The organism is Kitasatospora sp. NPDC086801, assembly GCF_044745805.1.
In the GTDB taxonomy this organism is placed as follows: domain Bacteria; phylum Actinomycetota; class Actinomycetes; order Streptomycetales; family Streptomycetaceae; genus Kitasatospora.
Genome location: NZ_JBIVAX010000034.1, coordinates 1 through 90,812, shown reverse-complemented (window position 1 = coordinate 90,812; position 90,812 = coordinate 1). Strand labels below are relative to the sequence as shown.

76 protein-coding genes and 1 pseudogene are annotated in these 90,812 nt (G+C 74.4%); 39 read left to right on the top strand and 38 right to left on the bottom strand.

The features are described 5' to 3' along the window. The first annotated feature begins 494 nt into the window (after positions 1–494). Both ACIPLC_RS28540 and ptsP read left to right on the top strand, forming a co-directional pair. The gene (locus ACIPLC_RS28540) at positions 495–944 is read left to right on the top strand and encodes a PTS glucose transporter subunit IIA (protein WP_400475883.1); all 450 of its coding nucleotides are present in this window, start codon (positions 495–497) and stop codon (positions 942–944) included. A gap of 99 nt (positions 945–1,043) precedes the next feature. Continuing rightward, entirely contained in the window at positions 1,044–2,714 is a 1,671-nt protein-coding gene (gene ptsP, locus ACIPLC_RS28535; RefSeq protein WP_400475882.1) for a phosphoenolpyruvate--protein phosphotransferase, read from the top strand. A 66-nt stretch (positions 2,715–2,780) separates the two neighbouring features. Here ptsP and ACIPLC_RS28530 read toward each other — a convergent pair whose 3' ends face one another. Genes ACIPLC_RS28530 through ACIPLC_RS28520 form a run of 3 tightly spaced genes read right to left on the bottom strand, consistent with a single transcriptional unit; the run spans position 2,781 to position 6,432 of the window. Further along, a complete protein-coding gene (locus ACIPLC_RS28530; RefSeq protein WP_400475881.1) occupies positions 2,781–4,889 on the bottom strand; it encodes an acetoacetate--CoA ligase in 2,109 nt (702 codons plus the stop codon). Between the two features lie 46 nt (positions 4,890–4,935). Next, positions 4,936–5,496 (bottom strand): NUDIX domain-containing protein, encoded by a 561-nt coding sequence (locus tag ACIPLC_RS28525; RefSeq protein WP_400475880.1) that lies wholly within the window; start codon positions 5,494–5,496, stop codon positions 4,936–4,938. Between the two features lie 33 nt (positions 5,497–5,529). Continuing rightward, the gene (locus ACIPLC_RS28520) at positions 5,530–6,432 is read right to left on the bottom strand and encodes an NUDIX hydrolase (RefSeq protein WP_400475879.1); all 903 of its coding nucleotides are present in this window, start codon (positions 6,430–6,432) and stop codon (positions 5,530–5,532) included. A 163-nt stretch (positions 6,433–6,595) separates the two neighbouring features. On the opposite strand from ACIPLC_RS28520, the gene mmuM reads away from it, so the two are divergent. From mmuM to ACIPLC_RS28495, 5 genes are all read left to right on the top strand, one after another. Then, a complete protein-coding gene (gene mmuM / locus ACIPLC_RS28515; RefSeq protein WP_400475878.1) occupies positions 6,596–7,540 on the top strand; it encodes a homocysteine S-methyltransferase in 945 nt (314 codons plus the stop codon). A gap of 211 nt (positions 7,541–7,751) precedes the next feature. Continuing rightward, positions 7,752–8,516 carry an IclR family transcriptional regulator gene (locus ACIPLC_RS28510; RefSeq protein WP_400475877.1) on the top strand — a complete coding sequence of 255 codons (765 nt, stop codon included), beginning with the start codon at positions 7,752–7,754 and terminating at the stop codon, positions 8,514–8,516. Positions 8,517–8,796: 280 nt separating this feature from the next. Then, the gene (locus ACIPLC_RS28505) at positions 8,797–9,534 is read left to right on the top strand and encodes an MIP/aquaporin family protein (RefSeq protein ID WP_400475876.1); all 738 of its coding nucleotides are present in this window, start codon (positions 8,797–8,799) and stop codon (positions 9,532–9,534) included. A gap of 94 nt (positions 9,535–9,628) precedes the next feature. Then, positions 9,629–11,149 (top strand): glycerol kinase GlpK, encoded by a 1,521-nt coding sequence (gene glpK / locus ACIPLC_RS28500; RefSeq protein WP_400475875.1) that lies wholly within the window; start codon positions 9,629–9,631, stop codon positions 11,147–11,149. A 174-nt stretch (positions 11,150–11,323) separates the two neighbouring features. Beyond that, on the top strand, positions 11,324–12,919 hold the full coding sequence (locus ACIPLC_RS28495) for an FAD-dependent oxidoreductase (RefSeq protein WP_400475874.1): 1,596 nt from the start codon (positions 11,324–11,326) through the stop codon (positions 12,917–12,919). A gap of 176 nt (positions 12,920–13,095) precedes the next feature. Here the strand turns inward: ACIPLC_RS28495 and ACIPLC_RS28490 are convergent, their stop codons facing one another. Then, positions 13,096–14,319: an amidohydrolase family protein gene (locus tag ACIPLC_RS28490; protein WP_400475873.1), complete on the bottom strand. Its 1,224-nt coding sequence runs from the start codon at positions 14,317–14,319 to the stop codon at positions 13,096–13,098. 93 nt (positions 14,320–14,412) lie between these two features. Here ACIPLC_RS28490 and ACIPLC_RS28485 point away from each other — a divergent pair, with 93 nt between their 5' ends. Next, the gene (locus ACIPLC_RS28485) at positions 14,413–15,033 is read left to right on the top strand and encodes a TetR/AcrR family transcriptional regulator (RefSeq protein WP_400475872.1); all 621 of its coding nucleotides are present in this window, start codon (positions 14,413–14,415) and stop codon (positions 15,031–15,033) included. Between the two features lie 90 nt (positions 15,034–15,123). Here ACIPLC_RS28485 and ACIPLC_RS28480 read toward each other — a convergent pair whose 3' ends face one another. Both ACIPLC_RS28480 and ACIPLC_RS28475 read right to left on the bottom strand, forming a co-directional pair. Continuing rightward, a complete protein-coding gene (locus tag ACIPLC_RS28480; RefSeq protein ID WP_400475871.1) occupies positions 15,124–16,521 on the bottom strand; it encodes a gluconate:H+ symporter in 1,398 nt (465 codons plus the stop codon). Next, positions 16,518–17,072 carry a gluconokinase gene (locus tag ACIPLC_RS28475; protein WP_400475870.1) on the bottom strand — a complete coding sequence of 185 codons (555 nt, stop codon included), beginning with the start codon at positions 17,070–17,072 and terminating at the stop codon, positions 16,518–16,520. The genes ACIPLC_RS28480 and ACIPLC_RS28475 overlap by 4 nt, the downstream gene beginning before the upstream one ends. Positions 17,073–17,238: 166 nt before the next feature. Here ACIPLC_RS28475 and ACIPLC_RS28470 point away from each other — a divergent pair, with 166 nt between their 5' ends. Together ACIPLC_RS28470 and ACIPLC_RS28465 are read left to right on the top strand one after the other, a co-directional pair. Then, on the top strand, positions 17,239–17,934 hold the full coding sequence (locus tag ACIPLC_RS28470) for a FadR/GntR family transcriptional regulator (protein ID WP_400475869.1): 696 nt from the start codon (positions 17,239–17,241) through the stop codon (positions 17,932–17,934). Between the two features lie 173 nt (positions 17,935–18,107). Further along, positions 18,108–18,458: a hypothetical protein gene (locus ACIPLC_RS28465; RefSeq protein ID WP_400475868.1), complete on the top strand. Its 351-nt coding sequence runs from the start codon at positions 18,108–18,110 to the stop codon at positions 18,456–18,458. A 24-nt stretch (positions 18,459–18,482) separates the two neighbouring features. Here the strand turns inward: ACIPLC_RS28465 and ACIPLC_RS28460 are convergent, their stop codons facing one another. The 4 genes from ACIPLC_RS28460 to ACIPLC_RS28445 all read right to left on the bottom strand — a co-directional run bounded on the left by ACIPLC_RS28460 (position 18,483) and on the right by ACIPLC_RS28445 (position 26,369). Further along, positions 18,483–19,247, bottom strand: coding sequence for a metallophosphoesterase (locus tag ACIPLC_RS28460; RefSeq protein ID WP_400475867.1), 765 nt, complete (start codon positions 19,245–19,247; stop codon positions 18,483–18,485). 19 nt (positions 19,248–19,266) lie between these two features. Beyond that, on the bottom strand, positions 19,267–23,829 hold the full coding sequence (locus tag ACIPLC_RS28455) for a hypothetical protein (protein WP_400475866.1): 4,563 nt from the start codon (positions 23,827–23,829) through the stop codon (positions 19,267–19,269). A 44-nt stretch (positions 23,830–23,873) separates the two neighbouring features. Then, positions 23,874–24,749, bottom strand: coding sequence for a hypothetical protein (locus tag ACIPLC_RS28450; RefSeq protein WP_400475865.1), 876 nt, complete (start codon positions 24,747–24,749; stop codon positions 23,874–23,876). A 66-nt stretch (positions 24,750–24,815) separates the two neighbouring features. Continuing rightward, positions 24,816–26,369: a hypothetical protein gene (locus tag ACIPLC_RS28445; RefSeq protein ID WP_400475864.1), complete on the bottom strand. Its 1,554-nt coding sequence runs from the start codon at positions 26,367–26,369 to the stop codon at positions 24,816–24,818. 185 nt (positions 26,370–26,554) lie between these two features. Between ACIPLC_RS28445 and ACIPLC_RS28440 the strand changes: the two genes are divergently transcribed. From ACIPLC_RS28440 to ACIPLC_RS28420, 5 genes are all read left to right on the top strand, one after another. After that, positions 26,555–27,595: an IPT/TIG domain-containing protein gene (locus tag ACIPLC_RS28440; RefSeq protein ID WP_400475863.1), complete on the top strand. Its 1,041-nt coding sequence runs from the start codon at positions 26,555–26,557 to the stop codon at positions 27,593–27,595. 196 nt (positions 27,596–27,791) lie between these two features. After that, positions 27,792–28,328, top strand: a complete 537-nt coding sequence (locus ACIPLC_RS28435) for a hypothetical protein (RefSeq protein WP_400475862.1) — start codon at positions 27,792–27,794, stop codon at positions 28,326–28,328. A 140-nt stretch (positions 28,329–28,468) separates the two neighbouring features. Next, complete coding sequence (locus ACIPLC_RS28430) at positions 28,469–29,245, top strand: LamB/YcsF family protein (protein ID WP_400475861.1); 777 nt, start codon at positions 28,469–28,471, stop codon at positions 29,243–29,245. After that, entirely contained in the window at positions 29,242–29,868 is a 627-nt protein-coding gene (gene pxpB, locus ACIPLC_RS28425; protein WP_400475860.1) for a 5-oxoprolinase subunit PxpB, read from the top strand. Before ACIPLC_RS28430 ends, pxpB begins: the two co-directional genes overlap by 4 nt. Before the next feature lie 115 nt (positions 29,869–29,983). After that, a complete protein-coding gene (locus ACIPLC_RS28420; RefSeq protein WP_400475887.1) occupies positions 29,984–30,856 on the top strand; it encodes a biotin-dependent carboxyltransferase family protein in 873 nt (290 codons plus the stop codon). A gap of 108 nt (positions 30,857–30,964) precedes the next feature. Here ACIPLC_RS28420 and rox read toward each other — a convergent pair whose 3' ends face one another. From rox to ACIPLC_RS28405, 3 genes are all read right to left on the bottom strand, one after another. Beyond that, positions 30,965–32,392 carry a rifampin monooxygenase gene (rox, locus tag ACIPLC_RS28415; RefSeq protein ID WP_400475859.1) on the bottom strand — a complete coding sequence of 476 codons (1,428 nt, stop codon included), beginning with the start codon at positions 32,390–32,392 and terminating at the stop codon, positions 30,965–30,967. A 246-nt stretch (positions 32,393–32,638) separates the two neighbouring features. Then, a complete protein-coding gene (locus tag ACIPLC_RS28410; RefSeq protein ID WP_400475858.1) occupies positions 32,639–33,565 on the bottom strand; it encodes an aminoglycoside phosphotransferase family protein in 927 nt (308 codons plus the stop codon). A gap of 28 nt (positions 33,566–33,593) precedes the next feature. After that, the gene (locus tag ACIPLC_RS28405; protein WP_400475857.1) at positions 33,594–33,806 is read right to left on the bottom strand and encodes a hypothetical protein; all 213 of its coding nucleotides are present in this window, start codon (positions 33,804–33,806) and stop codon (positions 33,594–33,596) included. A 13-nt stretch (positions 33,807–33,819) separates the two neighbouring features. On the opposite strand from ACIPLC_RS28405, the pseudogene ACIPLC_RS28400 reads away from it, so the two are divergent. The 3 genes and pseudogenes from ACIPLC_RS28400 to ACIPLC_RS28390 all read left to right on the top strand — a co-directional run. Continuing rightward, a pseudogene (locus ACIPLC_RS28400) lies at positions 33,820–34,050 on the top strand (hypothetical protein); the annotation flags it as partial. 65 nt (positions 34,051–34,115) lie between these two features. Further along, positions 34,116–34,829, top strand: a complete 714-nt coding sequence (locus ACIPLC_RS28395; RefSeq protein WP_400475856.1) for a class I SAM-dependent methyltransferase — start codon at positions 34,116–34,118, stop codon at positions 34,827–34,829. Between the two features lie 280 nt (positions 34,830–35,109). After that, on the top strand, positions 35,110–35,952 hold the full coding sequence (locus ACIPLC_RS28390) for an undecaprenyl-diphosphate phosphatase (RefSeq protein ID WP_400475886.1): 843 nt from the start codon (positions 35,110–35,112) through the stop codon (positions 35,950–35,952). Positions 35,953–36,059: 107 nt separating this feature from the next. Here ACIPLC_RS28390 and ACIPLC_RS28385 read toward each other — a convergent pair whose 3' ends face one another. Continuing rightward, positions 36,060–37,571, bottom strand: a complete 1,512-nt coding sequence (locus ACIPLC_RS28385; protein ID WP_400475855.1) for a HEAT repeat domain-containing protein — start codon at positions 37,569–37,571, stop codon at positions 36,060–36,062. Positions 37,572–37,857: 286 nt separating this feature from the next. On the opposite strand from ACIPLC_RS28385, the gene ACIPLC_RS28380 reads away from it, so the two are divergent. Continuing rightward, positions 37,858–38,391 carry a hypothetical protein gene (locus ACIPLC_RS28380; protein ID WP_400475854.1) on the top strand — a complete coding sequence of 178 codons (534 nt, stop codon included), beginning with the start codon at positions 37,858–37,860 and terminating at the stop codon, positions 38,389–38,391. Positions 38,392–38,472: 81 nt separating this feature from the next. Here ACIPLC_RS28380 and ACIPLC_RS28375 read toward each other — a convergent pair whose 3' ends face one another. Further along, the gene (locus tag ACIPLC_RS28375; protein ID WP_400475853.1) at positions 38,473–39,954 is read right to left on the bottom strand and encodes a hypothetical protein; all 1,482 of its coding nucleotides are present in this window, start codon (positions 39,952–39,954) and stop codon (positions 38,473–38,475) included. Between the two features lie 473 nt (positions 39,955–40,427). Here ACIPLC_RS28375 and ACIPLC_RS28370 point away from each other — a divergent pair, with 473 nt between their 5' ends. Continuing rightward, on the top strand, positions 40,428–41,642 hold the full coding sequence (locus tag ACIPLC_RS28370; protein ID WP_400475852.1) for a phosphotransferase: 1,215 nt from the start codon (positions 40,428–40,430) through the stop codon (positions 41,640–41,642). Positions 41,643–41,678: 36 nt separating this feature from the next. On the opposite strand, the gene ACIPLC_RS28365 is transcribed toward ACIPLC_RS28370, so the two are convergent. From ACIPLC_RS28365 to ACIPLC_RS28355, 3 genes are all read right to left on the bottom strand, one after another. Further along, positions 41,679–42,842: an acyl-CoA dehydrogenase family protein gene (locus tag ACIPLC_RS28365; RefSeq protein WP_400475851.1), complete on the bottom strand. Its 1,164-nt coding sequence runs from the start codon at positions 42,840–42,842 to the stop codon at positions 41,679–41,681. Between the two features lie 441 nt (positions 42,843–43,283). Beyond that, the gene (locus ACIPLC_RS28360; RefSeq protein ID WP_063350170.1) at positions 43,284–43,778 is read right to left on the bottom strand and encodes a hypothetical protein; all 495 of its coding nucleotides are present in this window, start codon (positions 43,776–43,778) and stop codon (positions 43,284–43,286) included. Positions 43,779–44,499: 721 nt separating this feature from the next. Further along, on the bottom strand, positions 44,500–44,712 hold the full coding sequence (locus tag ACIPLC_RS28355; protein ID WP_208869206.1) for a DUF397 domain-containing protein: 213 nt from the start codon (positions 44,710–44,712) through the stop codon (positions 44,500–44,502). A gap of 362 nt (positions 44,713–45,074) precedes the next feature. On the opposite strand from ACIPLC_RS28355, the gene ACIPLC_RS28350 reads away from it, so the two are divergent. Further along, on the top strand, positions 45,075–45,611 hold the full coding sequence (locus ACIPLC_RS28350; RefSeq protein ID WP_400475850.1) for a PTS-dependent dihydroxyacetone kinase phosphotransferase subunit DhaM: 537 nt from the start codon (positions 45,075–45,077) through the stop codon (positions 45,609–45,611). Positions 45,612–45,729: 118 nt separating this feature from the next. Here the strand turns inward: ACIPLC_RS28350 and ACIPLC_RS28345 are convergent, their stop codons facing one another. From ACIPLC_RS28345 to ACIPLC_RS28335, 3 genes are all read right to left on the bottom strand, one after another. After that, the gene (locus ACIPLC_RS28345) at positions 45,730–46,218 is read right to left on the bottom strand and encodes an NUDIX hydrolase (RefSeq protein ID WP_400475849.1); all 489 of its coding nucleotides are present in this window, start codon (positions 46,216–46,218) and stop codon (positions 45,730–45,732) included. 121 nt (positions 46,219–46,339) lie between these two features. After that, positions 46,340–46,849: a sugar transferase gene (locus ACIPLC_RS28340; protein ID WP_400475848.1), complete on the bottom strand. Its 510-nt coding sequence runs from the start codon at positions 46,847–46,849 to the stop codon at positions 46,340–46,342. Between the two features lie 329 nt (positions 46,850–47,178). After that, positions 47,179–47,451 (bottom strand): hypothetical protein, encoded by a 273-nt coding sequence (locus ACIPLC_RS28335; protein ID WP_400475847.1) that lies wholly within the window; start codon positions 47,449–47,451, stop codon positions 47,179–47,181. Between the two features lie 372 nt (positions 47,452–47,823). Here ACIPLC_RS28335 and ACIPLC_RS28330 point away from each other — a divergent pair, with 372 nt between their 5' ends. Beyond that, a complete protein-coding gene (locus tag ACIPLC_RS28330; protein ID WP_400475846.1) occupies positions 47,824–48,849 on the top strand; it encodes a polysaccharide deacetylase family protein in 1,026 nt (341 codons plus the stop codon). A gap of 1,102 nt (positions 48,850–49,951) precedes the next feature. On the opposite strand, the gene ACIPLC_RS28325 is transcribed toward ACIPLC_RS28330, so the two are convergent. Further along, on the bottom strand, positions 49,952–50,743 hold the full coding sequence (locus ACIPLC_RS28325) for a glutamate racemase (protein ID WP_400475845.1): 792 nt from the start codon (positions 50,741–50,743) through the stop codon (positions 49,952–49,954). A gap of 66 nt (positions 50,744–50,809) precedes the next feature. On the opposite strand from ACIPLC_RS28325, the gene ACIPLC_RS28320 reads away from it, so the two are divergent. Both ACIPLC_RS28320 and ACIPLC_RS28315 read left to right on the top strand, forming a co-directional pair. Further along, entirely contained in the window at positions 50,810–51,949 is a 1,140-nt protein-coding gene (locus tag ACIPLC_RS28320; RefSeq protein ID WP_400475885.1) for a glycosyltransferase, read from the top strand. Positions 51,950–52,006: 57 nt separating this feature from the next. Continuing rightward, entirely contained in the window at positions 52,007–52,756 is a 750-nt protein-coding gene (locus ACIPLC_RS28315) for an SAM-dependent methyltransferase (RefSeq protein ID WP_400475844.1), read from the top strand. Between the two features lie 60 nt (positions 52,757–52,816). Here the strand turns inward: ACIPLC_RS28315 and ACIPLC_RS28310 are convergent, their stop codons facing one another. Together ACIPLC_RS28310 and ACIPLC_RS28305 are read right to left on the bottom strand one after the other, a co-directional pair. Beyond that, the gene (locus tag ACIPLC_RS28310) at positions 52,817–53,491 is read right to left on the bottom strand and encodes a thiol:disulfide interchange protein DsbA/DsbL (protein WP_400475843.1); all 675 of its coding nucleotides are present in this window, start codon (positions 53,489–53,491) and stop codon (positions 52,817–52,819) included. A 150-nt stretch (positions 53,492–53,641) separates the two neighbouring features. Further along, positions 53,642–54,901 carry a glycosyltransferase family 4 protein gene (locus tag ACIPLC_RS28305; RefSeq protein WP_400475842.1) on the bottom strand — a complete coding sequence of 420 codons (1,260 nt, stop codon included), beginning with the start codon at positions 54,899–54,901 and terminating at the stop codon, positions 53,642–53,644. A 324-nt stretch (positions 54,902–55,225) separates the two neighbouring features. Here ACIPLC_RS28305 and ACIPLC_RS28300 point away from each other — a divergent pair, with 324 nt between their 5' ends. The 5 genes from ACIPLC_RS28300 to ACIPLC_RS28280 all read left to right on the top strand — a co-directional run bounded on the left by ACIPLC_RS28300 (position 55,226) and on the right by ACIPLC_RS28280 (position 62,040). Beyond that, a complete protein-coding gene (locus ACIPLC_RS28300; RefSeq protein ID WP_400475841.1) occupies positions 55,226–56,356 on the top strand; it encodes a glycosyltransferase family 4 protein in 1,131 nt (376 codons plus the stop codon). A gap of 304 nt (positions 56,357–56,660) precedes the next feature. Next, entirely contained in the window at positions 56,661–57,110 is a 450-nt protein-coding gene (gene mscL / locus ACIPLC_RS28295) for a large conductance mechanosensitive channel protein MscL (protein WP_400475840.1), read from the top strand. Positions 57,111–57,455: 345 nt separating this feature from the next. Next, positions 57,456–58,265, top strand: coding sequence for a DUF6643 family protein (locus tag ACIPLC_RS28290; RefSeq protein WP_400475839.1), 810 nt, complete (start codon positions 57,456–57,458; stop codon positions 58,263–58,265). A gap of 199 nt (positions 58,266–58,464) precedes the next feature. Further along, positions 58,465–59,343: an MOSC domain-containing protein gene (locus tag ACIPLC_RS28285; protein WP_400475838.1), complete on the top strand. Its 879-nt coding sequence runs from the start codon at positions 58,465–58,467 to the stop codon at positions 59,341–59,343. A 264-nt stretch (positions 59,344–59,607) separates the two neighbouring features. After that, on the top strand, positions 59,608–62,040 hold the full coding sequence (locus tag ACIPLC_RS28280; RefSeq protein ID WP_400475837.1) for a right-handed parallel beta-helix repeat-containing protein: 2,433 nt from the start codon (positions 59,608–59,610) through the stop codon (positions 62,038–62,040). 171 nt (positions 62,041–62,211) lie between these two features. Here ACIPLC_RS28280 and ACIPLC_RS28275 read toward each other — a convergent pair whose 3' ends face one another. Together ACIPLC_RS28275 and ACIPLC_RS28270 are read right to left on the bottom strand one after the other, a co-directional pair. Further along, complete coding sequence (locus ACIPLC_RS28275; RefSeq protein WP_400475836.1) at positions 62,212–63,357, bottom strand: PLP-dependent cysteine synthase family protein; 1,146 nt, start codon at positions 63,355–63,357, stop codon at positions 62,212–62,214. 209 nt (positions 63,358–63,566) lie between these two features. Beyond that, positions 63,567–64,844: an ROK family protein gene (locus ACIPLC_RS28270; RefSeq protein WP_400475835.1), complete on the bottom strand. Its 1,278-nt coding sequence runs from the start codon at positions 64,842–64,844 to the stop codon at positions 63,567–63,569. 17 nt (positions 64,845–64,861) lie between these two features. Here ACIPLC_RS28270 and ACIPLC_RS28265 point away from each other — a divergent pair, with 17 nt between their 5' ends. After that, positions 64,862–66,175 carry an MFS transporter gene (locus ACIPLC_RS28265; RefSeq protein WP_400475834.1) on the top strand — a complete coding sequence of 438 codons (1,314 nt, stop codon included), beginning with the start codon at positions 64,862–64,864 and terminating at the stop codon, positions 66,173–66,175. A gap of 108 nt (positions 66,176–66,283) precedes the next feature. Further along, a complete protein-coding gene (locus ACIPLC_RS28260; protein ID WP_400475833.1) occupies positions 66,284–66,865 on the top strand; it encodes a HutD family protein in 582 nt (193 codons plus the stop codon). A gap of 94 nt (positions 66,866–66,959) precedes the next feature. Here ACIPLC_RS28260 and ACIPLC_RS28255 read toward each other — a convergent pair whose 3' ends face one another. After that, positions 66,960–67,925 carry an esterase/lipase family protein gene (locus ACIPLC_RS28255; RefSeq protein ID WP_400475832.1) on the bottom strand — a complete coding sequence of 322 codons (966 nt, stop codon included), beginning with the start codon at positions 67,923–67,925 and terminating at the stop codon, positions 66,960–66,962. Between the two features lie 150 nt (positions 67,926–68,075). Here ACIPLC_RS28255 and ACIPLC_RS28250 point away from each other — a divergent pair, with 150 nt between their 5' ends. Further along, the gene (locus tag ACIPLC_RS28250) at positions 68,076–69,554 is read left to right on the top strand and encodes a PucR family transcriptional regulator (RefSeq protein ID WP_400475831.1); all 1,479 of its coding nucleotides are present in this window, start codon (positions 68,076–68,078) and stop codon (positions 69,552–69,554) included. A gap of 64 nt (positions 69,555–69,618) precedes the next feature. On the opposite strand, the gene ACIPLC_RS28245 is transcribed toward ACIPLC_RS28250, so the two are convergent. After that, positions 69,619–69,981 carry a peptidoglycan-binding protein gene (locus ACIPLC_RS28245; RefSeq protein WP_400475830.1) on the bottom strand — a complete coding sequence of 121 codons (363 nt, stop codon included), beginning with the start codon at positions 69,979–69,981 and terminating at the stop codon, positions 69,619–69,621. 106 nt (positions 69,982–70,087) lie between these two features. Next, on the bottom strand, positions 70,088–70,843 hold the full coding sequence (locus ACIPLC_RS28240) for an acyltransferase (RefSeq protein WP_400475829.1): 756 nt from the start codon (positions 70,841–70,843) through the stop codon (positions 70,088–70,090). 167 nt (positions 70,844–71,010) lie between these two features. On the opposite strand from ACIPLC_RS28240, the gene ACIPLC_RS28235 reads away from it, so the two are divergent. Then, complete coding sequence (locus ACIPLC_RS28235) at positions 71,011–71,790, top strand: maleylpyruvate isomerase family mycothiol-dependent enzyme (protein ID WP_400475828.1); 780 nt, start codon at positions 71,011–71,013, stop codon at positions 71,788–71,790. Positions 71,791–71,950: 160 nt separating this feature from the next. Here ACIPLC_RS28235 and ACIPLC_RS28230 read toward each other — a convergent pair whose 3' ends face one another. After that, positions 71,951–72,724: an enoyl-CoA hydratase family protein gene (locus ACIPLC_RS28230; protein WP_400475827.1), complete on the bottom strand. Its 774-nt coding sequence runs from the start codon at positions 72,722–72,724 to the stop codon at positions 71,951–71,953. A 326-nt stretch (positions 72,725–73,050) separates the two neighbouring features. Here ACIPLC_RS28230 and ACIPLC_RS28225 point away from each other — a divergent pair, with 326 nt between their 5' ends. After that, a complete protein-coding gene (locus ACIPLC_RS28225; protein WP_400475826.1) occupies positions 73,051–75,354 on the top strand; it encodes a glycosyl hydrolase family 18 protein in 2,304 nt (767 codons plus the stop codon). A 152-nt stretch (positions 75,355–75,506) separates the two neighbouring features. On the opposite strand, the gene ACIPLC_RS28220 is transcribed toward ACIPLC_RS28225, so the two are convergent. After that, positions 75,507–76,919: a geranylgeranyl reductase family protein gene (locus ACIPLC_RS28220; protein WP_400475825.1), complete on the bottom strand. Its 1,413-nt coding sequence runs from the start codon at positions 76,917–76,919 to the stop codon at positions 75,507–75,509. Between the two features lie 219 nt (positions 76,920–77,138). Here ACIPLC_RS28220 and ACIPLC_RS28215 point away from each other — a divergent pair, with 219 nt between their 5' ends. Beyond that, positions 77,139–78,503, top strand: a complete 1,365-nt coding sequence (locus tag ACIPLC_RS28215; RefSeq protein WP_400475824.1) for a dipeptidase — start codon at positions 77,139–77,141, stop codon at positions 78,501–78,503. On the opposite strand, the gene ACIPLC_RS28210 is transcribed toward ACIPLC_RS28215, so the two are convergent. Together ACIPLC_RS28210 and ACIPLC_RS28205 are read right to left on the bottom strand one after the other, a co-directional pair. After that, positions 78,479–79,318 (bottom strand): DUF4184 family protein, encoded by an 840-nt coding sequence (locus tag ACIPLC_RS28210; RefSeq protein WP_400475823.1) that lies wholly within the window; start codon positions 79,316–79,318, stop codon positions 78,479–78,481. The two genes, ACIPLC_RS28215 and ACIPLC_RS28210, sit on opposite strands and share 25 nt — an antisense overlap. Positions 79,319–79,458: 140 nt before the next feature. After that, positions 79,459–80,526: an NUDIX domain-containing protein gene (locus tag ACIPLC_RS28205; protein WP_400475822.1), complete on the bottom strand. Its 1,068-nt coding sequence runs from the start codon at positions 80,524–80,526 to the stop codon at positions 79,459–79,461. A gap of 476 nt (positions 80,527–81,002) precedes the next feature. Between ACIPLC_RS28205 and ACIPLC_RS28200 the strand changes: the two genes are divergently transcribed. Continuing rightward, complete coding sequence (locus ACIPLC_RS28200; protein ID WP_400475821.1) at positions 81,003–81,905, top strand: ribokinase; 903 nt, start codon at positions 81,003–81,005, stop codon at positions 81,903–81,905. A gap of 162 nt (positions 81,906–82,067) precedes the next feature. Here the strand turns inward: ACIPLC_RS28200 and ACIPLC_RS28195 are convergent, their stop codons facing one another. The 5 genes from ACIPLC_RS28195 to ACIPLC_RS28175 all read right to left on the bottom strand — a co-directional run bounded on the left by ACIPLC_RS28195 (position 82,068) and on the right by ACIPLC_RS28175 (position 87,522). After that, the gene (locus ACIPLC_RS28195) at positions 82,068–83,009 is read right to left on the bottom strand and encodes a C40 family peptidase (protein WP_400475820.1); all 942 of its coding nucleotides are present in this window, start codon (positions 83,007–83,009) and stop codon (positions 82,068–82,070) included. A 311-nt stretch (positions 83,010–83,320) separates the two neighbouring features. After that, the gene (locus tag ACIPLC_RS28190; protein ID WP_400475819.1) at positions 83,321–84,739 is read right to left on the bottom strand and encodes an acyl-CoA synthetase; all 1,419 of its coding nucleotides are present in this window, start codon (positions 84,737–84,739) and stop codon (positions 83,321–83,323) included. Positions 84,740–84,946: 207 nt separating this feature from the next. After that, entirely contained in the window at positions 84,947–85,909 is a 963-nt protein-coding gene (locus tag ACIPLC_RS28185; protein WP_400475818.1) for an electron transfer flavoprotein subunit alpha/FixB family protein, read from the bottom strand. A 44-nt stretch (positions 85,910–85,953) separates the two neighbouring features. Further along, positions 85,954–86,739, bottom strand: coding sequence for an electron transfer flavoprotein subunit beta/FixA family protein (locus ACIPLC_RS28180; RefSeq protein ID WP_400475884.1), 786 nt, complete (start codon positions 86,737–86,739; stop codon positions 85,954–85,956). Positions 86,740–87,108: 369 nt separating this feature from the next. Next, a complete protein-coding gene (locus tag ACIPLC_RS28175) occupies positions 87,109–87,522 on the bottom strand; it encodes a thioredoxin family protein (RefSeq protein WP_400475817.1) in 414 nt (137 codons plus the stop codon). Between the two features lie 206 nt (positions 87,523–87,728). Between ACIPLC_RS28175 and ACIPLC_RS28170 the strand changes: the two genes are divergently transcribed. From ACIPLC_RS28170 to ACIPLC_RS28160, 3 genes are all read left to right on the top strand, one after another. After that, the gene (locus ACIPLC_RS28170) at positions 87,729–88,148 is read left to right on the top strand and encodes a DUF4395 domain-containing protein (RefSeq protein WP_400475816.1); all 420 of its coding nucleotides are present in this window, start codon (positions 87,729–87,731) and stop codon (positions 88,146–88,148) included. Between the two features lie 262 nt (positions 88,149–88,410). Continuing rightward, entirely contained in the window at positions 88,411–89,181 is a 771-nt protein-coding gene (locus ACIPLC_RS28165; RefSeq protein WP_400475815.1) for a lysophospholipid acyltransferase family protein, read from the top strand. Positions 89,182–89,389: 208 nt separating this feature from the next. Next, positions 89,390–90,682 (top strand): TolB family protein, encoded by a 1,293-nt coding sequence (locus tag ACIPLC_RS28160; RefSeq protein ID WP_400475814.1) that lies wholly within the window; start codon positions 89,390–89,392, stop codon positions 90,680–90,682. The last annotated feature ends 130 nt before the right edge of the window (positions 90,683–90,812 follow it).

Below are 90,812 nucleotides of genomic sequence, written 5' to 3'. Positions count from 1 at the left end.
TTTTGGCACGCTGTTGAGTTCTCAAGGAACGGACACTTCCTTCAGGCCGCCTTCCAGCGGGCCCTCCGGGCGCTTCGTTCTTTCGTGTTCCCAGCCTACCAGATGCTTTCCGCTCCGTTTACCGGAGGTTTTCGCATCTGAAATCTGGTGTTAACCGCCAAGTCGCGGCGACTCGGCCAACCATAGCGGGTCACCCGCCGGAGTGCGAATCGGGGCGCTCCCGGTGTCACCCGGTCGGCGGCATGATTTGTTGCTCTCGCGAGCATATACAGCAATGGTCCCGATTCGCCAAGATGCCTGTAGAGTGCGGCGCATCGACTAAGAGGACTAGACCACTAACGGTCGGTGAGCCGCCGGACGACGAGCCGGACTGGGCGTGGGTTTTCGCCCGGGAATGTCAGCAGATGTCCGAAGTTGACATGATTTAGGCTTCAGTCAATGTCCTGCCGCTGCTCGCGGCCGCTCGCTGTACCGCTCACTTGGGAGGCACAACCATGACCACTGTGACGTCGCCGCTGACCGGCAAGGTCGTCGGGCTCGCCGGCGTGCCCGACCCGGTGTTCTCGGGCGCGATGGTCGGCCCCGGCACCGCGATCGACCCGGAGCGCCGGCCGACCGAGGCGGTCGCTCCGGTGGACGGCGTCGTCGTCTCCATGCACCCGCACGCGTTCGTCGTGGTGGACGCCGAGGGCCACGGTGTCCTGACCCACCTGGGGATCGACACCGTGCAGCTGAACGGCGAGGGCTTCGAGCTGCTGGTCAACAAGGGTGACACGGTGACCCGCGGTCAGGCCGTCATCAAGTGGGACCCGGCCGCCGTCGAGGCCGCGGGCAAGTCGCCCATCTCGCCGATCGTGGCGCTGGAGGCGAACGCCGACTCGCTCGGCGACCTGCGGGAGGACGGCGAAGCCGTCTCCGGCGAGCCCCTGTTCAGCTGGAGCTGACCTCTTACTTTGCACACACCCGCCCCGCAGGAGTTGTCGGGGCGGCCCGGCACACAGCGGTTCCCGGCGGGGCCGCTCCTCTCAGCGGAGACAGGTGACATGGAGAAGACGCTGCGCGGCGTGGGTGTCAGCCACGGGGTCGCGATCGGCCAGGTGCGGCACATGGGGACGGCGGTGCTGGAGCCCCCGGCCACCCAGATCCCGACCGAGGACGCCCCGCGCGAGCAGGCCCGCGCCCAGGCCGCCGTCGAGGCGGTCGCCGCGGACCTGATCGCCCGCGGCAACCTGGCCGGTGGCGAGGCGCAGGCCGTCCTGGAGGCCCAGGCGCTGATGGCGCAGGACCCGGAGCTGATGGCCGACGTGTCCCGCCGGATCGCCGTCGGCAGCAGCGCCGAGCGCGGCGTGTACGACGCCTTCGCCGCCTACCGGGCGCTGCTCGCCTCCGCCGGCGAGTACCTGGCCGGGCGGGTCGCCGACCTGGACGACGTCCGCAACCGCATCGTGGCCCGGCTGCTGGGCGTGCCGATGCCGGGCGTGCCGGACAGCGACGAGCCGTACGTGCTGTTCGCGCGGGACCTGGCGCCGGCCGACACCGCGCTGCTCGACCCGACGCTGGTGCTCGGCTTCGTGACCGAGGAGGGCGGGCCGACCAGCCACAGCGCCATCCTGGCGCGGGCCCTGGGCGTGCCGGCCGTGGTCGCGCTGCCCGCTGCGACGGACGTCGCCGAGGGCACCGTCGTCGCGGTGGACGGCAGCTCCGGTGACGTGCTGCTGGACCCCTCGCAGGAGAAGCAGGACGAGCTGCGGGCGGTGGCCGCCGAGCGCAAGGCCGCGCTGGCCGCGTCCTCCGGTCCGGGGCAGACCTCGGACGGGCACCGCGTGCCGCTGCTGGCCAACGTGGGCGGCCCGGCGGACGTGCCGGCCGCGCTGGAGAACGGCGCCGAGGGCGTCGGCCTGTTCCGGACCGAGTTCCTGTTCCTGGACGACTCCGCGAAGGCGCCCACCGAGGAGAAGCAGGTCGAGGCGTACCGCAAGGTGCTGGAGGCGTTCCCGGAGGGCCGGGTCGTGGTCCGGGCCCTGGACGCGGGCGCGGACAAGCCGCTGGACTTCCTGACCCCGGCCGACGAGCCGAACCCGGCGCTGGGCGTGCGCGGCCTGCGTACCCTGCTGGAGCACCCGGAGGTGCTGCGGACGCAGCTGCGGGCGCTGGCCAAGGCCGCCGAGGGCCTGCCGGTGCACCTTGAGGTGATGGCCCCGATGGTGGCCGACCGCAAGGACGCCAAGGACTTCGCCCAGGCGTGTCGCGAGGCCGGACTGGAGGCCAAGTTCGGTGCGATGGTGGAGATCCCGTCGGCCGCGCTGCGGGCCCGGGCGATCCTCCAGGAGGTCGAGTTCCTGTCCCTGGGGACCAACGACCTCGCCCAGTACACCTTCGCCGCCGACCGTCAGGTGGGCGCGCTGGCCCGACTGCAGGACCCGTGGCAGCCGGCGCTGCTGGACCTGATCGCCGCGGCCGCCGACGCGGCGCAGGCGACCGGCAAGAGCTGCGGCGTCTGCGGTGAGGCGGCCGCCGACCCGCTGCTGGCCGTGGTGCTGACCGGTCTGGGCGTCACCAGCCTCTCGATGGGCTCGGCCTCGATCCCCTACGTGCGGTCGACGCTGGCCAAGTACACGCTGGCGCAGTGCCGCCGGGCGGCCGAGGCGGCCCGGGCGACGGACAGCGCCGAGGAGGCGCGGGCCGCCGCGCAGCAGGTGCTGTCGGGCGAGTAGCACAGGCGGACAGCAGGAAGGGGCGCTCCCACCGGGTTGGTGGGAGCGCCCCTTCGGCGTGTCCGGTCAGGCTCGGGCCTGGCGGTCGCGGCGGAGCCGCTCGAAGAAGCGCAGGTGGTCGATGTCGTCGACGGAGCCGGGGTTGACGGCCTGCTCCAGCGGGGTGCCGGAGAGGATCCGCTTGACCGGGACCTCGATGCGCTTGCCGGTGAGGGTGTGCGGGAGGCCGCGCACCGCGATGACCTCGTCGGGGACGTGACGCGGGGAGAGTTCGGTGCGCAGCGAGGTGCGGATGCGGCCGATCAGCCCCTCGTCGAGTTCGGCGCCGGGGGCGAGGACGACGAACAGCGGCATCCAGTAGCCGCCGTCGGGCTCCTCCAGGCCGATGACCAGGGATTCGGCGATCTCGGGGAGGCGTTCGACGACCTCGTAGATGTCCGAGGAGCCCATCCGGACGCCCTGGCGGTTGAGCGTGGAGTCGGAGCGGCCGTGGATGACGACGGTGCCGCGGGAGGTGACGGTGATCCAGTCGCCGTGGCGCCAGACGCCGGGGTACACGTCGAAGTAGCTGTCGTGGTAGCGGGTGCCCTCGGGGTCGTTCCAGAAGCCGGTGGGCATGGACGGGATGGGCTTGGTGACGACGAGTTCGCCGACGCTGTCGGTGTGCGGGTGGCCCTGGACGTCCCAGGACTCGACGGCGGCGCCGAGGCAGGGGGCCTGGATCTCGCCGAGGTGGACGGGCAGGGTGGGGACGCCGCCGACGAAGCAGGAGCAGACGTCGGTGCCACCGCTGACGGAGGCGAGCCAGACGTCCTCCTTGACCTCGTCGTAGATCCAGCGGAAGCCGTCGGGCGGGAGCGGGGAGCCGGTGGTGCCGATGCAGCGGACGGCGGAGAGGTCGAGGTCGCGGCCGGGGTGCAGCTCGGCCTTGCGACTGGCGATCACGTAGGCGGCGGAGGTGCCGAGGACGGTGGCGCGGGTGCGGGCGGCGACCGACCACAGGGCGCCGGTGTCGGGGTGGCCGGGGCTGCCGTCGTAGGTGACGATCGTGGCCCCGACCAGGAGGCCGGCCAGCAGGAAGTTCCACATCATCCAGCCGGTGGAGGTGTACCAGAGGAAGCGGTCCCGGGGGCCGAGGTCGAGGTGGAGGCCGGCCTGCTTGAGGTGTTCGAGCAGGATGCCGCCCTGGCTCTGGACGATGGCCTTGGGCAGGCCGGTGGTGCCGGAGGAGTAGAGGACCCAGAGCGGGTGGTCGAAGGGAACGGCCTCGTAGACGGGCTCGACGTCGTCGGCAACCAGGTCGTCCCAGTGCAGGGCGCCCTCGGGGGCGGGTGCGCCGAGCAACGGGACGTGGACGACGGTGCGCAGGGTGGGGAGTTCGCGGCGCAGTTCGGCGACGACCTCGGTGCGGTCGTGGTCCTTGCCGCCGTAGTGGTAGCCGTCGACGGCGAAGAGGACGGCGGGTTCGATCTGCTGGAGGCGGTCCAGGACGCTGCGGGCGCCGAAGTCGGGGGCGCAACTGGTCCAGATCGCGCCGACGGCGGCGGTGGCGAGGAGGGCGACGGCGGCCTGCGGGATGTTGGGCAGGTAAGCGCTGACGCGGTCGCCGGGGCCGATGCCCCGGGCGCGCAGGGCCGCGGCCAACGAGCCGACCTGGCGGCGCAGTTCGGACCAGGTGAGGACGGTCGGCTGCTCGGTGGTCTCGTCGAGGTGCAGGACGGCCGGGCGGTCGGCGTTGGCCGGGTCCTCGGCGGCGCGCAGGGCGTGCTCGGCGTAGTTGAGGCGGGCGCCGGGGAACCAGCGGGCGCCGGGCATGGCGGGATCGGCGAGGACGGCCTCGGGGGCCTGGGTGAAGCGGACGTCGAACCACTGGGTGATCGCGGTCCAGAAGCGGTCGAGGTCGGCGGTGGACCAGGCGTGCAGGTCGGCGTAGCGCTGGGCGGCCTGCTGGTCGTCGGCGGCCGGGGCGAGCGGGGCGGCCGGGGCGCCGTGGTGCTCGGCGGCCCAGGCCTGGAAGGCCACCAGGCTGGTGGCTGCGGCGCGAGCGGGGTTGGGGCGCCAGAGCGGCTGGTCCTGGGGTGGGGTGCTCACGGTGGTGGTCTCCCGGCCGGTGGTGGGGACGGGAGTGCTTGTGGCAGGCCCGTCCGGTTGGGCTGTCGGTGCAGACCATGCCATGTGAGCGGCCGCTGCGCCAGGGTCCGCCCGGTGGGTGCCGGGCCGGTCAGCGGGCGGTGGAGCCGCCGCTGAACTCGCCGCCGAACCAGGAGCGGGAGACCCGGGTGTGGAAGGGGAAGGCGAGCGGGGTGTCGGGGGTGGCGAGCTGCCAGCCGTCGGTCTCGTCGGTGGGGCGCGAGGGCGGGAGTTCGGCGAGCGGGCGGGCCGGGAGCAGGCCGAAGAGGCAGAGGAAGCCGCCACGGGCGTCGGAGTCGGTGGACACCAGGGTGATGTCGGCGGCGTCGGCCAGGATGCCGGTCTCCTCGCGCAGTTCGCGCACGCACGCGTGCTCCCAGCTCTCGCCGTAGTCCACGTAGCCGCCGGGGAAGGCGAGTTGGCCGTAGCCGGGTTCGATGGTGCGGCGGATGACGACGAGGGTGGGGTCGGCGTCGGAGCGGGTGACCGGGAGGAGGGTGACCACGACGGGCAGCGGGTTGCGGTAGCTGATCTCGGCGCAGCCGGGGCAGGTGCGGGGCCAACCGTCGGTGCCGGCCGGGTAGGGCGTGCCGCAGAAGTGGCAGTGGGAGAACGGCTGGTTGACCGTGCGTGTCAGGTCGTCAGTGGTCATGGCCGGATGGTAGCCGGGTGCGTGCGGCGGCCGTCAGCGGATCTCGTCCTCGCGGGTGGGGCGGAGCAGGGCGGGGTGCAGGAGGCTGGCGTCGCCGGCGTGGTAGGTGCGGGCCCGGGGGCCGCCGCGGGCGCCGCCGCGGGCGGTGGTGGCGCCGGTGCTCTCGACGAAGCCGGGGACGGAGAGGACCTTGCGGTGGAAGTTGCCCGGGTGGAGCTTCTCGTCCCAGACGGCCTCGTAGACGGCGCGCAGGTCGGGGATGGTGAAGTCGTAGGGCAGGAAGGCGGTGGCGAGCGGGCTGTACTCGAGTTTCGCCCGGACCCGGTCGAGGCCGTCGGCGAGGATGCGCGCGTGGTCGAAGGCGAGCGTGAGGGAGGACTGGCCGGTGGGCCCGCCGACACCACCCCCGTGGGTGTCGGCGGGCGCACCGGCGGCTCGGGGTCGGCCGCAGGGCCGGGGGCCCGGGTCGAGGTCGGCGACGGGGTGCCAGGCGGCAGCCGCGGCGTCCGTGCCGGCCTGCGGGTCGGGCAGGTCGGGGGCGAAGGCGAGGTAGGCGACGGAGACGACGTGCATGCGCGGGTCGCGCTCGGGGGCGCCGTAGGTGCCGAGCTGTTCGAGGTGGACCCGGCAGAGCGCGGCTTCGACCTCGGAGCCGCCGAGCAGGCCCGTCTCCTCGGCGAGTTCGCGGGCGGCGGCCTCGTCCAGGCCCTCCTCGCCGGCGCGCAGGAAGCCGCCGGGCAGGGCCCAGCAGCCCTGGTAGGGCGGGGCGCCGCGCTGGACGAGCAGGACGTGCAGGCCGCCGTGGCGCAACGTCAGGGCCACCACGTCGACGGTGACGGCGATCGGGGCGTAGGCGCGCGGGTCGTAGGCGGCGAGCCACTCCTGCTCGCTCGCGGGTGTGCTCGGGGGCGGGGTGGACGGGTCGTCCGCTTCCATCACCCGGCTCCTCTCCGCGCTCGCCGCCGTACGGGGTGCTGTCGTTCTCCGGCTGAGCACAACGTAGCGATTCCGTTCCCCGGCGGCAAATGGTTTTCCGGGTCCGCGGAGGTGCCCGGCTTCTAGGCTGTGACCAGGAACGACCGCGCCCGAGGAGGCCCCCATGCCCACCGCTCCCCCGCCGGACTTCGCCGCGGCGCTGGCGGCCGGTCCGCTGGTGCTGGACGGCGGGATGTCGAACCAGCTGGCGGCGGCCGGGCACGACCTCCTCGACGAGCTGTGGTCGGCGCGGCTGCTGGCGGACGCGCCGGAGGCGGTGGTGGCGGCGCACCGGGCGTACTTCGCGGCCGGGGCGGACGTCGCCATCACAGCGAGCTACCAGGCGAGCTTCGAGGGCTTCGCCCGGCGCGGGGCGGACCGGGCCCGGGCCGCGCGGCTGCTGGCGCGCAGCGTGGAGCTGGCCCGGGAGGCGGCGCGGGCCGAGCCGGGCGGGCGGCGGCGCTGGGTGGCGGCGTCGGTGGGGCCGTACGGGGCGGTGCTGGCGGACGGTTCGGAGTACCGGGGCCGGTACGGGCTGAGCACGGCGGAGCTGGTGGCGTTCCACCGGCCGCGGCTGGAGGCGCTGGCAGCGGCCGGGCCGGACGTGCTGGCGCTGGAGACGGTGCCGGACGCGGACGAGGCGCGGGCGCTGCTGGAGCTGGTGCGCGGGCTGGGCGTGCCGGCCTGGCTGTCGTACAGCGTGGCGGGCGACCGGACCAGGGCGGGCCAGCCGCTGGCGGAGGCGTTCGCACTGGCGGCCGAGGTGGACGAGGTGGTGGCGGTCGGCGTGAACTGCTGCACCCCGCAGGACGCGGACCGGGCGGTGGCGCTGGCGGCCGAGGTGACCGGCAAGCCGGTGGTGGTGTACCCGAACAGCGGGGAGGAGTGGGACGCCGCCCGCCGGGACTGGCGCGGCGAGCCGACCTTCCGCTCGGCCCGGGTGGGCTGCTGGCTGGCGGGCGGGGCCCGGTTGGTGGGCGGCTGCTGCCGGGTGGGGCCGGACGGGATCGCGGCGCTGGCGGCGGAGGTCGCCGTGCGGCGGGGGCAGTGGAACGGCGTCGAGGCGTGAGCGGCAGCGAAGGGCGAGCGGCGCGGAGGGCTGACGGGTCGCGGATCGGCTGACGGGTCGCGGGTCGCGGGTCGGCGGGCGGCGGAGGTTGGCATAGGGCCGGAGACGGGTTACCGAGGGGGAAGGTGCACGGACCGGCGACGGCCTGGCAGACTCGTCCCGTTACCACCGCGGTCGACAATGTCGACCGCCTGTCAGCGCGGAGGTCCCCATGCCCGGCCCGATCCAGTCGCTCTCCCGGGCCGCCGCGATCTTGCGCCTGCTGGCCGGCGGTGAGCGCCGCCTGGGCCTGTCCGAGGTCGCGACGGCGCTGGACCTCGCCAAGGGCACCGCGCACGGCATCCTGCGCACGCTGCAGCAGGAGGGGTTCGTCGAGCAGGACCCGGAGAGCGGCAAGTACCAGCTGGGCGCCGAGCTGCTGCGGCTGGGGCAGAGCTACCTGGACGTGCACGAGCTGCGGGCGCGGGCGCTGGTCTGGGCGGACGACCTGGCCCGGGCGACCGGCGAGACCGTCTACCTGGGGGTGCTGCACCAGCAGGGCGTCCTGGTCGTGCACCACGTGTTCCGGCCGGACGACACCCGGCAGGTGCTGGAGGTCGGCTCGATGCAGCCGCTGCACAGCACCGCTCTGGGCAAGGTGCTGGTGGCCTACGACCCGGTCGCGCGCGGCGAGTTGGGCGACGGGCCGTACGAGTCGTACACCCTGCGGACGCTGACCGAGGCGGCCGACGTGGACGCCGAGTGCGCGCTGATCCGCGAGCGCGGCTGGACGGACTCGGTCGAGGAGACCTGGGAGGGCGTGGCCTCGATCGGCGCGCTGATCCAGGACCGGCGGCGCAACCCGGTCGGCGCGGTGTGCATCAGCGGCCCGGTGGAGCGGGTCTGCGAGGACGGCTTCGTGAAGCCGTCGCTGGTGGCCTCGGTGCGCAGCGCGGCGCGGGCGATCTCGCGCGATCTGGGCGCCGGGCGCTTCTGAGGCCCCTGGCCGCATGGGCGGCCACATCGTCACGCTGAGGCGCGGACGGGCATCGGCCTGTCCGCGCCTTGGCGTTTTGCCCCGGTTTGGTGCGCTCCGCTGGGTAACTTCGAGGGAAGGGTCACAGCTCCGTAACCCCGCCTTGACGTGGGGGCAACCAGGGGAGGAAGCTTCCGCATAACGGTCGACATTGTCGAACGATGGCCGGGAAGATCACTCCCCCGATGCGCTCACCCGCACAACGATCGGTCGGCCGCCCCCACCCACACCTCCGGGCCATATGGACAAGGGAGTCTTTGTGTCCGCGTTCTCCAACGGCGACGTCTTCGTCGGCGAAACCCTCGGCACCGCCGCCCTGATACTTCTCGGTGGCGGCGTCTGCGCCGCCGTGACCCTCAAGAAGTCGAAGGCCCTCAACGCCGGCTGGCTGGCGATCACCTTCGGCTGGGGCTTCGCGGTCCTGATCGCCGCCTACATCTCGGCTCCGAAGTCCGGCGCCCACCTCAACCCGGCCGTCACCATCGCGCTCGCCATCAAGAGCGGCGACTGGAGCCAGGTGCCGCTCTACCTCGGCTCCCAGTTCCTCGGCGCGATGATCGGCGCCGTGCTGGTCTGGCTCACCTACCTCGGCCAGTTCCAGGCCAACGAGGAGCCCACCCTCGGCATCTTCTCGACCGGGCCCGAGATCCGGAACCCGATCCAGAACGTCGTCACCGAGGTCATCGGCACCTTCATCCTCTGCATGGCGATCCTCACCCTCGGCAAGAACGACGGCCTGGCCGCCGGCGGCCTCAGCACCCTGATCGTGGCCCTCACCGTCGTCGGCATCGGCCTCTCGCTGGGCGGCCCCACCGGTTACGCGATCAACCCGGTCCGCGACCTCGGCCCGCGCATCGTGCACTCGCTGCTGCCCATCCCGAACAAGGGCGGCTCCGACTGGTCGTACGCCTGGGTGCCGGTCGTCGGCCCGCTGATCGGCGGCGCGCTGGCCGGCGGTCTGTACAACGCCATGTTCTAAAGGGCCGGGTTCGAACCCGCCGAGCTCGGGGACTGACCACTGCGTCGGGCCCATCCACCCCGTAACCCCCGAATCCTGAGCCGAGGACCCTCTGATGACCTCCACTGGCAACTACATCGCCGCGATCGACCAGGGCACCACCTCCAGCCGTTGCATCATCTTCGGCGCCGACGGCCGGATCGTCTCCGTCGACCAGCAGGAGCACCGGCAGATCTTCCCCCAGCCCGGCTACGTCGAGCACGACGCCGCCGAGATCTGGACCCGGGTGCAGTCCGTCGTCCGCGGCGCGCTGGAGAAGGCCGGCCTGACCAAGGACGACATCCGCGCGATCGGCATCACCAACCAGCGCGAGACCACCGTCCTGTGGGACAAGAACACCGGCGAGCCGGTCCACAACGCGCTGGTGTGGCAGGACACCCGCACCGAGGGCCTCTGCCGCGAGCTCGGCCGCAACGTCGGCCAGGACCGCTTCCGCCGCGAGACCGGCCTCCCGCTCGCCAGCTACTTCGCCGGCCCGAAGATCCGCTGGCTGCTGGACAACGTCGAGGGCCTGCGCGAGCGCGCCGAGGCCGGCGACATCCTGTTCGGCACCATGGACACCTGGGTGATCTGGAACCTCACCGGCGGCGTCAACGGCGGCAAGCACGTCACCGACGTCACCAACGCCAGCCGCACCATGCTGATGAACCTCAAGACCCTGGCCTGGGACGAGGACATCGCGGAGTCGATGGGCGTGCCGATGGCCGTCCTGCCGGAGATCCGCTCCTCCGCCGAGGTCTACGGCGAGGCCGTCGGCGACCTGGCCGGCGTCCCGGTCGCCTCCGCGCTCGGTGACCAGCAGGCCGCGCTGTTCGGCCAGACCTGCTTCGACGAGGGCGAGGCCAAGTCCACCTACGGCACCGGCACCTTCCTGCTGCTCAACACCGGCGAGAAGATCGTCAACTCGTACCACGGCCTGCTGACCACCGTCGGCTACCGGATCGGCGACCAGGCCCCGGTGTACGCGCTGGAAGGCTCGATCGCCGTCACCGGCTCGCTCGTCCAGTGGCTGCGCGACCAACTCGGCATCATCTCCACCGCCGCCGAGATCGAGACCCTCGCCAACACCGTCGAGGACAACGGCGGCGCCTACTTCGTCCCGGCCTTCTCCGGCCTGTTCGCCCCGTACTGGCGCTCCGACGCCCGCGGCGTGATCGCCGGCCTGACCCGGTACGTCACCAAGGGCCACCTGGCCCGGGCCGTCCTGGAGGCCACCGCCTGGCAGACCCGCGAGGTCGTCGACGCCATGCAGAAGGACTCCGGCGTCGAGCTCACCGCCCTCAAGGTCGACGGCGGCATGACCAGCAACAACCTGCTCATGCAGAACATCGCCGACGTCCTGAACGCCCCGGTCGAACGCCCGTACGTGGCCGAGACCACCGCCCTCGGCGCCGCCTACGCGGCCGGACTCGCCGTCGGCTTCTGGAACGACCTCGACACCCTGCGGGCCAACTGGCACCGCGCCGCCGAATGGACCCCGCGCATGGACGAGGCCACCCGGGAGCGCGAGTACAAGAAGTGGCTCAAGGCCGTGGAGCGCACCATGGACTGGGTGGAGGAAGAAGAGACCGACTGACCGACAAGCCGGTCGGGGCCCCGAGCCCCGACCGGCCGCCCGCTGTTCAGACAGCTGGTGTCACCGAGTTTCACCGGCCCGCCGCACCGGGCCGACCGGCCTCTCCAGCAGAGGCCGCACCGCACACGAGAGGAGTAACGGCGCCGCCTGACCCGCGCGCCGTACACAACCACCATGGCAACCATCCCGACCCTGGGCGCCGAGCGCACCGCCGGCCGCACCGCCTCCCGCGCCGAGACCCGTGAACTGCTCGGCAAGGCCACCTACGACCTGCTGGTGATCGGGGGCGGAATCCTCGGCACGGCCGTCGCCTGGACCGCCTCCCAGGCCGGACTCAAGGTCGCCATGGTCGACGGCGGCGACTTCGCCGGCGCCACCTCCAGCGCCTCCTCCAAGCTCGTCCACGGCGGTCTGCGCTACCTGCAGACCGGCGCGGTCAAGCTCGTCGCCGAGAACCACAAGGAGCGCCGCGCGCTCGCCACCGACGTCGCGCCGCACCTGGTCAACCCGCTGACCTTCTTCGTGCCGGTCTACAAGGGCGGCCCGCACAGCGCGCCCAAGCTCGGCGCCGGCGTCTTCCTGTACTCCGCGCTGTCCGCCTTCCGCGACGGCATGGGCCGGGTCTCCACCGCCGCGCACGCCGCCCAGCAGGTGCCCGCGCTGCGCACCGAGGGCCTGCGCTCGGTGGCCGTCTACGGCGACCACCAGATGAACGACTCGCGCGTGGCCGTGATGACCGTGCGCGCGGCCGTCGACGCCGGCGCCGTGGTGCTCAACCACGCCGAGGTCACCGGCCTGCGCTTCACCGCCGGCCGGGTCACCGGCGCCGAGGTGCGCGACCGCCTGGACGGCACCGAGTTCGGCATCGACGCCCGCCTGGTGCTCAACGCCACCGGCCCGTGGGTGGACCACCTGCGCAAGATGGAGGACGCCGGCGCCGCGCCGTCGATCCGCCTCTCCAAGGGCGCCCACGTGGTCGTCAAGCGCCGGGCCCCGTGGCGCGCCGCGCTGACCATCCCGATCGACAAGTACCGCGTCTCCTTCGCCATCCCGTGGGAGGACCACGTCCTGCTCGGCACCACCGACGAGGAGTACACCGGCGACCCGAAGGACGTCCGGGCCACCGAGGCGGACATCGACCAGATCATGGGCGAGGCCGCGCACGCCATCCGCGACGAGCACCTCGACCGCGACCTGATCACCTACGCCTTCGCCGGCCTGCGGGTGCTGCCCGGCGGCCCGGGCGACACCGCCGCCGCCAAGCGCGAGACGGTCGTCACCGAGGGCAAGGGCGGCATGCTGTCGGTCGCCGGCGGCAAGTGGACCACCTACCGCCACATCGGCCGCACCGTGCTGGAGAAGCTGGCGCACGTGCCCGGCACCAGCCTCGGCGAGGACATGTCCCCGATCGCCGCGACCGTGCCGCTGCCGGGCGTCGGCGCGCCAAACGCCGTCGCGCACCGGCTGCTGATCGACCGCGACCCGGGCTCCCGGATGGAGCCGCTGGTGGCCAAGCACCTGGCCAGCCACTACGGCACGCTGTCCTTCGAGATCGCCCGCCTGATCGACGAGAACCCGGAGCTGGGCCGGCCGATCCACGAGGACGGCCCGGACGTCTGGGCGCAGGTCGCCTACGCGGCCGACAGCGAGTGGGCGTACACGGCGGACGACGTGCTGCGCCGCCGCACCACGATGACCGTGCGCGGGCTGGACACGCCGGAGATCCGGGACGAGGTCGAGGCCTTCCTCGCGAAGCGCGGAACCAAGTAGGCACAGCCTCGCGAAGCGCGGAACCAAGTAGGCACAGCCTCGCGAAGCGCGGAACCAAGTAGGCACAGCCAGCTAGGCGCAGAGCCTCGCGAAGGGCGGGCACCCGGGTTCTCCGGGTGCCCGCCCTTCGTGCGCCCGGCTCGCGGGCGGGGTACGAAGGGCTCCCGGTCGGCCACTCAGATCGGCGTGCCCGCCTTGATGACGTGGCGGAGGTGGCGGTCGGGGCGGGTGAGGACGGTGAGGTCGGCGAGCGGGTCGCCGTCGACGAGGAGGAGGTCGGCGTGGGCACCCGGGGCGAGGGTGCCGATCCGACCCTCCAGGCCGAGCAGGCGGGCGGCGGTCGTGGTGGCCGAGCGGAGCACGTCGGCGGCGGGCTGGACCTGGCCGCGGATCGTGAACTCCTCCAACTGGGCCGGGTGGAGGGGGCCGAGCAGGTCGCTGCCGTAGACCAGGTTGACGCCCGCGCGGTGGGCGCGTTCGAGGGCGGCCAGGCCCTGGTCGCGGACTTCGGCGAGCTTGCCGAGGGAGGCCGCCGGGAGGCCGGAGCGGTCGCCGAGCTTCGCGGTCTGCTCGTAGGCGACGAGGGTGGGGACCAGGAAGGCGTCCTTCTCCAGGAGCAGCGCGATCGTGCCGTCGTCCAGCAGGTTGCCGTGCTCGACGCAGCGCACCCCGGCGCGCAGGGCGCGGTCGATGGCGCGCGGGTGGTAGGCGTGCACGGTGACGTAGCGGTTGTGGTTCTCGGCCTCCTCGACGGCCGCGCGGATCTCCTCCTCGCTGTACTGGACGGCGGCGATCTCGTCGTGCGGGGAGGCGACGCCGCCGGAGAGCAGCACCTTGAGGTGCCGGGCGCCCTTGCGGAACTCGTCCCGGGCGGCGGCGCGGACGGCGTCCACGCCGTCCGCGATCCGGCCGAAGTTCGGACGGGACTCGCAGCACGGCAGGGCGTCGTCGCCGAGCGGGCGCAGGTCTCCGTGGCCGCCGGTCTGGGAGAGCGCCTTGCCGCCGTGGAGCAGGCGGGGGCCGAGCGCGAGGCCCTCGTCCAGGGCGCGGGCCATGCCGTGGTCGGCGCCGCCGACGTCACGGACGGTGGTGAAGCCGCGGCGCAGCATGCGTTCGGCCTCGGCGAGGGCGCGGACGGTCGCGTAGCCGGGGGTCCAGTCGGCGACGTCGTGCAGGTCGAGGGTGGTGACCAGCAGGTGGACGTGGGCGTCGATCAGGCCGGGCAGGACGGTGGCGCCGCCGGCGTCGAGGACCCGGACGCCGTCGCCCGCGGCGGTCGGGCGGCCGGTGCCGGTGGCGACGATCCGGCCGTCGGCGGTCTCCAGCCAGCCGGGCTCCTCGGTGCGGGTGCCGTCCTCGGGGTGGAGCAGGTGGGCGTTGGTGATCAGCAGTCGGTTCATGACGCTGGTCCCCCTCCGGTTCGGTACGGGATGGATTCAGTACGAGGCGTATCGAATACGTCTCGTACTGAATACACCATGTACCGTGCTCCTGTGAACCCGCCCCCGGCCGATGCCACCCCCGCCCGACCGCCCCGCCGCCGCGTCCACACCAGGGCCCGGCTGCTCGCGGCGGCGGGCGAACTGTTCCTCGCCGTCGGCTTCGCGCGGACCAGCATCGAGGACGTCTGCGCCGCCGCCGGATACACCCGCGGCGCCTTCTACTCGAACTTCGCCGGCAAGGAGGACCTGCTGCTGGCGCTCTTCGACGACCAAGCGGCCGACCGGATGGCCGAACTGGCGAAGCTGGCCGCCGGCGGCGAGGCACTGGCGCCGCAGGAACGGGCCCGGCTGCTGGTCGAGGCGCTGCTGCGGGTCGAGCCGGCCGAGACCGGGTGGATCCTGCTGTTCCTGGAGTTCCGGCTGCTCGCCGCCCGCAGCGAGGGGCTGGCCGAGCGGGTCGCCGCGCACGACCGTGCGGTCGCGCAGGCGCTGGCCGCCGTCCTGGAACGGGCGCTGCCCGAGCTCGTACCGGCGGGCGCCACCGCCCGGCAGACCGCCCAGGTGGTCCTGGCCGCGCGCGAGGGGCTGCTGGCCCGGACGGCGGCGGGCGGCGCGGCCGCGGAGGACCTGCTGGACGCGACGGCGGCCGTGCTGTCGGGGCTGCTGCGCTGAGTCCCGGTCGTCGGACACGCCCGAGGGGCGGCACCCGTACGGGTGCCGCCCCTCGGCGGATGTCGGCGGCGGCGCCGGGCGCCGTCCGGCCTAGATGATCAGGCTGAGCGGCATGATCAGGGCGATGGCGACGACCGAGATCACCGTCTCCATCACCGACCAGGACTTCAGCGTCTGCCCGACACTCATCCCGAAGTACTCCTTCACCAGCCAGAAGCCGGCGTCGTTGACGTGCGACAGGAAGAGCGAGCCCGCGCCGATCGCCAGCACCAGCAGGGCCGCGTGGGTGGAGGACATGCCCTCGGCGAGCGGGCCGACGATACCGGCGGCGGTGATGGTGGCGACCGTCGCCGAGCCGGTGGCCAGGCGGATCAGCACCGCGATCAGCCAGCCCAGCAGCAGCGCCGAGATGTGCCACTTGCCGGACCACTCGCTCACCGCGTTGCCGACGCCCACGTCGATCAGGGTCTGCTTGAAGCCGCCGCCGGCGCCGACGATGAACACGATGCCGGCGATCGGGCCGAGCGCCTTGCCGACGGTGTCGGAGATCCGCGCCTTGTCGAAGCCGGCCGCCTTGCCGAGGGTCAGCATGCCGAGCAGGGTCGCGGCGAGCAGCGCGATCAGCGGCGAGCCGATGAAGTCGAAGACCCGCTGGCCCATCGCCTTCGGGTCGTCGATCACCACGTCGGCCAGGGCCTTGCCGAGCATCAGCACGACCGGCAGCAGGATGGTCGCCAGCACCGCGCCGAACGACGGGGTGTGCTCGGGCTTGGCGCTCTCCTCGGGGGCGGTGGCCTTCGGGATCTCCAGCGGGCCGACCCAGCGCTCGGCCAGCCGGGAGAACAGCGGGCCGGCCACGATCAGGGTGGGCACGGCGATCAGCAGGCCGAGCGCCAGGGTGATGCCGAGGTCCGCCTTCAGGGCGTCGACGGCGACCAGCGGGCCGGGGTGCGGCGGCACCAGGCCGTGCAGCACGGACAGGCCGGCCAGCGCGGGGATGCCGATCCGCATCAGCGGCACGTTGCCGCGACGGGCGACCAGCAGCACGATCGGGATCAGCAGGACGACGCCGACCTCGAAGAACAGCGGTAGGCCGAGGACGGCGGCGATCAGCGCCATCGCCCAGGGCAGCGCCCTGTTGCTGGACCTGGACAGCACGGTGTCCGCGATGATGTTGGCGCCGCCGGAGTCGGCGAGCAGCTTGCCGAGCATCGCGCCCAGCCCGATCAGCAGGCCGACCCCGGCCACGGTGGAGCCGAAACCCGTGGAGAAGCTGTTGAGCAGCTTGTCGAACGGGGCGCCCGCGACGGCGGCCAGCAGACCGGAGCCGAGCGTGAGGGCGAGGAAAGGGTGCAGCTTCAGCTTGGTGATCAGCAGGACGATCACACCGATGCTGAGCAGGACCGCGATCAGCAGCTGGGAGTCGCTGCCGGTGTGCGGCAGGGCCGGTGGGGCGGCCGCGAGCAGGACGGTGGGGGACGGGCTCACGCGAGGTCTCCATTGACGGGCCGCAGCAGTGCCACGGCCATCTCGACGAGTTCTTCGGGGGACGGGCCGACGTCCAGGACGGCGCCGCGCTCGTGCGCGCCCAGGGGTTCCAGGGCGGCGTACTGCGAGTCGAGCAGCGACGGCGGCATGAAGTGGCCGGTGCGGTGGGCGAGCCGGTCCTCGACCAGCTCGTGACCACCGCTGAGGTGCAGGAAGTAGGCGCCCGGGCAGGCCGCGCGCAGGGTGTCGCGGTAGCGGTGCTTCAGCGCCGAACAGGTGACCACGCCGCCGGTGCCGTCCTCGGCCCGCTCCTTGAGCCAGCCGCCGAGGGCGCGCAGCCAGGGGGCGCGGTCCTCGTCGTCCAGCGGGATGCCGGCCGACATCTTGGCGATGTTGGCCGCCGGGTGGAAGTCGTCCGCCTCGGCGTAGGGGAGGTCGAGGCGTTCGGCCAGCAGGCGGGCCAGGGTGGTCTTGCCGACACCGGAGACGCCCATCACCACGATGGTGAGAGGGGTGTCCGGGAGGTCGTGGTTCTCGACGCTGAGAGCCATGGGTGGTGCTCCTTCGTTGCCTGGCCGCCACTATCGCCTCAAAGATATGACGTATTCAAGTGTCGGAAACCAAATCGTCATACTTTTTGGCTGTGGGGTAGGTCGCAGGGCGGAGGACGAGGGGCGCGCCGGTGGTGGCGGTGGGGTGGGCGTCTACGCTGGGCGGATGGAGATCCAGGGGCTGCCCGGTCGGCTGCTTGACGAGCTCGGGCCGGCGATCGCGTCGGGTGAGATTCCCGAGGGCGCGGTGCTGCGCGGCGAGGAGCTGGAGGAGCGGTTCGGGGTGTCCCGGACGGTCGTCCGGGAGGCGGTGCGGATCCTGGAGGGGATGCGCCTGGTGGCGTCCCGGCGGCGGGTCGGGATCACCGTGCAGCCCAGGTCGCTCTGGGACGTCTTCGACCCGCTGGTGATCCGCTGGCGGCTGGCCGGCGCGGACCGCTCGGCCCAGCTGCGCTCGCTCGGCTCGCTGCGGGTGGCCGTCGAACCGGCCGCGGCCGCGCTCGCCGCAGTGCACGCGAGTGACGACGACCGGCGCCAACTCGGCTCGCTGGCCGTGGAGTTGACCGTCTCAGCGCGGGCCGCCGATCTCGCCACCTTCCTCCGGCACGACATCGACTTCCACGCCACCGTGCTGCGCGCCTCCGGCAACGAGATGTTCGCCCACCTCGGCGACACCGTGGGGGCGGTGCTCACCGGGCGGACCGAGTACCATCTGATGCCCCATCAGCCGGAGCCGTACGCGATCCGGCTGCACCGCGAAGTCGCCGACGCGATCTGCGCGGGGGACGCCGTCCAGGCCGAGCAGGCCATGCGGACGATCGTGGCGGGCGCCCTGGAGGAGCTCAACCAGCAGTTGGGCTGACCTCCCCCGGCGGCGGGCCGCCCGCTGCCGGCTGCCCGGATCACACGCTTTGACGGGAGTTCGGTGGATTCGGACGCATAGTCCTGGTTCGACGGGGCAGAGTGAGGCGAGGGGCGCTTTTCGCGTGCGCCCGTCCCGTGTCCGCCGCCGAGTCCGCGCCTGGGGGTCGCTCGATGTCCGTGCCACGCCGCCGTCGCCGTCTGCCCGACGAGGTGCGCGCCGCCGCCGTCCGGGCGGTGCTCTGCCTGTCCTTCACCCTGGTCGGCGTGGTCGTCGCCACGCTCGCCTCGTACGCGGACAGTTGGCTGATGACGCCGGCGCTGATGGCGATGGGGCTCGGGGTGTTCGGCACGATGTGGTGCCTGCTGGAGATCCTGATCTCGCGCCAGATCGCCGCCCAGCGGCTGCGCGCGCCCGGCTCCGCGCACCCGATGACGGGCGGCCGGGCGCCCGAACCGCTGGCCGCCCGGCCGCTCCCCCGCCCCGGCGGGCCACAGCGTCAGCCGCGGGTGCCGACCGCGTAGGGCGCCCGCGGCCGATCCTGCGGGTCAGCTCTCCGGGACGGCCCGGTAGTGGGTGGTGAGCCGGCCCGTGTCGTCCAGGACGTGGAAGGCGAGCATCGGCGGCTGGGTGAAGGAGATGCCGGGCCCGCCCTCGCAGGGCAGCGTGACGGTGGAGACCACGCCGGGGGCGACCAGCAGCGGCAGCCCGGCGAAGGTGGTGGCGGCGCCGGTGTGGGAGTGGCCGCAGAGCAGGCCGGCCACCCGGGGGTGCCGGGCCAGCACCGCGCCGAGCGCCTCCTCGCCGAACTGGCGGATCGGATCGACGTTCGGCAGGTGCAGGACCGCCGGCGGGTGGTGGAAGGCCACCAGCGCGGGCAGGTCGGCGCGCCCGGCCGCCAGTTCGGCGTCCAGCCAGGCCAGCGTCTCCTCGTCCAGCAGGCCGTCGTCGCGGCCGGGGATCGAGGAGTCCAGCATCAGCACGTCGGCGCCGGGCAGTCGGTGCAGCCGGTTGACCGGGCCGTCCGCGGGGGCCTCGCCTAGCAGCACCTCCCGGTAGGACGCCCGGCGGTCGTGGTTGCCGGGGCAAGTGAGCACCGGGTACCGGGAGTCCAGCACCTTGGCCACCTGCTCGTACTCGGCAGGCAGGCCGTGGTCGGCGAGGTCCCCGGTGACGAGCACGGCGTCCAGCGGACCGGGCAGGGCGTCGAGGTACGCCATCACCTGCCCGGCCCGCCGCCGGGCTCGCCCGCCGGCGTCCCGGTGGTGCTCCTGCCCGAGGTGGATGTCACTGAAGTGCGCGATCGTCAGCATGGCGGCCACGCTAGTCAGTTCACGGCTGGGCGGGAACCTCGGCCGGTCGCTTGAACATCCGGGTGGCGGTGATCTCGCCGTGGATGGCCGGGCCGTCCGGGTCCTGCGGGGCGGGCAGGCCGGGGCGCAGGTGCTCCTCGACCGAGATGTACTTGAGGCCCGCCCGCAGGTCGGCGTCATTGCGCAGCCGGATGACCAGCGGGAACTCGGCGAGCGCGGTGGTGTCGAACAGGCCCGTGGTGTAGATCAGTTGGACGCCGAGCGCGTCGGCCACGGCCCGCTGGAGCTCCAGCAGGTAGGTGGCGTTGGCGCGGCCGATCGGGTTGTCCAGGAACAGCGTGCCGGCGTGCCGCAGCTGGGACTGGCCGCGGTCGTTGGCGCGCAGCGCGGCCATCGTGCAGTACAGCGCGATGGCGGCGGTGAGCAGCTGGCCCCCGGAGAAGACGTCGGACATCTGGCCGACGCCGACCCGCTCGGCGCGCAGCACCGCGTCCGGCTTGAGGATCTCGACGCTGACGCCCTTCGGGCCGATCGCGGCGGCGACCCCGCGCAGCAGCAGGGACATGCCGTCGCGGCGCAGGTCGCTGTTCTTGCGGACGGCGGCGCGGGTGGCCTCGTCGATGACCTCGCCGAGGCGCTCGACCAGGGTGGCGTGGTCCGGGTCCTCGAAGCGGATCCGCAGGAACTCCTGGCCCGACCACTCCCCCAGGCCCTCGGGCAGCCGGGAGAGCCGCTGGGCGGCGCGCAGGGTGGTGAGCGAGGACTCGACCAGGCCGCGCAGGCGGTCGACGATCGAGCCGCGGTTGCGCTCCAGCTGGGCGAGTTCGTCGGTCAGCACGCGCAGCCGGGGCGCGAAGGCGGCGGCCCAGGCGGCGGCGTGCTCGGGCAGCGCGGCGGCGGGCAGTTCGCGGATCTGCTGGCGGGCGGGGGTGCGGACGGCCTCGTAGCGGACGGCGTTGGCGTGCCGGACGAGGGCGTCGGAGGCGTCGCGGACGGCGAGTTCGGCCGAGGACAGCTCGCCGGCGGCGGTGCGCAGGGCGCGGCGGGCCTCGGCGGCGGTGCCGCGGGCCTCCGGCAGCGAGCCGAGGTGGGGCTCGACGGGCTGGCCCTCGTCCTCCTGCTGCTCGCGCAGGCCGTCGCGCAACTGGCCGGCGAGTTCGTCGAAGTCGGCGGCGGCGGACTGGGAGGCGTCGAAGGTGCGTTGCAGGTCGGCGTGCGCGGTGCGGGCGGCCTCCAGGGCCTCCCGGCGTTCGGCGAGCCGGCTGGTGGCCGTGCGCAGCAGGACCTGGGCGTGCTCGGGGTCCGCGGGGACGAGGTCCTCGGGCAGCTCGGTGTGCGCCTCGCCGTCGGCGGGGGCGGAGCGTTCGGCCTCGCCGCGCAGGCGCCCCAGTTGCTCGCTGGCGGCGGCGGAGCGGGCCTCGATGGTGGCGACCAGGTCCTCGGCGCGGGCTGCGGCGGCCTGACGGGCGGGGCCGTCGGCGCCGTCGGGGCTGCCGAGGAGTTCCTCGGCGCGGGTGCGGACCTTGTTGGTGAGGCGGTCGAGTTCGGTCGCGGCGGCGGCCTCGTCGCCCTCGGCGCGGGCCTGCTCGGCGCGCAGGTCGGCGCCGACGCCGACCTTCTCGTACAGCTGGGAGGCGGCGCGGTAGGCCTCGCGCAGGGCGGGCAGGGCGGCGGGAGCGGTCTCGGTGGGCTCGTCGGCCTGCTCGGCGGCGGGGATCTCGGCGCGTTCGGCGCGCAGGGTGCGGGCGGTGCGGCGGGCGTCGTCGGCGGCGCGCTGGGCGGCGCGGCGGTCCTCGTCGCAGGTGCGGGCGCGTTCGGCGCAGACGGCCTGGCGGCGGTCGCACTCGGCGGCGTCCTCGGCGAGTTCGCGCTGGCGGCGGGCCCAGTTGGCGCGCTCGCGCAGCCGGAAGGCGAGGCCGGAGAGGGCGTCGGCGCGGCGGCGGGCGCGCTGGGCGGCCTCGCGGTGCTCCTCGTGGGCGGAGGCCGCGGCGGCGTGGTCGGTCTCGGCCTCGTCGTGGTCGGCGCGCAGGGTGGCCAGGGCGGCGGCGGCCTGCTCGGCGTGCTCGCGGGCGGCCTCGGCGGCGGCGGCGAGTTCGGCGAGGGTGCCGGGCGGGCACGACGCGTGCCAGGAGGCGAGGCGGGCGGCCAGGGCGCGGTCGGCGCCGAGGCGGGCGGCGAGTTCGCGGATGTGCTCCTCGCGGGCGCCCGCCCGGGCGCGCAGTTCGCGGCGCTCACCATCGGCGGCGGACTCGTCGTGCATGGCCGGGTTCGGCGGCACCAGGAAGAACGCGGGCTGGTCGGTGATCGGGGCGATCAGGGAGGCGGCGGCGCCGACGGCGACGGTGGAGCGGGGCAGCAGGGCGGCGGCCTGCAGGGCCTCGCGGGCCCGCTCCAGCGAGGCGGGATCGGTGACGACGACGCCGTCGACCAGTTCGGGGCGGGCGGCGAGGATCGCCTCGTGGTCGGCCGGGTCGACGGACTGGGCGAGGTAGCGCCAGCCGGGCAGGGCGGGGATGCCGTGCTCGGCGAGGTACTCGACGGTGGCCAGCACGTCCGGGCCGGGCGGCAGCAGGCCGCCGTCGCCGAGGGCGGCGAGGATGCGGGAGTCGTCCGCGGCGGCGGTGCGCAGGTCGAACAGGGTGCGTTCGGCGGTGGCGATGGACTCGTCGAGGAGTTCGCGCAGGTACTCGGCGTTGCGGTCGAGGACGGCGGGGGTGAGGAAGCCGGCGTCCTCCTCGGCCTCGTCCTGGTAGGGGGTCAGGGAGAGCAGGTCGGAGAGGCGCTGCTCGGTGGCGAGCAGGGCGGCGGTGCGCTGCTCGGCGGCGAGGGCCTGGGCGGCGGCCTTGCGGGCGTCGCCGGCGCGTTCGGCGGCGAGTTCGGCGCGGCCGGTGGCGGCGGCGGCCTCGCGCAGCCGGGCGGTGCAGGCCTCGGCGGCCGTACGGGCCTGGGCGAGGGCGGCGCCGGCGGCCTTCTCGACGTCGGCGGCGTGCAGGGCGGCCCGGGCCGGGTCGATGTCGCCGTCGGCGTCGATGAAGCCGGCCTCGACGGCGGCGGCGGTCTCCTGCTCGACCTCGGCGAGGCGCTGGCGCAGGTGGTCGACCTCGCTGCGGGCCTTCTGGGCGGCGGTGGCGGCCTCGGTGGCGGCGGACTGGGTCTTGGCGCCGTCGTCCTGGAGTTCGCCGGCGCGCTGCTCCTCGGTGTCGGCGCGGGCTTCGGCGGCCGCGGCGGCGCCCTCCAGGGCGCGGGCCAGGGCGGTGGCGGCGCGGGCGCGGGCGGCGAGCGCGGGGGCGGCGTCGAGTTCGGCCTCGCGGATGGCGGCGGCGACCCGGGTGACCCGGTCAGCGGCGGCGCGCTGGCGCAGGACGGCCTCGGCGGCCTGCCAGGCGGCGTGCAGGGTGCGGGCGTCGATGAGTTCGCGGCGCAGCGCGGCGGCCTCGGCGGTGGCCGCGGCGAGGCCCAGGGTGGCGTGCCGGTGGGTGAGTTCGGCGGTGATGAGGGTGTGCCGGGTGCGGTCGGCCTCGGCGGCGGTGACGGCGCCCGCGGCGGCGGCGACCTCGATGGCGAGGTCCTGGGCGCGGTCGCGTTCGGCGGCGGCGCGGGAGCTGAGGGCGTGGGCGAGGCGGCGGGTGCGGCGTTCGGCGGTGCGGTGGGCCTCGCGGACGCCCTCCCGGGCGCCGGTGGCCTCGACGATGCGTTCCAGCAGGTCGAGGGAGCCGGCGGTGAAGTCGCGTTCGGCGGTGAGTTCGGCGCGGCGGCCGAGCTTGGCGGCGAAGCCGTGGACGAGGTCGGCGAGGCCGTCGGTGTCCCGGGTGTCGGTGACGGCGCGCAGCAGCAGGTCGGTGAAGTCGCTGTCGTGCTTGACCGCGAAGAGGCCGGCGGCCTCGCCCTCGTCGGCGTTCATCTCGCGCTGGTAGCGGAAGAGTTCGGGGTCGAGGCCGAGTTCGCCGAGGTGCTCGGTCCAGCGGTCGTGGCCGTCCTCGAAGACCAGGTCGAGGTGCGGGTGGGCCTTGCCGGCCTCGGTGAGGGCGTCGCGGAAGCCCTTCATGGTGCGGCGGCGGCCGCGGGCCTTCTGGTCTCCGGTCAGGTTGATCCGTTCGGCGACCGGCAGCGAGTCCAGGGTGAGGCCGGGGCCTGGGCGGAAGGAGTACCAGGTCTCGGCGAACTTGCGCGGGTCGGAGGAGACCTGGCGGCCGCGCCACTCGCTGGCCTTGCCGACCACGATCAGCTCGCCGGTGACGGTGTGCTGCCACTCCAGGGCGACGTGGCCGCAGTCGTCGGCGAGCAGGAACTTGCGCAGCACGCCGGAGCTGGCGCCGCCGAGGGTGTTGCGGTGGCCGGGGAGCATCACCGAGAAGATCAGCTTGAGCAGGACGGACTTGCCGCCGCCGTTCTCCAGGAAGAGCACGCCGGCCGGGGCGGGGCGGCGGACCGGGCCCTCGGGGTCCTCGCCGAACAGGCCGATCTGCTGCGGGGCCGGGTCGGCGACGGGTTCGCCGACGCCGCGCAGGTCGAGCACCGTGTCGGCGTAGCGGGCGCCGGCCGGTCCGATCGAGTAGAGGCGGACCCGGTTGAGCTCGTACATGTGCGGCGGTTCTCCGTGGCTGGGGGGGTGGTCGGGACTCGGGCTCAGAGCGAGTGGAACGGCAGGCCGGCGTCGGCCACCAGTTCGTCGCCGGTGTCCGGCGGCAGCAGGCTGGCGCTGCCGTCGGACACCGGGACGATGCCGAGGTCGAGCAGTTCGGCCATGGCCGCGCTGCCGGCCAGGTCGCGGACCTGGAGCTGGTAGCGGGCGGTGGTGCGGTAGGTGCCTCCGGCGTCGTCGGCGACCTTCTGCAGGAAGCCGGAGTCGACCAGGAACAGCACGGCCTTGGCGACGATGCCGATGGTGGAGCCGGAGAGCCGGCGGGCGTCCTTGGTGGCGCCGGTGGCGGTGCGCCGGGCCCACACCCGCCAGGCGGCCTCCAGGCCGGGGGCGTCGGACTGCGGGTCGGTGTTGTCGCCCTCGGTCGCGGCCTGTTCCTCCAGGCGGCGGCAGGCCTGGCGGACGAAGGCGTCGACGCCGTTGACGGTGATCCGGCCGAGGTAGCCGTCGTCGGCGAGGTCCTCGGGCCGGGGGAAGGCCATCGCGGCGGTGGCGAGGTGGGCCAGGCCGTGCAGGAAGCGGTCGGTGGACTCGGAGGCGGCGCGGCGCGAGTAGTCGCCCATCCGGACGGCGAACAGCGAGTCCTCGGCGGCGGCGACGGCCATGCCGGCGCGCGGCGAGACCTCCAGGACGACCAGGCCCATGCCGGTGGCGACGGCGTCGGCGAGCCGGGCGAACGGCGGGTCCTCGCGGTGGCGGCGGACGAGTTCGGCGTACTCGGCGTCGCGGGCGGGGAGCAGCTTGGCCTGGAGGCCGAAGGAGACCAGCCGGGCGGCGTCGGCGACATCGCCGGGGGTGATCGGGGCGGGGGCCGCGGGTTCGGTCTCGGCCGCCCAGGACGTGTCGTGGTGGGTCGTCACGGGCGGTGCTCCTCGGGGCTGTTGCTAGTACGGGCGATCTGGTGGTGCGTCGATACGGCGGCTTCGTCAGCCGGCGTCCTTGCGGTCGGCGGCCATGCCGGCCGCGTCGAGCAGGGCGCTGCCGACGATCAGGTCGGCGCCGCCGAACTGCGGGTCGCGCAGCGGGGTGCCGTCGTCCACGGCGAACAGCAGCCGCTCCTCGCCCTGCCGGTAGGCGGTGCCGACCGGCGGGCTGGCCGCGTGGACGGCCAGCAGGGCGACCAGGTACGGCAGGTCCGGGTCCTGCTCGCGGGCCTCGGCGAGCAGGCCGGAGAGCCGGCGGGGGGCGTCGGCGGGCAGGTCGAGCAGGACCAGCGCGGCCTCCAGCTGGGCTTCGGAGAAGCGGCTGTCGTCCGGGGTGGCGACCAAGTCCGGGTCCGGCAGTTCGGCGCCGAGGTGCTCGCGCTCGACCGGCGGGGTGAGCAGCAGGTCGACCAGGTCGGCGACCCGGACGGAGACGGGGGTGCGCAGGCCCGCGCCGCGGGCGAAGAAGGCGCCGGTGGGGCGGACGGCCTGCTCGACCGGCAGCCGCAGCACGGGGGCGAGCAGCTGGCCGTAGAGGTCGATGCCACTGCGGGCACCGGGGGTGGCGAAGGCCTGCCGGTCCTGCTCGGCGCGGAACAGCGGGCCGGCCTCCAGCAGGCGGGTCTGCAGCTTCGTGTGACGGCGGATGCAGTCCTTGACGATGTCGAGCAGTTCGGCGGCGCGGCGCTTGTGCTCCGCCCCTTCGGGAGTGTGGGGCTCGGCCTCGTCACGGGCCTTGCGGATGTTGGTGAGAATCGCGTTCTCGTGCCGGTAGCGGTCGGCGATGTGGTCCAGCGCCTCGTCGATGAGGTCGGGGATGGCGCGCATCCAGTCGACGGCGCGGACGTTGCGCCGGGTGGCGTCGAGGGCGCGGCGCAGCGTCTCGGCGTACTGGACGGTGCGGTAGCGGGCCTGCTCGGCGGCGAGCTGGGCGTCGGCCAGGCGGCCGCGGCGGATCAGCACCTCCAGCTTGACCTCGGCGGCGATCTGGGCCGAGGTGACGTCGGTGTCGAGCGCGCCGACCAGGACGTTGACCGCCTCGTCGGTGGTGCGCAGGTAGACGCCGCCGTCGGGACCGGGCACCTCCTCGATCAGCTTGAAGTCGTAGTCGCGCCGGACGTACTCGCCGTCCGCGCCGAAGGTGCCGTAGACGGCGCGGAAGCCCCGGTCGACGCTGCCGACGTTGATCAGCGACTCCAGCACCCAGCGGGCGACCCGCTCGTGCTCGGCGGCGGGGCGACCGGCGGCCTGGGCGGCGACCCGGGGCAGCAGGCGGGCGAGCACTATGTCGCGGTCGGCGCCGGTGTCGAAGTCCATGTGCAGGGTGACCAGGTCGATCGCGGCGAGGCCGACCTCGGCCATCGCGTAGCCGCCGTACTCGCCCGCCAGGTTGACCTTGCGGTTGTCCAGGTCGTGCAGGGGGGCGGTGCAGGCCAGCGCCTTGAGCCGGCGGGCCAGGCCCTCGTCGGCGGCGGGGCCGGGCGCGGGCCTCGCCGCGACGGACCCGGCGGGCGGCCGGGGGCCGGGCAGGGTGGGCAGGTCAGCGATGGCGGTCACGGTGGACAAGATTAGAGGTTCGCACTGACATCGACCGAAACGGGCCTTGTGGGCGGGCTGCGCGGCAGGCCGGAGGGTGTGTCGGGGGTGAATTCAGAACGGGATTTCGATGGGATTCCGCCATTCCCGAACCGATATTCGGGAAACCCGTGAAGGTGGCGCGTCGCTTCCGTGATGATCGTCCTATGATCACTCGACTGGTCAAAGCGGGCCTCGCCGCGGCGCTGTCCGTGACCACCCTCGCCACCGGCGCCGCCGCCTCGTCGGCCGCTCCGGCCGACGCCCCCGCCGTTCCGGGGCAGCACGTCACCGTGTCCCTGAACGGCTTCCTGCCGAGCACCACCCCTCCCGGGCCGGGCAAGTTCTCGGTCGGCTGGACGTCCGCCGGCACCCAGGACCTCACCGGGCCGACCCACATCACCGTCGACCTGCCGCCGGGGTTCACCACCGAACTCGGCATGTTCTACTCCACCCCGTACGACTACACCTTCACCGAGTCCGTCTCGCCCGACGGCCGCCACCTGGACGCCGTCCTCACCGGCACCCGCAGGCCCGGGCACTACGAGTTCATGAAGCTGACCGTGGGCCGCGACTTCACCCAGCAGCCGACCGGCCAGATCGTCGCGACGGTCTCCAACCCGAACGACACCGACCCGACCGGCCACGTGACGGTCCTGCCGGTCGACGGAAGCGCGCCGACGCCGGTCGTCCCGGCGCCGCCCGTGGTCGACGGTCTCGACACCACCACCGGCCCGGGTGCGGGCGGCACCGCGGTGACCGTCAGCGGCAGCAACCTGACGGACGGCATGGTGCTGGTCGGCGGCGTCCCGGCGGCCGGCACCTGCACCGACACCGCCTGCACGGTGAGCACGCCCGGCGGCTCGGGCAGCGCCCCCGTCTCGGTGGTGACCCCCGGCGGCACGGTCGCGGCGCCGATCGCCTTCGACTACACGGGCGCCCCGCCCCCGCCGCCGGCCGCACCGACGGTCGGCAACCTGACCTACACCAGCGGCCCGGTCGCCGGCGGCACCCAGGTGTACCTGCAGGGCGCGAACCTGACGTACGGGACGGTCGCGTTCGGCGGGGTGCCGGCCGCGCACGTGTCCTGCGGCCCGTCCTTCTGCTCGGCCACCGCCCCGGCGGCGGCGGGCCCCGGCCCGGTGGACGTCACGGTGACCACCGCGGGCGGCACCAGCGCCCCGGTGACCTTCACGTACACCGCGTAGTCCGGCGGTACCGATGCCCGGGTGCTCCGGCACCCGGGCATCGGCGTGTCCGGGGGCGCGCGCCCGCACGGCGTCCGAGGGGTGCGCGCCCGCACGCCAGACGGGCTAGTTGAACGCGTTCAAATTAAGGGTCTAGAGTCGGTTCCGCACAGACGGGACAAGGCCCCGCCTGCTCTTCGGCATGGAGGCTCGCACCATGGACGCCAATCCGCACACCGATTCCGCGGCAGTACTGCGCAAGGTCCGGCGCTGGCTCTGGATCTTCGTGGTCTGCCTGGTGCTGAGCGGCCTGACGGCCTTCCCGCTGGAGACCGAGACCCGCTGGCTGACCGACCTCGCGACCGGGCCCGCCGCACCGCTGGCCGACCGATTCCCGGCCGCACTGGACTGGCTCGAACGCGTCCGCACCGGCGTCGCGGAGACCAACGACCACTACCCCTTCCTGGCCTACGGCACCGACTGGCTGGCCTTCGCCCACCTGGTGATCGCCGCCGCCTTCTGGGGCCCGATCAAGGACCCGGTCCGCAACATCTGGGTGATCCGTTGGGCGGTGCTCGCCTGCGGCGCCATCATCCCCCTGGCCCTGATCTGCGGGCCGCTGCGGGGGATTCCGCTGGCATGGCGATTCATCGACATGTCGTTCGGAATCATCGGCGTCGTCCCGCTGCTGATCGTGCTGCGGGCACTGCGCCCGCTGGAACGTTCCTTCCGGGGACCAGTGGCCGCGAGCTGAGTCGGAGCCGCCCAGCGCCGCCCCCAGGCGTGTGACCAGGAGTCGCACGCCGGTGGGCCCCCGGGGCCCGGGTCACGGGCAACGGCCTTCATCCGCAGGCCCTACCATCTGGCTCAACAGCTGCTGGAAGGCGGACGGGCGTGGCCGATGCGGTGATCGATCTCAATGCGGACCTCGGTGAGGGGTTCGGACGCTGGACGCTGACCGACGACGAGGCCCTGCTGTCCGTGGTGACCAGCGCCAACGTCGCCTGCGGCTTCCACGCGGGAGATCCGTCGACGATGCGCCGGGTCTGCGCGCTGGCCGCCGAACGCGGCGTCCGGATCGGCGCCCAGGTCTCCTACCGCGACCTGGCCGGCTTCGGCCGCCGCGCCATGGACGTCCCCCCGGAGGAACTCGCCGACGAGATCGCCTACCAGATCGGCGCCCTCCAGGTCTTCGCCCGCGCCGCCGGCTCCCGGGTCTCCTACGTCAAACCGCACGGCGCCCTCTACAACCGGGTGGTCACCGACTCCGAACAGGCCGAGGCCGTGGTGGCCGGCGTGCTGCGGGCCGGGGCGGTCTGCGACGGGCCGCTGCCGGTGCTCGGACTGCCCGGCTCCCGGCTGCTCGCCGTCGCCGAGGGCGTCGGCCTGCCGGTGGTCACCGAGGCCTTCGCCGACCGCGCGTACACCTGGGCCGGCACCCTCGTCCCGCGCCGCGACCCGGACGCCGTGGTGCACGACCCCGAATCGGTGATCACCCGCGCGGTCGGCATCGCCCGGGACGCCTCGGTGGAAGCCGTCGGCGGCGAACGGATCGCCGTCGAGGCCCGCTCCCTGTGCGTCCACGGCGACACCCCCGGCGCCGCCCAGCTCGCCTGGCGGATCCGCGGCGCCCTCGCCTCCGCCGGGGTCCGGGTGGAGGCGTTCACGTGACGCCCGCCGCCGTCCGGCGCGTCGGCGAGCGGGCGCTGCTGGTCGAACTCGACGACCCGGCGGAGGTCACCGCGTTGTACGGATGGCTGCGCGAGCGGCAGGAGAGCCGGGCGCTCGGCGCGGTCGAGGAGATCGTGCCGGCCGCGCGCACGGTGCTGCTGGACGGCGTCGCGGACGTCGACGCGCTGGCGGCGCTGCTCCGCACGGCCCGTCCGTCGGCGGCCGCGGCGGCGACCGGGCCGCTGGTTCAGGTGCCGACGGTGTACGACGGCGCCGACCTCGCCGAGGTCGCCGCGCTGTGGGGGGTGTCCGAGGAGGCGGCCGTACGGATCCACACCGGGCCCGAGTACGTGGTCGCCTTCTGCGGGTTCGCGCCCGGCTTCGGCTACCTGACCGGGCTGCCACCCCGGTACGAAGTCCCGCGCCGGGCCACCCCGCGCAGCAGCGTCCCGGCCGGCTCGGTCGCCCTGGCCGGCCCGTACACCGGGGTCTACCCGGGCTCCTCCCCGGGCGGCTGGCAGCTCGTCGGACGCACCGGGCTCGTGCTCTGGGACACCGGGCGCGAGCCGGCGGCGCTGCTGGCGCCCGGGGTGCGGGTGCGGTTCACGGCGGAACGGGCGTAACCGGGGTGCGGGCCGACGGCGGGCGGCACGCGGGCCCCGGACTGCGGCGGACGGGACGGCGGCGGACGGGGTGACGGGAGGCGGGGTGGTGGCGGACGGGGTGGCGGCAGGCGGGGTGGCGGCGTTGAGCGGATTGCTGGTGGTGCGGCCCGGGCCGTTGACCACCGTCCAGGACCTCGGACGGCGCGGCGTCGCCCACCTCGGGGTGCCCCGGGCCGGGGCGCTGGACGAGCCCGCGCTGCGGGCGGCGAACCGGCTGGTCGGCAACGAGCCGGGCGCCGCCGCACTGGAGACCACGCTCGGCGGGGTCGCCCTGCGCGCCCTCGGGCCGCTGGTCGTGGCGGTCACCGGCGCGCCGTCGCCCGTCCGGGTGGACGGGCGGGCGGCCGCCTGGGGTGCGCCGGTCGCGGTGCCGGCCGGGGCGGTGCTGGAGGTGGGCGCGGCGACCGCCGGGGTGCGCGGCTACCTGGCGGTCGCGGGCGCGATCGCCGTCCCGCCGGTCCTGGGCAGCCGCTCCACGGACCTCCTCTCCGGCCTCGGACCGGCCCCGCTCGCCGCCGGCGACCGGCTGCCGGTCGGCCCTCCTCCGCCCGACCGCCCCCGACCCGACCTGGTGCCGCTGCCCGCTCCCCCGGCCGAACTGGTGCTGCGGCTGCGGCTCGGCCCGCGCGCGGACTGGTTCGAACCCTCGGCACCGACCCGGCTGGCCCGCGACGAGTACCTGGTCTCCCCCGCCGGCAACCGGATCGGGCTGCGCACCGAGGGCCCGCCGGTCGCCCGCGCCCGGGCGGGTGAACTGCCCAGCGAGGGCATGGTGTTGGGAGCGGTGCAGATCCCGCCGGACGGCCGGCCAGTGGTCTTCCTGGCCGACCACCCGACCACCGGCGGCTACCCGGTGATCGGCGTCGTCCCCGCCGCCGATCTGGCGGCGGCCGCCCAGGCGCGCCCGGGCACGCCGGTGCGCTTCGTGCTGCTGCGGGAGCGCTGAGCGTCCGCTCGCACGCCCCCGGCGCTCACCGCGTGAAGGCGGTCCGCACGCCTGCCGACGCTCCCGGCGCGAAGGCGGTCCGCGCACCACCGGAGCCGTCGCCGTGCGTCAGGCGGCGGGCGCGCCGAACCACCTGGACAGGTGGCCGCGCAGGTCCTGCTGGTCCTCGCCGACCCACGCCACGTGGCCGTCCGGACGCAGCAGCACCGCGGGCACGTCCAACTCGTCGCTGACGTCCACGACATGGTCGACCCGGTCCGCCCAGCCCGCCGCCGAGAGCCCGCCGGTCTGGTCGAGCAGCAACCCGCGACCGCCGTGCATCAGCGCGTAGAGACGACCGCGCTTCAGCTCCACGTCGCGCAGCCGGCGGCCGAGCAGTTCATGCCCTTCGCCGAGGTCGTAGCGGACCCCGATCGCGATGATCTTCTCGATCAGGTACCGGTTCACCTCCTCGAAGTCCATCAGTTCCGCCAGCAGCCGGCGCACCGCCCGGGCGCCGGGCTCCAGGGACATCAACTGGATCTGCGCTCGGGTGTTGTCCAGCACGTCGGCGGCCACCGGGTGCCGTTCGGTGTGGTAGCTGTCCAGCAGCCCCTCCGGCGCCCAGCCGTCGACCTCGGCGGCCAGCTTCCAGCCCAGGTTGAACGCGTCCTGGACGCCGAGGTTGAGCCCCTGCCCACCGGTCGGCGGGTGGATGTGCGCCGCGTCGCCGGCCAGCAGTACCCGGCCGACCCGGTAGCGCTCGGCCAGCCGGGTGGCATCGCCGAAGCGCGAGAGCCAGCGCGGTGAGTGCGCCCCGAAGTCGGTGCCCGCGACGGCCCGCAGCCGGTGCCTGAACTCCTCGAAGCTCGGAGCGGCCGTACGGTCCTCGGCCACCCCCTCGGCGGGCACGACGACGCGGTACACCCCGTCCCCCTCCGGGATGGCGCCGAACCGCAGCTGGGTCTTGCGGACCTCCGCGATCACGGCGGCGATCGCCTCCGGCTCCTCGGCCAGCTCCATGTCGCCCAACAGCGTCTCCACCCTGGAGGGCTCGCCGGGGAAGCCGACGCCGAGCAGCTTGCGCACCGTACTGCGGCCTCCGTCGCAGCCGACGAGGTAGCGCGAGCGCAGCCGCGTACCGTCGGCCAGTTCGACGCTCACCCCGCCTTCGTCCTGGCTCAGGCCGACCAGTTCGCAGCCGCGCCGGAGCTCGGCGCCGAGCTCGGTGGCGTGCTCGGTCAGCAGCCGCTCGGTGACCGCCTGCGGGATGGCCAGGACGTACGCCTGGGTGGTGTCCAGCCGTTCCGGCCACTCCTTGCCGATGCCGGCGAAGAAGCCGCCGACCGCGAACTTCCGGCCGAGCGGGAGGAACCGCTCCAGCAGCCCGCGCTGGTCCATCACCTCAAGACTGCGCGCGTGCAGGCCGCGCGCCCGGGCCGGCAGGGGCCGCACCGCCTCCTTCTCCAGCACGAGCACGTGCACGCCGTGCAACCGCAACTCGCCGGCCAGCATCAACCCGGTCGGTCCGGCACCGACCACGATCACGTCAATCATCACAAACCCCCAGGTATGCCCGCAGATCCCGGCTTCGGCCGGTCATTCTGCGGCACGACCGGGGCCTTGCCGCAAGCCCCCCGACGCGCTATACCTTGAGAGTGGCGAGGAGTGGCTGAACTCCTCGCCTTCGTTGTTCTCCGCTCGCTGTTCTCCGCTCGCTGTTCTCCGCTCGCTGTTCTCCGCTCGCTGTTCTCCGCTCGCTGTTCTCCGCTCGCTGTTCTCCGCTCGCTGCGCGTGCTCCGCTCAGCGCCCCGACAGCAGCTCCGCCACCACCCGTTGCGCCGGGTCGAGTGCCGACTCCCCGTCCTCCGCCGCCCACACGGCGTTCTGCAGCACCCGGGCGAGCGTCCAGGCGGCCGCCGCCTCGCGGTCCAGTCCCAGCGCCTCCACCAGGACGTCGAACCTCCACCGCAGCGCCCGGGCGACGTCCCCGGTGGCCAGCACGTCGGCCCAGCGGTTGCGCAGCGCCGGGAGGAGTTCGAAGCCGGGGTGCCCGACGAGCGGTTTGGGGTCGATGGCGAGCCAGGGGGCACGGCCGCCGCCCTCCGGCGGGGCGAGGACGTTGCCGTAGTGCAGGTCCCAGTGCAGAAGCCGGTCGCCGGGCTCGGCGCGGACCTCGCGCAGGGCCGCGGCGCAGTCGGCGAGCAGGCGCCGCTCGGCCGGGTCGGCGAGGGCGGCTGCGGCCGCCGGGGCCCGCGCGCGCAGACCGTCGACGAGGTCCGCCAGCCGGCGCAGGCCCGGGGCCCCGACATGAAGCTTCGTCAATTCGCCGAGCAGCTCGGCGAGTACACGCAGCGCCGCCCGGTCATCCGCGACGTCCAGCAGTGAACGCCCCGGGTCGAGGCGTTCCAGCAGCATCGAGCCGGAGGCCGGTTCGTGGTCGAGGAGGTGAACGGCGCCACGCCCGGCCCAGGCCCGGAGCGCGATGGGTTCGCCCGCCGTCTCCTCGTCCACCGGCTGGAGTTTGAGCGCCGCGGGCGTGCCGTCGGCGCGCCGCACGGGCAGCACCAGCGCGACGACGCCGTGCGCCGGTGGGCCGTCTGGGCGCAGCTCCCAACTGTCGATCAACTCTCCTGCCAGGGTGGGGAGTCGGGAAACCCAGGCGCGACCGTCCGGGCCGAAGGAATCCGCCAGGGACGCAGCGAGAGCGGGCGGGACGTCAACAGGCATCAGGTGGGCTCCTCTCCGACTCTCCAGCCTAGGACGGAGGGTCAAGGCCGGCCGCCGCCACGAAGCCGCCGAGGTTGTCGAGGTTGTCGAGGTTGTCGAGCATGATGTTGTGCCCGCAGTCCGGGACGGCCGCCAGCCGTACACCCGCCGCCCGGAGCCCGTCGGCGCCGCGCGGCTCGCCGCCCGCCTCCGGAGACAGGAAGGTGCGCGGGAGGTCAAGGCCGAGCAGCAGTTCGCGCATCGTCGGCACCGTCGCCCGGGCCCCCGTGCTCCGCCGCCGCCCGGCCTTCCTCGCCGAGCCGGCGAGCTTCTTCTACGACGGCGACCGCCCGGTCGGCGCCGAGGAGTTCGCCGATCCGTTCCGGCGTGGTCTGCTGCTGATCGCCCGCGCCACCAGCGAGGCCGAACTCGCCTGGCTGCACGCCACCCTGGCCGAACTGGAGGGCGCGCCGGCGCAACGACGGACTGACAAACTGACGGACTGACGGACTGACCGAAAATCTGCTCCGCGTCTTCACCTCCCCGCCCTGCCCGTGTTCCGATGACGCCCATGGGTAACGACACGCACGCCGGCAACGTACGACGCGAGGGGTACGACGGAACGGGCCCGGGCGCGATCACCCCGGACGGCTGCGCCGTCGAGCTCTGGTCCCGGCTCCCCGTCGGCGACGCCCCGGACGTGATCGAGGCCGCGGTGCCGGCCGGCGCCACCATCCTCGAACTGGGCTGCGGCGTCGGCCGGATGACGCACCCGCTGAGCGACCGCGGCTTCACCGTGACGGCGGTGGACGAGTCCGCCGAGATGCTGGCCAAGGTGCGCGAGGGCGTCCGCACCGTGCGCAGCCCGATCGAGCGGCTGGACCTCGGCGAGCGCTTCGACGTCGTCCTGCTCGCCTCCTTCCTGGTGCACGCGGGCGACGAGGCGCTCCGTCAGCGCCTGTTGGAGACCTGCCGCCGCCACGTCGCCGCGGACGGCTGCGTGCTGATGCAGCGCGAGGGCGAGGACTGGCACCTCAACGTGCCGCGCGAGGGCAGGATCGGCACCGACGGCGTGTCGCGCATCGTCTCCTCGACGCCGGTCGGGGACGGCGTGAACTCCGTCCACGCCGAGTACGAGTTCCCGGACGGCCGCTGGACGCACACCTTCCGGTCCCGGCCGCTCACCGCCGCCGCGTTCGAGCAGGCACTGGCGGACGCCGGTCTGACGGTCGAGAGCTACCTGACGGAGGACCGCGTCTGGGTCCGGGCCCGGCCCGCTCGCTGAGTCGCGGAAGGGCCGGCGGGTCACAGCAGGTCCGCGGGTCGCGGAAGGGCCGGCGGGCCACGGAAGGTCTGCGGGTCGCGGAAGAGCCGCGGGCAAAGCCGGGCCAAAGGGTGAACAAAGAATAGTCATCTTCACCCCGTACCATCGGCCGCGCGCCGGCCCGTGCGCGGCCCGAGGGCCGTGCGGGTCGCGGCATGTCCGCATGCCCGTACGCCCGTTCCGACCTGCGAGGACCGCCCATGTACGACGACCGACGGATACCCCGGCCGGGTGTCCGGTGATCGACTGGTTCCACGGGGCCGTTCTCGGCCTGATCCAGGGGCTCACCGAGTTCCTGCCCGTCTCCTCCAGCGCCCACCTACGGGTGTTCTCCGCCCTGCTGGGCTGGGACGACCCGGGCGCGGCCTTCACCGCCGTGACCCAGCTCGGCACCGAGACCGCGGTGCTGATCTACTTCCGCCGGGACATCGCCTCGATCGTGCGGACCTGGACGCTGTCGCTGTTCCGCCCGGCGCTGCGCTCGGACCTGGACGCCCGGATGGGCTGGTTCGTGATCATCGGCACGCTGCCGATCGGCATCCTCGGCAAGCTGTTCCAGGACACCATCGAGACCCACCTGCGCGATCTGCGGATCATCGGCACCACGCTGATCGTCTTCGGCCTGGTGCTGGCCTTCGCCGACCGCACCCGCGCGGTCCGGCACGCCCGGCCGATCACCGACCTGACCCTGCCGCACGCGGGCGTCTACGGCCTCGCCCAGGCGCTCGCCCTGATCCCCGGGGTGTCCCGCTCCGGCGGCACGATCAGCGCGGGCCTGCTGCTCGGCTACAGCCGGGAGGCGGCGGCCCGCTACTCCTTCCTGCTGGCGATCCCGGCGGTGCTCGCCTCGGGGGCGCTGGAGCTGTTCAAGATCGGCGAGGGCCCGGCGCCGGCCTGGGGGCCGACCATCCTGGCCACCGCGATCGCCTTCGCGGTCGGCTACGCGGCGATCGCCTGGTTCCTCAAGTACATCTCGCACCACAGCTTCCTGCCGTTCGTGGTCTACCGGGTGCTGCTCGGCGTCCTGATCATCGGACTGGTGGCCGGCGGTGTGCTGGCCCCGGACGCGGGCGTCACGAAGTAGAACCACGTTCCACCGGGACCCCCGGAACAGCAGCGGGCCGGGACACCCGAGGGGTGTCCCGGCCCACCGTTCGCCAGAAGCGGGGCGCCAGCCGCAGGTCTGCGGCTCTACCGCCCGAACTCCCGGGCGGCGGTCAGTCGGCCGCGGACGGCGGCGTGGACCTCGGCCTCCTCGGCCGGATCGGCGGCGAGCCGGCGCAGGCGCTCCAGCACACGCGCGTCGCCCGTGGTGGCGACATGGCGCGCGGCGAGCTCGCGCGTGGACTCCTCGCAGTCCCAGAGGCACTCGACGGCGGGGCCCTCGGGGAAGTGCACGTCGGTCACGGCGAGCGCCCGGGCGGCCCGGCCGCGCAGTTCGGAGGAGGCGGCCTCCCCGTAGATGTGGCGCAGCACGGGGACGGCGTCGGCGGCGGCCAGCCGCCCCGCACCGTCGACCAGCGACCCGAGCCCGGTACCGCTGACCCCGCGGACGGAGATCCAACGGCGCAGCCCGTCGACGACGAACGGCGCGTCGGCCAGCTCCCCGGCGTCGGCGAGCAGTTTGACGGCGGCCTCGCCGAGCGCGCTGTCGGCGCCCCCGGTGGCCGGGTCGGCCCAGCGGCGCGCCTGCGCCAGGACCTCGGGGCCGCGCATCCGGCCGAGCAGTTCCAGGGCGGCGCGCACGATCCGGTCGTCGACGTCGACGGCGGCGGCCTCGATCAGCTCGACGGCGGCCGGGTCGCGCTGGTCGACCAGGTAGCGCAGCGCCGCCCGGCGGGCACCGGGCAGGCCGCCGCGGGCGGCCTCCAGCACGGCGGAGCGGTCCTCGGGCCGGACCACGGCGGTCAGGCAGCGGGCGGCCGCGGCGGCCCGGCGGTCCACGGCGTCGGGGGCGGCCGGATCGGCGGCGTCGGGCGCGGGCTCGGGCCGGCTGTCGGTGCGGCCGAGGAAGGCGCCGGCCCCGAGGTCGCCCAGGCTCCCCTGGTCGGCCCAGGCCAGGACGTCGGCGGTGGACCAGCCCGGGGTGACGCCGCCGCGGTTGAGCTGGCGCTGCCAGAGGTCGAAGGGTGACTGCTCGCTGGCCGCCGCCACTCTCGGGTGGTAGGCCGCCCACAGCCGCCAGGGCCGGGGCTCGTAGGCGTTGCGGATGAACTCGCGCAGTTCGGCGTCGCCCTCGGGGCCCGGCGCGAAGCGGTCCAGGACGGCGGTGCCGAGCAGCAGCAGGCCGCGGTCGTCGTCGCGCAGCGCGAGCTCGTCGAGGGCCCAGGCCCAGTTGGCGCCGGTGGCGGTGTACTCGCGCAGCATCAGCAGCGCGTCGCGCCGGCCGTACGCGGCGAGGTGGCCCAGCACGGAGAGGGCGAGGCCGGTGCGGCTCTCGTCGTCGCTGACGAGGTCCTCGGCGGAGTGGAGGTGGTCCTCGATGCCGTCGAGGGGGGCCTCCAGCTCCATGTAGAGGCGGGCGTAGTAGAGGGAGCGACTCTCGACCTGCCAGTCGGCTCGCGGATCCCTGGTGACGCACTCCTCCAGCGCGGCGATGGCCTCGGTACGGTCGGCGGCCAGCGCGTGGAGCTGCCCGTCACCGCGGCCTCGCTGCAGGAGGCCGAGGAGGCTGGCACTGGGTGCTATCACTGGCTCGAACATGAGGTCAGCATCCGTTGCGGCGGTCGTAGTGGCAACGGGATTTCCGTCGCCGGGGTCTCTGGTCGGTACTGCGGTGGGCGCCCGGGCGCCGGAATCACCGAAGGTTACCGCCTCGCGCCACCTTCCGCACACAGGGCGACGAAGGCTGCTGCCACAGTGGCATATGCCAGGGGAATTTTGCCTGCGTTATGTCCAAATCGCCCGCAGGGGCGAAGGCGCTGTGCCACAGTCGTCTCACCACCGACGGCCCGCACGCGGCGGGCCACCCCCGAGCGATGGACCCGCCATGAAGATGCCCTCAGGCGCCGCCCGCCCGCCGGACACCGCCACGGTGGACGGCGCCCCGGCGGGCGCGGACGACGGCGCGCGCGGCGAGCCGTGCGGCGACGCCGACAGCGGAACGGACGGCACGGCGCAGGAGCCGTCCAAGAACCCCGACCTCGGCGACGGACCCGGCCCCGACGACCGCCACGACGACGGCCACAACCATGACCACCTCATCGGCTCAGCCGAATGGGACCTCCTCACCGACCGCGTCCACTGGAACGCGGACACCTACCAGCTGCTCGGCTGCGACCCGGGCAACGGCCCGCTCAGCCTCGACCGGCTACCCGACCGCCTCCCCGAGGCCGACCGGCCCGTGCTGCGCCGGATGATGACCGACGCCCTGGTCCACGGCCGCACCTCCGCCGGCACCCTGCGGATCCGCCGCAACGGCGCCCCGCACGCCAGCGTCGAGTGCGCGGGCGAGCCCGTCCTCGGCGCGGACGGCACCGTCACCGCGCTGCGCATGCTGCTGCGGCCGGCACCCCCGAACTGACCGGGGCCCGCCGGGGCCTCAGAACCTCCGGGCCTCGGGACCCCCAAGGCTCAGGACACCCAAGGCTCAGGCCTCCAGGCCTCAGGACCGCTTCGGCCGCTTCTTCGCGTCCGCCGACCGCAACTCCCGCCCCAGCTCGGCCCGCAGCTCGTCCACCACCGGCAGCCCCCGGTAGCGCGCGGTCAGCCGGTACATCTCGCGCAGCCGGTCCCAGGTCCGGTGCGAGGAGTTCTGGCCGATCAGGTTCATCACCATCTTGGCCTGGAACTCCGCCGCGTCCGGCTCGCCGGTCAGCCAGTGCACCGAGGCCAGGGTGATCCGGTCGAACAGCGCCGAGCGCAGCTGCCCGGTGCCCTCCCGCAGGGCGATCACCCGCTCCGCGTGCCGCTGCGCCTGCGGTGCCGCCGAGGGGTCGTGCTCCGCCAGCGTGCGCAGCACCAGCGCCTGCATGCCGCGCAGCTCGGCCTCGTCGAACACCTGCATCCAGGACGGCGGCGGCTCCGGCGCCCCCTCGGCGAACAGGTCCTCGGCCTCGCCGAGCAGCCGCCAGGTGTCCTGGGAGTGCCCGATCGAGGCGTGCGCCCAGGCCTCGACGGTGTTCAGCATCGCGCGCGTTCTCGGCAGCACCCGGCCGCCGGCCGCCTTGGCCGCCGACATCAGGTCGATCGCGTCGTCGGCCCGGCCCAGGTGGACCATCTGCCGCGCGGCCCGGGAGATCGCCTCGCCGGCCCGCGGCCGGTCGCCGGCCTCCTTGGCCGACTCCGCCGCGATCATGAAGTACCGCTGGGCGGTGGGCTCCAGGCCCACGTCGTGCGACATCCAACCCGCCAGCACCGCCAGGTTGGCCGCGACCAGCCACAGGCGCTGCTCCACCGCGGGGGCGTGCCGGTGCGTCAGCAGGCCACCCACCTCGTTGAGCTGACCGACCACCGCCTTGCGCTGAAGCCCGCCGCCGCGCGCCGCGTCCCAGGCGCGGAACACCTGCACCGAGCGCTCCAGCGACTCCACCTCGTCGAGCCCGACCGGGCCCGCGTCGTACACGTCCACCACGGGGCGCGCCCCGCCCTGGGTGATCACCTGGCGCGGCCCGGGGACGGAGGCCGCGTACGCGACCGCGTCCCCCCCGAGCCAGCCCTTCAACGAATCGGCGATGACCGCTCCGGCCGTGAGCGCGGCACCCGCGCCCACCAATCCACGTCGGTTCAGCATGAGGTCCATTCCCGTGAACTCGGTGAGGACCGCGGCCGTTCGATCCGGCGACCATGGCACTGCTGCGGACTGCGCCGCTCCGGACCTGGTGGGCCGGTGTCGTTCCAGACCGAGGTCCTCAGTGGTGACGACACGGCCGAGCCGCTCCGTGAACACGGCCGCCAGCACCCTCGGCACCGGATCGCGGGGGATCTCTCCCTGCTCGATCCAGCGCCGTACCCTCGACGTGTCGGTGGACAGCTGCTGCTGCCCCAGCGCGGCACCCCGACGGTTGACCAGCCGCGCGAGCTCGCCCTTCGACCAACCGGTCAGGACGAACAAGTCAGCGAGTCGGGTGTTGGGTTCCCTGCTCAACGAAGCCCCCAGGTTCCTCGGCTGATTCGAGGCTAGAGGCTCCGGCAAGTGCCAGGCGAGCATTCGCCACCGTTCGCCAGGGCCCGCCAGACTACTAAGCCAGTGCACGGCGGGTGTGTTGTAGGGGTGCGCCACCTCGACCCCGGGTCGGGCGGCGTCCCACCAGCCTCGGGGCAGTCCCCCGACCGTGGCACGGGACGCTCCCGGTCCTCACCCGAGGGGGCGGCGCGGCCGGGTGGCGCGGGGGCGCCGGGCACGGCCACGGCAGTCCGGCCGACCGTACTCCCCAGGGTGCGGACGGCCGGAGCACCGCCGTCGTCTGGGTCTCCTGACCCCGCGTCCGTGCCCGGCGCCCGCGTACCACCCACCGCACCGAGCCAGGGTCGCCGTCACGCCAGGAAGCACGCGGCACCGGCCCTCCCCGCACCGCGGGGCGCACCCGCCGACGGACAGAAAGGGACCACCCTCACCCCATGTACTCCTCAGCGACGACCCCCTCGCCGACCGCGACCCGCACCGCGCTGCGCCCCCCCACCGCAGCCGCCGGGCGCCCCGGGCCGAAACAGGTGCCCCCGTCGAGCCGCCCGGTGGCTCCGCACGGCACCGACGGCCGGTCCACGGACGCCCGGGTCCCGTCCGGTCGTACGGCGCTGGGGCTCCGCGGCCCCGAAGCGGCCCCGGCCGTCGGCGGCCGGCTCCCGCTGGCCCGCCAGGCCGACGGCCGGGTGCTGCGCCAGCCGCACCGCCCCGGCCAGGTCGGCGGCCCCGAGCGGATCGACCCGTCGGCGCTGCAGACCCCGGCGGTGCGGGCCGCGCTGGCGAGCGTCGCGCGGATATGTCCCGCGTTCACCCCGCGCCAGGTGCTGCGCGAGGGCAGCCGCCACATCCTGGTGGCGGGCACCATCGGGCGGGCCCCGGTGGTCGCCAAGTGCCTGGCGCCGCAGGCGGTGCGGAGTGGGTACTTCGAGCAGTTGGTGGCCGACTTCCACCACGAGGTCGCGGTCTACCGGGCGTTCGTCCGGCACCGCCCGCCGGTGCGGCTGCCCCGGCTGGTCGCCGCCGACCACGACCGCTGCGTGCTCGTCATGGAGCGCGTTCCCGGGCGCCCGGCCGCGCGGGAGCGCCACCCGGTCAACGCGCCCACCCCGGGCGAGGTGCGGGCGCTGCTGACCGCCGTCCGGACGCTCAACCTGTGGCGGCCGCCGACCGACGTGTTCCAGCCACGCATGGACTACCCGATGGAGATCGCCCGCTACCACTCGGTGGGCCAGCTCACCGACCGGGACGCCGGCGACCTGCGCGGCCTGCTGCACGGCCTCGGCCACACCCCGCTCCAGCTCTGCCACGGCGACGCCCTGCTCAGCAACATGCTGCTGGCGCCGTCCGGCCCGGTGCTGGTCGACTGGGAACAGGCCGGCTGGTACCTGCCCGGCTACGACCTGGCGGTGCTGTGGAGCGTGCTGTCCGGCGACACCGCGGCGCGCCGCCAGATCAGCCAACTCGCCCAGAGCGGCGGCACGCTGGCCCGGGACGCGTTCCTGGTCAACCTGGTGCTGGTGCTGATGCGGGAGATCCGGCTGTACGACGTGCCGGGCGCCGGCGAGGAGCAGCGGATCATGATCCGCCGGCTCTACGACGACGCCGCGCTCGCCCGCCGGGCCGTCCGGGCCGCGGTCGGCACCCGCTGAGGCTCCGGGCCCCGAGCCCCCGGGGCCCGGAATCCGCTACGGCCGGCCGCCGCGCTCCAGGGCGGCCCGGCCGGCGGCCTCCAGGACAGCCTCGTCCGGGGCGAGGTGCACCCGGCTGCTCAGCACGTCCCGCAGGTAGCGCTCCAGCGGGTGACGTCGGCTCAGGCCGGGGTTGCCGGTGAGCGACACGGCCTGCTGGACCGCCGCCGTCGCGGCCCGGGTGGCCAGCAGGTGGGCCGGGCCGGTCCGGGCGACCGCGTCCGGCTCTCCCCGGTCCACCCGGGGGGCCAGCCCCTCGACCAGTTCCTCGGCGCCGATCAGCTGGGCCTCGATCTCGCCGAGGGCGCAGCGGTAGCGGGGCAGGGTGCCGAGCGGCTCGGTCAGATTGGCCGGAGTTCGCTGGTTGAGGAAGCGGATCAGCCAGGACTGGGCGGCACGGGCGACCCCGATCGCCACCGCGGAGAGCGCCAGATCGTGCCAGGCGAGGGCGAGTTCGGCGGCCCCGGCCGCGTCCGCCGCGCCCCTGGGAGCGGTGAGGCCGAGCGCGAGCTCGGCCGGCACCCGGACCCGCTCCAGCACCACGTCGTGGCTGGCGCTGGCCCGCAGGCCGAGCTGGTCCCAGGTCGGGTCGATCTCCAGGCCCTCGCTCTCACCGCGCACCAGGAACGTCCCGACCCTCGGCTCCGGCTCGTCGGTCCGCGCGGTCACCGCCATCCAGGCCAGCGCCTCGGCGCCGGTGCAGTACGTCTTCCGGCCGGTCAGCAGCCAGCCCTCGCCGTCCCGTCGGGCCACCGTGTCCGGCAGCGCTCCGGGCCGGCCGCCGGGCTCCGCGCGCAGCGTGTTGACCAGGGCGGGCCCGCGCCGGGACTCGGTGAGCAGCCGCCGGTAGCCCGCCGTCGGCCAGGCCGCGCGGCGGGCCTGCGCGGCGTGCTGGAGCAGCGTGAAGGCGGTGACCACGGCCACCGAGGCGTCCCCGCGGCCGAGTTGGGCCAGCACCCGGACGGTGTCGGCGAGCGTGCCGCCCGGTCCGCCGTACCGCTGGGAGACGGTCAGGGTGAGCAGTCCGGCCTCGTGCACCGCCTCGATGCCCTGGTACGGGAAGGTGGCGTCGCGGTCGTGCTCCTCGGCGCGGGCGGAGAGCAGGTCGACCACCCGGGGCAGTCCGGCGAGGGCGGCGGCGACGGCCGAGCGGTCGGGCACGGGATCGGGCGCGGGATCGGGATGGCCGGAATCCGACGCTCCCGGGGCAGTCCCGGGCGCGGCGGCGGGAGCGGGGTCGGACGGGCGGTCCGCGGGCGAACGGTCAGCGGCGATGGTCGTCATGGTGCTGGGGCCTCCGGGCGGCAGCGTGGGCTCGGCAGATGCGGGCGGCACGCCGGACGGGCGCGCGGTACCGACGTGGCGGCCTCGGAGGTCAGTTCACGGCCCGCCCCCGAATTCGGCGCCGGCCACGAACGGCCGGCCGCCCGCCGCCTCGGGGACGAATTCCCCTCAGCGGCCCGGACACACCGCGCTGGCGGTGCGCCGCAGGTCCAGATAGCTGCGGCGGGTCAGCAGCGGGAGACGACACGACATGTTCGCGACTGTACGAACCTGTGATCGAAACCGTCAAGCGGCGTCCGAGCCCCGGTCGGGCGCCGGTCAGCCCTGCTGGAACATGTCGGCCGGGAGCGGCTTCAACAGCTGATACAGGTCGTCCGAAATCGGTCGGTCCCAGGACGCGATGGTGACCTGGACTCCGTCGCTGCGCCCGAACTGGGCGCAGAACACCCGCTCCTCGCTGACCTTGACCTTCTTCACGATCAGCAGGTCGTCCCCGAGCATCACCGGGAAGTCCTCGGCCGAGACGAAGTCGACCGGCTCGTCGTTCTCCAGCGCCGCGAGCAACTGCCGCACCTCGAAGGGCACGCTGTCGCCGGTCTCCCGGGCGGGCGAGCCCTCGGGGAGGTTGCCGATGAACATCGCCGGGCCTCTGCCGCCGAACAGGTCGTAGCGCAGGAAAATCCCCTGGCAGGAGCCGTCCGGGCCGGTCATCATGGCCGCACCGAAGTCGCCGGGCCAGTCACCCGGGTCCATCGCGAGCACGTCGAAGTCCGGGCCGGCGGGCTGTCCGGAGCGACGGCGGAGAAAAGACATGGGAACATCGTACGTGCCCGGCACACCACGCTCGCGAGGTGGGTGGGGCACCGTCGGGAGATCGACGCTCAGAGACCAATGTTGACTCTGAGCAACCGTCCGGGCTACGTTCGGTTCAGCACGACAGCCGTTCTGGGTTTCACCCTCCGGGGGGACGGCATGTCGCAACGCGGCCCTACACGCGTTTCCCTCACTGTGCACATTGTCGTGCCGAACTGCCGAGCACCCAGCTTCGTCGTCGCACACAGCACAGCGGACAAGCCAACAGTTCCAACACCACAAGCCAGATCCGCGGGGCCCCGGCCCGTCGCTCCCGTGGATCTTGCTCGGGACGCCGCCGCGTGGGGGCGTGCGGGTCCCGAGCAAACGGTGTCGTCGCCGAGTCGCTCTCGACTTCGACGCCAGCCTCCCGGCGACTGCCGGCCCTTCGTGGGCCGGGACCGGCCGACGCACCCCCGGTGCGCAGGGGATGACTGGGAGGATGGCCTGGCAACACTGCCGGGTCGCACAGCAGGCGCCGTGTCTGGCCGCGTGGGGGCGGTGGGCACGGCGTCTGCCTGTGCTCATACTCTGAGCTGCGTTTGTCTAACAGTCAACAGAAATTCTGACGGGGCACCTTCAATAGATCATCAGTTGTGATGTTCGGGGCCGGAATCGACCGCGGAGCGGGCCCCGTTCCGACGGGGCCCGCTCCGCGGGTCGTGCGACGGCGCCTCGCGGCTCAGGTGAGGTCGAACTCGCCGTCCCGGGCACCGAGCACGAAGGCCCGCCACTCCCCCGGCGTGAACACCAGGACCGGGCCGTCCTCCTGACGGCCGTCCCGCATCCCGATGTACCCGTCCACGAACGCGATCTGGACATCCCCGACGCCCTGGCTGCTGCACAGCCACTTCGCCCCGCTGAAGTCCACCTTCGGCTTCCCGCTCGGCGCCAGCTGCGGCTCCGCGCCGCCCGCCTCCACGTCGATCCCGCTGTTGACTGCCACTACCCGGTCTCCTCCCGACGGCGTTCCAGGCCAGCCTAGCCACACCCGCCCGCCCCGGTCAGCGGGTTGACGAGGACTCCACCGGCCGGGCCCGGGCGCCGCCGGAGGCCTGCTCAACGCGTGTCCCGCCCGGCGGGGGCCGCCGGGAGCTGCCAGAGTGCTTGGCAGCGCGGGGAACCACCCCCCGCCGACCGTGCGCGGGCCCTCGACGGCCCGCCCCGGCCGTGCACCGGGCTCGTGCCCGATGCGCGCCGGACGCGGCCCGCACCGCCTCGCCACCACCGCCCACCACCGCCCAGAGGGAGCAGCCGATGAGCCGCCGGGACGGCACCCGCGCCGATGTCATCCCCATCTCCGACGCCCCCTCGGCCCACCCCCCGGCGCCCCGCACGCCGCCCGCGTCCGCCACGCTGCCCCGGCCCGCCTCCGGCCGGCCCCCCGCGCACGGCCGGGTCGGGATCGTCCTGGTGTCGCACAGCCAGGAACTGGCCACCGCGGTACGCGCCCTCGCGCTCGCACTGACCGGATCCGACTCCCCCGCCCCGATCGCCGCGACCGGCGGGGACCAGGGCGGTCCCGGCATCAGTGCGGTCCTGGTGGCCGCCGCCACCCGCCGGGTCGACCAGGGCCACGGGGTCGTGGTGCTCGCCGACCTGGGCAGCGCCGTCACCACCGTGCGCGCCCTGCTGTCCGACGCCGACGAGCACGGACTCCCGTTCCCGGTCCGCTTCGCGAACGCGCCGTTCGTCGAGGGCGCGGTGTCCGCCACCGCCACCGCCACCGCGGGCGGCGACCTCGCCGCCGTCCTGGACGCCGCGGAGGAGGCCTACCGGCAGCGCAAGGGCTGAGCGGCCTCGCGGATTCCCCCCACCCGGGGTGACCGGACGGCTACCATCGGCGAAGTGCCCGGGCCTCCGGGCCTCCGGGGAGGGGAGGCGAGGATGCGGACCGTCCGCCGCGCGCCGGTCAGGGGCGTTCCTTGCCCTCCCACACGAAGACCGTCGGCCCCTCGCACTCCAGCGCGTGGCGCAGCCGCTCGTGCTCGACCTCGATCATCGGCGGCAGCCCGTCCAGCGGGTACCAGCCGACCTCCAGCGACTCGTCGTCGTTCACCCTCGCCTCGCCGCCGGCCACCCGGCACCGGAAGGTCAGCACCAGGTACTGCGTCACATCGCCGTTCGGGTACGTGACCTGCGGCGAGACGGTGACGGAGGCGAGCAGCTCGGGCACGGCCACCACCCCGGTCTCCTCCAGACACTCGCGCACCACGCCGTCGGCGGGCTGCTCACCGGGGTCGAGGATGCCGCCGACCAGCGCCCACCTCCCGTCGTCGGCCCGTCGGGCCAGCAGCACCCGGTCACGGTCGTCCAGCACGACGGCGACGACGGCGGTCAGCCAGAGCGGACGGGTGCCCACCAGGGCGCGGAGATCAACGAGGAACGCGGGAATGGCCATGCGCCGCAGCCTAGCGAGGCGCAGGCCCGGGCCGCCGCCGACGACGCGCGACGCTCCGGCTCAGCGGGTGAGGCCCCGCTCCTCACCGTGCCCGGCCCGGCCCACCGCGCCCGGGCCCGGCTCAGCGGGCGAGGCCGCCCTCCGGGCGCAGCAGGGCCAGCACGGTCAGGCCAAGGATCCGCAGGTCGAGGCGGAGCGAACGGTGTTCCACGTACCAGAGGTCGAGTTCGGTCCAGTCCGGCCGGGCGGGCGGGCGGCGGGCCTGGAGCTGGGCCCAGCCGGTCAGTCCGGGCCGGACGTCGAGCCGACCGCGCTCGCGGCGGGAGTAACGGACCACCTGGTCGGGGCGGACGGGCCGGGGGCCGATCACCCCCATCTCGCCGCGGGCGACGTTCCACAGCCGGGGCAGCTCGTCCAGGCCGGTCCGGCGGAGCAGGACGCCGAGCCGCCCGCCCCGACTGGTCCGGAAGCGGAGGATCTGGAACTCCCGGCCGTGCCGTCCGGCCCGGGTCAGCCGCAGGAGCACCGGGCCGCGCGCCGAGCAGCGGAGCAGGGCGGCGATCACCAGGGCCAGCGGGAGCGCGACGATCCCGGCCAGGGCGGCGAGGGCGAGGTCCCCGCCGCGCCTCATCCGGCGGACACGGTGGTACGCGGTGCGCCGTCCGGCTTCCTGCCGGGCTCTCCGCCCGATCCTCGTTCTCTGCCCGGTTCTCCGCCCGGATCGGACGTGGCGCTGCCGCCCATCTCTTCCCCTCCACGGCACCGTCGAGCCGCAAGAACGCATTCACAGTAGAGGCGCCCTGGAGCCGCTGCCCGGGAATGGTGAAAGAAGAGGGCAGAAGAATGTCCGACAGGCCGAAATTCGGTCGATCTGACCAATATCGCTCGATCTGCCGTTCGGAATGCCGAGGACAATCGAAGTACGGCTGTCCGTCGAAGGCCGGCCAGGCGCCGAGGCGGTTAGAGCGCGGCGCCCCGGCGGTAGCGCAGCAGCCCGAACGCGATCCGGCCGAGCAGCAGCACCCCCGCGGCCAGACAGCCCGCCACCGCCATCGCCCAGGCCGGACCGTCACTGTCCGGAACGATCACCGCCACCACGATGCCCAGCGCCAGGCAGGCCAAGCCCACCACCGCCAGCGGAAGCTGGTGGGTGACCAGGGCGCCACCACTCCACGCACGGGCCATCCGGGTCGCGCCGTGCAGGTGGAAGGGATCACGGTCCGCATCTGCCATGAGCCCAAGGTACCCCCGGCGAACGCCGGAGGCAGCCCGCAGGGAGTGAACGTTCGACCACCCGGTGCGACCGGTCCGCCGACCTCGCCGTGGGCCCCCGCGACCCGGCCCCGGTCGTGCATTCCGGCTCCACAATCAGTCCACATCAGTCCACATCAGTCCACGAAAAATCCTCGTCCCCCCGGTACAACCATCCGCTCCGTGCAGCGGTCTCAATGGCATTGAGCGATCCAGGAGCCGTTCGCGGGAAGGGTGCGAGCCCCCACCGCGGACCGGAATACCCAGGAGGCGGAGCCGCCGCCCCCTGGAGTCGGAGGCCGGGCTCCGTCCTCCGACGGTACCGCCACGCCGCTCGGCGACCGAGGGGGAACCGTGCCGCAGTCCCAGTCCACCACGTCGATGTCCATGGCCCCCACCAGGCCCGCCCCGTTCGTGCGGCCGCTGCCGACGACCACCCGCCGCCGCCCGACCGCCGACCGGGGCCGGGCGGACGCACGGGGCGAATGGCTGCGGTTCGCCCCCGTCCAACCCCTGTTCCGCGCCCGCGCCGCACAACGCCTCGCCGTCCTCGCCTACCACGGCGTCACCGACCACCGGTCCTTCGGCGCCCAGCTCGACCGGCTCCGAAGACTCGCCACCCCGGTCTCGCTCACCGCCGTCCTCCAAGCCGTCACCGAACAGCGGCCACTGCCGCCCCGCAGCGTCCTGGTCACCTTCGACGACGCCGACCGCAGCGTCCTCACCCACGCCCTGCCCGCCCTCGACGCCCGCGACATCCCCGCCACCGCCTTCGTCATCTCCGAACTCATCGGCACCGAACGCCCCTTCTGGTGGCACGAGGCCGACTTCCTCGCCCGGCACGGCGGCCGCGCCCGCTCGCTCGACTGCGGGCACCCCTCCCAGCTGCTCCCCCGGCTCAAGGCCATGCCCGACCCCGACCGGCGGCGCAGCCTGCACGAACTACGGGTCAGCGCCGACCGCCGACCGCCCCGCCAAGAGCAGCTCACCCCCGCCGACCTGCTCGCCCTGCGCGACGGCGGCGTCGCCATCGGCAACCACACCCAGGGGCACCCCTGCCTCGGCCGCTGCGACGACGCCACCGTCCGCGCCGAGATCACCGGCGCCCACGACGCCCTCACCCGCTGGCTCGGCGAACCCCCCATCGCCTTCGCCTACCCCGACGGCGGGCACGACCCGCGCGCCGAAACCGTCCTGCAGGAGCTCGGCTACCGCCTCGGCTTCCTCTCCGACCACCGGCTCGGCCCCCGCATCCCCTCCCACCCGCTCCAGATCAGCCGCCTCCAGGTCGACTCCACCACCAGCACCCGCCGCTTCGACACCATCCTCTCCGGCCTCGAACCCGCCTACCGCCGCTGGCGCCGCCAAGCCGTCGCCTGATCCGGCGGGGTCCCGCCAGGGTCAGGGCCCGGGCCGGAGCCTGACGGGAGCCTGGCGGGGCCAAAATGAGCCCGCCGCAGCGACCTCGCGCGGGAAGTCCGGCCAGCCGACTTCCCGCGCCGGGGGCAGGCTCCCACCATCCATCGACCCGGACGCTCCCGCGCCCCGCCGGAAGGCTGGGCGCGGCGACCACGGGGCGAAACTTGGCCCTGCCGCCCGCCTCGCCGCCACCCACCACGGCACCCCCGCGCCCGCTGCTCCGGCCGGCCTCCGAGCCGAAGGGCAAGGGCTCGCCCCTGGTGCGCCGCGCAGGAAGTCGGGCCGGCCGACTTCCGCGGATCAGCCGCCCCGGAGCACACGGCCTCAGCGGAAGGCCAGGGCCATCGCCATGGGGCAAAACTTGGCCCGACACCCACCCCACAGCCACCCACCCCGGCAACCCCGCGCCCCCTCCCCTCCGACCGGCCCGAAGAAGGTCAGGGGCAAAGATTTGCCCCTCGGCTCGCGGCACGGAAAGTCGAGCGGGCCGACTTCCTGGTACCGCTTCCTGGCGCCTCGTCGGCCGCCACCCCGGGTGAGGCTCGGTGACGGCCCCACCGACTCGCAGCTCCGCCCGGCCTCCGGGGACGCAGGAAGTCGGGTCGGCCGACTTCCCGCGCCGGGAGCCGCCGCCCCTCGGCGACGCGGGTCGTGCCGCCGACCTTCCGTTCCGACCGGACATCGAGGCCAAGGACGAGGCCTGCCCCCCGCCACGGGAAGTCGGCCCGCTCGACTTCCCGTGCCGGGGAAGGCGTCTCACCATCGCCCGCCCCGGATGGATGTGTTCAGCGACGGCGGCCGTCTGCTGGGGATGAGGGGCGGGCAGGCGGGGGCAAAACTTAGCCCGGCGGCGGAGGGGGCGGGTCCAGGGGTGTGGTCGGCGGCGGCGAGGAGGCGGATGGGGAGTTCCTTGTCCGCCTGTCCGCTGGTCAGGCGGAGCCAGCAGCTGCGGGCCTGGAGGGTCCGGACGTGCAGGGTGACGGCCTGCCGGCGGAGGTGGTCGAGAAAGGCCCGGCGAGCAGGCCGTCGACCACCGCGCGGTGCTCCGAGAGGGCGGTGGAGGTCACGCCGGGAGCGTGCTGCGCATCAGGGCGGCGAGGGCGCGTCCCTGGGGGTAGAGGAGTGCGGCCGGGGGGAGGGCGGCGGGGGCGCCGGCGTGGAGCACGGTGATGGTGCCGGCGCCGGCGCCGGTGCGGGTGGGATCGGTGGCGCGGCGCAGGGCCTGGGCGGCGACGGCGTCGGCGGAGCCGTGCAGGGTGAGCCCCGGGGCCGCGGTGGGGGCGACGGCGGCGCGGATGCGGTCGGCGACGAGTTCGTAGTGCGTGCAGCCGAGGACGATCGCGGCGGTGCCGGCCGGGGTGCGGGCGGCGGCGTCGGCGATGGCGTCGATGATGCCGGCGTCGTCGCCGTGTTCGACGGCGTCGGCGAGGCCGGGGCAGGCGACCTCGGTCACGTCCGCGGTGCCGCCGAAGTCGCGGATCAGGCCGCGCTGGTAGGCGCTGCCGGTGGTGGCCGGGGTGGCCCAGATGGCGACGGGGCCGCCGAGGGCGGCGGCGGGTTTGATCGCCGGGACGGTGCCGACGACGGGCAGCCCGGGTTCGAGTTCGGCCCGGAGGGTGGCGAGCGCGTGGACGGAGGCGGTGTTGCAGGCGATGACCAGTGCGTCCGGTTCGAGCGCCGCGGCGGCGAGTGAGCAGCCGCGGGCGAGGTCGGTGACCTCTTCGGGGGTGCGCGGCCCCCAGGGCATCGAGGCCGGGTCGGAGGAGAGCACCAGATCGACGTCCGGGCGCAGCTTCCGAAGGGCGACGGCGGCGGCCAGCAGGCCGATTCCGGAGTCCATCAGTGCGATCTTCACGGGGCAAGACTTTAGTCGATCCGCCCGATCCGGCCGGTTCTGCGGCAGACTGCGGGAGTGACCGTCCTGCTGTGGATCGCCGCGTTCTCCCTGCTGGTCTGGATCTGGTTGGCGTGCTGCCACGGGCTGTTCTGGCGCACCGATGTGCGGCTGCCGCCACGCCGTCCGCCGGTGCGCTGGCCGCAGGCGGCGGTGGTGGTGCCGGCCCGGGACGAGGCGCAGGTGCTGCCGGTGAGCCTGCCGACGCTGCTGGCGCAGAAGTACCCGGGGCGGGCGCGGGTGATCCTGGTGGACGACCACAGTTCGGACGGCACGGGCGCGGTGGCGGCGGAGCTGCGGACGATGGACGGGCTGGAACTGACCGTCACGACTCCTCCCCCGCTGCCGCCGGGGTGGACGGGCAAGTTGTGGGCGCTGCGGCACGGGGTGGAGCTGGCCGGTCCGGACGTCGAGTATCTGCTGCTGACGGACGCGGACATCGCGCACGGGCCGGACTCGCTGGCGGAGCTGGTGGCGGCGGCGGAGGGCAACGGGCTGGACCTGGTGTCGCAGATGGCCCGGCTGCGGGTGGAGACCGGCTGGGAGCGGCTGATCGTGCCGGCCTTCGTCTACTTCTTCGCGCAGCTGTACCCGTTCCGCCGGAGCAACCGGCCCGGTGGGCGGACGGCGGCCGCGGCGGGCGGCTGTTCGCTGGTGCGGCGGGAGGCGCTGGAGCGGGCCGGCGGGGTGGCCGCGATCCGGGACGCGGTGATCGACGACGTCTCGTTGGCCCGGGCGGTGAAGTCCTCGGGCGGGCGGACCTGGCTGGGGCTGGCCGGGGCGGTGGACAGCGTCCGGCCGTACCCGAGGCTGGAGCAGTTGTGGCGGATGGTGTCGCGCAGCGCCTACGCCCAGTTGCGGCATTCGCCGCTGCTGCTGCTCGGGACGGTGCTGGGGCTGGGGCTGGTGTACCTGGTGCCTCCGGTGGCGACGGTGGCCGGGCTGGTCGCGGGGACGCCGGCAGTGGCGGCGGCGGGCGGGGCGGCCTGGGCGCTGATGGCGGGCACCTACCTGCCGATGGTGCGGTACTACCGGCAGCCGGCGCCGGCCGTGCTGCTGCTGCCCTTCACGGCGGGGCTGTACCTGCTGATGACGGTGGACTCGGCGGTGCAGCACTGGCGGGGCCGGGGCGCGGCGTGGAAGGGCCGGACGTACTCACGGGCCTGAGCGTGCCGGGGCCCGAATTCGCGGGCGCGGCAGTCCGGTCGGCTCCATACTGCTCGGATGGACCGTCAGAGGATCTCCCGTCTCGCCCATGCCCACCACCCGATCGCGGCGCCGCTGACGGACGAGTCGGTGGCCCTGCTGCTGGAGCGCGCGACCGCCGGGGCGGCGGACGGCCGGGCGCTGGACCTCGGCTGCGGCGAGGGGGCGTGGCTGGTCCGGGCGCTGGCGGCGCGTCCGCGCTGGCGGGCGGTGGGGGTGGATCTGGACGCGGCGGCGCTGACCCGGGCCAGGGAGGCGGCGACCGCGCTCGGCGTGGTGCGCCGGATCGGCCTGCACCACGTGGACGCACGGCAGTTCAGCTCGGTCGAGCCCTTCGACCTGGTGCTGTGCGTGGGTGCCACCCACGCCTTCGGCGGGCTGCTGCCGACGCTGGCGGCGGCCCGCGAGCACCTGGCCCCGGGCGGGCGGGTGCTGGTCGGCGAGGGCTTCTGGGAGCGGGAGCCGTCCCGGGCGGCCCTGGACGGGCTGGGCGGCGCGGCCCGGGACGACTACGCGGACCTGGCGACCACCACGGACCGGGTGCTGGCGGACGGCTGGACGCCGGTGTCCGGGTACGTGAGCAGCCGACAGGAGTGGGACGACTACGAGTTCGCCTGGACGGGTGCACTGGCCGAGTGGGCGCTGGAGCACCCGGACGACCCCGACGCGGCGGCCGCCCGGGAGGCCGCGGACCGGCACCGGCGGGAGTGGCTGCACGGCTACCGAGGGGAGTTCGGCTTCGTGACGTACCTGCTGCGCCGGGACTGAACGGCCCTCCGGGGCGGGGGCCGCCGGAGGGCCGTTCACCGGCCCGGGCCGGCGGCGGGCTCAGTGCCCGCGCAACTGCTCCTGCTGGACCAGGTAGTCGAGCACCTCGGGCATCGCCTCGACGCCGCCGGCCTTGCTCGGCGAGGTCCGGTACTCGCCCTGGACGACCACCGTCGGCAGCTCGTTGACGCCGTAGCGGACGAACTCGGCGGCGGCCTCGTCGACCGACCGCGCCACCTCGTCGGAGCGGTACGTCCGGCGGAAGAGCTGGGCGTCCACGCCGTGGCGCACCGCCCAGTCGGTGGCGGTGGCCTCGGTGGTGAGGTCCGCCTGGTCGGTGTGCACCGAGCGGAAGACGCTGCTCTGCAGGCGCTCGACCAGGCCCAGGCGCTCCAGCGTGTAGTACAGGCGCGCGTGGCCGCGCTGGGCGCCCTCATCCGGGCCGCCCTGCCAGATCGCCGGGACGCGCCGCAGGGCGACGTCCGCGCGGTGCTTCTCGGCCCAGGCCTGCAAGGGCTGTTCGAGCTGCTGGGAGTGGCCGCAGTCGTACCAGAAGAACTCGGCCGCCTCCGTACGGACGCTCTCGCGCACCGGCTGCGGATGGTCGAGCTTGACGAACTGGGCGCCCTCGGACGGGGGTTGGTGGGTCACCGCGGCGGCCTGGAGGGGGGATACGGCGATCCCGGCGGCGACGGCGAGCAGGACGGTGGACCGCAGCAGCGACTTCGAGTTCACACCGGGCAGTGTGCTGGCGACGGTTCGTTACCGTCGAGTTCGGCCGGGCGCGCTGGCCCGGATTCGCCCGATCGGCCCAGTCCGACGCGCACGCCGACACGCACTCCGACGCGCACTCCGACCCGTCGTCCGACCCGCCGCCGCTGGTGGTCACGAGCCGGTGCGCACCCCCGGCGCGCCGCCCGCCCACACCTCCGCGACCAGGCCCTGCCAGGCGTCCACCACGGCGCCGAGCTCGAAGTGCTCCAGCGCGTGCGCCCGGGCGGCCGCGCCGAGGCCCGCGCGGTTGCACGCCAGCACCTTGGCCAGCGCCTCGGCGAGGGCGAGCGGGTCCCCGGGGGCGACGAGTGCGCCGGTGGCGCCGTCGCGGACCACCTCGCGCACCCACCCGACGTCGGTGGCGACGGCCGGCACGCCGGCCAGCGCCGCCTCGATCAGCGCGCCGGGCACGCCCTCGCTGTCGCTGGTGAGCAGCAGCGCGTCGGCGGCCCGGTAGAGCGGCGCCGGGTCGGGCAGGGCGCCGAGGAAGTGGGCGCGGGCGGCGGCCGGGTGGCGGGCCAGCGTCTCGCGCAGCGGGCCGTCCCCGGCGATGGCGAGCCGGACGTCCGGGAGGCGGTCGAGGACGTCGAGGGCGAGGTCGAGCCGCTTCTCCGGGGCGATCGCGCCGATCCAGGCGACCAGCAGGACATCGGCGGGCAGGCCGAGCGCGCGCCGGGCGGCACGCCGGTCGGCCCGGCCGTCGGCGGGCGGATAGCTCTCGGCGGCTCGGGAGTTGGGGATCACGTGCACCTTGCCGTCGGGCAGCCGGAACTGCCCCTCCAGGACGGCGCGGGCCTCACCGGTGAGCGTGGTGACGGCGGCCGCGCGGTGCATCAGCGCGCCACCGCGCACCCGGCGCAGCCGGTTCGCCGTCCAGTAGCGGGGGTGGCCGACGGAGACGTAGACGAAGGGGGTGCGGGTCCCGGCCAGGGCGAGGGCGCAGGCCGCCAGGGTGTCGGAGCCGTGGGCGAGGACCACGTCGGCGGCGCGGGCGGCCGCGCGCAGCGCCCGCAGGGTGCCGGGGCGCAGCCGGCCGGAGCCGAGGACGGCGGCGCGTAAGTCCTCCTCGTCGGCGCAGGCGCCGGGGTGCGGGTCGGGCTGCCGGTCGAGCCCGTCGGGGCGGGCGCCCGGACCGGCGCCGGCGCGAACTCCGGTGCGGTCCGCGGCGCGGGGCCCGGGGAGGAGGGGACCGGCGGGCCCGGCGGCCGGGTGCGGGGCGAGGGCGCACAGGGCGGAGGCCTGGCCCCGGCGGCGCAGTTCCCGGTGGAGGTCACGGGCGAAGTTCTGGGCGCCGCCGCGGCGTGGATCGCTGATCAGGTGCAGGACACGGGGACGGGTTCCGGCCGGGTCGGCCGACGTATGGTCGGGCATGGACCGACCTTGGCACAGCGCTCCGCGCCGTACAGCCCCTTCGCGCAACCTGGTGGTGGCCCGTGCGCCCGCGTGAATACACCTGATGTGCGCTGGTCGGCTGCGGCCGTGCGCTGGTTGCTCCCGTCGCGCGCCCCCATTCCGCCCCCTCTCGCCCTGTCCCACCCCGCCTCGCCTCGCCCCACCCCGGCGTCCGACCCCTGCCGCCGTACGGCTGGCGGGCCCGCCGACCACCTGCGATGCTGATCACCAGTCAGGGGGCGTCCGGCACGGGAGAACGGACGCGCCCGCAGCGGGCGGGGGTGGCCGGTGCAGGTGCTTCTGGTGGTCGACAGCGTGAACCGGGCCGGCGGGGCGGAGCGCGCCCTGGCCTCGATGGCTCCCCAACTGGTGCGCGCCGGCGTCACGTTGGACATCGCCTACCTGTACGACTCCCCCGGCGGCTGGCAGCCGGAGCTGACCGCGGCGGGCGCCGCCGTGTTCGGCGTCGGCCGGCCCACCGGGGCCGCCACCGCCGCCGCGCTGCGCCGGCTGATCCGCGAGCGCCGACCCGACCTCGTCCACACCGCCCGCCACGCCTCGGACGTGCTCGGCCGGGCCGCCGCCCTGGCCGCCCGTACCCCGGTGGTCTCCAGCCTGCTCGACCCGGCGTACGGGCCCGAGCAGTCGGCGGCGCACGGGTCGAGCCCCTGGCGGATGCGCACCGCGCAGGCCCTGGACGCGGCCACCGCCCAGGGCACCCGCCGCTTCCACGCGCTCACCCGGCACGTGGCCGGCACGATGGCGCGGCGGCTGCGCATACCCCGGCGGCGGATCGACGTGGTGCCGCGCGGGCTCGACCCGGAGCTGCTGGGCACGGCCACCCCGGAGCGGCGGGCCGCCGTGCGCGGCGCGCTGGAGCTGGCGCAGGACGTGCCGGTGGTGCTGGCTGCCGCCGGCCAGCACCACCGGAAGGGCCTGGACGTGCTGTTGGCGGCCTGGCCGGCGGTCCGGCGCGCGCAGCCGGAGGCCGTGCTGCTGCTCGCCGGCGCGGCGGGCCCGGAGAGCGCACGGCTGCGGGCGCTCGCCGAGTCCGCCGGGAGCGTCCGCCTGCTCGGGCCGCGCGAGGACGTGGCCGACCTGATGGCCGCCGCCGACGTGCTCGCCGTGCCGTCCCGCTGGGCGGGCCAGGGCGGCACGGCGATCGAGGCGATGGGTGTCGGGGTGCCGCTGGTCTGCGCGGACGTGCCGGCGCTGCGCGAGACGGTCGGCTCGGAGGACTACGCCCGGCTGGTGGCGCCGGAGCGGCCGGCCGAACTGGCGGCGGCGGTCGTCGACACGCTGGACGACCGGGCGGCGGCGCGGGTGCGGGCGAAGGCCGCGCGGGCGCGTTTCCTGGCCTCCTTCACGCTGCCTCAGGTGTCGGCGCACATGGTCGAGTTCTACGAGCGCGCGCTGCGGGTGCGCCCGCTCTGACCTCTCCGGCCTCACGGGGGTGCCACCAGCGCGCGGGCGGCTCGCCCGCCTTCGGTGGACGGGCAGTTCTGGGTGGGCAGGTGCCACCAGCGCGCGGGCGGCTCGCCCGGGCGGCCAGCCGGATCGACCCGTACGCGGAGCGCCCGGGCCCCGCCCGGCCCCGCCCGGCGGGTCCCACGGCCGGTTACGCGGATCGGGTGAACGCGGTTGGACCTCGGCCCGGCCCGGTCGGCAGGATGTCCGGCCGGGGCGCCCGTCGCGCTGCCTCATCTCCCCCTTCCCCGTACGGATTTGGAGTCACCCGGTGTTCAAGGGATTCCGCAGCTTCCTGCTGCGCGGCAACGTGGTGGACCTCGCAGTCGGCATCGTGATCGGCGCGGCCTTCACCGCCGTGGTCACCGGGTTCGTCACCGCCTTCCTCACCCCGCTCATCGGGGTCGCCACCGGCGCCGTCGGCGACTTCACCCAGAAGACCTTCGAGGTGGCCGGCACCCGGTTCCCGTACGGGGTCTTCGTCAACGCGCTGATCGGGTTCGTGCTGGTCGCCGCGGTGATCTACTTCGTCGTGGTGCTGCCGGTCGGCAAGCTGCAGGCGCGCTTCGAGTCGGCCAAGCCGGCGCCGGTCGCGAAGGTCGACTGCCCGGAGTGCCTGAGCCCGATCCCGGCCGCGGCGACCCGCTGTTCCTTCTGCACCTCGGAGGTCTCGGGCCGGCCGGGCCTCCCGGCGCAGGCACAGGCGTTGCAGGCGCGCTGACCACGGGCCCGAGGCCGCTGACGGGGACTTTATTCCCGAAACATTCACGAGCCCCCGTCGGACCGTCGGCGGGGGCTCGAATGCGCCGGCGCACGCCTGGTCCGCAAAAGTTTCTCCGGCAGGTCCCGAACCGTCCACCGCCCGGCCACCGCAAGGGTTCGCGGCGCCGCCGTCCGGGCGCTGTTCGATCACTGACGGCACCCCAAGGTTGTCCGGAGCTGAACGCCGGTATGTCCGTTCTTCCTACTTTCGAAACCTTTGTGCGAGCGAAGACTGTGTAAACAGTCGAACTGCTCCCCCTCCCGCTCTCCTCAGCAGGCGCGTTGTGGGCTTACCGTATGCCCCATGACCTCGCCCCGCTCCTACGACGGAGTCGGCTACCCCTCTCCGTCCTTCTCCTCCGGCACGCCGATCTACGACAGCCTCGTGGCTGAGCGCGGCGTCCCCCAGATCGCACCCATCAACGTGCCGGCCGCCCTGCCGCCGGCCCTGTCGTCCGGTTACGGGGCCAACGCCGGCCCGGCCTACGAGAACCGGTACGGCAACGGGTACGAGAGTGCCGGCAGCAACCTCCCCGCGCTGCCGCCCGCCCGCCTCGCCCTGGGCCCCGGCCCGAGCAGCGGCCCCTCCGCCGGTCCCGCCACGGCGTACATCCCCGCGCAGCCCGCGCCGGCGTACGCCTCCGCGCCCCAGCCGCCCGTCCCCGGCTACGGCGCCCCCCAGCAGTACCAGCGGCCGCAGCCCGCCGCACCGGCCTTCGCGCAGACCGCCAGCGGCGGCTACCAGCCGACCGGCGGCCAGAGCTTCGGCGGCCAGAACACCTTCATCGGCGGCCAGGGCGGCCAGCAGTCCTTCGGCGCGCAGCCGATCGGCGGTCCGGGCGCGTTCGGCCCCGGGCAGCCGGGCGGCCAGCCGCAGGGCGGTCCGCAGAGCTTCGGCGGCCAGCAGTCCTTCGGCGGCCCCGGCCCGGCCGGCCCCGGCTTCCAGGGCCAGGGCGGCGACCAGGGCTTCGGCGGCGCCCAGCTGCGCCCGGCCATGGCGCCGGTCCGCCCGATGCAGCCGCAGCGCCCGGGCCCGTACGGCGAGCCCGGCCAGAACGCCTACAACGCGGGGGGCCAGCAGGGCGGCTACCAGCAGCAGGGCCAGGGCTACTGAGCCACTGACCTCCAGGGCCGGACCCCACCCGGCCCGCACCCGCACCACCTGAGCACCACCCGGCGCGCTCCTCGCGCCGGGCGTACGGAGAAACGGGTCATCCACGGACCGCCCGGAACGCCCCCCACGGCGTCCCGGGCGGTCCGTGCGCGTACGGGGGGCCTGCGGACCACCGGGAGCCGGCTGGCAGGATGGAGGAATGCAGCTCACCGGACTCCACGTCTACCCCGTCAAGTCCATGTACCGCCTGAGCCCGGACACCGCCGCCGTCGAGCCCTGGGGCCTGACCGGAGACCGCCGCTGGATGCTCGCCGACGCCACCGGACGCTTCGTCAGCCAGCGCGAGAACGCCGCCCTCGGCCAGATCCGGCCCGGCCTGCTCCCCGACGGCGCGCTCGCCCTCACCGCCCCCGACGGCTCCCGGATCGAGATCCCCGCACCCGCCGTCGCAGCCGGCGACCCGCTCGCCGAGGTCGAGGTCTGGGGCACCCGCTTCCGCGCCGCCGAGGCCGCCGAGGAAGCGCACCGGTGGATCGCCGAACACCTCGGCGACTACCGCCTGGTCCACCTGGACGACCCGCACGCCCGGCCGGCCGACCCCGACTACGCCGAGCCCGGCACCACCGTCTCGATGGCCGACGGCTTCCCCCTGCTGCTCACCACCACCGCCTCGCTGGAGCGGCTCAACGAGCTGATCGCCGCCGAGCACCCGGACGGCCACGAGCCGCTGCCGATGGAGCGCTTCCGCCCCAACGTCGTGGTGGGCGGCGCCGAGCCGTGGGCCGAGGACGGCTGGCGCCGGATCCGGATCGGCGACCTCGCCTTCAAGGTGGTCAAGCCCTGCGGCCGCTGCGTCATCACCACCACCGACCAGGAGAGCGGCGAGCGGCGCGGCCCCGAACCGCTGCGCACCCTGGCCCGGCACCACCGGCTGCTGAAGAAGGCCGCGTTCGGGCAGAACCTGATCCCGGAGCGGCCGGCCGGCACCACCGGCGACGTGCTCGGCACCCTGCGCGTCGGCGACCGGGTCGAGGTGCTGGAGGACGGGGCGCAGTGGCCCGCCGACGCGCGTCGGTGAACCGGCGCGCCGGGTCACCGACGCCACCGGCCGACCCCGTGGCCGCCCCCGTGGCCGGTCCCGCGGCCGGTCCCCGCCTCGGAACCACGGGTGTGCGCGCTCGTTGAACATGTGGTCGGAACCTGTGGCGAAGGCGCGAGCCCCCGGTGCCCGCGCGACCGCGGCCGACCGGACCACCCATGGAGGCGCGCTACGGTGGGCGGGCGGCCCGCGCGTACGGCCCGTTGAACGCCGGCTCGACGAAGGTGGGGACGACAGACCGTCATGGCAGAGCACAGGGTCCGGGTCACCCAGGACAGCGCATCCCGCTGGCGCCGCCGCGCAGGCGAGTACGACACCCTCGCGGAGGCCCTCGCGGCCGCCGAACCGGGCGACACCGTGACCGTCCGCCCGGGGACGTTCCGGGAGAACGTGCTGCTGGACAAGCCGGTGACGATCGTCCCGGCCCAGGGCCCGGGCACCGTCCGGATCGACCCGCCGTCCGGAGTGGCGCTGACCGTCACCGCCGACGCCACCGTCCGCGACCTGGTCGTCGAAGGCGGCGACAGCTCCACCCCGGCCGTCCTGATCTCCGGGCCGCAGACCGCACCCGCGCTCAGCGGCTGCCGGATCGAGACCCGCTCCGCCACCGGCATCGAGATCACCGACGGCGCCCGGCCCACCCTGCGCGGCTGCGTCGTCGCCAACCCGGCCGGACTCGGGCTGCGCCTGCGCGGCCCGGGCACCGCCGCCGCCCTGGAGGACTGCGAGGTCGCCGCCGCCGGCCAGGCCGGACTCGCCGTCCTCGGCGGCGCCACCGCCGCCCTCGAACGCTGCCGGGTCCACCACGCCGCCGGCGCCGGCGTCCTGATCTCCGACCCGGGCAGCGCAGCCGAACTGACCGGCTGCGAGATCTACGAGATCCGCGGCAGCGGCGTCCAGGCCGAGGCGCAGGCCGGCGGGCGGCTCGTCGACTGCGAGATCCACCGGGTCACCGGCAACGGCCTGACCCTGGACGGCGAGGCCGAACTCGTCCTGACCGGCTGCCGGGTGCACGACCTGCCGGAGAACGGCGCCGACCTGCGCGGCCGCTCCCGGCTCAGCCTCACCCACAGCACCGTCCGGGACTTCGGGCGCGGGGCGCTCTCGGTCTGGGACCAGGGCACCGAGGCCGTCGCCGAGTCCTGCCAGATCCACGGCTCCACCGGCGAGTACCCGGCGCTGTGGGTCAGCGACGGCGCCCGGCTCACCCTCACCGACTGCTCGCTGTACGACCTGCCGGACGCGCTGTTCGTCCTCGACCGGGACTCCGCCGCCACCGCCGCGGACTGCTCCTTCAGCCGGATCCGCAGCTCGGCGGTCTCGGTCAGCGGCGGCGCGGCGGTGACCCTCACCGGCTGCCGGGTCCAGGAGGCCGGCACCGGCCTGTGGTTCCGCGACCACGGCAGCGGCGGACTGCTCACCGGCTGCGAGATCTCCGACGTGGCCACCGGAGTGATCGTCACCAAGGGCGCCGACCCGGTGCTGCGCGACTGCACCGTCCGGTCCAGCACCGACGCCGGCGTGTACGTCTCGGCGCAGGGGCGGGGCACCTTCGAGGACTGCCGGGTCTCGCACGGCAAGGGCTTCGGCTTCCACATCATCGACGGCTGCCGCACCCAGCTGACCCGCTGCCGGGCCGAACAGAACGAGCGGGCCGGCTTCGAGTTCTCCGAGCCCGGGCCGGTCGCCGAGGGCTGCACCTCCGACGACGTCGGACCGGCCGCCGGCGCGGCCGAGGTGCCGGGCCCGCGGACCGCCCAACTGGCGTCCGCCACCGCCCCGTTGGCCGGCCGGGCCGGTGCCGCCGTCTCCGCCGCCGCGCCCGCCGCCGCCTCGACGATCGCCCCGATCCCGGACTGCCGGCCCGCCGACGAGGCGCTCGCCGAACTGGACGCGCTGGTCGGGCTGGCCACCGTCAAGCAGGAGGTGCGCACGCTCATCGACCTGATCTCGGTCGGCAAGCGCCGCCGCCAGGCCGGGCTCAAGGCACCCTCGCTGCGCCGGCACCTGGTTTTCACCGGCGCCCCCGGCACCGGCAAGACCACCGTCGCCCGGCTCTACGGCGAGATCCTCGCCTCGCTCGGGGTGCTCCAGCGCGGACACCTGGTCGAGGTGGCCCGGGTCGACCTGGTCGGCGAGCACATCGGCTCCACCGCGATCCGCACCGCCGCCGCCTTCGACCGCGCGCGCGGCGGGGTGCTCTTCATCGACGAGGCGTACGCGCTCGCTCCCGAGGACGGCGCGCGCGACTTCGGGCGGGAGGCCATCGACACCCTGGTCAAGTTGATGGAGGACCACCGGGACGAAGTGGTCGTCATCGTGGCCGGCTACACCCTGGAGATGGAGCGCTTCCTCTCCGCCAACCCGGGTGTCTCGTCCCGTTTCTCACGCACCATCACCTTTCCCGACTACACGGCGGACGAGCTGCTGGAGATCGCCCGGGCCCAGTGCGCCGAGCACGAGTACGCGCTCGCCGAGGCGACCGAGGGCGTGCTGCTGGACCACTTCGCCCGGCTGGAGCGCGGCCCCAGCTTCGGTAACGGCCGCACCGCGCGGCAGGTCTTCGAGACCATGATCGAGCGGCACGCGATGCGGGTCGCCCACCTCTCGGACCCCTCGACGGAGGAGCTCCAACTCCTCGTCCCGGCCGACCTGCCGGGCGCGCCGCTGCCCTGACGCCGGGAACCCGCCACTGCGGCGCCGACCTCGCGGGTGGATGGGCGGGGGTGGCGGCGGGGGTGGGGGTGGCGAACAGATAACAGAGTCTGAAATCTGTTATCTGAAATCTGTTCGCTGTTATCTGTTCGCTGTCACTTGTCCGCCGCCGGCCGTCCGCCCGGGTCGGCGTCAGCCCACCCAGGCGCCGCCGGCGAGGAAGGACTCCAGCGCGGCCCGGTACGGCGCGATGTCGATCCGCTCACCGGCCAGCCAGTCGTCCGAGTAGTACTTGTCCAGGTAGCGGTCGCCCGGGTCGCAGATCAGGCCGACCACACTGCCCCGCCGCCCCGCCGCCCGCATCTCGGCGACGATCTTCAGCGCGCTCCACAGCCCCGTCCCGGTGGACGCCCCCGCCTTCTTCCCGAGCACCTGCTCCAGCACCCGCACGGCGGCGACGGAGGCGGCGTCCGGCACCTTCATCATCCGGTCGATCGCCCCCGGGACGAAGCTCGGCTCCATCCGGGGCCGTCCGATGCCCTCGATCCGCGAGCCCCGGTCGCAGACGGCGTCCGGGTCGTGGTGCACCCAGCCGTCGAAGAAACAGGAGTTCTCCGGGTCGGCGACGCAGATCCGGGTGTCGTACTGCATGTAGTGCACGTACCGGGCGATGGTCGCCGAGGTGCCGCCCGTCCCGGCGGTGGCGACGATCCAGGCCGGCTCGGGGTGCGGCTCCAGGCGCAGCTGCGCAAAGACCGACTCGGCGATGTTGTTGTTGCCGCGCCAGTCGGTGGCGCGCTCGGCGTAGGTGAACTGGTCCATGTAGTGCCCGCCAGTGTTCTCGGCGAGCCGGGCGGAGGCCTCGTACACCTCGTCCGGGCGGTCGACCAGGTGGCACTCGCCGCCGTGGAACTCGATCAGGTCGATCTTGGACTGGCTGGTGCTCTTGGCCATGACGGCGATGAACGGCACCCCGACGAGCTGCGCGAAGTACGCCTCGGAGACGGCGGTGGAGCCGCTGGAGGCCTCGATCACCGGCTTGCCGGGGCGGATCCAGCCGTTGCAGAGCCCGTGGAGGAAGAGCGAGCGGGCCAGGCGGTGCTTGAGCGAGCCGGTCGGGTGGGTGGACTCGTCCTTGAGGTAGAGGTCGATCCCCCACTCGCTCGGCAGCGGGAAGCGCAGCAGGTGGGTGTCGGCGGAGCGGTTGGCGTCGGCCTGGACCTTGCGCACCGCCTCCTTGAGCCAGGCGCGGTACTGCGGGTCGGTCCGGTCGACGTCGACGGTCGGCTCGATGCCGCCCGTTCCACCGGACTGGGTCCCGCCGGGTTGGGTGCTCATGGCCACTCTCCCTCGTTACGACCCCCCACTGCTCACTACGAGTGTAGGAGAGTCACGATAAGTGACCTTTTCTGGAGTTCCAGCTTCCGCTTATCGCCGCTGGCCCGACGCCCGACCCCGGCCCCGGCCCCGGCCCCAGCCCCAGCCCCAGCCCCGAGGCCCGACCCGGCACCCGGCACCCGGCACCCGGCACCCGGCACCCGGCAGCGTCAGCCCGCCGTCACCGATTGCGGGTCCGCCAGGTACGGCCCCCAGCCCAGTTCCGCCGCACCCGCGAGCGCACCGTGCGCCAGCTCCGCGCCGACGATCGGCACCCGTCCGCTGCGCCCCCACAGGCTGCGCTCGGCGACCACCGCGCGCAGCCGCTCGGGCGCGGCCTCCAGGAGGTCGAGGTGGAGCCCGCTGAGGACCACCCGGTCGGGGTTGAGGATGTTGGCGACGCCGGCGAGTCCGAGCCCGAGCCGGTCGATGACGTGCTCCACGGCGGCCCGCGCGCGTTCGTCGGTGGCGGCCGCCCGGCACAGCTCGCGCGCCTGGTCGAGCAGCGGGCGCCCCGGTTCGGGGGCGAGCCCGGCGGCGGCGAACAGCGCGTCGGGGTCGGTCTCGGAGTTCAGGCAGCCCCGGTTGCCGCACGGGCAGAGGCGGCCCTGCGGGTCGACGGTGAGGTGGCCGACCTCCAGGGCCAGCCCGGCGCTGCCGGTGTGCAGGTGGCCGTCGATCACCAGCGCGCCGCCGACGCCGCGGTGGCCGGAGGTGACCAGGAGCAGGTGGCGGGCGCCGCGCCCGGCGCCGTGCCGGTACTCGGCGAGCGCGGCGAGGTTGGCGTCGTTGGCGAGGGCGGTGGGCAGCGGCCGGCGGGCGCCGGGGCCGTGGTCGGCGCGGCCCACCTCGACGTCGTACAGGTCGGCGACCGGGGTGCCGCTGGGCCAGGCGAAGTGCAGTGCGGCAAGCGCGGCGCCGTCCGGTTCGGTGACCGGATTCGGCAGGGCGAGCGCGGCGCCGAGGCAGCGCCGGCTGGTCGCGCGGGCGAGTTCGGCGCCCGCCTCGGCGACGGCGCGCAGCATCCGGACCGGGTCGGTGGCGGCGGGCAGCGGCAGGTGGACGGGCGGGTCGAGCAGGCCGCCGAGGCCGGCCAGGGTGACGCTCAGCCCGTCGGCGTGGATCTGCCCGGCGACCACGACCGGGCCCTGCGGGTCGATCGCGAGCCGGTGCGAGGGGCGGCCGCGGCCGCCGCCGGCCGGTCGGGAGTCGACGGTGATCAGCCCGAGCGCCTCCAGTTCGGCCGTGACGGCCCCGGCGGTGGCCCGGGTGACGTCCAGCGCGCGGGTCAGTGCCGAGCGGGTGGGCGTCTGTCCGGTGTGGATGAGCGAGAGCGCGGGGCCGAGCAGCGTCCGACCGCGGTCGGGGGCCGCGCGGCGGTGGGCGTCGCGCTGCGCTTCGAGGTCGGTCCCGGAGCCTGGTCGCGGACTTGAAGGTGAGAGCTGCACGCCCCTATTGTGACTTTGTGCCGCTTCGAAACAAAATCCGCTCGCGCCCTCGCACCGACCCGACCTCCCCCCAGTCTCGCAGCACACCCCCGGGAACGGACAGCCCCTGGGGCTCCGCACGGCTCGCGCTCACCGCGTTCTTCGCCGTCGACGGCTTCCTCTTCGCCGCCTGGGTGGTCCGCATCCCGGACATCCGCAGCCAGGTCAACGCCTCGCACAGCGCCCTCGGGCTCGCCCTGCTCTGCCTGTCGATCGGCGCCGTCCTCACCATGCCGCTCGTCGGACGGCTGTGCCTGCGGTACGGCTCGCGCCCGGTGACCGTCGGCTCGCTCGTCCTGCTCAGCCTCGCCGTACCACTGCCCGCGCACGCCCACTCGGTCACCACGCTCGGCGGCGTACTGCTGCTCTTCGGCGCCGGCTACGGCGGCGCCAACGTCGCGATGAACAGCGCCGCCGTCGACCTGGTGGCGCAGCTGCGACGGCCCGTCATGCCCAGCTTCCACGCCGGGTACAGCCTCGGCGGTCTGCTCGGCGCGGGCTTCGGCGGGCTCCTCGCCGGTGTGCTGAGCACCGCCTGGGCGCTCGCGCTCGGCGGACTGCTCGGCCTCGCCGTCACCGCCGCCGCGGGTGTCGTCCTGCTGCGCAGCCCGGCCGCGCCGCTGGTCGCGCCCGGCCGCACGGGCGACGGCGACACCGTCGGCAACGGCACAGGCGCAGGCACAGGCGCAGGCACAGGCGCAGGCGCAGGCGCAGGCGACCACGGCACCAGCACCGCGACCGGCCGCGCCGCCCCGCACCTGCGGCTGCTCGTCCTGCTGCTCGGCCTCACCGCGCTGTGCACCGCGTACGGCGAGGGCGCGATCGCCGACTGGACCACCCTCCACCTCACCGACGACGTCCACGCCAGCCCCGGGACGGCCGCCGCCGGGTACGCCGCGTACGCCTTCGCCATGACCAGCGGACGGGTCGGCGGCACCTGGCTGTCCATCCGGCTCGGCCAGACCCGGTTGATGCTGCTCGGCGGGCTGACCGCAGCGGCCGGCATGCTGGTCGCCGCCCTCGCCCCGGTGGTGCCGCTGGCCGTCTGCGGGTTCGTCCTGGTCGGCCTCGGCCTCGCCAACGTCTTCCCGCTCGCGATCGCCCGGGCCGGTGCGGCGGGCGGCCCGCAGGGCGTGGCGTTCGCCTCGACGCTCGGGTACGGCGGCATGCTGATCGGTCCGGTGGTGATCGGCTTCCTCGCCGACGCGGCGGGGCTGCCGATGGCCCTGACCACCGTCGCGGTGGCGGCCACGGCGGCGGCGCTCCTGCCGCTGGCCGTCGGCCGGCGCTGACGGGAGCGCCCGGGTCGGCGGCACGGCCGGTCTGACCGGCCCCGCCGCCGACGGCCCGGGCGCCGCCCCGACGTGGCTGCTCGTGGACGTGGTGGCAGGATGCGGGCCATGACGAGCAGCGGACGGATCCAGGTACTGCGGGCGGACGAGCGCCCGGCCACGGCGTGGCTCAACGGGGGCGGGGTGACCAGGGAGGTCGCCGGCTTCCCGGTCGGGGCCGGGCTGGACGCCTTCGACTGGCGGGTCAGCCTCGCGGACGTCGCGTCGGCCGGGCCGTTCTCGCCGTTCCCCGGCGTCGACCGGGTGATCACCCTGGTCGAGGGCCCCGGCATGACGCTCACCGTCGACGGCACCGAGCACCCCGTCGACGCCCCCTTCCGCCCCTTCGCCTTCCCCGGCGACGCCGTGACGGACTGTCGGCTGCCGGCGGGCCCGGTGGTCGACTTCAACGTGATGACCCGCCGCGGCCGGGTCGGCGCCACCGTGGACGTGCTCACCGCGCCGGCCGCCGTGGACGTCCCGCCGGAGGCGACCGTGCTGCTGGTCTGCCTCGCCGGGTCGGCCGCCGTCGACGGCGACGCGGTGCTCGACCGCTACGACGCCGCCCTGCTGGAGGGGGCCGGTCCGCGCGAGGTGCGGGTCCGGGCCGGCGGGGCCACCGCCGTGGTCACGCTCCGCCCGTCACGCTGACGCCGAGACTCCAAGACGCCAAGGCATCCGGATGCCCGGATGCTCCGGCCCGGGAGGGCACCCTCCCGGGCCGGGGCGTTCCGGCGGGTAGGGCTCAGCCGCAGAGCACCGGTGTGGCGTGCGCCGGGTCCAGGGCGTTGGTCACCAGGTGCAGCGCCGTCGGCGAGAACGCGATCGCCACGTGCTCGGCGAGGGTGACCGGGCAGTGGTCCTGGAGCACCTCGTTGTCGACGGCCGACCCGGTCAGGAACTGGGTCCGCCACGGGGTGACGACCTCGTCGTACACGGTCGAGATCACCGTGTAGCGCACGCCCGGCACGGTGTCCGGACGGGAGGCCATCGTACGGTTGAAGTCGGAGCCCACCGCCTGGTCGCGGCAGGCCTGGCAGACCGTGTAGATCAGGTCCGCGACGCCGGGGAAGTACGGCGCGAGCTTGGTGATCCCGTCGAGCGTCGTGCCGTGGTTGGACGGCGCCAGGCCGACCAGCCGGCCGACCTTCGCGGCACCGCCGAGGAACTTCAGGTAGTAGTTCGGCAGCATGCCGCCCTGCGAGTGCCCGACGATGTCGACCTTGGCCGCGCCGGTCGCGTTCCGCACCAGGTCGACGAACCGGCCGAGTTGGGCGGCCGACTCGGGCACCGGGCCCAGGCCGCCGATCGGCAGCAGCAGGCCGCTGCCGCTGGAGGTGATGCCCGGGATGGTGCCGTAGTCGAGTGCGAAGACGCAGTACCCGAGGCCCTTCAGCAGCGGGGAGAGGGCGAGCCAGTTCTCGTAGCGGTTGGCGAAGGTGCCGTGCACGAGGACCACCGGGTTGGGGTGGGCGGCGGTCGGGCGGCAGCTCCAGTCGTTGGCGCCGGGCGGCGAGGCCACCGAGTCGCCGTCGGGCGGCAGTTCAGCAGCGACGGAGGCGGCTGGGGCGGGGGCGGCGGTGCTGGAGCCGGCGGCGGCGGTCACGACGGAGGGAGACGTCGCGGCGCTCGCCGGGGCGGCCGACGCGCCGACCAGCAGCGCGCCCGCCAGCAGGGTCGTGCCGAAGGCTCCGCCGAGCCTGCGGCGCACGGGAGTTGCAGAGAAGCGGAGAAGTGGGGTTCTCAACTGTTGCCTCCACGGCGGAAGTTTGTTACCAACAGGTAACCCGAGTGGCTCCATCATGCGGTCGCCCCTCCGGCCCGGCCCTTGGGCGTTCCCCAGACCTGGACGGTGTTCTCTGTGACCGGTCACAACGCACCCGACGCCTCGCCCGGCCGCTCACCCGACGACATGCCCCACTCCGAACCCGACCCTGACCCCGCCGCCGCACCCCGCACCAAGCTCGCCTCCGCACCCCGCACCGAGCTCGCCTCCGCACCCGACCGAACCCCCGACCGAACCCCCGACCGCACGCCCGGCTGGCGCGTCCCGGTGATCGGCGGCCGACCGGCCGACCAGCGACTCCTGGGCGGCGTAAGCGAGTTGGCCGAGAGCGTGGTCACCGCCCTGCTGGACCGCGTACCGGTCTACCGCCGCCTGCCCCGCGAACAGCTCACCGGTGAACTCACCCGCGACACCGAGCGCAGGATCCGCGCCCTGGCCCACGCCGTTCGCACCGGACTCCCCGCCCCCGGCGAGGAGTTCGCCGCCGTCCGGGAGGCCGCCGCCCACCGTGCCGAGGAGGGCCTGCCGCTGGACGCCGTCCTGCTCGCCCACCACCTCGGGCTGGAGGTCTGCTGGGAGTTCGTCACCCGGCACGCCCGCGACGGCGACGCCGCCGACCTGCTCGTCCTCAACCGGCTGCTGCTCGACCAGCTCCGCCAGGCCACCACCGCCGCGGGCGCGGGCTACCTCGACGAACGCCGCCCGACCGGCGGCCGGCGCAGCGCCGCCCGGCAGTCGCTGCTCACCACGCTGCTCGCCGGCGCCCCGGCGGACGAGGCCGCCGCCCGGGCCGGACTCCGGCTGCCGACCCGGTACGCCGTCCTGTGCCTGTCCGTCGCCGACCACCCCGACGAGCACGCCCCCGGCGTCGACCCGGGCATCGCCGCCCGCCGCAAGCTCCGCCGACTCGTCGCCGAACTCGACCACCGGACGCGGCAGTCGGCGCTCACCGCGCTCACCCCCTCGGGCGGCCTCGCGCTCGTCCCGCTCGGCCCGCCGCTGGAGGAGCGGCCGGAGGGCTGGCCGGAGGACCGGCCGGAGAGAGCGTCCGGGCGGGCCGGTACGCCCGCCGAGCCCCCGTGGCAGCACCTCGCCGCCACCGTCGCCGCGGCGGCCCGGGCCGGGGGCGTCCCCGTCCTGGCCGCGACGGCCGCCGCCGCACCCGGCGAGGTGCCCAGCGCGGCCGCGCTCGCGTACGAAGTCCTGGACGTGGCCCGCGCGTTCGACCGTCCATCCGGCTTGTACCGGCTCGACGACGTCCTGCTCGAATACCAGCTCACCCGCCCCAGCCCGGCCCGCGCCCGGCTCGCGGCGCTGCTCGAACCGCTGGCCGATGGCGGGGAGTTGCTCACCACCCTGCGCACCCACCTGGCCGGCGGGCTCAACCGGCGACACACCGCGAGCGCCCTGCACCTGCACCCGAACACCGTCGACTACCGGCTGCGCCGGATCGCCGCCCTCACCGGCCTCGACCCCGCCCGCCCCGCCGACGTCCTGCGGATCACCGCCGCCATCGCCGCCCGGGCCGCCGAACAGGCCCCCGCAGTCCGATAGCGACGCAGCGGCACCCGCCCCGCCGGGAACGGCGGCGCGGGTGCCGGTACGGCCGAGCCCGGACTCAGCAGTTCAGCGAGACGTGGGCCCCTACCCACCCGTTCAGCGTGGCCCAGGTCTGCGAACCGACGACGCCGTCCTGCCCGATGCCGGCGCACCGCTGGAACTTCCAGACGGCCGCGTCGGTCGCGTTGCCCCAGGCCCCGTCGACGTCCAGCCCGGCGCCCCCGGACGAGTACGGGACGTGGTTCAGCTCGCACTGGAGCTGCTTCACCGCGTCACCACCGGAGTTGTAGCCCAGCGTGGGCTGGGAGTCGGTGTAGCCGCAGTACTGCGAGGCCTGCGCCGAGGCGGCGGGCGCGGTCGCGATCCCGGCCGCCAGCACGATTCCAGCGGCGACGAGGCCGCTGACGAGACGGTTGCGCATAGGAGTCCCCCGTTCGATAGGTCGATGAGATTCGAACGAATGGCACCCTAACCGACGAATCGTCAGGAACACGGACGATCCACCTCAAGGATCGGCAAAGCGATCATCAGCCCTGCTCGCCCGGCAACCGCAGGTCCCACCCCACCAGGGCCCTCAGCTGCTCCGCCGTCACGCCGTCCGGCACCGGCTGGGGCGCGTCGTGGCGCAGCGGCGGCTGCCAGCCCTCCTCGGCCGTCCAACGGCGGACCACCTTGGCCGGCGCCCCGGCCACCACGCTGTGGTCGGGCACCTCGCCGCGCACCACCGCGCCCGCCGCGACCACCACGTTGCGGCCGAGCCGGGACCCCGGCAGGATCACCGCTCCGGTGCCGATCCAGCTCCCGGCGCCGATCTCCACCGGCTCGTTGCGCGGCCACTGCTTGCCGATCGGCAGGTCGGTGGCCCGGTACTCGTGCGCCTGGTCGGAGATGTAGACCCCGGGCCCGGTCCACACGTCGTCACCGAGGACGATCGACTGATGGCCCACGATGTGGCTGTCCCGGCCGATCACACAGCCACCGCCGATCCGCACGATCGGCTCGGGCCCGAGGTCGAGTCCAGGCAGGAATCCGGCGCTGATGGTGACCCGCTCGCCGATGATCGAGAACGGCCCGATGATGATCCACTGCTCGTTGAACACCGCGCCGAGCGGGAACGCCAGCGTCGTGCCGTCGCCCAACTCGCCGAACCGGTACGGGCCCGGGCTCTGCCGGGTGACCGCACCGGTCCGCTGCACCCAGCGCCAGCCCCGGTGGACGAAGCGGCCGGCGGCACGGCGGCCACCGGCCCTGACCGCGGAGAGCAGCGAACGGGATATCGGCATGCGCTCACGTTACCGGCCCGTAGGGTTCGACCGGCCGCCGGGCGGCCAACATCACACGCGCCCCGCAGCCGCCCTGGCCTGCGGCCTCCCACGACCGGGCCCGACCGCCGACCGGGTGCGTCCGAAAACCGCGGCCGGCGGCGGGCTCCGGTGGAACACTCCCTCCCATGGAGATCACCGAACACGTCGACGCGCTGCGCCGCGAGGGCACCCTGCTCGCCGAAGCGGCCGCCCGGACCGACCTCGCCGCCCCCGTACCGACCTGCCCGGAGTGGAGCCTGAACGACCTGCTGAGGCACGTCGGGAACGTCCACCGCTGGGCCGCCGCCTACCCCTCCCAGGGCCTGCTCGCGCCGCTGGACGAGGACGGCCGACGGGCCGCGATCGGGCCGGCGCCGTCCGACGCGGCACTGCTCGACTGGTTCCGCGAGGGCCACGCCGCCCTGGTGGACACGCTCACCCGGGCCCCGGCCGACGTCGAGTGCTGGAGCTTCCTGCCGTCGCCCAGCCCGCTCGGGTTCTGGGCCCGCCGCCAGGCCCACGAGACCGCCGTCCACCGCGCCGACGCCGACGCGGCGGCCGGCACCGCGGGCCCCAGGGTGGACACCGCCCTCGCCCTCGACGGCATCGACGAGCTGCTGCGCGGCTTCGTGGCCGGCAGCCGGTCCCGGCTGCGCAGCGAACGGACCCGCACCATCGGGGTCCGGGCGACCGACGGCCCCGGCTCCTGGCACCTGACCATCACCCAGGAGCCGCCGACCGTCGGCACCGGCGGCGCCACCGGCACGGGCGCCGCCGCCGAACCCACCGACCTCACCCTCACCGGCCCCGCCCACGACCTGTACCTGTTGCTGTGGAACCGGCTGCCGGTCGGGCCCGCGCAGGTCGAACTCGACGGCGACGAGGCGCTGCTCGAACTCTGGCGGACCAGCACGGTCATCGGCTGAGCTGAGACCGTGCGGCGCCCAGGGCGCCGCGGGTAGAGCGCCGCGTGCCGGGAGCGGAGCCATGGCCGGGAGCGGGAGCCGGAGCTGCCTTGGGGGGTGGGGCGGCCGGGGAGCGAGGCGGCCCCAGGGTGGGGCGGCCCGGGAGCGAGGCGGCCCGGGGTCAGCGCACCCAGCGCGCGGGCCGCTTCTCCAGGAACGCCCGCATCCCCTCCTGCGCCTCCGCCGACCCGAACAGCCGCGCCGACAGCTCCACCAGCCCCTCCGCGTCCCGCTCGAAGGACCGCACCACGTCGGCGTTGGCCAGCCGCTTGGACTCCGCCAGCCCCTGCGGGGAGCCCTGGCGCAGCGCGTCCAGCAGGCCCTTCAAGGCGACCCCGGTGTCCTCTGCGGACTCGGTGGCACGGGTGATCAGGCCGATCCGGGCCGCCTCGGCGGCGTCGAAGACCTCGCCGGTGAGGTAGTAGCGGGAGGCGGCGCGCGGGTCCAGCTTGGGGCGCAGCGGCAGCGAGATCACGGCGGGCGCGAGGCCGAGCCGGACCTCGGTGAACGCGAAGGTCGCGGCCCGCCCGGCGAGGGCGAGGTCCGCCGCGCCGATCAGGCCGAGGCCGCCGGCCCGGGCGTGCCCGTCGATCACGGCGATCACCGGCTTGGTGCAGTCGACGATCGCCCGCTGCAGCTCGACCAGGCCGCGCGGGCCGACCGTCGGGTCCGCGCCGGTCGCCTCGGACAGGTCCGCGCCCGCGCAGAACACCTTGCCGGTGTGCCCGAGCACCACGGCCCGGACCTCCGGGTCGGCCGCGGCGACCGCCAGGCCGGCGTGCAGTTCGGCCATCAGCCGGGTGGAGAGCGCGTTGCGGTTGTGCGGCGAGTCGAGGGTGATCGTGGTGACGGCGTCGGCGGTGGTGACGCGGACGAGGGGCTCTGCGCTGGTCATCGGCGGGGCCTGCCTTCCGGCTGAGGGTGGGTCGGACTGCCGCGCCGCCCGGAGTGCCCGGGCGACGCCCGGACGACTCTGGCACGCCCACCCGCCCCTCGGCCAGAGCCAACCCCGCCGCGGCCGTTCAGCGCGCTCTCCGCTGGGCCGCCGCCCCCGGCCGATACCGTCCAACTCACCAGTGGTACAGACCTGTTGACGCATTGGTCCAGTCCTCCTACAGTGCCCATGCCCCGTCTCCCCACGGCGCGGGCACCCGTCGCACACGCACCAAGCCCCACGGTTCTACAACACCCTGTCCAACCCCCACAGTCACAGGGAGAACCATGTCCGCTCGATCCCGGGCCAGGCGCCCGCGCGTGCGCAGCAGACTGCTGGCACTGCTCTCCGCCCTGCTCCTACCCCTCGCCGCGCTCACCGCGCTGGCCGCCCCGGCGAACGCCGCCGGAAAGCTCACCGCCGCCTTCACCACCGCCGACAACGGCTCCTGGTGGCAGGGCACCTACATCGTCCACAACGACAACGCCACCGCCGTGACCGGCTGGACCCTGGAGTTCGACCTGCCGGCCGGCGTCACCATCGGCAACAGCTACAACGGCACCGCCACCGTCAACGGCCAGCACGTCACCGCGACCAACGCCTTCTACAACGCCACCGTCAACGCCCACGGCACCACCGAGCCGTACAGCTTCTGGTTCGTCGGCAACGGCCCGGTCGCCACCCCGACCAACTGCCGCATCAACGGCGACAAGTGCGACGGCACCGCCGACGTCCCGCCGTCCGCGCCGGGCACCCCGGCGGTCACCGAGTCCACCGCGCACACGCTCGCCCTGAACTGGCCGGCCGCCACCGGCGGGGACTTCCCGGTCGCCTCCTACGACGTGCTCAACGGCACCACCGTGGTCGGCTCCAGCACCACCACCAGCGCCCTGCTCACCGGGCTCACCCCGGCCACCACGTACACCCTGACCGTCCGGGCCAAGGACAGCCGCGGCAACACCGGACCGCTCAGCGCGCCCGTCACCGCCGCCACCTTCGACCCGTCGACCGACCCCGTCCCGCCCACCGCGCCGACCAACCTCCGCTCCACGGCGGTCAGTTCGTCGGACGTCACACTCGCCTGGAACGCCGCGACCGACAACGTCCGGGTCGCCGCGTACGACGTCTACCAGGGCGGATCACTGGTGGCGACGGTCGGCGGCGGCACGCTGACCGCGACCGTCGGCAGCCTGTCGCCGTCCACCACGTACACGTTCACCGTGAAGGCCCGCGACCCCGCCGACAACACCTCGCCCGCCTCCGCACCGCTCACCGTCACCACCTCGGACCTGGTCGGCGCCGGAAAGTACGCCCGGGTCGGCTACTTCGTCCAGTGGGGCATCTACGGCCGCCAGTACTTCGTCAAGAACCTCGACACCTCGGGCAGCGCGGCCAAGCTCGACGTCGTCAACTACGCCTTCGAGAACATCGATCCGATCAACCTGACCTGCCTGGCGGGCGTCACCAAGGGCACCACCGCCAACCCGCAGGACCCGGACCAGGGCACCGGCGCCGGTGACGCCGACGCCGACTACGCCCGCCCGATGAGCGCCGACCAGTCGGTGGACGGCGTGGCCGACGACGGCTGGGGCAAACTCCGCGGCAACCTCAACCAGTTGAAGAAGCTGAAGGCCAAGTACCCGAACCTGAAGGTGGTCGTCTCGCTCGGCGGCTGGACGTACTCCAAGTACTTCTCGGACGTCGCCGCCACCGACGCGTCCCGCCAGAAGTTCGTCAAGTCCTGCCTCGACGTGTGGATCAAGGGCAACCTGCCGGTCTACAACGGCGCCGGCGGCGACGGCGTGGCGGCCGGGATCTTCGACGGCGTCGACCTCGACTGGGAGTGGCCCGGCTCCGCCGACGGCCACGCCGGCAACCACTGGAGCGCCGACGACAAGGGCAACCTGACCCTGCTGCTGGCCGAATTCCGCAAGCAGCTCGACGCGTTGGGCGGCTCGCACAAGCTGCTCACCGCCTTCACCCCGGCCGACCCGGCGAAGGTCGCCGCGGGCTGGGACCTCACGAAGATCTTCAGCTCGCTGGACATCGCCAACGTCCAGGGCTACGACTTCCACGGCTCCGGCAGCGACAACTCCTGGGAACCCAACCGCACCGGCCCCCAGGCCAACCTCTACGCCGACCCGAACGACCCGTACAACTTCCACTTCAGCGTGGACGCGGCGGTCCAGACCTACCTCGGCGCCGGGGTCAACCCGCGCAAGCTCACCATCGGCTTCCCGTTCTACGGGCGCGGCTGGCAGGGCGTGGCGGACGGCGGCGCCTCCGGCGTGTGGCAGTCGGCGAACGGCGCTGCCCCGGGCCAGTTCGCCGAGGAGGCCGGCACCCGCGGCTACAACAACCTCATCACCGGTGTCCCCAACCTCACCGTCCACCACGACCCCAAGTCCGTTGCGACGTACGGCTACACCGGAACCGGCGGACAGTGGTGGACCTTCGACGACGCCTGGTCGATCACCCAGAAGACGGCCTACCTCAAGTCGAAGAACCTGCTCGGCGGCATGATCTGGGAGATGTCCGGCGACACTCCCTCCGGCACACTCATCAACGCACTCGACTCCGGGCTCAAATAGCCGGAGAGCACGTCCCGTTGGGCCGGTGAGGCCGCAAGGGCCGGCGCTCCGCGCAACGGAGCGCCGGCCCGCGCCTCACGGGCCCGACCCACCCCACGCACCCCGCGCGCCTCATGGACCTCACAGGCCTCACCGGCCACACGCGCCTCCCGTCACCGGGACGCCATCGCCGCCAGCTTCCTGGCCGCCCGGTACTGCCGCAGCACCTGCGCGAAGGTGGTGTGCCCCTGGGTGGTCCGGGCGAAGGCCCGCCAGGCCGGCGGCACCAGGCAGACCGCCGCGTGGAACAGGTACGGGCGCCGCTCGAAGGCGCCCAGCAGCTGCTTGCCGGCGCGCATCTCCACGCCCAGCCCGGCCTTGATGGCGAACGCGTAGTTCAGCGCCTCGCGCCGTACGTCCGCCGCCTTGCCCGCCTCCGCGACCTTCACCGCCCACTCGCCGGCCAGCCGACCCGAGCGCAGCGCGTACGAGATGCCCTCGCGGGTCCACGGCTCCAGCAGTCCGGCCGCGTCCCCGGCGACCAGCACCCGGCCGCGGGCGAGCGGGGAGTCCTCGGCCCGGCAGCGGGTCAGGTGCCCGGACTCCACGCTCGGGGAGAAGCCGGACAGCCCCAACCGCCGGATGTAGTCGGCGAGATACTGCTTGGTCCGCTCGCCGTCGCCGCGCGCCGAGATGACGCCGACGGTCAGGCTGCTCGACTCGGTCTTCGGGAACACCCAGCCGTAACTGCCGGGCAGCGGGCCCCAGTCGAGGTGGATCCGGCCGGACCAGTCCGCGGCGACCTGCGGCGGGACGGGGATCTCCGCCTCCAGGCCGAGGTCGATCTGGTCGAAGGTGACGCCGACGTGCCGGGCGATCCGGCTGGCACTGCCGTCCGCGCCGACCACCGCACGCGCCTCGAACGTGCGCCCGTCGGCCGCCGTCACCAGCGCCGTCCGGTGCTCGCCGCCGCGCTGCTCGACGCCGGTGACGGTCACTCCGGTGACCAGCACCGCCCCGGCCTGCTTGGCCGCCTGCACCAGGCGCAGGTCGAACTCGTCCCGGTTGACCAGGCCGAACAGCATCCGCCGGGACCGACGCGTCCGGGTGAACCGCCCGTCGTAGGCGAAGGTGACGGCGTGCACGCGGTCCTGCAACGGCAGCCGGAAGTCGGGCGGCAGGCTGTCCCGGGACGGGCCGATGATGCCGCCACCGCAGGTCTTGTAGCGGGGGTGCTCGGCCTTGTCGAGGAGCAGCACCCGCCGGCCCTGGACGGCGGCGGCGTGCGCGGCCGAGGCCCCGGCCGGTCCGGCGCCGACCACCACGACGTCCCAGACGCCGTCGAGCGGCTCGGGCGCCGACCGGCCGACCCGCGGCGCAGCCTCGGTCTCGGTCTCGGCCTCGAACACCGTCCCGGTCTCGGGCACCGTCCCGGTCTCGGGCACCGTCCCGGGCGCCCCCTCGGACGCCTCGCCTGACGGCTGACCTGACGACCGGCCTGACGGCCGTCCGGACACCTCGGCGTCGAGCGGCGAGGCCTCGGTGTCGAGTGGGCTGCGGGAATCGGAGCTTCCGGAGTCAGTCACGTCGAGCAATCCTATGCGTCCGCCGGGCCCGCTGGTGGCCGCGCCGCCCCGAACGCCAGACCGAACCCGACCGGATCCGCCGGGCCGATCCACCGGACCGAATCGCTGGGACGAATTGCCCGATCGAACTTGTTCGAGTGCGCCTATGATCGGCGGTACCCCAACCGACCCCTCCGCCCGCACCACCCCTCGGGCGGAGCCGCCCCCTCGGAGCCCCCGATGTCACAGCCCCTGGTCGACGCCGTCCGGTCCCTGATGGACCGTGCCCGCACCGACCTCGCCGAACTGGTCGCCTTCCCCTCGGTCGCCGACCCGCGCCAGTTCCCGGTCGAGGAGTGCGAGAAGGCCGCCCGCTGGGTCGCCGACGCCTTCGCCGCCGAGGGCCTGACCAACGTCCAGCTGCTGGACACCCCGGACGGCACCCAGTCCGTCTACGCCGAACTGCCCGGCCCCCAGGGCGCGCCGACCGTCCTGCTCTACTCGCACTACGACGTCCAGCCCCCGCTCGACGAGAACGCCTGGCTCAGCCCCGCCTTCGAACTGACCGAGCGTGACGGCCGCTGGTACGGGCGCGGCGCCGCCGACTGCAAGGGCAACATCCTGATGCACCTGACCGCCCTGCGGGCGCTGCGCCAGGCGTACGGCGACAGCTACCCGGTCGGTCTGAAGATCATCGTCGAGGGCTCGGAGGAGCAGGGCACCGGCGGCCTGGAGCGCTACGCCGAGGCCCACCCCGAGCTGCTCGCCGCCGACGCCATCGTCATCGGCGACACCGGCAACTTCGCCCTCGGCCTGCCCACCGTGACCGCCTCGCTGCGCGGCATGACGGTCGTCGAGGTCGCGATCACCACCCTGGCCGGCAACCTGCACTCCGGCGCCTTCGGCGGCGTCGCCCCGGACGCGCTGCAGTCGCTGGTCCGGATGCTCGCCTCGCTGCACGACGAGCACGGCGACGTCGCGGTGGCCGGGCTGACCGGCGGCCAGACCTGGAGCGGCGTCCAGTACCCGGAGGAGCAGTTCCGCTCCGACGCCAGGGTCCTCGACGGGGTCGCCCTGACCGGCACCGGCACCATCTCCGACCGTCTGTGGGCCCGCCCCGCGATCACCGTCCTCGGTATCGACGCCCCGCCGGTGATCGGCGCCACCTCCTCCGTCCAGGCCGCCGCCAAGGCCCTGGTCAGCCTGCGCGTCCCGCCGGGCAGCGACCCGACCGCCGCCCAGGACGCGCTGGTCGCCCACCTGGAGGCGCAGGTCCCGCTCGGTGCCCACCTGATCGTCGAACGCCAGGGCAAGGGCGCCCCGTTCAGCGCCGACACCACCGGCCCGGCGTACGAGGCGATGGGCGAGGCCATGGCCGAGGCCTTCGGCACCGAGATGGTCGCCTCCGGCGAGGGCGGCTCGATCCCGCTCTGCAACACGCTGCGCTCGCTCTACCCGAACGCCGAGATCGTGCTGATCGGCGTCGAGGAGCCGACCACCCAGATCCACGCGGTCAACGAGAGCGTCGACCCGCAGGAGCTGGAGCGGATGGCCCTCACCGAGGCCCTGTTCCTCCGCCGCTACGCCGAACTGCGTTCCGTCTGACGCACGTTGGTCCGGGGACCACCGGTGGTGGTCCCCGGCCCCGGCCGCCCGCCCCGGAACCTGCGGGCGGCACCCGCCACCACCGCGTAACCGACCGCGCCCACCGCGAGCCCGGCCCCGGCGCCGAAGCAGAACTCCGGGATCAGGTTCCGCCGCAACGGGGCCAGCCGGTGCAGCACCCCGGCCGCCGTCGCCGCGCCCAGGGCGGCGACGGCGACCCGGCGCGCCCGGGGAGCGAGTGCCACGGCCGGGCGGACCGGCTCCACGCCCCGCACCGCCCGCGCCGCCCAACCCGCCATCGCGGCCAGGGCCAGTGCCGAACTGCCGTACTGCAGTGCCGAGTAGAGCGGGACCCCGGCCACCTCCCGGTCCAGCACCGGAAGCAGCCGGACACCCAGTCGGCCCTCGTGGGTGAACGCGTCCCAGCCGACGTGGGTGGCCGCGCCGATCGCCGCCGACGCCGCGAACCACGCCGCCCCCGTACCGGCCCCACCGCCGGCGGGCCGCCGGACCGTCAGCGCCTCGGCCGCGCCCGCCCACCGGTCGGGCAGCAGCGCCACCAGCGGTGCACGCAGCAGACCGTGCCAGCCGACCACCAGCGCGCCCGCGATCGCCACGTCCAGCGTCGGCACGGCCCACCAGCGGTGCGTCAGACCGCCATGGCCGTACACGCCCGGCAGCAGCGACTCGGCGAAGAACGGGACGTCGGGCGCCATTGACCCGGCGACCAGCGCCGAGGCGACCAGCGGCCCGCGCTCCCCGGCGGCGCGCAGCAGGGGCAGGACGGCGGCGGGGTGGCTCAGTGTGAACGGCATGCCCCCATCTTCCCGCCCCTGCCGAGCCGTCGGCCAACGCCGGGGTGGTCCGGCGCCGGGGAGCCAGCGCCGGGGGGCTAGCGCCAGGGGGGCCAGCACCGGGGGGGGCTAGCGCCAGGGGGGTCCGGCACCCCGGGCGGCTACGCGGCGTCCGCGGTGCTGGCCAGGCCGAGCGCGACCCGGCGGCCCGCCTCCAGGTAGCGCAACTCGCCGCTGCGGCGAGCGTCCAGGGCCGCGGCGAGGCGGCGGTAGCGGCTCGGGGGCAGCAGGTCGGCGGCCTCGTCCAGGGTGACGAAGCGCCAGTCGCGCAGTTCCTCCGCCTGGAGCAGCAGGTTCTGGCGGGCGGCGGCGTCCAGTTGGCCGCCGTCGTACATCAGGCGCAGGCCGCCGCGGCGCGGGCCGGTGCGCGGCTCCCAGTCGACGGCGAGCAGGCGCAGCCCGGTCGGGTCGAGCCGCAGGCCCAGTTCCTCGGCCGTTTCGCGCAGGGCCGCGTCGGTGGGGGCCTCGCCGCGTTCGACCACGCCTCCGGGGAAGTCCCAGTCGGGTTTGTAGACGGGGTCGACGAGCAGGACGCGGTCCTGCTCGTCGAAGAACAGGACGGCGGAGGCCACGGTGTCCCCGGTCGGGTCGGGCGTCTGGACGATGGGGCAGCGGGCGGCACCGACCCGGACCAGTTCGGCGATCCGGTGGGCGGTCTCGAGGGGGGTGAGCTCGCTGGTGTCGAGCATCCGGGCGTCCTCGACCAGCCAGCGCCGGGCGGCCCGGTAGCGGGCCACGTGCTCGAAGCACCACGTGCGGACCCGCTCGCTGGTCTCCGGATCGCCCGGGCACTCGTCGCGGTGGGCGATACGGCGACGCAGGATCGTTTCTTCTGGATCCAGGACGAAGTGGTGCACCGCTATGCCGTGGGAGGCGAGGTCGCCGAAGATCTCGTCCCGGTAGTCCTCCCTGAGCAGCGTCATCGGGACCACCAGCGGGCCCGCGACCTCGCTGAGCAGCGCGGCCGCCGTCTCGGGGACGAGCCGGCGCCAGGCCGCCAGGTCCTGGAAGTCGGACACCGTCGCCAGCCGGTCGGCCGGGAGCATCCGGCGCAGGCCGAAGCCCACCAGCTCGGGATCGAAGAGCACGCTCCCGGGCAGCAGTTCCACCAGCTCGCGGCAGGCACTCGTCTTGCCCGCCCCGAATGTGCCATTGACCCAGACGATCACAACGTCCCCTGCCCTCGACTTGCCCCGATGCCGTTCGCACCGGGCAGCGCCCCCGTCGGCCGAACCAGCGCCACCCGTGGTGGTACCCGCGTCACGCCGCTCCCCATACCTCCCCGCCGCGCCCGCCGTTGCGCCCCAACCCGCCCTTTGACAGGGGCATGTGCCCAGGCCAGCCGCCTCCCGGGGGAAATATGTAGACCGGTCTACATCAAAGTTGCACCCTGCTCACACCCTGCGCGCACAGGAAGTCGGCCTGCCCGACTTCCTGTGCGCCATCATCTCCCCAGATCACCCCACATCTCCACCTCCACCCGACTATGTAGACCGACCGACAGATTTTCCCCGGAAATCTCTAGACCGGTCGACATAATTCAGTAGACCGGTCGACATATTCTTCCCCGCACCCCACGCGCACCCCTCGCGCGCCCCCCGGCGCCTGCTTGCGCCGCGCGCACCCCAGCACGTACAGAGGAACGATGAAGCTGCTCCCAGTCGGCCGCGTCGTCGTCATCGGCTCGGTCAACGCCGACCGCATCCTCCGCTGCCCCGTCCTCCCCGCCCCCGGCGAGACCGTCCTCGCCACCGCCGCCACCCAGGGGTTCGGCGGCAAGGGCGCGAACCAGGCGGTGGCGGCGGCGCACATGGGCGCCGCCACCCGCCTGGTCGCGAAGGTCGGGCGCGACGCCGACGGCGAGGCTGCGCTCGCCGACCTGCGCGGCGCGGAGGTCGAGACGGGCGCCGTGCTCACCCACCCCGACGCACCGACCGGGCAGGCGATCGTCATGGTCGACCCCGCCGGCGAGAACAGCATCGTCGTCGTCCCCGGCGCCAATGCCCACCTGACCGCCGCCGAGGTCACCGCCGCACTCGCCCGCCTCCACCTGCTCCCCGTCGACGTGCTCCACACCAGCGGCGAGGTCCCCGAGGAGTGCATCCGCGCGGCCGCCGCCGCCCTGCCCACCGACGGCGTCCACTGGGTTCACAACGCCGCCCCCGCCGGCACGCTCCCCGACACCAGTCCGACCGGGCGCCGCCCCCTGGTCGTCGCCAACGCCGTCGAGGCCCGCCAGCTGACCGGCGCCCCCACCGTCGAGGAGGCCGCCCGGGACCTCGCCCGCCGCGCCGACGGCGTCGTGCTCACCCTCGGCGGCGAGGGCGCGCTGGTCGCCACCGGGGAACGGTCGGCCCGGCTGCCCGCCCCCGCCGTCCAGGTCGTCGACACCACCGGTGCCGGCGACGTCTTCTGCGGCGCCCTCGCCGCCGAGCTCGCCCGCGGCGCCTCCCTCCCCGCCGCAGCGGCCGCCGCCGTGGCCGCCGGTGCGTTCGCCGTCACCGCCCTCGGCGCCCGCGGCGCCCTCCCCCGCCCGACCGACCTCTGACCAGCCACTGACCAGCCACTGACCAGCCGACGGCCGACGGAGCCGGGCAAGCTGGGCGGGCAGGCCGGGCCCGCTCCGAACTAGGGCGTGTCTGCCAGGCCCTAAGGGCGCCCGGGCCACAACCCCCAGACGCCCCTGCCCACTTGCCGAACAGCACTCGACCTACGGCCGCCCCATGTACGACGGGTAGTAGCCGCTGCTGATCCCCGAGATCCGGACCAGCGTCCCCGGCCGTGCCGCCTCGACGTACTGGTTGTTGCCCAGGTAGATCGCCACGTGCTGGATGCCCCGCTTGGTGCCGTTCGGGGACCAGAACAGCAGGTCGCCCCGGCGCAGCTGGCTGGCGTTGATGGGCGTGGCCGCCGCGTACTGGTCGTTGGCCATCCGCGGCAGGTTCACCCCGCCGCGCCGGAAGGCCTGCTGCACGAGGCCCGAGCAGTCGTACCCGTCCGGCCCGTTGCCCGCGGTCCGGAACGGCTTGCCCAGCTGGCTCAGCGCGAACTGCACGGCGGACTCGACGTTCTGGTCCCCCGCCACCGCCCCAGCGGGCGAGCCCGACGAGCCCGACGAGGACGATCCGGATGATCCGGATGATCCGGACGACGACGGGGACCCGTCCCCCGTCCGCGCCACGTACACGTCGTAGTGCGTCGTCCAGCGCCACTGCCCCTGACTGTTCTTGAACCAGTACCGCGAGCCATCCCACCCCTGCTTGATCCCCCCGCCCGACTTCGCACCCGCCGACGGGGACTTCGCCGCGGAGGAGGATCCGTCCCCCGTCCGCGCCACGTACACGTCGTAGTGCGTGGTCCAGCGCCACTGCCCCTGACTGCTCTTGAACCAGTACCGCGAGCCATCCCACCCGGCGTGCGCCGGTGCCGACTCGGCGGCTGCGGGGCTGACGCCGGTGCCGAGGCCGATCACACCCGCGCCGGCCACGATCACGGCCACCATGCCTATCCCCCGACGCACCCGCGCGGCCCGGGAGGGACGGACGGGGCGGACGGGGCGGACGGCAGCCGCCCGCTGGTCCGCGGTGGCGGCAGCGTGCTGCCCGGTCGGTTCGTCGGCGGCACCCGGCGCGCCGGTGTTGACGGTGGTCATCCTGCTGTCTTCCCTCACTGCTGCGAACTGCCGCCACGGGGGCGGCTGCGGAATCGGCTACGGACACGCACGTCCCGGTGAGACGGCACGTACGGCTCGGCAGACCCCGCCCGGCATGCCGCGGCTTCCGGTCGTACGACCGGGAGCCGCGGCATGCCGCCCAGGGATTCAGTTCTGCCTGCGTGTCACGGTAGGCACGCGTCCGCTCACGGCGCGCAGTGGAGTGAGCCAATGGAAGGGTTCACGGCCGGTGAGCACCGACGGGGCATCAGGGTGAAGGCCCGTCATCGGGGCGGCACCCCGGCGCCCCCTCACCCCTGCTGGTCGGCCTCCGCCAGCAGCTGCTTCTTCAGCACCTTTCCCAGCGCGTTCCTGGGCAGTTCGGGCACCAGCACGACCCGACGCGGCCGCTTGTGCGCGGACAGCCGCTCCGCCACGAAGGCCGTCAGCTGTTCCCCCGTCACAGCACCGTCCGGGATCACGTACGCGACGATGGCCTGCCCGAGGTCCTCGTCCGGCGCGCCGACCACCGCCGCGTCGGCGACTGCGGGGTGGTCGCGCAGCGCGGCCTCCACCTCGCCGGCGCCGATCCGGTAGCCGCCGCTCTTGATCAGGTCGACGGAGGCGCGACCGACGATCCGGTGGAAGCCGTCCTCGCCGATCACGGCGACGTCGCCGGTGCGGAACCAGCCGTCCGCCGTCCAGGCCTCGGCATCCGCGTCGGGCCGGTTGAGGTACCCGCTGAACAGGGTCGGCCCGGCGACCTGCAACTCGCCGACGCTCTCCCCGTCGGAGGGCACCGGCACGCCGTCCTCGCCGACCAGTCGGGTGCGCACCCCGTCCAGCGGCAGGCCGACGCTGCCGGGTCGGCGCTCGCCGTCCGCCCGGGTGCTGACGGTGATCAGCGACTCGGTCATCCCGTAGCGCTCGATCGGGGCGTGCCCGGTGAGCGCCGCCAGCTTCTCGAACACCGGTACCGGCAGCGGCGCGCTGCCGGAGACCAGCAGCCGGGCCGAGGCCAGCCGACCCGCCGACCCGGGGTCGGCCGCCACCCGGGACCAGACGGTCGGCACCCCGAAGTACAGGCTGCCGCCCGCGGCCGCGTACCGCGCCGGGGTGGGCCGCCCGGTGTGCACGAGCCGGCTGCCGGTCCGCAGGGCGCCGAGGACGCCGAGCAGCAGCCCGTGGACGTGGAACAGCGGCAGGCCGTGGACGAGGGTGTCCTCGGCGGTCCATTGCCAGGCCGCGGCGAGGGCGTCCAGGTCGGCGGCGATCGCCGCGCGCCGGATCACGGCTCCCTTGGGCGCCCCGGTGGTGCCGGAGGTGTAGAGGACGAAGCCGGTGGCGTCCGACGCGGGCTCGGCGTACGTGGTGGTGGCGCGTTCCACCGGGTCGACCGGTACCCCCGCCACCCCACCCGGCACGGCATCACCCACGGCGTGCGCGAGCAGCGCCGCACCCGAGTCGCGCAGGATGTGCTCGCGCTCCTTGGGCCCGGAGTCGGGCGGCAGCGGCACCACGGGCACGCCCGCGAGCAGACCGCCGACCACGGCGATGACGGTCTCGACGGCGGGCCGGGCGAGCACCGCGAGCGCGGGGGCACCGGCCACCCGGTCGGCGACGGCGGTCGCCGCGCCCAGCAGCTCCTCGCGGGACAGCGCCCGCCCGTCGATCCGCAGCGCGTCCGCCGCGTCCCCGTAGTCGCCCTGAAGTGCGGTCAGCAGTGCCATGCTTCCGTCCTCGCCCTCGTCTCACGCTGTCGCGCCGACTCTACGGGCCGCACCCGGCCCGCCCGTGCGCGGCGGCCGTCGGCTACCACCCGCCGGGCCCGTACCGGCCGACCGCCCGGCCTGCCTGCCTGCCTGCCGGTACCGGAAACGCCGGAGGGCGTGGCACCGGGTACCCGGTGCCACGCCCTCGGCTGTCGTGTGCGGGGATCAGCCCTTGCGGGCCTTCACCTCGGCGGTCAGCTGCGGCAGCACGGCGAACAGGTCGCCGACCACGCCGTAGTCGACCAACTCGAAGATCGGGGCCTCCGGGTCCTTGTTGACGGCCACGATGGTCTTCGAGGTCTGCATGCCGGCCCGGTGCTGGATGGCGCCGGAGATGCCCGCCGCGATGTACAGCTGCGGCGAGACCTGCTTGCCGGTCTGGCCGACCTGGTTGCTGTGCGGGTACCAGCCCGCGTCGACGGCGGCGCGCGAGGCACCGACGGCCGCGCCCAGCGCGTCCGCGAGCTCCTCGACGACGCCGAAGCCGGCCGCCTCGCCGACACCCCGGCCGCCCGAGACCACGATCGCGGCCTCGGTCAGCTCCGGACGCCCGGTCGAGACGCGCGGGGTGCGCGAGGTCACCTTGGCCGCGTTGCCGGTGAACTCCACCACCACGTTCTCCACCGCACCTGCGGCCGCAACGGCCTCGGGAGCCACGGCGTTCGGCTTCACGGTGATGACCGGCACGCCCTTCGTCACCTTCGACTTCACCTGGAAGGACGCGGCGAACACCGACTGGGTGGCGACCGGACCGCCGTCACCGGCCTCCAGGTCGATGGCGTCGGTGATGATGCCGGAGCCCAGGCGCAGTGCGACCCGGGCGGCGATCTCCTTGCCCTCGCCGGAGGAGGTGACCAGCACGGCGGCGGCGTCGTTGGCCTTGGCGATCTGGGCGAGGGCGTCCACCTTGGGGACGACCAGCTGGTCGGTGAACTCGGCGCCCTCGGCGACGTACACCTTGGCCGCGCCGTACTCCGCGGCCTTGGCGGCGAGGTCGGCGGCGGCGGCACCGGCGCCCAGCACGACCGCGGACGGCTCACCGATCCGGCGGGCCAGGGTCAGCAGTTCGAGGGCCGGCTTGCGGACCGCACCGTCGGCGTGGTCCACCAGAACCAGGATCTCAGCCATGATTCGTTGCTCCTGATCAATCGTTGGATGCGCGAACGGGGGGACTAGATGAACTTCTGGTCGGCGAGGAAGCCGGCGAGCTGCCTGCCGCTCTCGCCCTCGTCCTTGACGACCGTGCCCGCGGTCCGCGCCGGACGCGCCGCCACCGACTCCACCGCCGTCCACGCACCCCCCAGACCGACCTCGCCGGCCTCGATGCCCAGATCGTCCAGGTCCAGCGACTGGACCGGCTTCTTCTTCGCCGCCATGATCCCCTTGAACGACGGGTACCGGGCCTCACCCGACTGGTCCGTCACCGACACCACCGCCGGCAGCGCCGCCTCCACCAGCTCCGTCGCCGCGTCACCGTCACGACGGCCCCGCACCACACCGCCCTCGACCGACACCTCCGACAGCAGCGTCACCTGCGCCACCCCCAGCCGCTCCGCCAGCAACGCCGGCAGCACACCCATCGAACCGTCCGTCGACGCCATCCCACCGATCACCAGGTCGAACCCGGTCCGCTCCAGCGCCTTCGCCAGCACCGCCGACGTCCCGATCACATCCGAACCGTGGATGTCCTCGTCATTCACGTGCACGGCCTTGTCCGCACCCATCGACAACGCCTTGCGCAACGCGTCCTTCGCATCATCCGGCCCCACCGTCAGCACCGTCACCTCGGCACCCTCGTTCGCCTCAGCGATCCGCAGCGCCTGCTCCACGCCGTACTCGTCCAGCTCCGACAGAAGGCCGTCCACACCCTCCCGGTCGGTGGTGTGATCGTCCGCGAACCGACGGTCACCCGTCGCGTCCGGCACGTACTTCACACAGACAACGATCCTCAAGCTCACGGCCTGTCTCCTGTACTGGTCTCGTCCGGCGGCTGCGGCTGTGCAAGCGGGCGCGAACACGGCACGCACCCGCTCCGGGCAGCGTGTTCCCGTGCCGGTCCGGAACTTCCTGGCAGCATACTCGGCAGTAGCACAGCGGCCACTACTGGCCAGTAGCTTAGGTCGGACGGCTGCACTTCCACCTGCGCCCATCCTGCCCCAACGCAACCCCGACACCACCCGATGGGGGCGGCATATCCGCCGCGGGATCGCCGGGCCCGGCGGCTAACAGATAACAGCGAACGAAATCTGTTATCTGTTCGCTGTTATCTGTCTTCTGTCAGCTGTTACCTGCTCGCCCTCGACCGCCGCCGCCCGCCGCGCCCCCGCTCACACCGCCCGGCCGAGCGCCGCGATCACATCCGCCTTGCGTGGCAGCCCGGCCGCCCGGCGCACCACCCGACCGCCCGCGTCCAGCACCAGGACGGTCGGCGTGCGCAGGATCTCCAGCCGGCGGACCAGTTCCAGCCGCTCCTCGGCGTCCACCTCGACATGCGTCACCCCGTCGACCATCCCGGCCACCTCCGCGAGCACCCGGCGGGTGGCCCGGCACGGCTGGCAGAACGCCGTCGAGAACTGCACCAGCGTCGCCCGCTCGCCGAGCGCCCCACCCAGCTCCGCCTCCGTCAGCCGTACCGCCCCGTCCTTGGTGCGCACCCTCAGCCTCCCGTCGCGCCTGACCCGTAGCAGCCCGAACGTGGTCGCCAGCGCCAGCACGACGACGCACACCACCAACCCGGTCATCCCCCCAGTCTGCGGCAGCGGCCCCGGGCCTCGAAAGGGAGGTCGACCACCGGGGCCGGGCCCGCGTACGATCACCGGGTGGACTCTGACCGCACCGCACCGCCGTTGCCGACCTCCCGCCGCGTCGTCAGCCTGGGCCGGGCCACCACCACCCGCTGTCGCTGACGCGCCCCGCCGCCGCCCGTCGCGACCATCCCGGAGCCCTCGTGCAGATAGACCCCCGCGGTCCCCGCTTCGCCGCCGCGCTCACCTCTGTCGTCCTGGCCGCCGCCCTCATCACCGGCAGCGGAGTGCTGCTAGCCGCCCAGGCCCTCGTGTTCGCACTCGGCGCGTTCGGCGGCCTGCGACTCTCTCCTTACGGCTGGCTGTACCAGGCCTTCCTCCTCCCCCGACTGGCCTCGCCCTCGGAGACCGAGGACGAGCGACCGCCCCGCTTCGCGCAGGGCGTCGGCCTGGTGTTCGCCGCCGTCGGCGCCCTCGGCTTCCTCACCGGAGTGACCTGGCTCGGCTTGCTGGCGACGGCCGTCGCCCTGGCCGCGGCCTTCCTCAACGCCGTGTTCGGCTACTGCCTCGGCTGCGAGATCTACCCCCTCGTCCGGCGCGCCCAGGGGCGCCTCGGCGCCTGACCGCCCCCCTCTGGGTCTCCGGGACGGACCGGGACCCCAGGTCGCCGGGGAGGGGAAAAGTTCCCACCCGAACTCATCACGGAGATCACACCGCGAATATCCGCTTGACCGCACGGCTCAGGTGACAGCAGGCACTCGTTCGGGGGATCATCTCCGTGAATCACCCGTGACCGCCGCGGCGTGCCGCGCTCCGGTCGGCCCCCGCTCAGCGACGCGGGTACCCGCCGTACCGGGCTCCGGCCCGTGGAAGTCAGGACTGACCGTGGCAGAGTTCGTGTACCCGCCGGTGATCGGCGCCGCACTCACCGCCTTCCGTGCGCTCGACGTGCGGATCAAGATCGTAGGCGCCGAGAACATCCCCGCCAGGGGCGGAGCCGTACTGGTCAGCAATCACATCAGCTACCTGGACTTCCTCTTCGCCGGCCTCGGCGCCTACCGCGGCGGCAAGCGCAAGACCCGCTTCATGGCCAAGGACGACGTCTTCAAGCACCGGGTCTCCGGCCCGCTGATGCGCGGCATGAAGCACATCCCGGTCGACCGCACCGACGGGCAGCCCGCGTACGAGGCCGCCGTGCGTGCCCTCAAGGCCGGCGAGGTCGTCGGGGTGTTCCCCGAGGCGACCATCAGCCGCTCGTTCATGCTGAAGAAGTTCAAGACCGGCGCCGCCCGGATGGCCGCCGACTCCGGCACCCCACTGCTGCCCGTCATCCTCTGGGGCACCCAGCAGCTCTGGACCAAGGGCCGCCCGAAGACCCTGACCAAGCGCCACGTCCCGGTCACCATCATGATCGGCGAACCGATTCACCTCGGTCCGGACGACAAGCCCGTCATGGTCACCAGACGGCTGCGCGCGGCCATGAGCGAGATGCTCGACCAGGCCCAGCGCGGGTACCCCGGCAAGCCCTCGGGCCCGGACGACACTTGGTGGCTGCCCACCCACCTCGGCGGCACCGCGCCCACCCTGGAGGTCGCCGAGGCCGAGGACGAGGCGGAGGCCCTCGCCAAGGCCGAGCGTCGCGCAGCCCGGGGCTGACCCGGTCCCGCCCCCGTTCCACCCCGTGCCGCCACTCCGCGAGGCCCTCTACTCCGTGTGACCGACCGGACGCGAGGCGTCGCGTGTCGCCCGGTCGCCGACGCTCCCCGTCTGACACAGTGACAGCCCCTTTGCGGGGCCTTCGTCCTGAATCGGAGACGGAGCGAACGTCGGAGAGGTCGGAAAGGTCGGAACGGACATGACACGGATGACCCGCACGCGGCAGTCGCCCCGGTCCACACCCAAAGCCCGCACCCGCGCAAGCGCCGGTGCGGGCCTTCTGCTGCTGGGCACCCTGCTCACCGGATGCGGCGCCGAACCCGGCGAGATCCCCCTGTCCGAGATCCAAGCGGACAGCCCCTCCGCCGCACCCGGACCGACGACCGCCACCGCGAGCGCCGACGCCGCGAGCCCCGGCGCGGTCGGCGCCGCCGCCGGAACGCCCGCAGCCACCGCGCACAACGGTCTGATCGTCGGCGGGGCCTTCCTCAACTCCGCCCGCACCACCAGCGCCATCGTCGCCATCGCACCCGACGGCACCAACCGGCGCCAGGTCACCCAGCCACCCGACCGCGCCCGCGACGACCGCCCCGACTGGTCCCCCGACGGCAGCACGATCGCCTTCGACCGAACCGACCCGCGGAGCGGAGCCGCCCGCCTCTGGACGGTCTCCACCACCGGCGACGACGCCCACCAGATCAGCCAGCTCTGCGAGACCGGCACCGCCGACTGCGCCAACGAGGACGAACGCGCCCCCGCCTACTCGCCCGACGGCAAGCAACTCGCCTTCAGCCGCTCCTGGGGCGCCCTCGACCGCGCCGACAACGACCAGGTCCAGTACTCGGACCTCTACCTGATGAGCCCCGACGGCACCGACGTCCAGCGGCTCACCTTCCTCACCAACGACAAGCCTCACTCCGGGCAGGTCAGCAACCCCAGTTGGTCCCCCGACGGCAAGCAGCTCACTTTCGAGTACCGCACCAGTGCCACCGGTCAGCCCGCCAACAGCCGCGCCATCTACATCGTCGCCGCGGACGGCACCGGGCTGCGGCAGCTCACCCCCTGGGAACTGCGCGCCGGAGACCGCGCCAACTGGTCCCCCGACGGCACCCAGATCCTCTTCACCACCTACCCAGCCAGCCCCGGCAACGCCCCCGGCGGCGGCATCTACACCGTCCACCCCGACGGCACCGCCATCGGCGCGCTGACCCCCGCCCCGTCCAACGTCTTCTACGGCACCGCGTCCTACGCGCCCGACGGCAAGTCCATCGTCTTCGCCCAGACCCCCGCCGGCGCCCGCGCCGACGCCGATCTCTACAGCATGCGGCCGGACGGAACGGGCATCGCCCGGCTCACCGACGGCAGGGACGCGTGGCTGACCCGACCGGCGTGGGGAACGGCGGCGGTGCCGGTCCAGCCCCAACCCGACACCCAGGCGCCGGTCCAGGCGAAACCACGGCCACGACCACAGGAAGAGGATGAAGAGCCCCAGGACGAGTGAGCCACGACGCAAACGCAAAGAACCCCCATCCGGTCTCCCGGATGGGGGTTCTTTGTGAATGATTGTTCGGCGGCGTCCTACTCTCCCACAGGGTCCCCCCTGCAGTACCATCGGCGCTGTAAGGCTTAGC

Excerpts from the sequence above, each read along its gene's own strand:
- ACIPLC_RS28540 (WP_400475883.1), top strand. The coding sequence starts at position 495 with ATGACCACTGTGACGTCGCCGCTGACCGGCAAGGTCGTCGGGCTCGCC.
- ptsP (WP_400475882.1), top strand. The coding sequence starts at position 1,044 with ATGGAGAAGACGCTGCGCGGCGTGGGTGTCAGCCACGGGGTCGCGATC.
- ACIPLC_RS28530 (WP_400475881.1), bottom strand. The coding sequence starts at position 4,889 with ATGGCATGGTCTGCACCGACAGCCCAACCGGACGGGCCTGCCACAAGC.
- ACIPLC_RS28525 (WP_400475880.1), bottom strand. The coding sequence starts at position 5,496 with ATGACCACTGACGACCTGACACGCACGGTCAACCAGCCGTTCTCCCAC.
- ACIPLC_RS28520 (WP_400475879.1), bottom strand. The coding sequence starts at position 6,432 with ATGGAAGCGGACGACCCGTCCACCCCGCCCCCGAGCACACCCGCGAGC.
- mmuM (WP_400475878.1), top strand. The coding sequence starts at position 6,596 with ATGCCCACCGCTCCCCCGCCGGACTTCGCCGCGGCGCTGGCGGCCGGT.
- ACIPLC_RS28510 (WP_400475877.1), top strand. The coding sequence starts at position 7,752 with ATGCCCGGCCCGATCCAGTCGCTCTCCCGGGCCGCCGCGATCTTGCGC.
- ACIPLC_RS28505 (WP_400475876.1), top strand. The coding sequence starts at position 8,797 with ATGGACAAGGGAGTCTTTGTGTCCGCGTTCTCCAACGGCGACGTCTTC.
- glpK (WP_400475875.1), top strand. The coding sequence starts at position 9,629 with ATGACCTCCACTGGCAACTACATCGCCGCGATCGACCAGGGCACCACC.
- ACIPLC_RS28495 (WP_400475874.1), top strand. The coding sequence starts at position 11,324 with ATGGCAACCATCCCGACCCTGGGCGCCGAGCGCACCGCCGGCCGCACC.
- ACIPLC_RS28490 (WP_400475873.1), bottom strand. The coding sequence starts at position 14,319 with ATGAACCGACTGCTGATCACCAACGCCCACCTGCTCCACCCCGAGGAC.
- ACIPLC_RS28475 (WP_400475870.1), bottom strand. The coding sequence starts at position 17,072 with ATGGCTCTCAGCGTCGAGAACCACGACCTCCCGGACACCCCTCTCACC.
- ACIPLC_RS28470 (WP_400475869.1), top strand. The coding sequence starts at position 17,239 with ATGGAGATCCAGGGGCTGCCCGGTCGGCTGCTTGACGAGCTCGGGCCG.
- ACIPLC_RS28465 (WP_400475868.1), top strand. The coding sequence starts at position 18,108 with ATGTCCGTGCCACGCCGCCGTCGCCGTCTGCCCGACGAGGTGCGCGCC.
- ACIPLC_RS28460 (WP_400475867.1), bottom strand. The coding sequence starts at position 19,247 with ATGCTGACGATCGCGCACTTCAGTGACATCCACCTCGGGCAGGAGCAC.
- ACIPLC_RS28455 (WP_400475866.1), bottom strand. The coding sequence starts at position 23,829 with ATGTACGAGCTCAACCGGGTCCGCCTCTACTCGATCGGACCGGCCGGC.
- ACIPLC_RS28440 (WP_400475863.1), top strand. The coding sequence starts at position 26,555 with ATGATCACTCGACTGGTCAAAGCGGGCCTCGCCGCGGCGCTGTCCGTG.
- ACIPLC_RS28435 (WP_400475862.1), top strand. The coding sequence starts at position 27,792 with ATGGACGCCAATCCGCACACCGATTCCGCGGCAGTACTGCGCAAGGTC.
- rox (WP_400475859.1), bottom strand. The coding sequence starts at position 32,392 with ATGATTGACGTGATCGTGGTCGGTGCCGGACCGACCGGGTTGATGCTG.
- ACIPLC_RS28410 (WP_400475858.1), bottom strand. The coding sequence starts at position 33,565 with ATGCCTGTTGACGTCCCGCCCGCTCTCGCTGCGTCCCTGGCGGATTCC.
- ACIPLC_RS28405 (WP_400475857.1), bottom strand. The coding sequence starts at position 33,806 with ATGCGCGAACTGCTGCTCGGCCTTGACCTCCCGCGCACCTTCCTGTCT.
- ACIPLC_RS28395 (WP_400475856.1), top strand. The coding sequence starts at position 34,116 with ATGGGTAACGACACGCACGCCGGCAACGTACGACGCGAGGGGTACGAC.
- ACIPLC_RS28385 (WP_400475855.1), bottom strand. The coding sequence starts at position 37,571 with ATGTTCGAGCCAGTGATAGCACCCAGTGCCAGCCTCCTCGGCCTCCTG.
- ACIPLC_RS28380 (WP_400475854.1), top strand. The coding sequence starts at position 37,858 with ATGAAGATGCCCTCAGGCGCCGCCCGCCCGCCGGACACCGCCACGGTG.
- ACIPLC_RS28370 (WP_400475852.1), top strand. The coding sequence starts at position 40,428 with ATGTACTCCTCAGCGACGACCCCCTCGCCGACCGCGACCCGCACCGCG.
- ACIPLC_RS28360 (WP_063350170.1), bottom strand. The coding sequence starts at position 43,778 with ATGTCTTTTCTCCGCCGTCGCTCCGGACAGCCCGCCGGCCCGGACTTC.
- ACIPLC_RS28350 (WP_400475850.1), top strand. The coding sequence starts at position 45,075 with ATGAGCCGCCGGGACGGCACCCGCGCCGATGTCATCCCCATCTCCGAC.
- ACIPLC_RS28345 (WP_400475849.1), bottom strand. The coding sequence starts at position 46,218 with ATGGCCATTCCCGCGTTCCTCGTTGATCTCCGCGCCCTGGTGGGCACC.
- ACIPLC_RS28340 (WP_400475848.1), bottom strand. The coding sequence starts at position 46,849 with ATGAGGCGCGGCGGGGACCTCGCCCTCGCCGCCCTGGCCGGGATCGTC.
- ACIPLC_RS28335 (WP_400475847.1), bottom strand. The coding sequence starts at position 47,451 with ATGGCAGATGCGGACCGTGATCCCTTCCACCTGCACGGCGCGACCCGG.
- ACIPLC_RS28315 (WP_400475844.1), top strand. The coding sequence starts at position 52,007 with ATGGACCGTCAGAGGATCTCCCGTCTCGCCCATGCCCACCACCCGATC.
- ACIPLC_RS28305 (WP_400475842.1), bottom strand. The coding sequence starts at position 54,901 with ATGCCCGACCATACGTCGGCCGACCCGGCCGGAACCCGTCCCCGTGTC.
- ACIPLC_RS28290 (WP_400475839.1), top strand. The coding sequence starts at position 57,456 with ATGACCTCGCCCCGCTCCTACGACGGAGTCGGCTACCCCTCTCCGTCC.
- ACIPLC_RS28285 (WP_400475838.1), top strand. The coding sequence starts at position 58,465 with ATGCAGCTCACCGGACTCCACGTCTACCCCGTCAAGTCCATGTACCGC.
- ACIPLC_RS28280 (WP_400475837.1), top strand. The coding sequence starts at position 59,608 with ATGGCAGAGCACAGGGTCCGGGTCACCCAGGACAGCGCATCCCGCTGG.
- ACIPLC_RS28275 (WP_400475836.1), bottom strand. The coding sequence starts at position 63,357 with ATGAGCACCCAACCCGGCGGGACCCAGTCCGGTGGAACGGGCGGCATC.
- ACIPLC_RS28260 (WP_400475833.1), top strand. The coding sequence starts at position 66,284 with ATGACGAGCAGCGGACGGATCCAGGTACTGCGGGCGGACGAGCGCCCG.
- ACIPLC_RS28245 (WP_400475830.1), bottom strand. The coding sequence starts at position 69,981 with ATGCGCAACCGTCTCGTCAGCGGCCTCGTCGCCGCTGGAATCGTGCTG.
- ACIPLC_RS28240 (WP_400475829.1), bottom strand. The coding sequence starts at position 70,843 with ATGCCGATATCCCGTTCGCTGCTCTCCGCGGTCAGGGCCGGTGGCCGC.
- ACIPLC_RS28235 (WP_400475828.1), top strand. The coding sequence starts at position 71,011 with ATGGAGATCACCGAACACGTCGACGCGCTGCGCCGCGAGGGCACCCTG.
- ACIPLC_RS28230 (WP_400475827.1), bottom strand. The coding sequence starts at position 72,724 with ATGACCAGCGCAGAGCCCCTCGTCCGCGTCACCACCGCCGACGCCGTC.
- ACIPLC_RS28225 (WP_400475826.1), top strand. The coding sequence starts at position 73,051 with ATGTCCGCTCGATCCCGGGCCAGGCGCCCGCGCGTGCGCAGCAGACTG.
- ACIPLC_RS28215 (WP_400475824.1), top strand. The coding sequence starts at position 77,139 with ATGTCACAGCCCCTGGTCGACGCCGTCCGGTCCCTGATGGACCGTGCC.
- ACIPLC_RS28210 (WP_400475823.1), bottom strand. The coding sequence starts at position 79,318 with ATGCCGTTCACACTGAGCCACCCCGCCGCCGTCCTGCCCCTGCTGCGC.
- ACIPLC_RS28200 (WP_400475821.1), top strand. The coding sequence starts at position 81,003 with ATGAAGCTGCTCCCAGTCGGCCGCGTCGTCGTCATCGGCTCGGTCAAC.
- ACIPLC_RS28195 (WP_400475820.1), bottom strand. The coding sequence starts at position 83,009 with ATGACCACCGTCAACACCGGCGCGCCGGGTGCCGCCGACGAACCGACC.
- ACIPLC_RS28190 (WP_400475819.1), bottom strand. The coding sequence starts at position 84,739 with ATGGCACTGCTGACCGCACTTCAGGGCGACTACGGGGACGCGGCGGAC.
- ACIPLC_RS28185 (WP_400475818.1), bottom strand. The coding sequence starts at position 85,909 with ATGGCTGAGATCCTGGTTCTGGTGGACCACGCCGACGGTGCGGTCCGC.
- ACIPLC_RS28175 (WP_400475817.1), bottom strand. The coding sequence starts at position 87,522 with ATGACCGGGTTGGTGGTGTGCGTCGTCGTGCTGGCGCTGGCGACCACG.
- ACIPLC_RS28160 (WP_400475814.1), top strand. The coding sequence starts at position 89,390 with ATGACCCGCACGCGGCAGTCGCCCCGGTCCACACCCAAAGCCCGCACC.